Raw genomic sequence first — 112548 nt, 5'->3', positions numbered from 1 at the left:
CACCGGCGCGGCGGTCGGCTACAACCTGGGCGGGGTCCTCGGGGGTGCCCTCACGCCGATCGTGGCGACCGCCCTCGCCGAGCGCTCGGGGCGGGTCCCGTGGGGTGTGGGCGCCTACCTGACGGGGATCGCGCTGCTCAGTCTGGGCTGCTTCGCACTGCTGCCGGAGACCCGGCCGGTGCGGGTGGCCGCCGTGCGGCCGGCTACGGATTGATCGCCAGCTCCAGGTAGGCCGCGAACAGCACGAGGTGGACGCCGCCCTGCAACGGCGTGGCCCGTCCCGGGACGACCGTCAGAGAGCTGACCACGACGGTCAGCGCGAGCAGCACCATATGGGTGGGGCCGAGCCCGAGGACGAGCGGCCCGGAGAGCCAGAGGGAGGCCAGGGCCACCGCCGGGATGGTGAGACCGATGCTGGCCATCGCGGAGCCGAGCGCGAGGTTGAGGCTGGTCTGCACCCGGTCGCTGCGGGCGGAGCGCAGCGCGGCGATCGTCTCGGGGAGCAGTACGAGCAGCGCGATGATCACACCGACCACCGCTTGGGGCAGTCCGGCGGCCTCCACTCCGGACTCGATCGTGGGCGAGACTCCCTTGGCGAGGCCCACCACACCGATCAGGGCCAGACCGAGCAGCCCGAGGCTGATCCGGGCGGTGCGGGCCGTGGGGGCTCCGGCGTGGTCGTCGGCGGTGATCACGTCTCCCTGCCGGGTGACCGGCAGGAAGTAGTCGCGGTGCCGGATGGTCTGTGTCGTCACGAACAGGCCGTACAGGACCAGGGAGGACAGGGCGGCGAAGGTGAGCTGGACGGCGGAGAACTCCGGGCCCGGTTTGCTGGTGGTGAAGGTCGGCAGGACGAGGCTGAGCGTGGCCAGGGTGGCGACGGTCGCGAGCGCCGCTCCGGTGCCCTCCGGGTTGAAGATCGCCGTGCCGTGGCGCAGCGAGGCGACCAGGAGGGAAAGGCCGACGATGCCGTTGCAGGTGATCATCACGGCCGCGAAGACCGTGTCCCGCGCCAGGGTCGAGCTCTTGTCCCCGCCGTCCGCCATCAGGGTGACGATCAGGGCGACCTCGATGATCGTCACGGCGACCGCGAGGACCAGGGATCCGAAGGGTTCGCCGACCCGGTGGGCGACGACCTCCGCGTGGTGCACGGCGGCGAGGACCGATCCGGCGAGGACCAGCGTCACCACGACGACGACCGTGCCCGGCAGGTCGCGTCCCCAGGTCAGGACCAGCAGGACGACCGCCAGCGCCGGCACGAGGGCTGTCCACCGGGTCGTGACCGACCTGAGCCGAGCGATCATGCAGCGATCGTCGCAGAGCCGTAGGGGCTCCGCATTCCGGCCCGTCCCGCCCGGCCTGGCCGTGCCGCCCGGCCTGCCCGTGCGGGCAGGACGGGCGGTTGTGCGGCTGCCGTCACCTGAACTCGGTCGTGTCCTGGACGTCGCAGTCGGTGAAGGACGGGGGCCGGGTGCAGAGGGCGGCCATCCGCTCCGCGAACTTGCCCGTCTCCGGGTCTTCGCTGTTGCGCATGGCCTGCTCGTGGGAGTCGAACTCGACCACCACGAGGTAGCGGTTCGGCTGGTCGCGGTCCTTGAGGACGAGGCGGCGCGTCGGGCCGTCGGCCCGGCCCGCGATGCGCTGCTCCCCCTCCTCGGCCAGCGCCCGCATCTCGTCGATGCGGTCGGTCTCGAACTCGAGGATCTGGACGAACCTCTGCGATGTGCCCACGGTGCCTCCACCCGGAACCGGCGTCCCCGGGTGGAGACGCCCAGCTCCCAACGAAGCACCGGGAGCGGTGCTCGGCAATTCGCCGCGCACCGCTCCCGGGGGTGGTTGTTCCTACGTCCTGCGTGGTCAGGCCTCGATGCTGTCCTTCGGAGCGCCTTCGCTCTCCGTACGCGCCGCCTCGGCCGCCGCCTGCTTCTTCGAAGCCAGCAGACTGGTGATCGTGGTGACGATCAGGACGGAGCAGATGACGCCGAGCGAGACCGGGATGCTGATCTCGGGGACGTGCACCCCGGACTCGTGCAGCGCGTGCAGCACCAGCTTGACGCCGATGAAACCGAGGATGACCGACAGGCCGTAGCTCAGGTGGACCAGCTTCCTCAGCAGGCCGCCGATCAGGAAGTAGAGCTGCCTGAGGCCCATCAGCGCGAACGCGTTGGCGGTGAAGACGATGTAGGGGTCCTGCGTCAGGCCGAAGATCGCGGGGATCGAGTCGAGGGCGAAGAGCACGTCGGTGGTGCCGATCGCGAGCATCACGACCAGCATCGGGGTCATGACCCGCTTGCCGTTCTGCTCGATCCACAGCTTCGTCCCGTGGTAGCGGTCGGCGACGCCGAACCGCTTCTCCGCGGCCTTGAGCAGCTTGTTCTCCTCGAACTCCTCGTCGTCCTCGTCCGCCCGGGCCTCCTGGATGAGCTTCCAGGCGGTCCAGATCAGGAAGGCGCCGAAGAGGTAGAACACCCACGCGAAGCTGGCGAGGATCGCGGCGCCCGCGGCGATGAAGATCGCCCGCAGGACCAGGGCTATGAGGACACCGACGAGCAGGACCCGCTGCTGGTACTGCGACGGGACCGCGAACTTCGCCATGATCAGGACGAAGACGAAGAGGTTGTCGACACTGAGCGACTTCTCGGTGATGAAGCCCGCGAAGAACTCGCCGGCCGGCTCACCGCCGCTGAAGACGAGCAGCCCGACTCCGAAGAGCCCGGCCAGGGCGATCCAGACGACGGTCCAGATCCCCGCTTCCTTGATCGACACGTCGTGCGGCTTGCGGCCGATGAAGAAGTCGACCGCGATGAGGGCGGCGAGGCCCACGATGGTCAGGACCCATAGGGCCAGGGAAACATTCACTGCGCCTCCGACAGTACGTAACGGCAGGTGATCAGCGTCGTCGCGCTGCCGGAGGTCTCTTCCACCCGAGATGGGCCGACGCCCCGGGATCAGGCCTGATCCGTATTGACGGGTACGCCGCAGCAGGGAGTACTCCCCTCCGTGAGGAAAACAGTACCCCAAGCACCAAGAAAAGGTAAAGCGATTGGTAAAAGAAAGGCCAAGTTCCCTGGTCAGAGGACTTTACTAGTACTTGGCGCGAGCTGCCGCGACCTGCGCGAGGACCTGCTGGAGCACCTGGCTACCGGCCGGCACCAGGCTCGGCTCGTACGTCCAGGCGTGCCCCACCCAGGGGTCGGCGAGGTGATCCTCGGCCACCGGCGTCAGCCGCAGCAGCGCACGCCACAGCGGATCCAGCAACGGACCGTAACTGTCGGCGTCCTCCCGGTCGGCCACCATCATCAGGTGGACGCCGACGCCGGGCCCCTCGTCCGCGAGGTAGCGCAGCTGGGTCACGGCACGGTCGTCGAAGCCGTGCGGGAAGTCGTTGACGACCAGGAGCTGCTGGGCCGTGTCGAAGCCGGGCGGCAGCGAGTCGGCCATGCCGCCACGCACCGCCATCTGTACCAGGTCGACCCGCTCGGTGAGCCGGCCCAGGACCGCCGCGACTCCGGCCGCGCCGACCGCGGGCGGGGCCGCGAGCACGCCGCTGTGCACCAGCGGCGCGAGTTCCCGGGCGCCCGAACCGGCCGGATCGACGACGTGCACGGTGAACTCGTCCGCCGGATGCACCGCCAGCAGCCGGGCCGTGTGCGCCACGGCCGACTCCATGGCGAGGCGGCGCAGCTCGTGGGAGTCGGCGAACGACCCGTCGGACAGGCCCGACCGCCCGCTGTCGATCCACAGGCCGCGCTCGAGCGGCAGCCTGACCAGCATCGGGATGCGCAGCGGGTCGCTCTCGGGAAGGTGCAGGTCGCCCAGGCGCACGGCCATGGGCATCTCCATGGGAACGCGGTAGGCGTGCCAGACCGGGTTGTCCCAGCGCGCGTACGCCGCGGGCAGCGCCGGTTCGACCACGTCGGCCTCGGCGCCGAGCTGGACGAGATCCCGGTCCAGTGCCTCCCGGGCCTGGTCGACGAGCTGGATGTGCTTGGCCTGGGCCGCCTCGCGGGCGGCGTCGCCCTGGCCGCCCATCCTGCTGCGCGGGTCGGACAGGACCTGGTCCAGCTCCTTCTCCATCCGCGTATCGGCGAAGTCGACGGCGCTGCGGTACGCGGCCGTGCTGCGGGCCAGGTCCTCGAACATGCCCCAGACCTGGTTGTAGAGCCGCTCCTCCATGGACCAGCCGGTCGCGTCACCCGCGACGGGCCGGGCGGGCTCTCCGGGCCGGGACGGGGGCGCGGTGGGCGGAGGCGGGGGCGGAGCGGCGTTCTGCCGACGCGGATGGCTGTAGTCGATCGGGCCACCGGCGGTGGGTGTCGTCGGCGTCGGCTGGGTGGCGTCGGGATCCGCCGGAGTGGCGCCCGCCGGGTAGCCCGTGGCCGAGGGGCCCTGCGGGTTGGGGGTCGCCCCGTACGGGCCGGCGCCGCCCTGGGTGCCCTGCGTGCCGTACGGCGAGCCGCTCTGGTCCGGGCCGAGGGCGGACGCGGCCGCCTGCCGGGAGCGGTCGCCTTCGGCGGTACGCGGCGGCGCCTGCACCGAGCGGGCCAGGCCCTGGACCACGGCGTCGTTGATGCCGGACGCGAGCCGCTGCGCCTGCGTCAGACCCTGGTCGGTGAGGAGTTCGGCGAGGCCGCCCGCGTAGCCCTGGCCGACGGCACGCACCTTCCAGGCGCCCTGCCGCCGGTACAGCTCCAGCGCGACGACCGCCGACTCCGCGTCCAGCCCGGTGATGGTGTAGGTGGCGACCTCGGCGCCGTCGAGGCCGGTGACCGCGACGAAGGGGGCCGCGACCGAGCCGAAGCTGACCGGCCCGCCGACACCCGTGGGCAGCGCGAGCAGCACGCTGACCCGGTGCACGGCCGCCGACACGGCGTCCAGATCCACCGCGAGACGGTGGTCGGCGGCCGCCTGCCGGGAGACCTCCAGGCCGGGCAGGGTGGGTACGCCGGGGTGGGCCACCCACTCGACGCCGGGGACCTTGCCGCTCTCGTCACCGAGTGTGGCAACCGCCATGACCGGCCTGCCGGCCGAGACCCGGATCTCGAGGCGGACCTGGGAGAGCGGGTGGTTCTGCCCCCGCACCAGCTCGGCCGTCATCGCCTGTCGTCCCCCTGCGTCGCGTGTGATGTTGTCTCGGTGCCGCTCCCCGCCCTACAGCGCGGGCAGGATCGCGGGCATCAGGTCCTGGAAGGTGCGGCCGTTGGCCGGAGCGCCGAGGGCCGTCATGTTCCAGCCCCCGCCCACCCGGTGCACCTTCGCCATGATCTGGGCGGTGTAGGCGCCGCCGCCCGCCAGCGTGTAGCGCGCCAGCTCCTGGCCGTTGGTCTCGTCGACCAGACGGCAGAAGGCGTTCTGCACTTCCTGGAACGTCTGGCCGGTGAAGGAGTTCACCGTGAAGATGATCTGGTCGATGTGGACCGGCACGCGCGCGAGGTCGACGAGGATCGCCTCGTCGTCGCCGCCCTGACCGACACCGCCGACGAGGTTGTCACCGGTGTGACGGACCGAGCCGTCGTCACTCACCAGGTGGCGGAAGAAGACGACGTCGACCGGCTGCTTGTCGGCGAACAGGACGGCGGAGGCGTCGAGGTCGATCTCCCGCGTCCGGGAGCCGAACAGGCCGCGCCGCGGAGCCGCCTGCCAGCCGAGACCCATGCGCACCGCGGTCAGGCTGCCCCCGTCGTGCTTCTGAAGACTGATGGCCTGACCCTTGGTCATGTTGACGGTCACGCGCTGATTCCCCTCTCGAGCTGTCCCCTGTTGCCGCGAGCCCGCGGTTGACGGAAACCCTACGCAAAGGCACTGACAGTGCCGTACCCAGGCCCGCACTTTGTGTCGGTCTTGCAACACAGGGCGTGCGGGGCGGGGGCACAGCAACCGCAAGGGCCCGTCAGGCCAGACCCGCCTCTCTCATCTGGCGCAGTTCCTTCTTCATTTCGGAGACCTCGTCGCGGATCCGGGCGGCGACCTCGAACTGGAGGTCGGCGGCGGCGGCCCGCATGCGCTCCGTCATCTCCTCGATCTGCTCGGCGAGTTGAGCTGCGGGACGGTCCGTCGGCACCGTCTCCTCGGACCTGCCCTTGGCCGACCCGGACTTGGCGCCCTTGGCCGCCTTGCCGCCGAGGGAGGGCACCGGGGCCTTGGTTCCCCGCCCGTCCTTCTTCGCGCGGTAGCCCGAGCCGAGCAGCTGCTCCGTGTCGACCTCCTCGCGGGAGATCTGGGCGACGATGTCGTTGATCTTCTTGCGGAGCGGCTGCGGGTCGATGCCGTTCGCCGTGTTGTAGGCGACCTGCTTCTCCCGGCGGCGGTTGGTCTCCTCGATGGCCCGCTCCATGCCCGGGGTGATCTTGTCGGCGTACATGTGGACCTGACCGGAGACGTTGCGCGCCGCGCGGCCGATGGTCTGGATCAGCGAGGTGCCGGAGCGCAGGAAGCCCTCCTTGTCGGCGTCGAGGATCGCCACCAGGGACACCTCGGGCAGGTCGAGGCCCTCGCGCAGGAGGTTGATGCCGACCAGGACGTCGAACTCGCCGGCGCGCAGCTCGCGCAGCAGCTCGATCCGGCGCAGCGTGTCGACGTCACTGTGCAGGTAGCGCACCTGGATGCCGAGCTCCAGGAAGTAGTCCGTGAGGTCCTCGGCCATCTTCTTGGTGAGCGTGGTGACCAGGACGCGCTCGTCCTTCTCCACGCGCGTGCGGATCTCGTGCACCAGGTCGTCGATCTGGCCCTCGGTCGGCTTGACGACGACCTCCGGGTCGATCAGGCCGGTGGGGCGGATGATCTGCTCGACGGCGCCGTCCCCGCGGGAGAGCTCGTACTTGCCGGGGGTCGCCGACAGGTAGACGGTCTGCCCGATGCGCTCCCGGAACTCCTCCCACTTCAGCGGGCGGTTGTCCAGGGCGGAGGGCAGCCGGAAGCCGTGGTCGACGAGGGTGCGCTTACGGGAGGCGTCCCCCTCGTACATGGCGCCGATCTGCGGGACGGTGACATGCGACTCGTCGATGACGAGGAGGAAGTCGTCCGGGAAGTAGTCGAGCAGGGTGTTCGGCGGGGAGCCCGGCGAGCGGCCGTCGAAGTGCATCGAGTAGTTCTCGACGCCGGAGCAGGAGCCGATCTGCCGGAGCATCTCCAGGTCGTACGTGGTGCGCATGCGCAGCCGCTGGGCCTCCAGGAGCTTGCCCTGCTTCTCCAGGTCGGCCAGGCGCTCGCCCAGCTCCTTCTCGATGTCGTTGGCGGCCCGCTCCAGGCGTTCGGGGCCCGCCACGTAGTGCGTGGCCGGGAAGATGTACAGCTGCTGGTCGTCGCTGATGATCTCGCCGGTGAGCGGGTGCAGTGTGGACAGGGCCTCGATCTCGTCGCCGAACATCTCGATGCGGACGGCGAGCTCCTCGTAGACCGGGAAGATCTCGATGGTGTCGCCGCGCACCCGGAAGGTGCCGCGGCTGAACGCCAGGTCGTTGCGCGTGTACTGGATGTCGACGAAGCGGCGCAGCAGCTGGTCCCGGTCGACCTCGTCGCCGACGCGGAGCGGGACCATGCGGTCCACGTACTCCTGCGGGGTGCCGAGGCCGTAGATGCAGGAGACCGAGGCGACCACGACGACGTCACGGCGGGTGAGCAGCGAGTTGGTCGCGGAGTGGCGCAGGCGCTCGACCTCCTCGTTGATCGAGGAGTCCTTCTCGATGTAGGTGTCCGACTGCGGGACGTACGCCTCGGGCTGGTAGTAGTCGTAGTACGAGACGAAGTACTCGACCGCGTTGTTCGGCAGCAGTTCGCGGAACTCGTTCGCCAGCTGGGCGGCCAGGGTCTTGTTCGGCGCCATCACCAGGGTGGGGCGCTGGAGCTTCTCGATCATCCACGCGGTGGTCGCGGACTTTCCGGTGCCGGTCGCGCCGAGCAGGACGACGTCCTTCTCACCTGCCTGGACACGCTTGGCCAGCTCGGCGATGGCCGCCGGCTGGTCGCCGCTGGGCTGGTAGGGGCTGACGACCTCGAAAGGCGCCACCGTGCGTTCGATGTGGGAAACGGGCCGCATGTCATCCACCGTACGACCCCCCACTGACAACGGGGTTCGATCAGGGGTTTCGCGGGGACCGGCCCCGGGGTCGCGCGGGTTCGGGAGTCAGCGGTTCTGCGGGGTCCGGGACTCGCGGTGCGGCACCTTCCGGCGGCTGCGGAGCTGGGAGCGGCGCGACGGGTGCGGGGCCGGCGGGTGCGCCGGGACGCCGGGTTTGTGCTCGGCGGGGGTCCAGTCGGGCTTGCCCATGACCATCAGCGGGTCGAACATCACGACGACACCCGCGAGGCAGAGGAAGGCGAGGGGGCCGATCAGCATCGGCGCGAGGAGGGCGGCGGGAGAGTCACCCGCGGTCGGGGCACCCGTGTGCAGATGGACGCTCAGGGCGGCCATCCCGGTGTAGTGCATGCCGGTCACGGCCAGCCCCATGACCAGGCTGGCGCCCACGCTCCACAGGAAGCCCCTGACCTGTCCCGCGGCCCACAGGGCGGCGGTGGCGGCCGCCATGGCGATGGCGACGGAGGTGGCGACGGTGAGCGTGTTGTACTCGAAGGTCCCGTTGAAGCGCATTCCGGCCATGCCCAGGTAGTGCATCGACGCGATGCCCAGGCCGGTGATGGTGCCCCCGGTGAACAGCGCCGTTCCGGTCGCGCCCCGGTAGCCGACTATGAAGATCCCCACGCCCACCATGACGATGGCGACGCCCAGGCTCGCGTAGGTCATCGGTTTGTCGTAGTGGATCGGGGCTCCGTCGACCGTGAAGCCGATCATCGCGATGAAGTGCATGGTCCAGATGCCGGAACCGATCGCCGCCGAGCCGAGGGCCAGCCATCCGGGGCGCCAGGACTGGGCGACGAGCAGGGCTCTGGTGGTGCAGCGCAGACCGAGAGCACCGCCGAGGCAGGCCATGAGGTAGGCCACCAGCGGTGTGACGAGTCCGTAGCTGAATCCGTCGACCGTGCCTTGCATGCGCGGTAGCCCTTCGCCCTGTTGCTCGATCTTCTGAAACTCGCCCCTCCCCGGGACCGCTGAGCGCGGTCAAGGCTGAGAGAGAGTATGACCCCCACCGGAATGGTCGAACGATTTTCCGGCAAAGAAACACGCCCTTGTCGCACATGTGCGGCACCAGTGAGCGGCCTCCGGGGCCTCCTTCCCTTCTGTGGTCGTCCTGTACTCCCCCGGCGTCGACCCTCTGCTGTCACTGTTGAGCTGTATGTGATGGCCCGACGCGAGGAGTACGCATGCACGCGCGCGTAGTTGCCGCCACGACCACCGCGGTCCTGGGCACCGTCGCCCTCCTGCTCCCCGTTCACGACGCCCGGGCGGGCAGCGCCTTCCGGCCGTCGGTGATCGCCCACCGGGGAGCCTCCGCCCACGCCCCCGAGAACACCCTGGACGCCGTCGACGAGGCGGCCTCGCTGGGCATCCTGTGGGTGGAGAACGACGTCCAGCGCACCAAGGACGGCGAGCTCGTGGTGATCCACGACGACAGTCTCCGCCGTACGACCGACGCCGAGGAGGTCTTTCCCGGCCGGGCCCCGTGGAGGGTGCGGGACTTCACGGCGGCCGAGATAGCCCTGCTCGACGCGGGAAGCTGGTTCGGCGCCGCGTACACGGGCGCGCGGGTGCCGACGCTGAAGGAGTACGTCGAGCGGGTCGAGCATCACCACCAGAAGCTGCTCCTGGAGGTCAAGAACCCCGAGCTCTATCCGGGGATCGAGCAGCAGACCCTCAAGGTGCTGAGCAACGAGGGCTGGCTGGACCGGCGGCATCTCACGAACCGGCTGATCGTGCAGAGCTTCAGCGCCGAAAGCCTGCGGACCCTCCACGACCTGAAGCCGGGGGTGCGGACCGGTCTGCTCGGGATGCCGGCCGTCTCGGAGCTGCCCCGGTACGCGGGCTTCGCCGACCTGATCAACCCGTCGTACACCGCCCTCTCCCCCGCGTACGTCTCCGCCGTGCACGCGCTCACCGGGCCGCACGGCAAGCCGATGAAGGTCTTCGCCTGGACCGTCGACGACCCCGCGACCGCCGAGGCCGTCGCCGCGTACGACGTCGACGGCGTGATCACCAACAAGCCCGACGTGGTGCGGCGGGCCCTGTACGGGTACTGACGCCGGCCGGCCCCGGTGCGGGAGCGGGCCGTGCCGACGCCCCGGGGCGTTGTCAGTGGCAGGCCGTACGGTGGGCGCATGGACAGCCATGGGCAGGACGAGCAGCGGGTCGTGTGGACCGTCGTCGGTACCGACATCGGTCCGCTGTTGCTGGCCGCGACCGGTGAGGGCCTGCTCAACGTCGTGTTCCACGCCACCGACGCGGTACGCGACCAGGCGCTCGGCCGGCTCGCGGCCCGACTGGGCACGGAGCCCGTCGAGGCGCCCGACTCCCCGCTGCTGGCCGAGGCGATACGCCAGGTGAAGGCCTACTTCGCCGGTGAGCGACGGGCCTTCGAGCTGCCGTTGGACTGGTCGCTGATCTCGGGCTTCAACCGGCAGGTGCTCCGCGAGCTCGAGTCCGGCGTCCCGTACGGGGCGGTCGTCGGCTACGGCGATCTCGCCAGGCGGGTGGGACAGCCGCTGGCGGCGCAGGCGGTGGGAGTGGCGATGGGCGCCAATCCGCTGCCGGTCGTCGTGCCCTGCCACCGGGTGGTGGAGAGCGACGGCGGCATCGGCGGGTTCGGAGGGGGTCTGGAGACCAAGCGGAAGCTGCTCGCGCTGGAAGGGGTACTACCCGAGCCGCTGTTCTGAGGGGACACTGCGCCGGTGACCACATCCCCCGGTCGTCGCCACGGCCGCGCGACGGTCCGGCGCGGGCCGTGACCGCCGTCGAGCGCGCCGCGGCCGCGCCCGTCGACGCCGCTCTCCTGCCCGCGCTGCGGCGCCGCACGACCGGGGTGCTGGTCGCGAGCCAGATCCTCGGCGGGCTCGGCGTCGCCACCGGCATCGCACTGTCCGCCGTACTGGCCCGGCAGGTCAGCGGCAGCGAGGCGCTGTCCGGGCTCGCGCCCACCGCCACCGTCGCCGGTACGGCCGTGCTGTCCATGCCGATGGCCGCGCTGATGACCGCGCGCGGGCGCCGGCCGGGGCTGGTACTGGCCTATCTGGTGGGCGCCCTGGGCGCCTGTGTCGTCGTGGTGGCGGCGCGGGCCGGGAACTATCCGCTGCTGCTGTGCGGCATGGCCGCCTTCGGCGCCGCGTCCTCCGCGAACCTCCAGGCGCGGTTCGCCGCCGCCGACCTGGCCGAGCCACAACGGCGTGCCCGGGCCATCTCGAACGTGGTCTGGGCGACCACCATCGGCGCGGTCCTGGGCCCGAACATCGCCGCGCCCGCCGGCCGCAGCGTCGCCGGACTCGGCATACCCCCGGCGGCGGGCCCCTTCCTGTGGGCCGCCGGGATCTTCGTCATGGCCGCGGTCCTGGTGGCCGTCCTCCTGCGCCCCGACCCGCTGCTGACGGCCCGCGCGCTCGCGCCGCAGGACGAGCGGTCCCCGCAGGCCCGTTCCCTGCGTGCCGGTCTGGCGGCCGTCGCCGCCTCGCCCCGCGCACGGCTCGCCCTCGTGACGGTGGCCGTGTCGCACACGACGATGGTCTCGGTCATGTCGATGACCCCGCTCGACCTCACGCACCACGGCGCGAGCATCGACCTGATCGGGCTGGTCATCAGCGGGCACATCGCGGGCATGTACGCGTTCGCGCCACTGATGGGACGCCTGGCGGACCGGGTGGGGCGGCTCTCCGTGGCGGGACTCGCGGCCGGTCTGCTGGCCGTCGCGATGTTCCTGGCGGGGACGGCGGGCGACAGCCACGGGCAGACCGCCGCCGGGCTCTTCGTGCTCGGGCTGGGCTGGTCGGCCGGGCTCGTGTCGGGTTCCGCGCTGCTGACGGACTCGGTGCCGCAGTCCGCGCGAGCCGCCGCCCAGGGGATCTCCGACCTCACGATGAACACCTCGGCGGGGTTCGGCGGAGCGATCGCCGGGCTGATCGTCGCGCAGGCGAGCTACGCGTGGCTCAACGCCGCCGCGGCGAGTCTGCTCGTCCCGCTGGCCGCCCTGGTGCTGCTCACCCGGACCGGGAGCAGAAAGGCGAAGGGGAAGGGGAACGAAGCCAGGTCCAGGGCGGCGGCGGAGGACAGCCCGCCGGGCGTACGACGGTCGTAGGTACGAGGGTCGGAGCCACGCCGGTCGTAGCCCCATCACGGGTGGGGTGGCCGGGTCAGTGCTGGCCGGGTCAGTGGTAGCCGGGTCAGTCGTAGTGGCGTGCCTCGATGACGTTGCCGTCCGGGTCTCGGAAGTAGAAGCTGCGCGTGGCATCGCCGCGGGCGCCGAAGGAGCCCTGCGAGACGCCCGACACGGGGACGGCGCGCTCCTCCAGGCGGGCCAGCAGCGTGTCGAAGTCGCCCCGCGGCAGGGCGAGGCAGACGTGGTTCACGGGGTGTCCCGCGCTCTCGGCGGATCCGGGGAGCATCTTCATCCTCTCGGCCATCGACAACGGCATGAGGTCCAGGAGTGCCTCCTCGTTGACCCGTACGGAGGGAAACGGTTCCTCTCCGGCGGCGAACTCGGCGAGCCGCACGGGCTCCAGGCCGACGGCCTTCTCGTAGAAGTCGGCGGCGGCGATCGGGTCGCGTACCCACAGGACGACATGGTCGAGACGTGTCGTGTTGTCCGTCATACATCCCAGGCTGGTGTCCTGCTCCACAGGCCGCAAGGGTTTGGCCGGGCGCGCCGCCCGCCAGAGATGAGGGGAGACCGACGGACAGGAGGCGGGCGCGTGGTGCTGGTGGTGTCGGAAGAGGTGCGGGACGCGGTCGACGCGCGTCGACCCGTGGTGGCCCTGGAGTCCACGATCATCTCGCACGGGCTGCCCCGCCCGCGCAACCTCCAGGTGGCGCTGGAGCTGGAGGCGGTCGTACGCGCGGAGGGCGCCGTACCGGCGACGATCGCCGTGCTGGACGGGCGGCCCCATGTGGGCCTGGACAAGGAACAGTTGGATCGGGTCGCCAACGAGGACGGCTTCCGCAAGCTGGGCCATCGCGACCTGCCGCTCGCCGTGGCCTCGGGGGCGAGCGGGGCGACCACCGTCTCGGCCACAGCGCTGCTGGCGGCGCTCGCGGGGGTGCGGGTGTTCGCGACGGGCGGGCTCGGCGGGGTGCACCGGGAGTGGACGGTCACCCAGGACGAGTCGGCCGACCTGGGGCTGCTGGCGAGCACCCGGATCACGGTGGTGTGCGCGGGGGTGAAGTCGATCCTGGACGTGCCGGCGACCCTCCAGCGGCTGGAGACGCTGGGCGTAGCGGTCGCCGGCTACGACACCGAAAGCTTCCCGGGGTTCTACCTCTCCGACTCGGGGCATCCCGTGGACTGGACGGTGCGGACCCCGGGGCAGGTGGCCGACGTGATGCGGGCACAGGACGCGCTCGGCGTCCCGGAGTCCGCGCTGATCGTCGCCAACCCGGTTCCCGAGGAGGAGCAACTCGATCCCGAACTGCACGCGCGTGTGCTCGCCGACGCGCTGCACGCGTGCGAGGAGGCCGGCGTCACCGGTCAGGGCGTCACACCGTTCCTGCTCGACTACCTGGTCCGGCACACCGACGGCGCGTCCTTGAGCGCCAATCTGGCGGCGGTGCGCGGCAACGTGCGGCTGGCGGCACGGATCGCGACGGCGTGGGCCGAGGCATGACCGTCCGACCGGACGGGACGGCCGGCGGTCACGGCGGCCCCGGCGAGCCGATCGGGGATGCGGGATCGGGGGCGAGGCCGGAACCGGGGCCGGAGGCGAGGCCCGATCCGGCATCGGGATCGTGGCCGGGGCCGGCATCACGCTCGGAGCCGGGCGGGAGGGCGCCCGGGGCTCTCACGGTCGGCGGCTCGGGAGGCGGGGCGCTGCTGGTCGTCGGGGACGTCGTGACGGACGTCGTCGCCCGCCATCGGGGCCCGCTCGCCTCCGGTACGGACACGGCCTCCGTGATCCGGACCCTGCCGGGCGGGGCGGGCGCCAACGTGGCGTGCTGGGCGGCGCATTGGGGGTGCGCGGACGTACGGCTCCTCGGCCGGGTGGGCGCGGAGTCGGCGGCCTGGCACGAACGGGAGCTGACCGCCTGCGGAGTGCGGCCGCGGCTCGTCGTCGATCCGCAGGCGGCCACCGGGACGGTGATCTGCCTGGTCGACACCGGTGCCGCGGCCGAGCGCACGTTCCTCACCGACAGCGGCGCGGCCCTGCGGCTCGGCCCTGACGACTGGTCGGACGCTCTCCTGGACGGGGTCGGCCGGCTGCATCTGTCGGGCTACCTGCTGTTCTCGGAGTCCGGGCGCGCGCTGGTGGGCACGGCGTCGGCGGCGGCACGCGCGCGTGGAGTGCCGGTGAGTCTCGATCCGGCGTCGGCGGGCTTCCTGCAGGACCTGGGCGTCGACCGCTTCCCGTCCCTCGTCGAGGGAGTGGACGTGCTGCTGCCGAGCCGTGCCGAGGCCTGTCTGCTGACTGGGCTGCCCGAGGGGGCGGACGCCGCCGCCGCGCTGAGCCGTATGGTCCCGCTGGTGGTGTCCAAGGAGGGGGCCGACGGTGCGCTGGTGGCCCGTGACGGCACGGTGCTCGTCCGCGTCCCCGCCGCTCCGGCGACGCCCCTGGACACCACGGGCGCCGGTGACGCCTTCACCGGAGCCTTCCTCGCCGCGCTGCTCGCGGGCACCGATGCGGGGGCCGCGGCGGCCGAGGGGTGCCGGGCGGGGGCCCGGGCGGTGGAACGGGTGGGCGGCAGACCCCCCGCGCGGGGCTACGGCGCGGCGGCGACGCCATACCGCGCCCACGCCGGCTGAGGGCACCACGCCTGGCGGGCCCCCACGGCCGACGTGCCCCACCCCTCCGACCGCTGCCGCCTCCGACCGCTGCCACCGCCGACGTGCTTCACCCGTCCGGCCGCTGACTCTCCTACCGCTGACCCCTGCCGCTGCCGCTGCCGGCGCCACCTACCCGCTCACGCCACTAATCCCTGCGTCCCCACGCCGAGATCATCGGCGCCGTGGCCAGGTCCATGCTTCCGGAGGCGACGTTCGCCAGGTGCCGGTCGATCTCCTCGTCGGTCGCGAGGCCCGCTCCGACGAGTTCGCCGCGGATCTGACGGACCGTCGCGGACTCCAGGGCCGCGCAGGCGGGTGAGGTGACGGGGAAATAGGCGTCGGCCTCGACCCGACGCAGTCCGGCCTCGCGGAGCAGACGCGGGAGCTTACGACCGTAGGAGAGGTCGGCGCCCCGGCCTGCCAGGAGCTTGCGGAAGCCGTGCCGCAAGCGGTTCGCCAGCTGCTGCTCGGGGCCGTGTTCGTCGGGGCAGAGCAGGGGCTGCAGGGCGGGGTCGGCGTCCTCGATCAGGAGCCGTCCGCCCGGTCGCAGCGCCTTGACCATCGATCGCAACGCCCGCTCCCGGTCCGGCACGTGGACCAGCACGAGCCGGGCGTGCACCAGGTCGAAGCCCTCCATCGGCGGTTCCTCGGTGCCGACGTCGTGGACGCGTACCTCGACCGGTGGGCGGGCGACCGACGTCAGCCGGGAGGTGTCGATGTCGGTCGCGAGGACCTTGCCCGTCGGGCCGACCTTCTTCGCCAGCCAGGACACCACGGAGGTGCCGCCGGCGCCGGCCTCCCAGCAGCGCCAGCCGGGTCCGACCCCGAACGCCTCGAAGTGGCGGAGCGTCGTGGCGTCGAAGAGGGCGGCGAAGGCGTCGAAGCGTTCCCCCGCCTCGGGCTGCCGGTTGTCCAGGAGGTACCCGTCGGATCGCGTCATGCGCCGATCATCCCAGTTGTCCCGCTCGCCGGAGGTCGTCGACGCGGCCGGGACGGGGGACGGGACAGCGCGGCCCGGATGCGGTCGGCGACGCCGGGAACCCTTACCGGGAACGCGCGGGAACCGTACCGGGAACCGGCGGGCACCGGTCGCGCGAGCGGGCCGGGGCATCCGTCGTCCACAGGCGGGAACAAAGCGGAACCGGCCCTGTCCACAGGCTTACCCTCGGCATACGCGGGCCTGGCAGACTGGCGCGCCAGGACGCGGGAACGCGGCCCGCGGAGATACACGCAAGGAGACCCAGATGACCATGGCGGGGAATCTGCGGAAGGTCACCGGCCTCGGAAGGGTCGGCGGCCTGCGCAGGGTGGCTCGGCTGGCCCGGCGACGGCCGCGGGTCGACCTGAGTCACCCCGCGCGGTCCCCGCTGGGTTCCTCGGTGGTGAACTGCGTGACGTACCAGGACGGTGTCCGCGCCCCGCGCGGCGGCGATCTGGTCGAGACGGTGGAACGGGTGCGCAAGCACGGTCACGGCTTCGTGTGGCTCGGCCTGCACGAGCCGACGAACGACGAGTTCGCGGGCATCGCCGAGCTCTTCGACCTGCATCCGCTGGCCGTCGAGGACGCCGTCGAGGCCCATCAGCGGCCGAAGGTCGAGCGGTACGGGGAGACCTTGTTCGCGGTGTTCAAGACGGTCTGCTACGTCGAGCACGAGGAACTCACGGCGACCAGCGAGGTGGTCAACACCGGCGAGATCATGATGTTCGTCGGCCGGGACTTCGTGATCACGGTACGCCACGGCCGGCACGGGTCGCTGGGCCCGCTGCGCGAGGAGCTGGAGTCCGACACGACTCAGCTGGCCAAGGGGCCGTCCGCGGTGCTGCACGCGATCGCTGACCATGTGGTGGACGACTACCTCAATGTCATCGACTCCGTGCAGGAGGACATCGACAAGGTCGAGACGGAGGTCTTCGCGGCGAACGGCGCACGGGCGGATCCGGGTCGCATCTACCAGCTCAAGCGGGAACTCCTCGAGCTGAAGCGGGCGGTGGTGCCGCTCGGCCGTCCGCTCCTGGACCTCGCGGACCGGCCGGTCCGGGTGATCGATCCGGAGATACAGGCCTACTTCCGGGACGTCTCCGACCACCTGCTGCGCGCGACGGAGCAGATCGCCGCCTTCGACGAGCTGCTCAACTCGATCCTTCAGGCGCACCTGGCGCAGGTCACGGTCGCGCAGAACGAGGACATGCGGAAGATCACGGCCTGGGCCGCGGTGATCGCCGTGCCGACGATGGTCTGCGGCGTGTACGGCATGAACTTCGACCACATGCCGGAGCTGCACTGGAGGTTCGGCTACCCCCTGGTCGTCGGCGTGATATCCGTCGCCTGCTGGGTCCTGTACCGCGGCTTCCGGCGCAACGGCTGGCTCTGAACGACCGCTCCGGCCCCGGCAACCACTGCCACCGCAACCGGACCTGTCAGAACCGTCAGCCCTGCCAGAGCCGTCGGAACCGCCAGAGCGTGCAGTGCCGGACGGGTCAGGACCTGGCGTAGACGGTCTCGGCCCAGGTGGCGATCTGCTCCTCGGGCAGGTGCCGGGCGAGGTCGGCCTCACTGATCATGCCCACCAGGCGCTTGTTCTCGATGACGGGCAGCCGGCGGATCCGGTGTTCCTGCATCTCGTGGAGCACCTCGCCGACGTCGGCACCCGCGTCGATCCAGCGCGGTGTGCCCTGGGCCATCTCGCCGGCGGTGACCTTGGCGGGGTCGTGCCCCATGGCCACGCAGCCGACGACGATGTCCCGGTCGGTGAGGATCCCGCAGAGCCGCTCGTTCTCGTCGCTGATGGGCAGCGCGCCGACGTTCAGTTCACGCATCAGTTGGGCGGCGCGGTCGAGGGTCTCGTGGGCGGGGATCCACTGGGCGCCCCGGTGCATGATGTCTCCGGCGGTGGTCATCAGGTACCTCCCGGTGCCGGACGGCCGGCGCGGCGCGGGGAGGGGCACCGCTAGTCCCGGCGCCCTACATTCTTGCCGCGTGACCTGACGCCCGCACCCGGAGCGCGGCACGCCGAGCCCGGCACGCCGAGCGGAGTCCGCCCCACGGCACTGTGCCCCACGACACCTCAGGGGCGTCCGGCTCGGGATCAGCCGCCCCAGGCCGGATGGCGGGGGTCGTCCGCGCGGACGAGCACGTCGGCCGCGGCGGCCGGGTCGGTCTCCTGGACGTATCGCTCGAAGGCGGGCAGCGTCCAGTGGTCGGCTTCGGGGGTGCGCCGGCGCAGGGCCGGCGGGGACAGGAGGATGTGGACGGTCAGGTCGAAGGGGAACCAGTGCCGCAGCAGAAAGGGACCGTGCAGCAGCAGGAAGCCGCCGGGCGGGAGCGGGACGTAGGGGCTGCGCGTGGCGCGGTCGCTGACGGGGTCCCGGAGATCGGGCAGGATCCGTCCGTCGCCGCCGGGTTCGAGGGGATCGAACACCTCGCGCCACAGGGCGCCGGTGTCGAACCAGCCGTCGTAGTAGGCGTCCACGTCGTGATGGCCGTACTCCAGGCGGAGGGAGGCGGGGCGCAGGAAGCCGTGCGTGTCCACGACTCTGGAGGGGCGGCCGCGGGTGCGCAGGGCCTCGGCGACCCGCGCGGCGAGCTCTCCGGGACGGGCCGCCGGTGCGCCGTCGAAGGCGATGCGTGGCCAACGGATGCCGTCGTCGGGCTTCAGGTCGAGCAGCCGCTCGGCGAGGAGGTCGCCGAGCCGTTCCCAGGTGATCGCTTCGAGTCGCACACGGCCCATGATGCGTCAGGCGCCAGTCCGGCCGCCTCGCCCGGTGTGGCCGGAGCCGGTCGGCCCGCGTCCCGCCCGCCCACGGGCCGGCGACCAGGTGCCGACGCGTCCGCCAGAGGGCATGAAGGCCCTATGGCAGTCGCAGCTCCCACCGCTTCCGCGCCCCGCACCGGGTTTCTCGTCGTCCAGCCGGTCCGGCGGAAGCACTGCGCCGGGTGCCGTCGCGGGCCGCTGCCGATGCTGGTCCTGGAGGACGCCGCGCCGCGCTGCCTCGACTGCGCCGATCTCGGACACCTGGTGTTCCTGCCGCGCGGGGACACGGCACTGACCCGCAGGTCGCGGGAGGAGAGCGGGCTGTCGGCGGTGGTGGTCCGTTTCAACCGGCGCAGGGGGCGTTACGAACGCCAGGGCGTTCTGGTCGAGGAGGCGGCGCTCACCCGGGCCGAGGAGCGGTGCCTGGCGGACGCGGAGGCACGGCAGCGGCGCCGGACCCGGGACGCGCGACGCCGGGCGGCACAGGACGAGCGCTTCGCGCAGACGTTCGCGGCGGAGATCCTGCGGCTGCTTCCCGGCTGCCCGGGAGACCGGGCGCGCGGGATCGCCGCGCACGCCTCCCTGCGGGGCAGCGGCCGGGTGGGACGCAGCGCCGCCGGGCGGGCGTTGTCCGAGGGGGCCGTGGTCTCGGCGGTCGTGGCGTCCGTACGGCATCTGGACACGCCGTACGACCGGCTGCTGATGAGCGGCGTGCCCCGGCACGAGGCGCGCCGGCGGATCGCGGCGGATGTGGAGGCCCGGATACGGATGTGGCGGGAGGGAGACGGCGGGACGGACGAGACGGTTCGGTAGCGCGGACGGCAGCCTGGTGGACGTCCACGCATGTCCCCGCGCGTTTCGGCCATGGTCACCGATCATGAACGGGATTTCACTTGAGGTGAGGGACGGACCCGGGCAAGATCTCCGCACTGAGGGTGGGAGTTGACGTTGTCATGATCGATGGACCCTATGAGGTGCTCGCGATGGTGGGCACGGTGACCACGGGGCTGATGGCCGGGGTCTTCTGTGCCTTCTCGGTCCTGGTGATGCGGGGTCTCGCCGCGCTGCCGCCCGCGCAGGGCGTCGCGGCGATGAACGCGATCAACTCCTCGGCGCTGACACCGGCGTTCATGGTTCTGCTCCTCGGTGCGGCGGTGGTGTGCGCGGTGATCGCCGTGGTGACCTTCGTGCTGTGGCCGGACGACGGGACGGTCCACCTGCTGCTGGGCAGCGCGCTGTACCTGTGCGGCGCGTTCGGGGTGACGGCGGCGGCCAACGTGCCGCGCAACGAGGCCCTCGCGAGGCTGGAACCGGGCACGCCGGAGGCCGTCACGTACTGGCCGGTCTACCTGCGTCAGTGGACGCGGTGGAACCACGTGCGCGCGGTCGCGTCCGCGGCCTCGGCGGTCGTGTACGTCCTGGCTCTGGCCTGACCGGACACGGATGTTCGGCGGGGCCCCGGACGCCCCCCGCTGAAAGCGCTGTCCGCCACTCTGCGTGGGTGGCCGACGCGACGTATCGTGGCCGAGAGAGTGCCGCCCGATGACGCTCGGCCTGTCGTACGCGTACGCGAGGAAGACGCCCATGGCCGATCCCAAGGGATTCATGACCACGCCCCGCGAGGACTGGCCCCGGCGGCCGGTCGAGGAGCGGGTGCGGGACTGGGACGAGGTGTACGTCCCCGGAGCGCTGCTGCCCATCGTCAGCAAGCAGGCCGACCGCTGCATGGACTGCGGCGTCCCGTTCTGCCACGAGGCCTGTCCGCTCGGCAACCTGATCCCCGAGTGGAACGACCTGGTGTCCCGGGAGGACTGGCGGGCGGCGAGCGACCGGCTGCACGCGACGAACAACTTCCCCGAGTTCACCGGCCGGTTGTGCCCGGCGCCGTGCGAGGCGGGGTGCGTCCTCGCCATCAACCAGCCGGCCGTCACCATCAAGAACGTCGAGGCCGCCATCGCCGACCGGGCCTGGGCGGACGGTCTCACGCCGCCGCGTCCCCCGGACCGGCTGTCCGGCAAGACGGTCGCGGTGATCGGTTCCGGGCCCACCGGGCTGGCCGCGGCACAGCAGTTGACCCGGGCCGGGCACACGGTCGCCGTCTACGAGAAGGACGACCGGATCGGCGGACTGATGCGGTACGGGATCCCCTCCTTCAAGATGGAGAAGCACCACCTGGAGCGGCGGATCGAGCAGATGCGGGCCGAGGGCACGAAGTTCCGCACCTCGACCACCATCGGCCGGGACGTCATGGCCGCGGATCTGCGGGTCCGCTACGACGCCGTGGTGATCGCCACCGGGGCGACCGACTGGCGTGAACTGCACGTGCCTGGGCGCGAGTTGACCGGCATACAGCAGGCGATGGAGTATCTGCCGCTGGCCAACCGGGTGGGCGAGGGGGACCTGGAGTCGTCCCCGATGTCCGCCGCCGGAAAGCACGTCGTCATCGTCGGCGGCGGCGACACGGGCGCCGACTGTCTGGGCACGGCGGTGCGCGAGGGCGCCGCGTCCGTGACCCAGCTGGACATCTACGCGCAGCCCGGTCCTGAGCGCGACGAGGACACCGACCCCTGGCCGACGTATCCGAAGATCTACCGGCTCTCGGCGGCGCACGAGGAGGCGCGCGATCTGGAGTCCGCGCCGGCGGCGGACGCGGACGCACGCCTGTTCGCGGCGTCCACGCTCCGCTTCACCGGCGACGAAACCGGGCACGTACGGGCCTTGCACCTCGTCGAGGTCGACGCGCGGCGCAGGCCGGTGGAGGGCACCGCTCGGGCACTCCCCGCCGACCTCGTGCTGCTGGCCCTCGGCTTCTCCGGGCCCGACCGGGAGGACGGGCTCGTCGAGCAGCTGGGGCTGACGCTGGAGCCGCGCGGCACGATCGCGCGGGACGGCGACTTCGCGACGAACGTCCCCGGCGTGTTCGCCGCGGGGGACGCGGCGCGCGGGCAGTCGCTGATCGTGTGGGCCATCGCGGAGGGGCGGGCGGTGGCGTCGGCCGTCGACCGCCATCTGACGGGGAGTTCACGGCTGCCGGCGCCGATCGGCCCGTACGACCGCCCGATGAGCAGCTAGCCCGGGAGGTCCGGGACAGGGCACCCGCGTACGTGGCGCCCGGGACGGCACGGGGCCGGATCGTTTCAGCGGCGCCCGGTTCAGCGGCCCTCGTTTCAGCGGTCCCCGTTTCAGCGGCGCTCGTCCGTCCCGGCCACCTTGCCCGTCGCCAGGGCCACCCGGTTCCAGGTGTTGATCGTGCAGATCAGGGCCAGCACCTGGGCCAGCTCCCGCTCGTCGAAGCGGGCGGCGGCCTCGGCGTAGACGTCGTCCGGGACACCGCCGTCGGCCACCAGCGTGACGGCCTCCGTGAGGGCCAGGGCCGCCTGCTCCTTCTCCGTGAAGAAATGGCGGGCCTCGCGCCAGACGGCGACCATGTGCAGCCGCTCCTCGCTCTCACCGGCCTTGCGGGCGTCGCTCGTGTGCATGTGGAGGCAGTAGGCGCAGTGGTTGAGGTGCGAGGCGCGGATCTGGATCAGTTCGACCAGCGCCGGGTCGAGGCCCTCGCGGGCGGCGGCGTCGAAGCCGATGAGGGCGCGGAACGCCTTGCCCGCGGTCTTCCCGAAGTCGAGGCGGGACCGTCCGGCCTCCGCCGCCGCCACCACACCGCTACCCGCGTCGTTCGTCGTCATGCCATGTGTCATGTCCCTCAACCTACGGGCCGGAAAGACCCCCTGTAGGGTGCATTTCCATGGTGGATTCGTGGGTCAATTCCGCGGAGCGGATCGGCGCCGACCTGCATGTGGAGCTGTCCGGGCCGGGCGGTCGGCGAGCCGCCCTGATCCGGGCGCTGCGCGAGGCCGTGCGCGGCGGGCGCCTGCCGCCGGGCACCCGGCTGCCGCCGTACCGTTCGCTCGCCGCCGACCTCGGCGTCGCCCGCAACACGGTGGCCGACGCGTACGCGGAGCTCGTCGCGGAGGGCTGGCTGACCGCCCGGCAGGGATCGGGGACGCGGGTCGCCGACCGGACCGAACCCCTGCGGCCGGCTCGGCGCACGCCCGTCAAGGCACCGCCACGCGCGCGTGGCCCCCGGCACGACCTGCGGCAGGGCACCCCGGACGCGTCGTCGTTCCCGCGCGCGGCCTGGCTGGCCTCCTACCGGCGGGCCCTCCAGCAGGCGCCCAACGAGGTGTTCGGTCCCGGTGACCCGGCCGGCCGCCGGGAGCTGCGGGAGGCACTCACCGAGTACCTGGCACGCGCGCGTGGCGTGCGCACCGAGCCCGAGCGCATCGTGATCTGTTCGGGCTTCGCCCATGCGCTGCGTCTTCTGTTCGGCCCGGGCAGCGGGCTCCCGCGCGGTCCGCTGGCCGTGGAGGCGTACGGCCTGGACTTCCACCGGGGGCTGCTGGCGGCGGCGGGTGTGCGCACGACCGCGCTGGCCCTGGACGCGGACGGTGCGCGCGTGGAGCGGCTGGATCGCGAGCGGGCGGTGCTGCTCACCCCCGCGCACCAGTTCCCGACCGGTGGCCCCCTGCACGCGAGCCGCCGGACGGCCGTGATCGACTGGGCACGCGCGCGTGGCGGGGTCCTGCTCGAGGACGACTACGACGGGGAGTTCCGCTACGACCGCAAGCCCGTCGGCGCCGTTCAGGGGCTCGATCCCGAGCGGGTGATCTACCTCGGCTCGGTCAGCAAGAGTCTGTCGCCCGCGCTGCGGCTGGGCTGGATGGTGCTGCCCGAGCGGTATGTCGACGGCGTCCTCGCGGCCAAGGGTGAGCGGGAGGCCTGGGCGAGCGCCCTGGATCAGCTGAGTCTGGCCGACCTCATCGCGTCCGGGGCGTACGACCGCCACGTACGGCGCATGCGGCAGCGTTACCGCGCTCGCCGGGACCGGCTGGTCGAGGCGCTCTCCGCGCAGGCGCCGCACGTCGAGGTCACCGGGGTCGCGGCCGGTCTGCACGCGGTGCTGCGGCTGCCGCCCGGCACCGAGCGGTCCGCGCTCAAGGCGGCCGCCTGGCAGGGCGTCGCCCTGGACGGCCTGGCCGCCTTCCGGCATCCGGCAACCGACATGGCGCCGCAGGACGGGCTCGTCGTCGGGTACGCGACGCCGCCGGAGCACGCCTACGCGGCGGCCCTGGACGCGCTGTGCCGGATCCTGCCGCCGCCGGACGGGCGGCGCGGCCCCGCCCCCGAATGAGACGCGCCGCGGGACGTCCCACGGACGTCCCGCGGCGCGCATGCCTCCGGATGCGGCGGCCTCAGAGCTTGCGGCCCACCGCCCCGTACCCCGGGATCACGCCGTCGTCCTGTCCCGGCACCGGTTCGCCGAGCTCGGGGTGCCACTCGGGCACCACCGCGACGCCGGGTTCGACCAGGTCGAGTCCGTCGAAGAAGCGGGTGAACTCCTCGCGGGACCGCAGGGCGAGGGTGACGCCCGCCGCCTTCAGTTTCGCCGTGGCCGCCGCCGACTCCTCCGGGGAGAAGTCCGCGGTCGCGTGGGTCATCATCAGGTAGCTGCCGGAGGGCAGTGCGGCGAGCAGCCGGTCCACCAGTTCGTGCGCTCCGTCCTCGTCGGAGACGAAGTGGAGCAGCGCGACCAGTGACAGCGCCACCGGCCGGCCGAGGTCCAGGATCTTCCCGGCCCCCGCGATGATGGCGTCCGGGTCGCGGACGTCCGCCTGGAGGTACTCCGTGACGCCCTCCGACGTGCTGCGCAGCAGGGCGGCCGCGTGGGCCAGGACGATCGGGTCGTTGTCGCAGTAGACCACCCGGGCGTCCGGCGCGATCTGCTGGGCGACCTGGTGCAGGTTGGGCTCGGTCGGGATGCCCGTGCCGACGTCCAGGAACTGCCGTACGCCGTTCGTGGCCAGCCAACGGGTGGAGCGGTGCATGAAGGCCCGGTTGACTCGTGCCATCACCGGCACGCGCGGGTCGAGGGCTAGCATCTGCCGGCCCATCGCCTCGTCGACGGGGTAGTTGTCCTTCCCGCCGAGGTACCAGTCGTACATCCGTGCGGGATGGGGCTTGCTGGTGTCGATCTCGACGGCTCCGGTGGGGTCCTGCCCGGTCATGAGGCACTCCGTAAGCATGTGACGCGGATAGTGTTCAAGTCAGTACCAAATTAAGGAAGTTGAGGCGAAGGCAAGGGGCAGATGGGCGAACACGGGTGGGGGGTGAGCTGAGCAAGAAGCGCCGGACGGGTCCGTTCAGGACAGCAGGAAGTCGGCCTCCCCCGCCTTGGCACCCTCGATGAAGGCCGTCATCTCGTCGGAGGTGTAGATCAGCGCCGGTCCGTCGGGGTCGGTGGACTGCCGGACGGCGATCCGGCCGTCGGCGAGCTTCATCGCTTCCAGGCAGTTGCCTCCGTTGCCGCCGCTCCACGGCTTGTGCCAGCCCTCGCTGCCCAGTTCCCGGGCGGGCATGCCGTTGTAGATCCGCTGAGCGCGGACCCTCGGCCTGGACTGGGTCCTGATGTGATTCATTCACAACTCCTTGCGGAGATCCCGGAGGATCTCCTTCGTGCGATGTGCTGTAGCGGCCTGCGCCGCCATGCGGTCCATGACCTCGAGGTGGGTCGCCACCTCGGTGCGGGCGTCGAGATAGACGGCGCCGGTCAGGTACTCGCTGTAGACCATGTCCGGAAGCTCCGGCATGGCGAATCGGAACAGCACGAAGGGCCCGTACGTGCCCGGATGCGGCCCGTTCTCGAACGGGGCGACCTGCAACGTCACATTGGGCAGCTTCGCGGCCTCGAGCAGGGTGTCGATCTGCGCGCGCATCACCTCCGGGCCGCCGACCGGGCGACGCAGCACCGTCTCGTCCATCACGACCCACAGTCGGGGGGCGTCCTGACGAGTGAGCAGATCCTGGCGTTGCATGCGCAGGTCGACGAGGCGCTCGATGTCCTCCGGGCGGGTCTGGCCGATGGCTCCGGACTTCAGGACACCGCGCGCGTAGTCCTTGGTCTGGAGCAGGCCGGGCACGAAGTGCGGCTCGTACTGGCGGATCAGGGCTGCGGCGCCCTCGAGGCTGACGTGCATGGAGAACCAGCCGGGCAGGACGTCGTGGAACCGCTGCCACCAGCCCGGCTTGTTCGCGTCCTCGGCGAGCTGGACGAAACCCTCGGCCTCCTCATCGGTGACCCCGTAGGCCTTCAGCAGCAGCTGGAGGTACGGGATCTTGAGGCTGACCTCGGCCATCTCCATACGACGGACCGTGGCGGGCGCGACGCGCAGGATGCGGGCTGCTTCCTCGCGCTTGAGCCCGGCGCGTTCCCGCAGGTCCAGCAGGCGCCGACCGAGGACGACCTGTCCGACCGTCGGCGCGGACCGCGGTTCGCTCACGCTCCACCTCCACGAAGAGCCGGCCGGTCACGCGGGGGGCCGCACGAGCCCCGACCCGGCCGGTCACGAAAAGAATCCCGACAGCCTTACGGCGCCGCTCGAAGATCGATTCGAAGGTCTGTACGCATACGTACGGATCTTCACCGATCCCAATTGGCGCCGTTCAACGTGCTGTTGCGAGCAGTGTGCCACGGCCCCCCACCGCGTCACACAGCACTCTGCATTTTTCAGAGTGACACTTGCCAAGTGTTCACGGCGGGGAGATAGTGGCAAGCGTGATTCCGTCCGCGCCCTTAGGAACAGACGCCGCCGCAGGCCGCCCCCAGGGTCTCGGTGCCAGCGCGGGAGCAGGCCCAGACCAGGCCGCTGCCGAGCGCCGGTTCCGATTCGAACTGGCCGCCCATCCGGGTTCCCCCGCCCAGGCCAGACGCCTGACGAGGGCCCGGCTGACGGGCTGGTCGGTGTGCGAGGACACCTGCGACACCGCCGCCCTGGTCATATCCGAGCTGGTCACCAACGCGATCGTGCACACCGCGAGCGACGTCGTCGTCTGCGAGCTGCACGACGGCGACGACCTGGTGCGGATAGCCGTGCGCGACGAGGGCTGTGCGCCGGGTGACCCCCATCCCTCCCCGCAGCGCCCCGAGGAGGAGCACGGGAGGGGACTGCTCCTCGTCGAAGCCCTCTGTCACGCCTGGGGCGCCCAGGAGCACGGGCCCGGCCTGCTGGTCTGGGCCGACCTGACCCGTAAGGCCGACGCTCCCCGCGATCCCGCCGAGCCCTGCAACAGCCTGGACACGGCCGCGCCGCACCACGCCGACCTCGGCGAGCTCCTCGACACCCTGGACGAGTTCCACGACGGTCCCGCGGAGCCGCACACCGGTCCGGCCGTGCCCCGCAACGACCTCGGCTGGGGCTCCCGCCCGAAGCCGGGACCGGCCGACGGTCCGGCCGACGAGGACGAGCAGGCCGAGCAGTGGTACCGCGCCATGGCAGGCCGGGCCGCCCGACGACCCCACCCCGTGCCGCCGGCCGCACCCGCCGTGACCTCCGCCAAGCCCGCGCCTGCACCCGACGGTCCGGGACCCCGCATCGCCCCGCAGCGGCACCGCGCCCCCGGCGGCCACGGCGGATACGAAGCCGGCCGCGACGGACGGCCGGCCGGCCACTCCGCCGGAGCCCTCCCGTTCGAGCACGGCCGCGAGCGGGGAAGGGCATGAGCACGGTCTCCGGTCGGACTCCGCTGCTGACCCTCGACACGCTCGTCCGCCTCAAGCGCGGGCCGGGCGGTGCGCACACCCCCGAGCCGCCGCGCCGGCTGGCCGTGCCCGACGGCATGACGGCCCCGCTGGGCTGCGACGCCATATCCGTCCCCGCCCGCCTCGGCCCGCTGCTCATGCCGCGCCTGCCGCGCGTGGGCTGCGTCTACGCCGACGAGGCGCGCTGGTGGTGGCTGGTGCCCTCCGACTCCGACTACGCCCTGGAGTGGCCCGCCCCCGCGCACTACGCCACGGGCGCCCTCCTGCCGGACTCCCCGCACGTCCCCGGCCTCATCCACATGCCGGACGGCACGCTTCCGTACACCCCGCCGATCCCCCTCTACCTGGCCCTGTGCCGCCTCACGGGCACGACGCCCACCTGGTCACGGGCGATCAGCGCGTAGCCTCGCCGCCCCCGGGCGAGCCGAACCCGGAGCCGTCCCGGCGCACGCCCGCGCGTCCCGGCTCCCCCGCCCCGCGCCCTGCCCTCACCCGTCTCGTCCCGCGATAGTGGCCGTTCGTCGACTATCGCGACCGGGGGAGGCCGACGGTGGGAGAGGCACGAGAGGCGGGCACGGCTCGGAGGGCAGGAAAGGCTCGGGAGGCGGGAAAGGCACGCACACCGCACGGATCCGACGAGCGTGACGTGTCCGGGTCGGAGCGGCTCCTCTTCGGCGGCCCGCTCCGCTACGACATGGGCTGGAACCAGCACCGGGACGCCTTTCTGGAGCTGAACTTCCGCGCCATGGTCACCCGGCTGCCGTCCCTCCTGCGCACCAGTCTCCGGCTGGCCCGGCAGGCCGACCCGAAAGCCGCCCGGATCGTACTGTCCGCCGAGATCGCCCGGGGCGTGGCGCAGGCGATCGGCCTGCTCGCGATGAACGCCGTGCTGGGTCGGCTCATCACCGGCGGCCCGATCGAGGACCGGCTGCGCGGCGCCGCCCCCGCCCTGGCCGCCATGGCCGTCGTCCTCCTGGTCGGGGCGCTGCTGCGGGCCACGTCGACGTACGCCACCGGGCGGCTCGAGCCCAAGGTGGAGCGGGTGGCGACCGAGCTGTATCTGGAGCGGGCGGCCGCCGTCGAACTCGCCGCGATCGAGGACCACGCCTTCCACAAGCTGCTGGACACCGCGCAGTACGGGGCCCGGTCCAGCCGATACATGATCAGCCACGGCACGCGCGTGGTGAACGCGATGATCTCGCTGGCCGCGTCGGCGGGCGTCCTCACCGTGCTGCACCCGCTCCTGCTGCCGCTGCTGGTGACGATGACGCTGCCGAGCGCCTGGAGCGCCCTGACCAACGCCCGGCGCCGCTACGAGTCCTTCCACACCTGGGTGCAGCACGCGCGCGCGGGTCACCTGATCGCCGGTCTCCTCACCGAGCCGGCGGCCGCGCCCGAGATACGCGTCCACGGCGTCGGGCCCTTCCTGCTGCGGCACTTCCGCGCGATGTCGGAGACGGCGGAGGCGGAGCAGGCCCGGCTGGCCCGGCTCGCGGCCCGCACCGGACTGTTCGCGGCGACCTGGACGGGCCTGGCGACGCTGGCGACGTACGCCACGCTGGGCGGGCTGCTGCTCACCGGGACGATGGCGCTGGCGGTGGCGGGCACGGCCGTGATCGCGATCCGCAGCGGCTCCGCGAGCCTGAACACCCTCGTCCTGGAGGTCAACCAGCTGCACGAGGAGGCCCTGTTCGTGGGCGACCTCCAGCGCCTCTACGTGGAGGCGGCCGAACGGGCGATCCCGGTGGGCGGCACGGCCCTGCCGGACGAGCCGCGCGAGATCCGCTTCGAGAACGTCACGTTCGGCTATCCGGGCGAGTCGACCCGTCCGGCCCTCGACGACATCAGCCTCTCGCTCCCCCTCGGCCGGATCATCGCGCTGGTCGGAGAGAACGGCTCCGGCAAGACGACTCTGGTGAAGCTGCTGGCGGGGCTGTACAACCCGGACCGGGGGCGGATCCTGTGGGACGACGTGGACGCGGCGGACGCGGACCGGCACCAGCTGGCCGAGCGCATCGCGATGGTGGCGCAGGATTTCAAGCGGTGGCCGTTCACGGCCCGCGTCAACGTCGCGATCGGCCGTTCCGCCGCCCCGCTCACCGAGGAACGGCTGGCCACGTCGGTCGCGGAGGCGGGCGCCCAGGAGGTGGTCGATGACCTGCCGCGGGGACTGGACACCCTGCTGGCCCGGCACTTCAGCGGCGGTCACGAGCTGTCCGGCGGCCAGTGGCAGCGCCTCGGCATCGCCCGGGCGGCGTACCGGCGCGGGCGCATCCTGATCGTGGACGAGCCGACGGCGGCCCTGGACGCCCGGGCCGAGCTGGAGGTCTTCGAGAAGATCCGCGCGCTGGCCGACAGCGGCCAGACGGTCGTGCTGATCACTCACCGGCTGGCGTCGGTCCGGCACGCGGATCTGGTGCACGTCCTGGACCAGGGCCGGCTGGTGGAGTCCGGGACCCCGGACGAGCTGCTGGCGGGCGGCGGGGTCTACGCCGAGCTGTACACGCTACAGGCCGAGCAGTTCACGGCGCAGCTGCCGGTGCCCGCCCCGTCACAGGCGGGCTGACGGCTCACCGCGCGGTGTCACCGCCCCGGACGACCACCAGGAAGGTGTCGGTGGCGAGGTCCATGACGACCTCGGCGGCCAGTCCCTCCATACGTCGTGCCTGCGCGAACTCCTCCGCCGGCCACGAGCCCCGCGGCCCGCCCGCGGGAAAGCGCTCGAGCACGGTCCGCCCGTTCACCATCTCGCACCTCCGTTCAGCGTCGTACTTGTAGGAGTTAACGCTCTGGGGAGGGCGAAGGCCTCGGCCGGTTGCGGGACTGAGACGTAGTTGACACGCGTTCAACGCCGAGTGTGAGAATCCGGTCACCTTACGAACATCTCGGACACGCTCCGTGTCAGAACTCGTACTCGTCGTGGTAGCGGACCCGCGCACCGCTCGGCGGCCCCAGCGCCGTCAGGTCCAGGAAACTCATCGCCGGACCGAGCCGGTCGAGTTCGCGGTCGAACACCGAGTAGGTGTGGAAGACCCGGTCACCCTCCCGGAGGAAGCAGCTGACCCCGGGCCGCTCGGCGAAGCCGCCGGGCTGTCCCACCGTCGCTTCGAAGTCGCCGTTGAAGTCGTCGTCGTACGAGGAGTACCAGGGCACCGTCCAGCCCATGCGCGCCTTGAACGGGAGGATCCTCGTGAACGGCGCCCTGGACACCGCGGCGAACGAGGTGCCGCAGGCGTTCAGGTGCGCGAGCTGACCGACCTGGTCGAGGAAGGCCGCGCAGCAGCGGCAGCCGGTCTGCCACTCGGGGGCGAACATGAAGTGGTGGACGACGAGTTGCCGACGGCCGTCGAAGAGGTCGAGGAGCGGGGCCTTGCCGTCCCCGCCCTCGAAGACGTACTCCTTGCCGACCTCGACCATGGGCAGCCCGCGCCGCTCGGCGCCCAGCGCGTCCCGCGCGCGCGTCACCGCCTCCTCCTTGGCCAGCAGTTCTTCGCGCGCGGCGCGCCACTCCTCGCGCGAGACGATCTCCGGAAGCTCCGGATGCGCCATGGCTGCCCCTCCTGTGCGACGGTCCGTCGAAAGGGTGACTTCCGGGCGGTACGGAACTCATCGCCGGCACGGAACGTATTTCAGGTGCCGCACTCCTGAACGCGTCTGCCGTGGCTGCGGTCGAGGAGCGCGGGCATCCGCCGCCCCAGTTCCCGCACGACCTCCGGTACGTCGATCGTCAGCAGCTCGCGGTCGCGCATCAGGACACGTCCGTCGACGATCGTGGTGCGCACGTCGCGGGAGCGGGCGCTGTGCACGAGATCGGCGGTACGGGACGGCGGGGCTCTGGGGACTCCGGGGGCCCGGGCTCCGGGGACGGCGGCGGAGAAGGCGTCATCGCGTCAACGTACGACGGGGTCGTCCCCGCGAGTGAGCCGTGGCGCGCATCTTGTCCCGAACCTGTCGCCGGCCCCGGCGGGCGGGCACCCTGGCGCCACGACACTCCCCGGAGGGAGCCCCGCATGCTCCTCGGCACCTGGAACCTGGAGAACCTGTACCGGCCCGGAGGGCCGTCCGGCCCGCAGGACGAGGCCGCCTACGAGGCGAAGCTCGCCGCGCTCGCCGCCGCCGTCACCGCGCTCGACCCGGACGTGCTCGGCGTCCAGGAGGTCGGCGAGCCCGAGGCGCTGGCGGACCTGCTGGAGACGGTGGGCGGCACCTGGCACGCGGCGCTGTCCGCGCACCCCGACGGCCGGGGCATCCGGGTCGGCGTGATCAGCCGTACGCCCCTGGAGGTACTGGCCGACACGCGCGCGTACCCGGCGGGACTGCGACCCGTGCAGGCGGACGACTCGGGGGCCACCTCGGACGGGTCCGGCCGTGGCTTCCTCGCGGTGGAGACCGTCACACCGGCCGGGCCGCTGCGGGTGGCGGTGGCCCATCTGAAGTCGAAGCTGCTGTCGTACCCGGGTGATCGTTTCTTCCCGCGCGACGAGGGCGAACGGGCCCGCTACGGCGCCTACGCCCTCTACCGGCGGGCCGCCGAGGCGACGGCGCTGCGCGCCCTGGCCGACGATCTCCTGGCCGGCGACGGCCGCGAGCGGGACGTGGCGGTGCTGGGAGACCTGAACGACGAGGTCCAGGCGGCGACCACGCAGATCCTGCTCGGCCCGCCCGGCTCGGAGCTCGGCACCCGCGGGTTCGAGACGCCCGACCAGGGCGACGCGGCCCGCCTGTGGGACGTGGCCCCGCTGATCCCCGCCGAGCGCCGCTACTCGCGGATCAACTCCGGTCGCCGCGAGCTGATCGACCACGTACTGACGAGCCACCGCCTGGTCCACCGGCTGACGTCGGCGGGCACGGGCACGGACGCGGGAACGGGGTCGCCGGAGGAACTGCGGCTCCCGTCGGTGGGGCTCGATCCGGCGGCACGCAGGAACGAACCGGGGTCGGACCACGCGCCGGTGTGGGTGCGGATCGGCTGACGGGCGGGGCAGCGCTACCCGGCCACCGGCAGATCCGGCACGGGCGCCCGCAGCCCCACCCGGTCCCGCCCCGCCGCGAGTTCGTCGAGGAGTTCGGCGAGCCGCTCCCGGTGCCGTGCGGTGAGCCGTCCGCTGTCGTCGAGGTGGACGGCGCAGGCGGTGGTCGTGTCGACGAGCCGTTCCAGGACCGCGGCGACCTCGTCCGTGCCCTCCGTGTGCCGGGCGAGGGCGGGCAGTTCGTGGGCGGCGAGGGCGATGGCGGTGCGGGCCTCGGCGAGCGCGCGATAGGCCTCGCGGCGCAGGGCCCACCGGGCGGCGCGGTCGTCGGAACCGTCGAGTACATGGGTGAGATAGGCGTCCGCGGCACGCACGGCGGCGGCGAGCCGGGCGCGCACCTGGCCGCCCCGCCTCCCCGGCATCGGCAGATGTCCGACGATCAGGACGATCCCGCAGGCCAGCAGGGTCTCGACGATCCGGCCGGCGGAGGCCTGGGGCTCTCCGCCGACCATCACCAGCGACAGCACGAGGACGGTGACGACGGCCGTCTGGGCGGCGAAGTGCCGGGTGGACACGGGGATGAGCGCGCCGCACAGGGCGACCAGCGCCACCAGCCCCTCCGGCCGGGGCAGCACGGCGGCGAAACCGGCGAAGAGCAGCGCCCCCAGCACGGTCCCCGCGGCCCGGCACAGCACCCGCGACACCAGGGGCCCGAGGTCGGGCTTGACCAGGAAGACGGCCGTGGCGGGCAGCCAGTACCAGTGGGTGTGCCGGCCGTACCACTGGGACTGGTAGAGGGCCTGCGCGACGGCGGCACTGGCCCCGAAGGAGAGCGCGACCCGCAGCCCGTACTCGCGGCCGCCCGCACCGAACCCGGTGCGCAGCAGGTACCGCACGCCGTGCCTGCGGGCGTGCAGGTCACCGCCGCCGCCCTGGTCGAAGGCGTCGGCGGCGTGCAGCAGGGCGTCGTCGAGGGCGCGCAGCGCGGGGGCGGACCGGGCGGGCGCGGGCAGCGGCCCGGTGTGGGTGTTCTCGCGGACGGCGGCGGCGAGCCGTCGGGGCCCGGCCGAGGCGCGTTCGGACAGCGGCTCCGCGGCCCAGGCGAGGGCGGTCGCGGCCTCGGCGAGGGGCAGGGCGGCGGCGTACTGGGCGTGCAGCCGCCGTTCGGAGGAGGAGCTGGCGTAACGCCGCAGCCGCGGTCCGGCGAGGGCGTCCTGGGCGTGGTCGAGGGCCGCGGTGAGCGCGGCGCGGCGGGCGGTGGCGTGCTCGGTCCCCGTCGCGTCGAGCAGGTCCGCGACGGCGTCGTACACCCGGGCCACCGCGTCCCGCTCGCCGTCGAACCGGAAGTCGCCGGTCATCGCGCCGGGCGTGGGCAGGACGAGCCGCAGCGCGAGCAGCCATCCGGCGCCGGCGAGGAAGGCGAGGGCGCGCGCCCACCCGGGCTCCGCGACCGGCATCCCGGCCCCGATCGCCGAGGCGACGAGCAGCTGTGTGCCGCCGCCGGACGCGACCGGCCCGATGGCGCTCATCCCGCCGGCGAGAAGCCCGAGCCCGGTGAGGACGGCCGTCAGCGCGACGGCGCCGACGTGATCCCCGACGTAGGTCCCGACGAGCAGCCCTCCCGCGCCCACGAGGGCGGGCGCCCCGAGCCGCTTCACGGCGGTCCGCCTGCTGCCGGGCCGGTCGTTGATCCCGGCGAGCATCGCGGCGATGGCGGCGACCACCCCGAGAGAGGTCCGGCCGACGAGGACGGACACGAGCAGCAGCGGCCCGGCGGCCAGCGCCCCGCGCGTGACCGCGCTCCACGGGACGGGTCCGCGCTGGGCGCGCAGGGCATGGGCGAGCCAGGGCGGAAGAGCGGCGAGCGGACGGAATGCGCGAGCGGGAAGGTGCGGGCGCGGGGACACGGAGCTCCTGTCGGGGCGAGGGCGGGGGTGTGCCTTCGGGCGACGGTGGCCGGGGCGGGTCAGCTGTGAGCTGTGGTGTCCACGGTACGGGGCGGTCCTGCGGAGGTGGGGGCGGTTTCGTTTCGGCGAGGTGACGCCTGGCCCGAATCCCGCGTTCTTTATGAACGCAAGGCCGGAAACGGGAGCGGGGCCGGGGGCGTAGCCTGCCCCCGGCCCCTGTGGAGCCACCCATGTCGCACACCGGCGCACTTGAGGACCCAGGTCAGTCGTGATGTCGTCGCGTCCTGCCTTTGGACCACCGCGCATCGAGCTGCGCGGGCCGGACTTGAACCGGCAATTCGACGTCCGGGGGCCTGGGCCCGGTCGCTCCGGCGATCGGCGGCGAATGCTGAGTCTGGAGCAAGAGTCTGAGATTCATCGCGATCCGTCCCTGAATTGCTCGGCGGGTACGGTTCGCTCGTCACGACAAGCTTCAGGTTCAGCTTGCGCTCCTCGCGCACCCCGGTCACGAAGGACCGGGGAGTCTCGAAGGCTACCCGAACAGATAGCCGAACACGGCGTCACCGACCCGCTGGTCGACGACGTCGGAGCCGTTCGCCTCCTCCCGGGCGAACTTCACCGCCTGCTGCACCTTCTCCAGGCGCGCCAGGAGTTCGTTGACCCGGCGGGCGGGCAGGGCTCCCGAGAACTTCACGGTCGTCCAGTAACCGACCGGCACGTCCTCGTAGTACACCTCGACCTGCGCCGGGTGCTTGTCGGTCGCCTCCGCCTTCACATGGTTGCGCGGCACCTTCTTGGTGCGCAGCGTCCGCACCGGCTCGGTCTTCCACGCGTCGGTGGACGGGTCCTGCGCCCAGGACTCGGAGGCGTCGAGCACGGGCAGCCTGCGCACGAAGGCGGTCAGATCGACGAGCTGCTTCTCGAGGAAGAGCAGGTAGGACACCGGTACCTCGGCGACGAGCACCCGGCCGTCGACCTTCACGTCGGCGCGGGCGGTGCAGTTGGCCCAGTCCTTCGTGGCGGTCACGTCGAACAGCCGGGTCAGCGTGGCCGCGGTCTCCCGCAGCACGTCCTCGGCCTTCACCTGCACCCGCGTCGACTCGGGCGGCAACTGCTCGCCCTCCTCGTCCTTGGGCTGGTAGGTCCGCGAGATACCGGCCAGCAGCGCGGGCTTCTGGAGCCCGTGCTGGGCCGTGCTCAGGTCCTGGTGGGCCTTGGACTTGATGCCCTTCTCGACTGCGATGATCTGATTGAGTTTCGCCACGACGAGGACGGTAGCGGCTCCCGCCCCATCACCCCAAAGGGTTATTGACGGAAGGGCATGAGCGGTCCCGATCAGCAGTCCCACACGTTCCGGTGACGGTGGCGGGTCGGCGGGTGATCCAGCTCCTCGGCCACGGAGAGCAGCCCGCCCGCCGGGGCGGCGCGGAGCCGGTTGCGGGCGGTCGAGCGGAACACGGTCAGCGCGGCACGCGCACGGGACTCGTACGGGCCGTCGATCCGCGCGTTCAGGGACCGGGGGAAGGTGGAGGAGCGGAACACGCGCACCAGCGGATCGGGTACCGGTCGACGCCGCTCGCGCCGCGCCCGGGCCGACTCCCTTTCGCTGTACCGCAGTTCACGGAGACGATGGCCGGTGCTCCAGCCCCGGCGCTGCGACGGCCGGTCATCGGGCCGGACTCGGTACCGCGGACGGACGTGATGGACGGTACGGGACATGGCAGACCTCCAGGGGCCCGCCGGAATCTCCGGCGAGGCCGCAAGGAGTCCGCCGCCGTGAATCGGCCCAGGTACTTGCTCCGCATGGGCGCAGCATGGCGAGTACGGCTCGGGGTCGTCCAACGGTTATCCCGCCCGGCTACCCGGCCCCCCACACCCTCCGCTTCGGCACCGGCTTCGCGAGGCTCCCCGCCCGGCTGGTCGTCAGCCCCAGCCCGACCAGCCCTTCGGCCAGCTTCACCGCCGCGCCCACCCCGTCGACGACCGGAAGGCCCAGCTTGTCCCCCACCATCCGCTCCAGTCCCGTCATCCCGGCACACCCCAGGACCAGCACCTCGGCCCCCGCCGCCCGGACCCGCTCGGCGGCCGCCAGAAAGGCCGCCTCGGTGCGGTCGCGGTCGCCCAGATCGAGAACGCCGAGCCCGGTGCCCACGACGGCGGCACAGTTACGGCCCACCCCGGCCAGCTCCAGGCTGTCCTCGATCTGGCCGCAGGACCGCTCCAGCGTGGTCACGACCCCGTACCGGCGCCCCAGCAGACACGCCAGATGCGCCGCGGCCTCGGTGATGTCGACGACGGGCACGTCCACCAGCTCCCGTACGCCCTCCCGCCCGTGCTCACCGAAGCCGGCCATGACGACGGCGTCGTAGGGCGCCCCGTCGTACGTCCGCAGCGCGTCCATGACCGCCGCGGCGGAGAGAAGGCTGTCGAGCCAGCCCTCCGCCGACTCGGGCCCCCAGGCGGGGGTCAGTCCGGTCACGGTGGTGCCCGGGCCTGCCGCGGCCCGGGCACCTCGCACGATCTCCTCGGTCATCTCCCGCGTGGTGTTGCAGTTGGTGACGACGATCCGCACGCTTCTCAGACCTCCACGGGCTTGTCGGGAGCGGCCACGAGGGACCCTGCCGTCCGCTCCCTGCGGCACAGCAGCACATACAGGCCGGCCCCCAGGGCCGTCCCGATGAACCAGGAGTAGGGCGCCACATCGCTGAAGGTCTTCACCAGCGCGAGCACCGCCGCGACCGCCGCCGAGGGAAGGAACGCCCACAGCGCCTTCGGGTTGACGCCCTTGCGGTAGTAGTAGCGGGAGCCGGGAGTGGCGTCGAACAGCTCGTTCACGTCGACGCGACCGCGCTTGACCCAGTAGTAGTCGACCATGATCACGCCGAACAGCGGACCGAGGAAGGCGCCGAGGCCGCCGAGGAAGTAGTTGACGACCGTGGGGTTGGAGAACAGGTTCCACGGGGTGACCACGAGCGCCGCCACCGTGCTGATCATGCCGCCCACCTTGAAGGTGATCTTCTGTGGCCAGACGTTGGCGAGGTCGTACGCCGGCGACACGAAGTTGGCGACGATGTTGACGCCCATGGTGGCGATGGCGAAGGTGAGTGCGCCCAGGACGAGCACCCAGGTGTTGCCGACCTTCGCGACCAGCTCCGCGGGGTCGGTGATGGCCTCGCCGAACACCTCCAGCGAGCCCGCGGTGACGATCACGGAGACGACCACGAAGGCCGTCGAGTTCAGGGGCAGCCCCCAGAAGTTGCCGCGGCGGACCGTCCGGTAGTCGGGCGCGAAGCGGGAGAAGTCACAGAAGTTCAGCATCAGCGTGCCGTACGTGGCGAGGATCAGGCCGATCGCGCCGAACCATTGCCGCCACTGCTCCCCCACGGAAACCGGGTGCGGGGTGGAGGTGAGCGAGATGGTCCAGCCCGCCTTGGACAGCACCCACACCGCCAGCGCGATCATCACCAGCCAGATCGCCGGGCCGCAGAAGTCCTGGAACTTGCGCACGGACTCCATGCCCTGGCTGATGATCATCGCCTGGACCAGCCAGAGGGAGACGAAGGACAGCCAGCCCAGCGCGTCGAGGCCCAGGAAGGAGTGGTGCGTCCAGGACTCCAGGCCCGGCCAGGCCGCCAGCAGCATCACATTGACGGCGACGGAAGCGAGGTAGGTCTGGATGCCGTACCACATGATGGCGATCACGGCCCGGATGAGGGCCGGGATGTTGGCGCCCCAGACGCCGAAGCTGATGCGGCTGACCACCGGGAAGGGCACGCCGTGGCGCTGGCCGATCCGGCCCATCCAGTTCATGCCGACGTAGATGAGCACGAAGCCGACGAGGAGGGACGTGAAGATCTGCCACACGTTCATCCCGAGGACCAGCAGTCCGGCGGCGAAGGTGTAGTTGCCGAGGTTGTGGACGTCCGACATCCACATGGCGAAGAGGTCGAATACCTTCCAGTTCCGCTTCTCGGCGGGTGCGAGGTCTTCGTTGGTGAGCCGGGGGTCGGGGACGAACACTGGTGCGCCGGTGGCTTCGGCGCTGTCGGCGAGGGACACGGGGCCTCCCTGGGCGAGGGGACGGAGGAGGACTACTGGCCGGACCGTTTGGTATACCAAACTGCCGACATGGTCCCGTCGTCAAGCGTTCTGACCGATGTCCGTCCCGTTACGGCTCCGTAAAAGCCCCCTCGCATCGGCGAGGATGGGCCCATGACGAAGATCGAACCCCTGGGAGCGGTGCGCGAGCGCGTCCTGGGGTCCCTGCGGCAGGAGATCATCGCCGGCGGGCTGCGTCCCGGAGACCGGCTCGTCGAGCGCGAGCTGGCCGACCGGTTCGGCGTCTCCAGGGTCCCGGTCCGGGAGGCCATCCGGGCGCTCGTCGCCGAGGGCTTCGTCCTGTTCGAGACCCCGCGCCGGACGGTCGTACGGCCACTGAGCCCCACCGACGTGAAGGAACTCTTCGAGCTGCGCGAGGCGTTGGAGGTGTACGCGGCCGGACTGGCCGCCGCCCGGGCCACCCCGGAGGACCTCGCGGAACTACGCGAACTCCTGACGAACGCGGCGAGCGCCACCGACGCCGGGGACGCCGAGGCGATCACCGACATCAACACCCGCTTCCACGACCGGCTCCTCGCCATGGCCGGCAACACCCTGTTGATCTCGGTCATGGAACCGGTCGCCGGCCGCCTGCAATGGCTCACCCGACGCAACGAGGAATGGCCCCAACTCCTCACCGAACACCAGGACCTGTACGACGCCATCGCATCCGGCGACCCTGCCCGCGCCCGCGCCCACGCCCTGAACCACGTACAGGCCAACTACCGCTCCACGGTCCGGCACCTGTTCGGGGAAACCAACCCTCCCCAGCCACCGCCCTCCCCCGATCATGCTCCGCCTACAATCCCCTGACGCTTCGGACAGCTGCCCGAAGGCGCACACTGCGAACGGGACGGGGAGAACGACCATGGTGAGCAGACGCGGACTGCTGAGCGGAGCCGCACTCGTGGGAGCGGGAGCGGTGACCGGCGTACTCGGAGCCGCAGGAAGCGCGACCGCCGACGCCCCACTGGACACCCCGTTCACACCGGTCGCCGCACCCCATCTCGCCCAGGCCGAACAGATGGTCCAGTACCAGCGCCTCCTGGCGGCCGGCTACCTGCCCACCGGCCTCACCGGACACTGGCCACTGGACGGCTCCGGCGCCGACCGCTCCGGCCACGACCACCCCGTGACCCTCGGCACCGGCGCGAGCTGGACCACCCTGCGGGCCGGCGGCGAACTGACCCTCGACGCGGCCTACGCCGCCACGGGCTCCGCGCTCGACACCACGGCGCCGTTCACCGTCTCCGCCTGGGTACGCCTCGCGGACGACGCCACCCTGACCAGCATGTACACGGCAGTCAGCCAGGACGGCACCGGCTGCAGCCGCTTCCTGCTCCAGTACGACGACACCGCCGGCGCCTGGGCGTTCAAGGTGCGCGCCGAGGACCAGAGCGCCAAGATCTCCGCCCTCGCCACCACCGCCCCCGTGCCGGGCCAGTGGACCCACCTGACCGGAGTATGGGACGGCACCAAGGTCCACCTGTACGTCAACGGCGTACCGGAAGGCACCGCCGACGCCACCCTGTCCTGGGCCGCCACCCAGGGCTTCAACATAGGCCGGGCCCGCTGGAACGGCGCCTACGTGAACCACTTCAAGGGCTCCGTCGACGAGGTGCGCGCCTACGGCCGCGCCTTGAACGCCGACGAGATCTCCCTGATCAGCGGCCGCACGGCCCGCCTCAACAACGTCTACCTGATCGGCTCCCCGTCGACCGTCTCCTGGGGCACGCCCGACGACCTGCCGAGCTGGATCGCCCGCGCCCGCTGCTCGTCCTTCGTCACCTGGGTACTCAAACACACCTACGGATGGGCCACCGACGCCTACTTCACCCAGTACTTCCAGGACCGCATCCCCGAGGCCGCCGACTACCGCCAGGCCTTCGCGAACGGCACCGCGGGCCCCCGCTTCCAGCAGATCCGCAAGGTCGCCGACCTCCGGCCCGGCGATCTGATCGCGGTGGACTACAACGGCCAGGTCGAGGACAACACCGGCCACATCGTCATGGTCCGCGAGATCAAGGGCGTCTTCAGCGGGGTCGCCGACTTCGCCGGCGAGACCCAGTACGCCGTCGAGGTCATCGACTGCACGGCCGAGCCGCACGGCGTGTACGCCCTGACCAACTACCCCGAATACCCCGACACCCGCATGGTCGGCCTCCTCGCGGAGGAGCAGTTCGAGGGCGTCGGCATCGGCCACATGATGTTCTACGCCTCCGGTACCACCGGCGAGTTCTCCCGCTACCGCTGGAGCGTCAACACCGCCAAGGACAAGGCCTACCCGGTCGCGTCACGACCGGTCACCGCGGCACGCGTCGTCTGACCGAAGCTCACGGCAGCCCCGCCGCCCCCGCGGCCGTGCGCAGCACATCGCGCAGCATCCCGGGGGTGAGCCGGCCGGTGAAGGTGTTGCGCTGACTGACGTGGAAGCAGCCGAAGACATCGAGGCCATCGGCGCCGTCCGGGCCGTCGAGCTTCACCCGGGTTCCGTGCCCGAAGGCGGGACGCGGCCGGGGCACCGTCCAGCCCGCCTCGGCGAACGCGGGCAACGCGGCCTGCCAACCGAAGGCGCCGAGCACGACGACCGCGCGCAACGTCGGCCGCAGCAGCCTCAGCTCCTGCACGAGCCAGGGCCGGCAGGTGTCCCGTTCCCCCGGGGTGGGCTTGTTGGCCGGCGGGGCACAGTGCACGGGCGCCGTGATCCGCACGCCGTACAGCTCCAGCCCGTCGTCGACGGACACGGCGGTGGGCTGCGACGCCAGTCCCACGTCGTACAACGCCTGGTACAGCACATCGCCGGAACGGTCCCCGGTGAACATCCGCCCCGTACGGTTCCCCCCGTGCGCGGCCGGGGCCAGCCCGACGATCAGCAGCCGGGCGTCCGACGGGCCGAAGCCGGGTACGGGCCGACCCCAGTACGTCCAGTCCGCGAAGGCCGCCCGCTTGGTACGGGCCACCTCCTCACGCCAGTCCACCAACCGAGGACACGCCCGACAGCCCCCGACCCGCCGGTCGAGCATGACCAGAGCGGAGGCGGAGGCTGCGAAGTCGGGGGCGGACTCGGAGGGGGCCTTGGAGGCGTCCATGTCTCCACGGTAAGACCGCGCGGACGCCTCTCGTCACGCCCCTCGCCGCGCCAACCGCAGCAGCTCCGTGTTCGACTCCCGTCGCTTCCAGGCGATGAGCGCCAGCGGAACGAGCAGGATGAGCGGCGTCGCCGCGTTCTGGCCGTCGAAGACGACGACCTGGACGACGAAGGCGCCCACCATCAGCGCGCCCAGCGCCACCGCCGCCACGGACTGGAGCACCGGAACGAGCAGGGCGACCGCGCCGGCGAGTTCCAGTGCGCCGATGGTGTACATGCCCGCGCTGCCCCAGCCCAGCTGGTCGAAGGCGTCGGCGGCCGACGGGTGCGCGATCAGCTTCGGCAGCGCGCTGGCGATCCCGTAGAAGAGCGCGAGGAGCACCTGCAAGCCTCGCAGGGCGATCCGGGCGCGGCGGCCTCGGGCGATCGCGGAGGCGGACCGGGGAGCGGCTGCGGAGGTGGTGGCGGTGAGGGAAGCCGTGGTCTCGGACATGAGGGTCTCCTGCGGTGAGCGGTCCGTTGTGCTGTCAGGGAGGTAGACCGACCTCTCTGAGCGAACTCATCGCACCCCGCCGGGCATTCTCGAACCACCGCGAACCACCGCCCTGGCCGTCCTTGCCGTCCTTGCCCCCTGGCCGTCCCTGCCGTCCCGCTCGCCCCGCCCCTTTGCGTCTTCTCCGGTCCTACCGCCGTCCCTCCCCTCTCTACTCCGTCACGGGCACCGCCTTCACCCATATCCGGTCCTCCGTCAGATAGCGCTCCACTCTCAGACCCGCCTCGGCCAGGGCCTCCTCGAACTGGTCCTTGGTCAGTGGTCGGGAGCGGAACGTCTGAGTCCACGCGGCGTCCGGGAAGTCGTACTCCGCGCGTACGGAGTGGACGCCGTCCCCGACGGGCTCGGTCGAGACGATCCGGATCGTGAAGCCGCTCGGGTCGACGCGCTCCCGCGGCACGTTGGAGTGGTAGTCCTCGCCTTCCCGTTGGATCAGCAGGCAGCCGCCCTTCGCTATGTGCCGTGCGCAGGCCCGGAGCATCCTTCGCCGTAACTCGACGTCACCGTTGTGCACGAGGAACGACGCGAGCATCACCACGTCGAACGTCTCGCCCAGGGCGAGATCCTCGATGGGGCTGCACAGCGTGCGGGCCCCGCGGACGCGCTCCAGCATCTCGGCGGACTCGTCCACCGCCGTGACCGTGAACCCGCGCTCCAGCAGGGCGTGGGTGACTCGCCCGACCCCGCTGCCCAGCTCCAGGATGTGCGCGCCCGGGGGCACCGCATCGGCGATGACTTCCGGCTCGTTCCCCACCGGCAGGCGGGAGTAGAGCTCGACCGCGCAGCCGTCCGGGGTGATCGCACCGGGACCGGTTCCGTTGTGTCCGTCTCGCATTTCCAGCTTCATGCCCGTTCAACGGCCCGTCCTCGTGGGGCCGTTCCCCATCCTCGTCGGTTCACCCGTTCGAGGGATGCCCCCTGTGTTCGAGGTGCGCCGGGGGCGGAGGGCACCGGCCCCCTGGAGAACATCCGGACCGGGGAGTACGTTGCAAGGAGGAGCGGTGATCGGGATGCGTACGGGCAGTGAGCCGGTGACAGCGCGCAGTGCGCTGCGGATGCGTCTGTGGCTGACCCTGTGGGGCCTGGCCTGGGCGATCTTCGGGACGGCCGCGTTCGCTGTCGTGGGGCGTCCGGGGTGGGCGGCCGCGTGCGGGGTGCTGTGGCTGGTGATCACGGTCGACCTGGCGATGATCCTCAGGCATCGGCGACAGGGTCCCCACTATCAGCCGGGCCGCGACATCCCGCCGTACCGGCCGCCCGAGCACCGCCTCCCTTGAGGCCCGCGGGCCTGGAGATCCGGATGCCGAGGGCCCGGCGGCGGGCCGTTCTCAGCTCTCGAAGCGTGCCGCTTTGAGGTACTGCGGGTTCGGGTCCAGTGCCGCGGCGAGCCGGAAGTGGCGCTTGGCCTGGTCGCTCCGGCCCTGCCGCTCATAGGTGCGGCCGAGCGCGAAGTGCGCGAAGGCGTTGTCCGGCTCGCGCTCCAGGACGATGGTGAACTCCAGCTCGGCAGGCCGCAGTTGGGCGGCGGCGAAGAAGGCACGCGCGCGCAGCAGCCGGGCGGCGGTGTTCTCGGGGTGCGCGGCGATGACTCCGTCGAGCAACTTCACCGCGCCCCGCGGGTCCCGTGCGGCGAGCAGGTGCTCCGCGGCACGGAAGTCGATGACATGTGTCTCCGGAGTACGTCCGGTCGAACCGCTGGTATCGGGCACGGAAAAATCCTTCCCTTGCTCAGTGGGTTCAACGCGCGGAGCGAGGGCCGCTATTCCGGAGCGGTCCCGTGCGGCGCGTGGGCTCTGTGCGTGAGGTCGGCCCATACGTCCTTCACGCGCCGGTGGAGTTCCGCGAGCGGTACGTCGTTGTCGATGACGATGTCGGCGATCTCCCGGCGTTCGTCGCGGGTCGCCTGTGCGGCCATCCGCGCGCGGGCGTCCTTCTGCGTCATGCCGCGGAACCGGACGAGCCGGTCGAGCTGGGTCTCGGGGGGCACGTCGACGACGACCACGACGTCGTACAGGGAGCCGAGGGCGTTCTCGGTGAGGAGGGGGACGTCGTGGACGACGACGGCGTCCTCGGGGGCGGCCGCCTCGAGTTCGCGGGAGCGGGCGCCGACCAGGGGATGCACGATCGAGTTGAGGATCGCCAGTTTCGCGGGGTCGGCGAAGACGACGGAGCCCAGGCGGGGGCGGTCGAGGCTGCCGTCCGGGGCGAGGATGTCCGTGCCGAAGGCGTCCACGACCGCCGCGAGTCCCGGGGTGCCCGGCGCGACGACCTCGCGTGCGATACGGTCCGCGTCGATCAGTACGGCCCCGCACTCGACGAGCAGCCGTGACACCTCGCTCTTGCCGGCGCCGATCCCGCCGGTCAGGCCCACTGTCAGCATGAGCGGAAGCTTAGGGCCTGTCGGTGACGGTGCACCCGACAGGCCCCTGTGTGCTGCTCCTTCGGCCGGCGCAGCCGCACTGCTCAACTGGAACGTTCGGTGGGGAGGGCTCGGCTTGAACGCTCGGCGGGAGCGTTCAGCCTTCGCCCTCGCGCTCGGCGAGGAACCGCTCGAACTCCTGCCCGATCTCGTCCGCCGAAGGGATGTCGACGGGTTCGGCGAGCATGTTGCCGCGGGTCTCGGCGCCGGCGGCGGCGTCGTACTGGTGCTCCAGGCCCTGGACGAGGGAGGTGAGTTCCTCGTCGCCCTCCTGGATCTGCCGGTCGATCTCGGTCTGTGTCCGGTGGGCGTCCGTGCGCAGGGCGTGCGCGATGCTCGGCAGGACCAGGCCGGTGGCCGCCGTGATCGCTTCCAGGACGGTCAGGGCCGCGTCCGGATATGTGGAGCGGGCGATGTAGTGCGGGACGTGTGCGGCGACGCCCAGGATGTCGTGCCCGGCTTCCATGAGGCGGTACTCGACGAGCGCCTCGGCGCTGCCGGGGACCTGCGCCTCGTCGAAGGGGCTGCGGTGGCCCGGCATGAGGTCCGTGCGGTTGCCGTGCGGGGTGAGGCCCACGGGGCGGGTGTGCGGGACGCCCATGGGGATGCCGTGGAAGTTCACCGAGAGGCGGACGCCGAGCCGCTCCACGATCTGCTTGACGGCGACGGCGAAGCGTTCCCATTCCACGTCCGGTTCGGGTCCGGACAGGAGCAGGAAGGGTGCGCCGGTGGTGTCCTGGACCAGCCGGACCTCGATGGTCGGCTCCTCGTACTCGGTCCACCGGTCGCGCTTGAAGGTCAGCAGCGGGCGGCGGGCGCGGTAGTCGACCAGCCGGTCGTGGTCGAAGCGGGCGACGACTTGGTGGGGCAGCGAGTCGAGGAGCCGGTCGACGATCTGGTCACCGGTCTCGCCCGCGTCGATGTATCCGTCGAAGTGGTAGAGCATGACAAGTCCGGCCGACTCCTGGGCCAGCGCCATGTCGACGACTGCCAGGCCCTTCGGCTCCCATGCGTACAAACCCTGCGGATCAAGCACTTGGACCGCTCCCCTCGTGTTCCTCTGGTCCAACGTGCGCCGGACCGTGGGCATTCCCGGTCCACGCGCCTTGATCAAATGACTGCGGCCGGCTCCTCACGGGTGGGCGGGAAGCGGGTGGGGGGGCGAGTGGGGTCGGGCCGTGGCAGGGCGCGCGCGAGGGTGGTCACGGGGTGAACGGCGTCCCGCGTCCGGGCAGCACCGAGGGCCCGCACCTCGAAAGGTGCGGGCCCTCGACACACTGCTAAACCTCAGCGGCTGGGGTCACCCCCGCCGGGGGAGTTCAGCTCTGGCCGCCGGCCAGCTTCTCGCGCAGAGCGGCGAGCGCCTCGTCCGAGGCCAGCGCGCCGGACGTGTCGGCACCCTCGGAGGAGTAGGAGCCACCGCCACTGCCACCGGACGCGGCCGGAGCCGCACCCGCGGCGTCGCCACCCTCGGCAGCGGCCTTCTCGTCCGCCTCGCGGGACTTGATGACCTGAGCCTGGTGCTGCTCGAAGCGCGTCTGCGCCTCGGCGTACTGGTTCTCCCAGACCTCACGCTGCGACTCGAAGCCCTCGAGCCAGTCGTTGGTCTCGGGGTCGAAGCCCTCGGGGTAGATGTAGTTGCCCTGGTCGTCGTACGACGCGGCCATGCCGTACAGGGTCGGGTCGAACTCGACCGAGGCCGGGTCGGCACCGAAGGACTCGTTGGCCTGCTTCAGCGAGAGGCTGATGCGGCGGCGCTCGAGGTCGATGTCGATGACCTTGACGAAGATCTCGTCGTTGACCTGGACGACCTGCTCCGGGATCTCCACGTGGCGCTCGGCCAGCTCGGAGATGTGGACCAGACCCTCGATGCCCTCGTCGACGCGCACGAACGCACCGAACGGAACGAGCTTCGTGACCTTACCGGGAACAACCTGCCCGATCTGGTGCGTGCGGGCGAACTGCTGCCACGGGTCTTCCTGGGTCGCCTTCAGCGACAGGGAGACACGCTCGCGGTCCATGTCGACGTCGAGGACCTCGACGGTGACTTCCTGGCCGACCTCGACAACCTCGGAGGGGTGGTCGATGTGCTTCCAGGAAAGCTCGGAGACGTGGACCAGACCGTCGACGCCACCCAGGTCCACGAACGCACCGAAGTTGACGATCGAGGAGACGACGCCGGAGCGGACCTGACCCTTCTGGAGGGTCGTGAGGAACGTCTGGCGGACCTCGGACTGGGTCTGCTCGAGCCAGGCACGGCGGGACAGGACCACGTTGTTGCGGTTCTTGTCCAGCTCGATGATCTTGGCCTCGAGCTCCTTGCCCACGTACGGCTGGAGGTCGCGGACGCGGCGCATCTCGACGAGGGACGCCGGGAGGAAGCCACGGAGGCCGATGTCGAGGATGAGACCACCCTTGACGACCTCGATGACGGTACCGGTGACGATCCCGTCTTCTTCCTTGATCTTCTCGATGGTGCCCCAGGCACGCTCGTACTGGGCGCGCTTCTTCGAGAGGATCAGGCGGCCTTCCTTGTCCTCCTTCTGGAGAACAAGGGCCTCGATCTCGTCACCGACGGCGACGACCTCGTTGGGGTCGACGTCGTGCTTGATGGAGAGCTCGCGGCTCGGGATAACGCCTTCGGTCTTGTAACCGATGTCGAGCAGGACCTCGTCCCGGTCGACCTTCACGATGACGCCGTCGACGATGTCGCCGTCGTTGAAGTACTTGATCGTCTCGTCGATCGCGGCGAGGAAGGCTTCCTCGTTACCGATGTCGTTGACCGCTACCTGCGGCGTGGTAGAGGTGGTCTCGGTGCTGCTCGTCATGTGGGAAAGGGCTCCGGTACGGACAGTGAGTCGTAGGTACTGCTACGCCGGGAGCCCGTGATCGCTCTGAAGAAGCCGGACAGCTTAGGAAGCACCCCACCGGAAACCCGGTGATGGCACCTCGAGAACCGAGGGGACAACAACAGATGCGAGCGCAGCCTGCTACGTCTGAGGTGCGCAGGCCCGCAGCGCAACTTGTAGCATACGGGGGCAGCCGGGCGGGGTCAATGCGCGAAGGCGCACACCCGGGGCGGATCGCCGCATACCCGGCACACAACCCTTCTCCTGAGGTCACGCAGGCCGCAGGAAGCCTCACCGGTGACACCTCGGGTGACACCGCCGGGCGGGTTGCACGGAAGAGTACGACGAGGGAGCCGATCATCCAAGAGCCTGAATCGTCCGAGCCGGCCTTCGAGCCCGAAGCCACCCGACGTGACGCCGACGTCACCGAGAGCTCCCGGGCCAACCGGGGCTGGTGGGACCGCAACGCGGACGAATACCAGATCGAGCACGGCACCTTCCTCGGCGACGACCGGTTCGTATGGGGTCCCGAGGGTCTGGACGAGGTGGAGGCCGAGCTGCTCGGCCCGCCGGAGGAGCTGAAGGGCAAGTCGGTCCTGGAGATCGGCGCCGGCGCGGCGCAGTGCGCGCGCTGGCTGACCGCGCAGGGCGCGCGTCCGGTCGCCCTGGACCTCTCGCACCGCCAGCTCCAGCACGCGCTGCGCATCGGCGGCTCGTTCCCGCTGGTGTGCGCCGACGCGGGCGCGCTGCCCTTCGCGGACGGCTCCTTCGACCTGGCCTGCTCGGCGTACGGGGCGCTGCCCTTCGTGGCCGACCCGGTGCTGGTCCTGGAGGAGGTGCGGCGGGTGCTGCGGCCCGGGGGCCGTTTCGTGTTCTCGGTGACCCACCCGATCCGCTGGGCGTTCCCGGACGAGCCGGGCCCGGAGGGGCTGACCGTGTCCTCGTCCTATTTCGACCGCACTCCTTATGTCGAGCAGGACGACCAGGGCCGGGCGGTGTACGTGGAGCACCACCGGACGCTGGGCGACCGGGTCCGCGACATCGTGGCGGGCGGTTTCCGGCTGGTGGATCTGGTCGAGCCGGAGTGGCCGGCCTGGAACTCCTCGGAGTGGGGCGGCTGGTCCCCGCTGCGCGGGAACCTGATCCCGGGTACGGCCGTCTTCGTCTGCGAGCGGGACTAGCCGCCTCCCGCTCGCTCCGTCCGTCCTCCTCTCCCACCCCGCACACGCACGCGCGCGTGCGGGGTGGTTTTCGCGGGCGTACGACACTGGGGGCGTGATCCCCCGTTACGACGCCCTGGACGCGCTGCCCGTGCGGGCCGCCCTGCCCGCCCTGAACGACGCCCTGGACGGGCACGGCACGGCCGTCCTCGCCGCGCCACCGGGCACGGGCAAGACGACCCTGGTGCCGCTCGCGCTGGCCGGGCTGCTGGGCGAGGGCCCGGCGCGCCGGGTGCTCGTGGCCGAGCCGCGGCGGATCGCGGCGCGGGCGGCGGCCCGGCGGATGGCTTGGCTGCTGGGTGAGCGGCCCGGGGAGAGCGTGGGTCACACCGTGCGCGGGGAGCGGGTCGTCGGGCGGCACACACGCGTGGAGGTCGTCACGACCGGTGTGCTGCTCCAGCGTCTCCAGCGCGACCAGGAGCTGTCGGGCGTCGATGTGGTGGTGCTGGACGAGTGCCATGAGCGGCATCTCGACGCGGACACCTCGGCCGCCTTCCTGTGGGACGTGCGCGAGACGCTGCGGCCCGAGCTGCGGCTGGTGGCGGCCTCGGCGACGACGGACACGGCGGGCTGGTCGCGGCTGCTGGGCGGGGCACCGGTGGTGGAGGCGCGGGGTTCCGTCTTCGATGTCGAGGTGGTCTGGGCGCCCCCGGCGCGTCCCGTGCGGCCGCCGCACGGGATGCGGGTGGATCCCGCGTTGCCGGCGCACGTGGCGTCGGTGGTGCGGCGGGCGTTGGCCGAGCGGTCGGGGGACGTGTTGTGCTTCCTGCCGGGTGTCGGGGAGATCGCGCGGGTCGCGGGGCTTCTCGGTGCGCCGGCCGGGGTGGATGTGCTCCAGGTGCACGGGCGGGCGCCGGCGGCCGTGCAGGACGCGGTGCTGGCTCCCGGGGAGCGGCGCCGGGTGGTCCTGGCGACCTCCGTGGCGGAGTCCTCGCTGACGGTGCCGGGGGTGCGGGTGGTCGTCGACTCGGGGCTGGCGCGGGAGCCGCGGGTGGACCACGCGCGCGGGCTGAGCGCGCTCGCGACGGTGCGGGCCTCGCAGGCGGCGGGCCGGCAGCGGGCGGGGCGGGCCGGGCGGGAGGCGCCGGGTGCGGTGTACCGGTGCTGGGCGGAGGCGGAGGATGCCCGTCTGCCGTCGTTCCCGGCCCCGGAGATCAAGGTGGCCGACCTGACGGCGTTCGCCCTTCAGGCGGCGTGCTGGGGGGATCCTGACGCTTCCGGGCTGGCGTTGCTCGATCCGCCGCCGGGTGGGGCGATGGCGGCGGCGAGGTCGTTGCTGACGGCGATCGGGGCGGTGGACTCCGCCGGCCGGGCCACCGAGCGGGGGTTGCGGCTGGCCCGGCTGGGGCTGCACCCCCGGTTGGGCCGGGCTCTGCTGGACGGGGCCGCGACGGTGGGGGTGGAGCGGGCCGTCGAGGTGGTCGCGCTGCTCAGTGAGGAGGCACCGCGGGAGTACGGCGACGACCTGGCGGCTGCTCTGCGGTCGGCGCGGCGTGGGGGTGACGCCTACGGCGCGCGGTGGCGGGCGGAGGTGCGCCGGCTGCGGGCCGTCGCCGAGGGCTCGACGCCGGCCGGGCCCGCCGTCGGAGGGAACACCACCGGCGGGAGCACCGCGGGAGGAGGCAGCGGTACGGGAAGCGGCACCCGAGGAGGCGGCAGCACGGGAAACGGCGGCGCAGGAAACGGCGGCGGGGATGCTGCCGGTTCGGACGCGCTCGCCGGGCTCGTCGTCGCCCTCGCCTTCCCGGAGCGGCTCGCCAAGTCGGACGGGGGTTCCTACCTCATGGTCTCCGGCACCCGGGCCGAGGTCCGCGAGGGCACGGATCTGCGGGGGGCTCCCTGGCTCGCCGTCGCCGTCGCCGACCGGCCGGTGGGAAAGGGGCACGCGCGCGTGCAGCTCGCCGCGGTCGTGGACGAGGAGGTCGCCCGGTTCGCGGCCGGCGCGCTGCTCGACGAGCGGGACGAGGTCCACTGGGCCGACGGGGATGTCGTGGCACGGCGGGTGGAGCGGCTGGGGGCCGTGGAGCTGGCGGTGCGTCCGCTGCGGAACGCCGACGCCGGGCTCGTACGCGGTGCGCTGGTCGAGGGGCTGGCGAAGGACGGGCTGCGGCTGCTGCGGTGGTCGCCCGAGGCGGAGGTCCTGCGGCAGCGGCTGGCGTTCCTGCGATGGCATCGGGGAGAGCCGTGGCCCGACGTCTGCGACGCGTCGCTGCACGCGCGGCTGGACGAGTGGCTGGAGCCCGAGCTGAGCCGGGCCCGGCGGCGGAGCGATCTCGGGCGGATCGGTGCCGGGGAGGCGCTCGGACGGTTGCTGCCCTGGGCCTCCGGCGAGGCGACTCGGCTGGAGGAGCTGGCGCCGGAGCGGATCACCGTGCCGAGCGGGTCCAGGATCCGGATCGACTATGCCGATCCGGAGCGGCCGGTCCTCGCGGTGAAGTTGCAGGAGATGTTCGGGCTCCAGGAGTCGCCGCGGGTCGCCGGGGTGCCGTTGCTGGTGCATCTGCTGTCGCCCGCGGGGCGGCCCGCTGCCGTCACCGCCGACCTCGCCTCCTTCTGGAAGGACGGCTACAAGGGGGTGCGGGCGGAGTTGCGCGGCCGGTATCCGAAGCATCCCTGGCCCGAGGATCCGGCCGGCGCCGAGCCGACCCGGTTCACCAACGCGCGGCTCAGGCGGTGACGGGCTGCGGTGCGGCGGCTTCGGCGGCGGCGGGTCCGTCCGGGCGGCGTGAGCGGGCCTCCAGGTAGAGGGAGAGGCACATCAGGAGGACGCCGAGCAGGAGGAAGCCCCAGGGCAGGTAGGCGGTCAGCAGCAGGACCAGCGTGCGGTTGGCCTTGATCACGGACACGGTGTGCTCGATGTAGTCCTCGCGCATCTTCACGTGCCCGGCGAAGGCGGTGACCTTCGCGCGGCCGCCGAGCAGGGTGCCGCCGCGGAGTTCCTCCTGGTGGATCTCCTCGCCGTAGACGGGCGCGCCGGTGACCGGTTCGACCCAGAACTTGCGGACCGTGGTGTACCAGCGGGTGGTGCCGGTCTTGGCGACGGTCTCGGGGGTGATGCCCGCGACCGGCATCGTCCTGGGCATGGCGACCTTGGTCCAGGGGACGGTCTGCTCGAAGTAGTAGACCTCCAGGCCGCGGAAGGTCCGGGTGCCCTGGTAGTGGATGGGGGCCGTGGTGCGGGTCTGCGCGTCGAAGTACTCGTAGTCCCGTTTCTCCGTCAGGAACGGCCACTTGAACTCGATGCCCTCCCGGCGTACGGGGTCGCCGTCGACCATTTCGCCGGTGGCGTGCACGGGCTCCTGGGTGTGGGCGTCGAAGATGTACCGCTCGGGGACCTTGGAGACCATCTTGCCGTCGGGTCCCTGGACGTAGGACAGGCCGTCCCAGACGACGACGTCCCGGCCGGCCGTCTTCTCGATCTTCTCGGAGGCCTCCACGTCGCCCTTGAGGGTCTGCACGATGGTGACCTTGGGGACGGTGCGGGCGGTCATGCTGCCGTAGTCGAGGAGGGTGGCGTTCTTGGCCTCCAGGACCATGGTCTGGTATTCGTTCGCCGGGATCTTGGCCAGGCGCGGGTAGGCGTACCAGCGCAGCAGGGGGGACAGCGCCGCGAAGAACACGGCGAGGGCGAGCAGGATCAGGCCTGCCTTGCGGCGCATCTCGGCCTCCTTCGCGGGCGGAACCGGCGGGCGGGGCGGCTAGGGGTGTGCGGGGACCGTCGTCAGCAGTGGCTTCGGGGAGGTCCGGCCGGCCGGTGTGCCCAGTGCGGCGATGGTGAGGACGAGGGCGAGCGCGACGGCGAGACCGGTCGCGGCGGCGATCAGGGCACGCATACGGTCCTCCCGGAGCTGACGTGACGTCAGGTCGGGCACCGTAGCAACGGGCGGCCGAGATGAGAACACGTAGCGCACGACGGCGGCGCCCCCGTGGAGACAGGGGCGCCGCCGTCTTCGTTCGGAGCGGGGCCCGCGGCGGAGTCCGCCGCACGGTCCGCGGGAGGGTTACGAGCCGGTGGTCGTCGACTCCGACTCGCTGGGCGTCGGGGTGGGCGTCGAGGTCTCGGCCGCCGTGACGGTGAGTTCGACCGTCAGGGTCGCTCCGCCCGTGGTGGTGATGCGCAGCAGATAGGTGCCGGCGGTGTCGTCCGCGTACAGCTCGGGCAGCGTCAGCAGGCCGTTCCCGTCCGTCTGGAGGTCCAGGGCGCGGACGGGGTTGCCGGCGGCGTCCTTGAAGTAGGGGCCCTTGTCGTTCGTGGTCGTGTCGTCGGCCGACTTGATCAGGGTGGCGGTGGCGGCGACCTTGTCCGCGACGGCGCCCTTGTAGGTGGCCTTCACCTCGACCCGGTCGGCGAACTTGCCGCCTGCGGTGCAGGTCAGCGCGGTGTTGCTGGTGCGGGCGAGGGTGTCGGCGGCTCGGGCGGTGACGGTGGCCTTGTAGTCGAGGGCGGAGAGCGTACGGCCGAGGACCGTGGCCCGGACGGTGAAGCCGCCGGTCTTCTCGCCCGCCTGGAGGGCGGGCGCGAGGGCGACGCCCTTGGCGTCGGTGACGATCGTGGCGACGCTCTCGCCGCCCGTGAAGGTGGCGTCGGTGTCGCCGACGACCGTGAAGCGGATCCGGACCTTGGCGACGGCCTTGCCGGCCGCCGTCTCCGCGCGGGTGCTGATGCGTTCGGTGAACGCGTCGCCCGCCGTGGCGGTGAGGCTCGCCGTACCCGCGTCCTCGAGGTGACCGACCGTCTCGGTCGGCGTCGGGGTCGGGGTCGGGGTGGGCGTCGGGGTGCTGGGCGTCGTCGGGGTGTTGGGCGTACCGGGCGTCGACGGCTTGTTCGGCGTGTTGGGCGTACCGGGGGTGCTGGGCGTCGACGGGGTGGTCGGCGAGGTGGGCGTGTAACCGGTGGCGTCGTCGCTGCGGTTGTCCGGCACGGTACCGGTGCCGTTGGGGATCTCGTGCGTGCCCTTGCGGTAGTACTCCAGCCACGACAGGACGGTGTTCAGGTAGTCCGTCGAGTTGTTGTAGCTGAGGATCGCGCTGCGCATCCCGGACGTGGCCGACATGTCCCAGTCGTAACGGCACAGGTAGTGGCCGGCGGCGAGCGCGGCGTCGTAGATGTTGTTGGGGTCCTTCTTGCCGTCGGCGTTGCCGTCGCGGCCCGCCCACGCCCAGGTGGACGGGATGAACTGCATGGGGCCCACGGCACGGTCGTAGGTGCTGTCGCCGTCGTACGCGCCGTTGTCGGTGTCGCTGATGTTCGCGAAGCCGACGCCGTTGAGGACCGGGCCGAGGATCGGCGAGACGGTGGTGCCGTCGGCGGTCACGTTGCCGCCGCGGGCCTGGCCGGACTCGACCTTGCCGATGGCGGCGAGGAGTTGCCAGGGCAGGTTGCAGCCGGGCTTGGACCGCGCCAGCTCCGCCTCGGCCTTCTTGTAGGCGTCCAGGACGGTCGCCGGGATGCCCGCCTCCGTGGTGCCGGTGGCGGCCGGGGTGGTGGAGGAGCTCTCGCTCGGCGCGGGGTTCGGACTCTTCAGCGGCGGCAGGTCCGTGTAGTACGGCGAGTTGCCGGTGGCGCTGTCGGCGATACCACTGCCGTTGTCCGCGGACGACGGGGTGTCGGCGGCGGTCTGTCTGCCCTGGCCGTCGGCCGTGACGTCCGGTGCCTGGGACGCGGCCAGAGCCGCTACCGCCAGTGCGGCCACGGTCGTGTTGACCGCTCCCTTGCGCAGCCTCGTGCCGAAATGCGCCGACATGAAGTGAAACCCTCCCGTGGACGCGGTACGCCCGTCTCTTCGCCTGCACCCTGCCGTTACGGCTGTTGCCACGGTTGTGGCCGTTGCCGTTGCCGCCGCCGTCACCGGTGTGACGATCAACCCGCTCCGACGGTTGCACTCATGGGCGGTTTGCCCTGCTCTGCTCTTCTGTTCGACGCACCCGAGGGCACACCGACCCAGGCGACCCTACGACAACTTCTTTTGCACCGGCACCCGTTCGGGTGCCGTTTTCACCAGCCGGTCACGCGCCGTTGGCCGGGAACCGCGCCCCGCATACTGGACGTCGTAGATCACCGGGCCGGCCGGCCCGTCAACGTCCGCCCCCGGGAGCCCCGTTGCCGTTCACGCTGAGTCACGCGGCGGCCGTGCTGCCCGCCTTGCGCGCCGACGGCACCGGCCGCGGGCGACTCGTCCCGGGTGCCCTGGTCGCGGGCTCCTTCGCTCCCGACATGACCTACTACGCGGCGAGTGTCCTGTCCGGGGCCATGGAGTTCGGCGACGTCACGCACTCCCTCCCCGGCGTGTTCACGGTGGACGTGCTCGTCGCCTGGGTGCTGGTGGGGCTCTGGCTGCTGGTGCGCGAGCCGCTGGTGGGGCTGCTGCCGCGGTCACGGCAGGGCCGGACGGCCACGCTGACCCGCTGCGGTGCGCCACGCGCGCGCGTACGGCCGTCCACCGTCTGGTGGTGGTACGTCTCCGCGGCGCTCGGCGCGCTGACCCATGTGGTGTGGGACGCGTTCACGCACCTCGACCGCTGGGGCATGCGGCTGTTCCCCGTCCTCGGCGAGGACATCGCAGGCTCGCCTCTGTACTGGTACCTCCAGTACGGCGGTTCGGCCGTGGCCGCGGTCGTGCTCGCCGCGTTCGTGACGTACGCGCTGCGCCGGGCGCCGGCCGGCGAGCCGGTGGGGGTCGCGGTGCTGTCGGCGCGGGACCGGTGGTGGGCGGGTGCCGTGATCGGCGGGTGCGCACTGGTCGCGGCGGTGCGGCGGGCGACACGGTGGTGGGAGTACTGGGGCGCGCGCGAGGCGAAGCCGTGGGAGCTCATCCCGACGCTGTGCTTCGGGGCGGGCGCGGGGCTGGTGCTGGGGGTGCTGCTGTACGCGGTCGGCGTGCGGCTGTGGCGCCCGGCTCGTCCGGCCCGCCCGGCCCTTCCGGAAGCGGACGTGGACGCAGGCGCAGGCGCAGGTGGGGTCAGTGTGCGGCGGAGTCGCCCGGGCGTTCGGTGACAGGGGGCGCCGTCGCGACGAAGAGGGGGATGCGACGGACCGTACGGCGGCCACGGAGGCGGCCGAGGACACCGAGGGCCGTCGCCGGGTGACCGCGTACCGCCTCGGCCCACAGGCGCCACCGGCTGTCGTTCCGGGAGACGAATCCGTCGAGGAACCGGGTCAGGACCCGGGGCGGGAACCGAAGCGGGAACCGGGTGATAGCCGGACCGCGGAGCCGTGCGGCGGCCTCGCGCAGAGCCGCGCCGGGGCTCCACGGGATGCGGGGGCCGGCGGCGCCCGGCGCGAGGGCGGGACGCGGCCGTGTCCGGGGAGCCGCGCCGGGCCCGGACCGCGTGTCCGCGGCCGCCGTGTGAACGCGTGCGGGGGACTTCCGGCGGTGGAGCATGCGTATACCCATGGCGGCATCCTGGTGGCCCGGACCCGGCAGGGACCTGTTCTCGGGGGCCACGCGGGTGAGGGCCCTTCGGGGAACGTACCGACGGTGACCGGACCTCTCGCGACGGCACCGCCTCGTACTGCACCGCCTCGTACGCCACCGGCTCCCACGAGGCATGCGAAGGGGCCCTGCCGGTGTCGGCAGAGCCCCTTCCAGCTGTTCCGGCTGTTCCGGGGAGAGCGGCGGGCCGCCCCCAACGGAGCTAGTGCGCCGCCGACTCCCAGTCCGCACCCGCGCCGACCGACACGTCCAACGGGGCCCTGAGCCGGACGGCGCCGGCCATCTCCCGGCGGACCAGCTCCTCGACCGCCGCACGCTCACCGGGGGCGATCTCCAGAACGATTTCGTCGTGGACCTGGAGCAGCATGCGGGACCTGAGGTCCGCCGCGCACAGGGCCGCGTCCACCTTGAGCATGGCGATCTTGACGATGTCCGCCGCCGTGCCCTGGATCGGCGCGTTGAGGGCCATGCGCTCGGCCGCCTCGCGGCGCTGACGGTTGTCGCTGTTGAGGTCGGGCAGATAACGGCGGCGGCCGAAGAGCGTCGCCGTGTAGCCGGTCGCCCGTGCCTCGTCGACCGCGCGGCGCAGGTAGTCCCGGACGCCGCCGAAGCGCTCGAAGTAGGCGTCCATCAGGCCCCGGGCCTCACCCGCGTCGATGTTCAGCTGCTGGGACAGGCCGAACGCCGACAGGCCGTACGCCAGGCCGTAGGACATCGCCTTGATCTTGCGCCGCATCTCCGCGTCCACCGCGCCGGGCTCGACGCCGAACACCTGGGAGGCGGCCGTGGTGTGCAGGTCCTCGCCGGAGGTGAACGCCTCGATGAGGCCCGCGTCCTCCGACAGGTGGGCCATCACGCGCAGCTCGATCTGGCTGTAGTCGGCCGTCATCAGGGACTCGAAGCCCTCGCCGACGACGAAGCCGCGGCGGATCGCCCGGCCCTCGTCGGTGCGCACGGGGATGTTCTGCAGGTTCGGGTCGGTGGAGGACAGCCGGCCGGTCGCGGCGACGGTCTGGTTGAACGTGGTGTGGATGCGGCCGTCCGCGGCGATCGTCTTGATCAGGCCCTCGACGGTGACCCGCAGCTTCGCCTGTTCGCGGTGGCGGAGCATGATGACCGGCAGCTCGTTGTCCGTCTGGCCCGCGAGCCAGGCCAGGGCGTCGGCGTCGGTGGTGTAGCCGGTCTTGGTCTTCTTCGTCTTCGGCAGGCCCAGTTCGCCGAAGAGAACCTCCTGGAGCTGCTTGGGCGAGCCCAGGTTGAACTCGTGCCCGGCCGCCGCGTGCGCCTCCTTCACGGCCTGCTGGACGGCGCCCGCGAACATCTGCTCCATGGCCTCCAGGTGGGCGCGGTCGGCGGCGATGCCGTGCCGCTCCAGGCGGGCCAGGAGGGCGGAGGTCGGCAGCTCCATGTCGCGCAGCAGGTTGGCCGCGCCGACCTCCTCCAGCCGGCCGCGGAACGCCTCGCCGAGGTCGACGATCGTGCGGGCCTGCACCATGAGGGCCTCGGCCTCGGCGCCGTCGTCCGCGCCGAAGGCGAGCTGGCCGTCGGCCGCGGCGGCCGGGGCCAGCTCACGGCCCAGGTACTCCAGGGACAGCGCGTCCAGGTCGAAGGAGCGGCGGCCCGGCTTGACCAGGTAGGCGGCGAGCGCCGTGTCCATGCCGACGCCGGCGACGGACCAGCCGTGCTCGGCGAAGACCCGCATGGCGCCCTTGGCGTTGTGCAGGACCTTGGGGCGGTCCTCGGCGGCGATCCAGGTCGCCCACGCGTTCTCGTCGGCCTCGTCGAGCTCCGCCGGGTCGAACCAGGCGGCCGCTCCCCCGGCGGCGGCGAGCGCGATCTCGGCGACCGAGCCGGCCCCCAGCGCCCAGGCGCCCACGGTGGCGACACCGAGGGTGTCGGTGCCGTGCTCCGCGAGCCAGCCGGCCAGCTCGCCGGTGCCCAGCACCGTGCCGTCCAGCTCCACCCCGCCGGTGATCACCGGCGTGGCCTCGGCCTCCTCGCCGCCGGGGTCGACGGCGAACAGCCGCTCGCGCAGGGAGGGGTTCCTGATCTCCAGGGTGTCCAGGATCATCGCGACGGCCGTGCGGTCGTACTGGGCGCGCTCCAGCTCGACGACCGTCTTCGGCAGCTCGACGGTGCGGACCATCTCGGTGAGGCGGCGGTTGAGCTTGACGGCCTCCAGGTGGTCGCGCAGGTTCTGCCCGGCCTTGCCCTTGACCTCCTCGACGCGCTCGACGAGGTCCGCGAACGAACCGAACTGATTGATCCACTTCGCGGCCGTCTTCTCACCGACGCCGGGGATGCCCGGCAGGTTGTCGGACGGGTCGCCGCGCAGCGCCGCGAAGTCGGGGTACTGGGCGGGCGTCAACCCGTACTTCTCGACGACCTTCTCCGGCGTGAACCGGGTCAGCTCCGAGACGCCCTTCGTCGGATACAGGACCGTGGTGTGCTCGGAGACCAGCTGGAAGGAGTCACGGTCGCCGGTGACGATCAGCACCTCGAAGCCCTCGGCCTCGGCCTGGGTGGCGAGGGTGGCGATGACGTCGTCCGCCTCGAAGCCGTCCACCGCGAACCGGGACACGTGCATCGCGTCGAGCAGCTCGCCGATCAGCTCGACCTGGCCCTTGAACTCGTCCGGTGTCTTGGAGCGGTTCGCCTTGTACTCGGTGAACTCCTCGGAGCGCCAGGTCTTGCGGGACACGTCGAACGCGACCGCGAAGTGCGTGGGCGCCTCGTCACGCAGGGTGTTGGCGAGCATCGACGCGAAGCCGTAGATCGCGTTCGTCGGCTGGCCCGTCGCGGTGGTGAAATTCTCCGCGGGCAGCGCGAAGAACGCGCGGTAGGCCAGCGAGTGCCCGTCCATGAGCATCAGGCGGGGCCGGCTGCCGGCGGGGGTGTCGGTCTTCTTCGCTGCTGTCTCTGCCACGCCCCCGATCCTGCCACGCCCCACTGACACTCGGTCCCGGCCGCCACGGCTCACGGGGTTCCGCGGGCCGCCCGCCGGCCGCCGCAAGCTTTGCTGCCGCCCGCCGACCGGTCCGCGCGTCCCCATTGCGGGCGCCTCGTGCGAGGATCCATGGGGTGTGTGGCGCAGGCGAGCGAAGGAGAGCGCGCGATGGCAACGAAGCCGCCCAAGGCTGATCCGGTCCAGGACGCTCCGCAGGTCGCCGAGCCGAAGCACGTGGCGGCGGGTCTGCCGGCCGTCGGGCATTCCCTGCGGATCGCCCAGCAGCAGATGGGTGTGAAGCGCAGCGCTCTGACCCTGCTGCGCGTCAACCAGAAGGACGGCTTCGACTGCCCCGGCTGTGCCTGGCCGGAGCCCGAGCACCGGCACACCGCGGAGTTCTGTGAGAACGGCGCGAAGGCGGTCGCCGAGGAGGCCACCCTGCGCCGGGTCACCCCCGAGTTCTTCGCCGCGCACCCGGTCGCCGACCTCGCCGGGCGCAGCGGCTACTGGCTCGGCCAGCAGGGCCGCCTCACGCACCCCATGTACCTCCCCGAAGGCGCGGAGCGCTACGAACCGGTGACCTGGGAGCGCGCCTTCGACATCATCGCCGAGGAGACCGCCGCCCTCGCCTCACCCGACGAGGCCGTCTTCTACACCTCGGGCCGCACCAGCAACGAGGCCGCGTTCCTCTACCAGCTCTTCGCCCGCGAGCTCGGCACGAACAACCTCCCGGACTGCTCCAACATGTGCCACGAGTCGTCCGGCTCGGCCCTGTCGGAGACCATCGGCATCGGCAAGGGCAGTGTCCTGCTGGAGGACCTCTACCAGGCCGACCTGATCATCGTCGCCGGGCAGAACCCGGGCACCAACCACCCGCGCATGCTGTCCGCCCTGGAGAAGGCCAAGGCGGGCGGCGCGAAGATCATCAGCGTCAACCCGCTGCCCGAGGCGGGGCTGGAGCGCTTCAAGAACCCGCAGACCCCCAAGGGCCTCACCGCGGGCGCCTCGCTCACCGACCTCTTCCTCCAGATCCGTATCGGCGGCGACCAGGCCCTCTTCCGCCTCCTCAACAAGCTCGTCCTCGACACCGACGGCGCGCTCGACGAGGCGTTCATCGCCGAACACACCCACGGCTTCGAGGAGTTCGCCGACACGGCCCGCACCGCCGACTGGGACGAGACGCTCACCGCGACCGGCCTCACGCGCGCGGAGATCGAGGAGACCCTGCGCATGGTGCTCGCCTCCGAGCGCACCATCGTCTGCTGGGCCATGGGCCTCACCCAGCACAAGCACTCGGTGCCGACGATCCGCGAGGTCGTCAACTTCCTTCTGCTGCGCGGCAACATCGGCCGTCCGGGCGCGGGCGTCTGCCCGGTGCGCGGCCACTCGAACGTGCAGGGCGACCGCACCATGGGCATCTTCGAACGGCCCGCGCCCGCCTTCCTGGACGCCCTGGAGAAGGAGTTCGGCTTCGCGCCCCCGCGCGAGCACGGCTTCGACGTCGTCCGCGCGATCCGCGCACTGCGCGACGGCGAGGCGAAGCTGTTCTTCGCGATGGGCGGCAACTTCGTCTCCGCCTCCCCGGACACCGAGGTCACCGAGGCGGCCATGCGGCGCGCCCGGCTGACGGTGCACGTGTCGACGAAGCTCAACCGCTCGCACGTGGTGACGGGCGCGCGGGCGCTGATCCTGCCGACGCTCGGCCGCACCGAGCGCGACCTCCAGGGCGGCGGCGAGCAGTTCGTGACCGTCGAGGACTCCATGGGCATGGTGCACGCCTCGCGCGGCCGCCTCGCGCCCGCGAGCGCGCACCTGCTGTCCGAGCCCGCCATCGTCTGCCGCCTCGCGCGCCGCGTGCTCGGCGAGGACAGCAAGGTGCCGTGGGAGGAGTTCGAGAAGGACTACGCGACGATCCGTGACCGCATCGCGCGCGTGATCCCCGGCTTCGAGGACTTCAACGCGCGCGTGGCCCGCCCCGAGGGCTTCACCCTCCCGCACGCCCCGCGCGACGAGCGCCGCTTCCCCACCACGACCGGCAAGGCCAACTTCACCGCGGCCCCCGTCGAGTACCCCCGGCTGCCCGAGGGCCGGCTGCTCCTGCAGACGCTGCGCTCGCACGACCAGTACAACACCACGATCTACGGCCTCGACGACCGCTACCGGGGCATCAGGAACGGCCGCCGGGTGGTCCTGGTCAACGCCGAGGACGCGCGCGCTCTCGGGCTCGCCGAGGGCTCCTACGTGGACCTGGTGAGCGAATGGCGGGACGGGGTGGAGCGGCGGGCGCCCGGTTTCCGGGTCGTGCTGTACCCGACCAGCCGGGGCTGCGCCGCCGCGTACTACCCGGAGACCAACGTCCTGGTCCCGCTGGACGCCACCGCCGACACGAGCAACACCCCGGCCAGCAAGTCCGTCATCGTCCGTCTGGAACAATCGGCTACCGACTGAGCGTTTGCTTAAGTCACGCTGGACTGTGATCGACGAACGGAGCCGGGCCCCATGGGCGAGCAGCAGCACGTGAAGTTCCCGCAAGAGGTCATCGACGAGTACGCGGCCCTCGGCATCGACATCCTGGCCCTGTTCTCCGCAGGACACCTGGGCACCCGCATGGGCGTGGAGATCGTCGAGGCCTCCGCGGACCGGGTCGTCGGCACCATGCCGGTCGAGGGCAACACCCAGCCCTACGGCCTGCTGCACGGCGGCGCCTCCGCGGTCCTCGCCGAGACCCTCGGCTCGGTCGGCTCCATGCTGCACGGCGGCAGCACCAAGATCGCGGTCGGTGTCGACCTGAACTGCACCCACCACCGCGGCGTCCGCTCCGGCCTGGTCACCGGCGTGGCCACGCCCGTGCACCAGGGGCGCTCCACGGCGACGTACGAGATCGTGATCAGCGACCAGGAGGGCCGGCGCGTGTGCACCGCGCGGCTCACCTGTCTGCTGCGGGACGTCCGGGCCGGCGACGGTGCGCAGGTGCGCGCCGCTCACTGACGGCACCGGCACTGCGGAGGGTCACCCGCGCGCGGCCGTTGCCCACCGCCACCGCGGCGGCCTAGCGTCGGGGCATGACCACGGGAGGAGCCCCACGGGCGGGGGTGGCGGGGCGGCTGCGCGGACCGGCGTTGTCGGCGGCCTTGCTGGCGGGGCTGCTGGCCGGGCTGCCGACGACCGGCTGCGGAGCCTCGGCGAACGCCGGCGCGAGCGCCACCCCGTCGCCGCCACCGGCGTCCACCACCTCGCCCGAGGAACTGTGCACCCGCATCGTCGCCCACTGGTCGCGCGAGGTCCTGGACAGCACCGCCTACGGGGACTACCAGTCGATGGGCCTGTCGAACGGGCAGTACGAGATCCTGCGGACCGTCGTGGACGCCGCGCGGGCCGTGAAGCAGCGTCAAGGGCCGGACGCGGCAGACGAGTTGATCGGCCGCGAGGCGGCCGAGGGCTGCGCGCGGCGGTACCGCTCCGGCGGCCCGACCGAGGGTCCCTGGCAGTGAGCGGCGTTGGCCCCGTGGAGCCCGGCGAGGGCACACACGCGTGGGAGACCCCCGAGGCCGCCCACGCACCCGCCCACGCGTCCGGCCGCGCCGACACCTCCGAAGCCCTCGGCGCGGACGCCTCAACTGCCGCCGCCCGCCTGCTCCGTGGGCTCGTCCGCCGCCATGCCGCGCACCGCCGGGCCACGTCGGCCGTCCTCGCCACGGCGGTCCTCCTCGCGGGCGGCGGCTACCTGTACGCGACGCGGCCGCACGACGCCGAACAGGCGGCCCCCGCACCGCCGTTCCCGTCCCAGGTGGTGGACGTCAGCTACCTCGGCGAGGTCGCCCTACCGCCCGGCGCCCGCCCGCGCAGCTTCGCCTTCGACATCGTGTTCGGCGTGGAGTCCGGCCCGCCGGTCACCGTGACCCGACTCGCCCAGCCGTACCCCGGGCTTTCCCTGACCTCGACCCCCCGGGCCCCCTTCAGGACAAAAGCGGGTTCCGCCCGCAAGGTCGTGATCACCATGCGGGTAACGGAATGCGGAAAAGTGCCGAAGAACGTCGGACTCCCTTTCGTGGACGTAACTCTACGTAATGCGCGCGCAATACAAGTCCACAGTTTCATCCTCGGCACGCGCTATGCGCACGACCTCTCCGCGGCCCTACAAGTCGCCTGTAGCAACGAATCAAGTAATCACCAAAACGCCTGAGACACCTGAACGCACCCGGGTTCGTCCTGCACGTTCTCACCATGCGGACAGGGCGAATCGGCCTGAATTCAGCTGTTCCACCCACCAAGTACCGCTCTGCATTACCTCGTGTCATAACAAGAGCGTCACAGCATCGGCCAGACCCTCCTCCACGTCAGCTTCACCCGCTTAGAGTCACGCCCAGTCACCGCGCGGCTGGAATACCCCTTCGGCCCAGCGCTCGACTCGGCCTCTTCCAGGGGGGAGAGCCGCCCAGGGAAAGGACTGGAACGTGCGTCAACGTTCGCTCATCGCCATTACCGCCGCGCTGTCCGCAGGAGCACTCACCCTCACCGCTTGCGGTTCGCGAGACAGCGACGACAAGGGCTCCGACAGCGGTGGCACCACCGTCACCATCGGTGTCGACGCCCCGCTGACCGGCGACCTCTCCGCGCTGGGCCTCGGCATCAAGAACTCCGTCGACCTCGCCGCCAAGACGGCCAACAAGCAGAAGTACGTCGACGGCGTCACCTTCAAGATCGAGGCGCTCGACGACCAGGCCCAGCCGTCCTCGGGCCAGCAGAACGCCACCAAGCTCGTCGCCGACAAGTCCGTCCTCGGCGTCGTCGGCCCGCTGAACTCCTCCGTCGCCGAGTCGATGCAGAAGGTCTTCGACGACGCCAAGCTCGTCGAGGTCTCCCCGGCCAACACCAACCCGGCGCTCACCCAGGGCACCGACTGGGCGACCTCCAAGAAGCGCGTCTACAAGTCGTACTTCCGCACCGCGACCACGGACGCCATCCAGGGCCCGTTCGCCGCGCAGTACCTGATCAACGACGCCAAGAAGAAGAAGGTCTTCGTCATCGACGACAAGAAGACCTACGGCGCCGGCCTCGCCGGAACCTTCACCGAGGAGTTCAAGAAGCTCGGCGGCACGGTGGCCGGCACCGAGCACATCAACCCGGACAGCAAGGACTTCTCGGCCATCGCCACCAAGGTCAAGACCTCCGGCGCCGACGTCGTCTACTACGGCGGCGAGTACCCGCAGGCCGGCCCCCTGAGCAAGCAGATCAAGGCCGCCGGCGCCAAGATCCCCGTGGTCGGCGGTGACGGCATCTACAGCGCCGACTTCATCAAGCTGGCCGGCGCCACCGCCGCAGGCGACCTCGCCACCTCCGTCGGCGCACCGGTCGAGCAGCTCCCCTCCGCCAAGGAGTTCGTCGCCAACTACAAGACCGAGGGCTACAAGGAGGCCTACGAGGCCTACGGCGGCTACTCCTACGACTCGGCCTGGGCGATCATCGAGGCCGTGAAGAAGGTCGTCGACGACAACGACGGCAAGCTTCCCGACGACGCCCGCGCCAAGGTCACCGCCGCCATGCAGAACGTCTCCTTCGACGGTGTGACCGGCAAGGTCTCCTTCGACGAGTTCGGTGACGCCACCAACAAGCAGCTCACCGTCTACGCCGTCGAGAACGGCGCCTGGAAGCCGGTCAAGTCCGGCACCTACTCCGGCTGACCCACCCCGCATCACACGAGCCGCGCGGGGCGCTGTTCCACTGGCGCCCCGCGCGAACTCACATCCGGACACACACGTCGAAATTATCCGAACGTCTCGGAGGACATGCGGTGAACGAACTGCCGCAGCAGCTGGTCAACGGCCTGCTACTGGGATCCATGTACGGGCTGGTCGCCATTGGCTACACAATGGTCTACGGCATCGTCCAGCTCATCAACTTCGCCCACGGCGAGATCTTCATGACGGGCGCCTTCGGGGCTCTCTCCGTCTACCTCTGGGTACTGCCGAACGGCACGACCATGTGGATAGCCCTGCCGCTCATGCTCATCGGCGCCATCCTGGTCGCCGTCCTCGTCGCCATCGGAGCGGAACGGTTCGCCTACCGCCCCCTGCGCGGCGCACCCCGCCTCGCCCCCCTCATCACCGCCATCGGCCTCTCCCTGGCCCTCCAGCAGGCGGTCTGGGCCTGGTACCCCGAGGCCACCTCGGCCCGCACCTTCCCCCAGATCGAGGGCGGCCCCTTCCACATCGGCGACGTCACCATCCAGACCGGTGACATCTTCCTCCTCGCCGCCGCCCCCATCAGCATGGCCGTCCTCGCCTACTTCGTCATGAAGACCCGCACCGGACGCGGCATGCAGGCCACCGCGCAGGACCCGGACACCGCCAAGCTCATGGGCGTCAACACCGACCGCATCATCGTGATCGCCTTCGCCCTCGGCGCCGTCTTCGCCGCCATCGGCGGTGTCGCCTACGGCCTCAAGTACGGCCAGATCGACTACCGCATGGGCTTCATCCTCGGTCTCAAGGCCTTCACCGCAGCCGTCCTCGGCGGCATCGGCAACATCTACGGCGCCATGATCGGCGGCGTGGTCCTCGGCATCGCCGAAACCCTGGCCACCGCCTACATCGCCGACATCCCCGGCATGGACAAGTTCGGCAGCCAGTCCTGGGCCGACGTCTGGGCCTTCGTACTTCTCATCCTCGTACTGCTGTTCAGGCCACAAGGCCTGCTCGGCGAGCGCGTCGCGGACAGGGCGTGACACCGATGACCACACAGACCACCGCACCCGAGACCCCGAGCACCCCCGCCTCCGGGCCGGCCACCGGCCTCATCGGCATCCCGCCGCACCTCGGCCGCGCCCTCGCCACCGGCGGCGGCGCCCTCACCGTCGTCTCCACCTTCCTCGCCTGGACCTGGACCTCCGCCTTCCCCGGCGACCTCACCGTCTACGGCTACCCCGGCGGCCTCCAGGTCCTCGCCCTCATCGGCGGCGCCCTCACCACACTCTTCGGCCTGTCCTCCTACGGCGTGAAGGGCCTGCGCTGGCTCACCCCGGCCGGCGCCGACGGCGCGATCAAATTCGCCGCCCTCGCCGCCTTCGCCACCGTCTGGTACACGGTCATCGCCATCACCGTCGACCTCGGCGGCGTCGTCAACCTCGAGCCCGGCGGCTACATCGCCGCCCTCGCCACCCTCGCCGCCTTCCTCGGCGCCCTCGCCCTCCCCTTCGAGCGCCCCGAACCCGAACCCCACGACCCGGACGACACCGGCTGGGACCTCGTCCGCCACCGCCTCCGCGCCGGCCGGGACACCACCAAGGCAGCCTTCGCCGGCGGCACCGCCCGCACCCTCGGCACCCTGCCTTCCTACGCCGAGATCCTGATCATCGTCGCCGTCCTCGGCCTCGGCCTCACCGTCTTCACCTACGGCATCGGCACCGAGTACGACGAACTCTTCATCGGCTTCCTGATCACCGCCGCCTTCGGCTTCGCCGCACTCAACAAGTCCGGCCTCGTCGCCCAGGCCAGCCAGATCACCGCCCGCCACCAGAACATCACCATCTGCGGCGCCTTCGTCGCCGCCGCGATGTTCCCCTTCACCCAGACCGACGACCAGTACGCCACCGTCGGCGTCTACATCCTCATCTTCGGCACCGTCGCCCTCGGCCTCAACATCGTCGTCGGCCTCGCCGGCCTCCTCGACCTCGGCTACGTCGCCTTCCTCGGCGTCGGCGCCTACGCCGCCGCCATGGTCTCCGGCTCCCCCAGCTCCCCCTTCGACGTGCACTTCCCGTTCTGGGCCGCCGTCCTCGTCGGAGCCGCCGCATCCCTCGTCTTCGGCGTCCTCATCGGCGCCCCGACCCTGCGACTGCGCGGCGACTACCTCGCCATCGTCACCCTCGGCTTCGGCGAGATCTTCCGCATCACCGCCAACAACCTCGACGGCACCTCCGGCCCCGACATCACCAACGGCTCCAACGGCATCTCCTCCATCCCGAACCTCAACATCCTCGGGTTCGACTTCGGAGCCGAACACGCCATCGCCGGATTCACCATCGGCCGCTTCGCCAACTACTTCTTCCTGATGCTCGTCATCACCGCCATCGTCGTCCTCGTCTTCCGACGCAGCGGCGACTCCCGCATCGGCCGCGCCTGGGTCGCCATCCGCGAAGACGAGACCGCCGCCCTCGCCATGGGCATCAACGGCTTCCGCGTCAAGCTCATCGCCTTCGCCGTCGGCGCCTCCCTCGCCGGACTCGCCGGCACCGTCCAGGCCCACGTCACCTACACCGTGACCCCCGAGCAGTACCTCTTCGCCGGCCCCATCCCGCCCAACTCCGCCTTCCTCCTCGCCGCAGTCGTCCTCGGCGGCATGGGCACCATCAGCGGCCCCCTCATCGGCGCGGCACTGCTCTTCCTCATCCCCAACAAGCTCCAGTTCCTCGGCGACTACCAGCTCTTCGCCTTCGGCCTCGCCCTCATCCTGCTGATGCGCTTCCGCCCCGAGGGACTCATCCCCAACCGGCGCCGCCAGCTCGAATTCCACGAGGACGCGGAAGCTCCCACCGTCCTGACCAAGGCAGGGGCCTGACCACCATGACCACCGACACCACCACCAAGGACGCCCCTGTCGCCCCTGTCGGCGAGACGGTGCTCGACGCCCGCGGCGTCACGATGCGCTTCGGCGGCCTCACCGCCGTCCGCGACGTCAACCTCCACGTCAACGCCGGAGAAATCGTCGGCCTCATCGGCCCCAACGGAGCCGGCAAGACCACCTTCTTCAACTGCCTCACCGGCCTCTACATCCCCACCGAGGGCGAAGTCCGCTACAAGGGCACCGTCCTGCCGCCCAAATCCTTCAAGGTCACGGCAGCAGGCATCGCCCGCACCTTCCAGAACATCCGTCTGTTCTCCAACATGACCGTCCTGGAAAACGTCCTCGTCGGCCGCCACACCCGCACCAAGGAAGGCTTCTGGTCGGCCGTCCTGCGCCTCCCCTCCTTCCACCGCGCCGAAGCAGCCAGCCGCGAACGCGCCATGGAACTCCTGGAGTTCATCGGCCTCGAGAAGAAGGCCGACCACCTCGCACGCAACCTGCCCTACGGCGAACAGCGCAAGCTCGAAATCGCCCGCGCACTCGCCAGCGAACCCGGCCTCCTCCTCCTCGACGAGCCCACCGCCGGCATGAACCCCCAGGAAACCCGCGCCACCGAAGAACTCGTCTTCGCCATCCGCGACAAGGGCATCGCCGTCCTCGTCATCGAGCACGACATGCGCTTCATCTTCAACCTCTGCGACCGCGTCGCCGTACTCGTCCAGGGCGAGAAGCTCGTCGAAGGCGACAGCGCCACCGTCCAGGGCGACGAACGAGTGGTCGCCGCCTACCTCGGCGAACCCTTCGAAAACGCCCCCGGCGACGAAGAAATAGCCGAAGTCGAGGCAGCCGAAGCGAAAGCCGAGAGCGCCGCCACCCCGACGGACGCCGCGCCCGGCAAGGAGAACGACCGATGACCGCACTGCTCGAAGTCGAGGACCTCCGGGTCGCCTACGGCAAGATCGAGGCCGTCAAAGGCATCTCGTTCAAGGTCGAGGCCGGCGAGGTCGTCACCCTGATCGGCACCAACGGCGCCGGCAAGACCACCACCCTGCGCACCCTGTCCGGACTCCTCAAGCCCGTCGGCGGCCAGATCAAATTCAACGGCAAATCGCTGAAGAAGATCCCCGCCCACGACATCGTCTCGCTCGGACTCGCCCACTCCCCCGAGGGGCGGCACATCTTCCCGCGCATGACGATCGAGGACAACCTCCGCCTCGGCGCCTTCCTCCGCAGCGACAAACCCGGCATCGAAAAGGACATCCAGCGCGCCTACGACCTCTTCCCCATCCTGGGAGAGCGCCGCAAGCAGGCCGCCGGCACCCTGTCCGGCGGCGAACAGCAGATGCTCGCCATGGGCCGCGCCCTCATGTCCCAGCCCAAACTGCTCATGCTGGACGAGCCCTCCATGGGCCTCTCCCCCATCATGATGCAGAAGATCATGTCCACCATCGTCGAGCTCAAGGCCCAGGGCATGACCATCCTGCTCATCGAGCAGAACGCCCAGGCCGCCCTGTCGCTCGCCGACCACGGCCACGTCATGGAGATCGGCAAGATCGTCCTCTCCGGCAGCGGCCAGGACCTCCTCCACGACGAGTCCGTCCGCAAGGCGTACCTCGGCGAGGACTGAGCACCCCCTCGCACACGACGAGGCCCGCGCCCCTTCTCCGGGCGCGGGCCTCGTCTATTGCTCCACCGTGCTTGCTCAGCCCTTGGACGACTTCTTCTCGTCCGCGTCCTGAATGACCGCCTCGGCGACCTGCTGCATCGACATCCGACGGTCCATCGACGTCTTCTGGATCCACCGGAACGCCGCCGGCTCCGTCAGCCCGTACTCCGTCTGCAGAATCGACTTCGCCCGGTCCACCAGCTTGCGCGTCTCCAGCCGCAGCGTCAGATCCGCGACCTCGTTCTCCAGCTCCCGCAGCTCCGTGAACCGCGAGACGGCCATCTCGATCGCCGGCACGACATCACTCTTGCTGAACGGCTTCACCAGGTACGCCATCGCACCGGCGTCCCGCGCCCGCTCGACGAGATCGCGCTGCGAGAACGCGGTCAGCATCAGCACCGGCGCGATGCGCTCCTCGGCGATCTTCTCGGCGGCGGAGATGCCGTCCATCTTGGGCATCTTCACATCGAGGATGACCAGGTCCGGCTTGTGCTCGCGCGCGAGCTCGATCGCCTGCTCACCGTCACCGGCCTCGCCTACGACGCTGTAGCCCTCCTCCTCCAGCATCTCTTTGAGGTCGAGGCGGATCAGGGCCTCGTCCTCGGCGATGACGACACGGGTCGTCAGCGGAGGCACGTGCGACTTGTCGTCGTCGGGCGCGTCTACGGGCTGGGGCGACTCGGGGGCGGTCACGGGGGCTCCTCGTTCAGGGCACAGGGGTACTGCTGACAAGAGCCTACCTAGCTGCGGTAAAGTAGGTGCGCGAGGGGGTGCACTTTACCTTCCTTTCCAAGGCCCCAGTACTCCAATCGGTTAGAGAGGCCGCTCTCAAACAGCGGACAGTGTGGGTTCGAATCCCACCTGGGGCACTTTTCCTTCGAATCCAAGGTTTCCACCAGGAAGCGGATGTCCACGTTCTCGTGAACATCCGCTTTTTGCTGCGTGTCGTCGCAAGTACTCACACAGAGTCAATCGCATGTACGACGTCAGCACACGCAAGCGAGCAATCGCGCTGGTTGAACAGGGCCGCAGTCTGAACTCCGTCAGCCGAGAAACAGGCATCTCGCGCGCAGCAATTCGCTCCTGGCAGACCCGACTTGAACCGCTGCCCCGAATGGCCGCCCCGTTTCCCGACCCACCGAGCGACCGAGCGGCGTACTCCTACCTGCTCGGCCTCTACCTGGGTGACGGGTGCATCAGCCACCACCCGCGCGGCCCCGGCCACTACCTCCGCATTGCGTGTGCAGATGCCTGGCCGGGCCTCATCGACGCCTGCGAAGCCGCCATCCGCGCAATCAGCCCCGCACACACCGCGCACCGCGTCCAGGCAGTGGGCTACGTATCAGTGGTCGGCTACTACCCACATTGGCCCCACCTGTTCCCGCAGCACGGCCCTGGCAAGAAGCACGAACGGCGGATCGCCCTGGAACCCTGGCAGCAGGCCATCGTCCACGAGCATCCCTGGGAGTTCATCCGCGGTCTCATCCACTCCGACGGATGCCGCATCACCAACTGGACCGAGAAGACCATCGACGGTGTACGCAAGCGCTACGAATACCCGCGCTACTTCTTCAGCAACCTGTCGGGCGACATCGTCCGCCTCTTCACCGACACACTGGACCACGTGGGCGTCGAATGGAAAATGGCGAACCCCAGGAACGTCTCCATCGCCAGGAGAGCAGCCGTAGCCCTCATGGACACCCACGTAGGCCCCAAGTACTGACCCGATCCCCCTACTTCGGGCTGTCGTCCTCTCCGACGTGGTGGACGCGGACCAGGTTGGTCGAGCCCGAGACCCCGGTGAGCGAACCCGCCGTGATGACCACCACGTCGCCCTTCTGGCAGCGCCCGTACCTCAGCAGCAGCTCGTCCACCTGGTCGACCATCGCGTCCGTCGAGTCCGCGTGCGGGCCGAGGAACGTCTCGACGCCCCAGGTCAGGTTGAGCTGGGAGCGGGTCGCCGGTTCCGGGGTGAAGGCGAGGAGGGGGATCGGGGAGCGGTAGCGGGAGAGGCGGCGGACGGTGTCGCCGCTCTGGGTGAAGGCGACGAGGAACTTGGCGTCGAGGAAGTCGCCGATCTCGGCGGCGGCGCGGGCGACGGCGCCGCCCTGGGTGCGGGGTTTGTTGCTCGCGGTGAGGTCGGGCAGGCCCTTGGCGAGGATGTCCTCTTCGGCCGCTTCGACGATCTTCGCCATGGTGCGGACGGTCTGGATGGCGTGGTTGCCGACGCTGGTCTCGCCGGAGAGCATGACCGCGTCGGTGCCGTCGATGACGGCGTTGGCGACGTCGGAGGCTTCGGCGCGGGTGGGGCGGGAGTTCTCGATCATGGAGTCGAGCATCTGGGTGGCGACGATGACGGGCTTGGCGTTGCGTTTCGCCAGCTTGATCGCGCGCTTTTGGACGATGGGGACCTGTTCGAGGGGCATTTCGACGCCGAGGTCGCCGCGGGCGACCATGATTCCGTCGAAGGCGGCGACGATGTCGTCGATGTTCTCGACGGCCTGGGGTTTTTCGATCTTGGCGATGACGGGGAGGCGGCGGCCTTCGTCGTCCATGATCCGGTGGACGTCCACGATGTCGCGGCCGGTGCGGACGAAGGAGAGGGCGATGACGTCGAAGCCGGTGCGGAGCGCCCAGCGGAGGTCTTCTTCGTCTTTTTTGGAGAGGGCGGGGACGGAGAGGGCGACGCCGGGGAGGTTGAGGCCTTTGTGGTCGGAGATGACGCCGCCTTCGATCACGCGGGTGTGGACGCGTGGTCCGTCGACGTCGGTGACTTCGAGGCAGACTTTGCCGTCGTCGACGAGGATGCGTTCGCCGGTGGTGACGTCGGCTGCGAGGCCGGCGTAGGTGGTGCCGCATCTGTGGCGGTCGCCTTCTACGCCTTCTTCGACGGTGATGGTGAAGGTGTCGCCGCGTTCAAGGAGTACGGGGCCTTCCGCGAAGTTGCCGAGGCGGATCTTCGGGCCCTGAAGGTCGGCGAGGAGGCCGACGCTGCGGCCGGTTTCGTCGGAGGCCTTGCGGACGCGCTGGTAGCGCTCCTCGTGCTCGGCGTGGCCGCCGTGGCTGAGGTTGAGGCGGGCTACGTCCATTCCGGCGTCGACCAGGTCTTTGATCTGGTCGTATGTGTCGGTGGCGGGGCCCAGGGTGCAGACGATTTTTGCTCGGCGCATGTTTCGAGCTTATGTCTTACCGGTGGGTAGGGAATTCGGAGGGCATGGCCGTCCAACAACCTTTGAGTGAAGGGTTGTTGTCGACTGCCGTCAATTTATAAAATTGTGCGGGCGGCCGCTCTGATGAGCACTTTTCGGTTTTGTTCCGGCTCTTGCCGCGGCTTCCTCGAACGGGTGAATTCACAGGGTCGGTGGATTCATCGTGAACTGGGCGCTGATCTCGGCCCGGACGTGGATGCGCTGGGGTTCGAGGTCGAGGGGTTCGGGTGTGGTGGTGTCCGCGTCGGCGGCGGCCATGGAGAAGCGGACGGCGCGGCGGTCGAAGGCGGAGCGGGGGCGTCCGCCGGCTGTGCCGGTGTCGGCGAGTTCGAGGAGGGCGGCGACGGTGGTGCCGAGTGCCTCGGCGTATTCGTCGGCTCGTTGTACGGCTTCGCGTACGGCTTGTTGGCGGGCTTGGCGGTGGACGGGTGAGGTGGGGCGGAGTTCCCAGGTGGGGCCGTCGATCCTGGTGAGGTCGAGGTCGGCGAGGCGGGTGGTGAGTTCGCCGAGGGTGGTGAAGTCGGTGAGTTCGGCGGTGAGGTGGATGGTGCCGTGGTAGGTGCGGACGCGTTCGCCTCGGCCTCGGGGGGCGAGTTCGGGGGTGAGGGAGACGGCGCCGGTGGAGAGGTTCTCGACCGTGTCGCCGTAGGACTTGAGGAGGTCGAGGGCGGTGGTGTTGCGGCGGGTGAGGTCGTCGAGGGTGGTGCGGCGGTCGCGGCCGCGGGCGGTGAGGGTGATGCCGATGCGGGCGATCTCGGGGTCGACTTCGAGTTCGGCCTCGCCGCGGACGGTGAGGAGGGGGGCGTCGGGTGTGCCGTACGGGGGATTCTGCGGGGAGGTCATACGTCCTACCTTGTCATGGCTTTCCCCGGCCTCTGGAGGGAGTTGACCGTGCCGGTCATCAGATCGCAACCTCCTGGACCTGTTGCCGTCGGTCGTGTCCGGGTCAGAATCTACGCGCGTCGTTGACCTTTCCCCGAGGAGCATGAGACATGCCGTTGAATCGCCGGAAGTTCCTGAAGAAGTCCGCTGTGACCGGGGCGGGGGTGGCGATCGCGGGTGCTGCGGCGGCTCCGGCGCGGGCCGCCGAGGCGAAGAGGCCGGGGAAGCCGGTCAAGCAGCCGAAGCGGTATGCGCTGACGGTGCTGGGGACGACGGACCTGCATGGTCACGTGTTCAACTGGGACTACTTCAAGGACGCGGAGTACAAGGACGCGGCCGGTAACGCGCAGGGACTGGCGCGTATCTCGACGCTGGTGAACCAGATCCGTAAGGAGAAGGGGCGCGAGAACACGCTGCTGCTGGACGCGGGTGACACGATCCAGGGCACTCCGCTGACGTACTACTACGCGAAGGTGGACCCGATCACCGCCAAGGGTGGTCCGGTGCATCCGATGGCGCAGGCGATGAACGCGATCGGGTATGACGCGGCGGCGCTGGGCAATCACGAGTTCAATTACGGCATCGAGACGCTGCGGAAGTTCGAGTCGCAGTTGCGGTTCCCGTTGCTGGGTGCGAACGCGGTGGATGCGAAGACGCTGAAGCCGGCGTTCGCGCCCTACGTGATCAAGACGTTCTGTGTGAAGGGTGCGCCGCCGGTGAAGGTGGCGGTGTTGGGGCTGACGAACCCGGGTATCGCGATCTGGGACAAGGCGTATGTGCAGGGCAAGCTGGCGTTCCCGGGGCTGGAGGAGCAGGCGGCGAAGTGGGTGCCGAAGCTGAAGTCGCTGGGTGCGGATGTGGTGATCGTTTCGGCGCACTCGGGTTCGTCGGGTACGTCGTCGTACGGTGATCAGCTGCCGTATGTGGAGAATTCGGCGGCGTTGGTGGCGCAGCAGGTGCCGGACATCGATGCGGTGCTGGTGGGTCATGCGCATGTGGAGATTCCGGAGCTGAAGGTCGTCAACGCGAAGACCGGGAAGACGGTCGTGTTGTCGGAGCCGTTGGCGTATGCGGAGCGGCTGTCGGTGTTCGATGTGGAGTTGGTGTTCGAGAAGGGGCGGTGGGCGGTCGAGTCCGTTTCCTCGAAGGTGCTGAACTCCAACACGGTCGCGGACGACCCGAAGATCACGAAGTTGCTGGGTGACGAGCACGCGAAGGTCGTGGCGTACGTCAACCAGGTGGTGGGTTCGGCGACGGAGACGTTGACGACGGTGGAGGCGCGGTACAAGGACGCTCCGATCATCGACCTGATCACGAAGGTGCAGGAGGACGTCGTCAAGGCGGCCCTGGCGGGTACGTCGTACGCCTCGCTGCCGGTGATCGCGCAGGCGTCGCCGTTCTCGCGGACGTCGGAGATCCCGGCCGGCGAGGTGACGATCCGGGATCTGTCGAGCCTGTACGTGTACGACAACACGCTGGTGGCGAAGTTGATGACGGGTGCGCAGGTGCGGGCGTACCTGGAGTACTCGGCGCAGTACTTCGTGCAGACGGCCGCGGGTGCGGTGGTCGACACGGAGAAGCTGACGAACGCGGCGGGTCGTCCGGACTACAACTACGACTATGTGTCGGGTCTGGTGTACGAGATCGACATCGCGCAGGCGGCGGGTTCGCGGATCAGGAACCTGACGTACAACGGGGCGGCGTTGGACGACGCGCAGCAGTTCGTGCTGGCGGTGAACAACTACCGGGCCAATGGTGGTGGCGCGTTCCCGCATGTGGCGTCGGCGCAGGAGCTGTGGTCGGAGTCGACGGAGATCCGTACGCGGATTTCGGAGTGGGTGACGGCGAAGGGTGTGCTGGACCCGAAGGATTTCGCGTCGGTGGACTGGAAGCTGACGCGTGACGGTACGCCGGTCTTCTAGGGATTCCGCGGTCGGGTAGTCCTGCGGGGCGGTGGGCGGTGTTTCGTGCGGTGGCCGGGTCGGTCACCGCGGGTGCACCGCCTTTCGCGTGCGTGGGCTGGGGGATGTGGGCCGCCGGGTGTCGGCCGTGGCTTCAGCGCCGGTCGACGAGGGGGGTGAGGGTGGGTGCCTGGCGGGCGGCGGGGACTCGGGGTTGTGGTTGTTCGAGTCCGAAGGTGGTGAAGGCGGTGCGGGTGGGGAGGGGGTAGGTCTCTTTGCCGGTGAGGGTGTTGAGGATGGTGGCGGCGCGCCAGGCGGCGAGGCCGAGGTCGGGGGCGCCTACGCCGTGAGTGTGGCGTTCGGCGTTCTGGAGGTAGATGTTGCATCCGGTGGCGGTGACGGAGGGGTCGAGGACGAGGCGGAAGTGTTCGTCGACGCGGGGGCGTTCGCTGTTGTCGCGGCGGATGTAGGGGTCGAGGCCGGCGAGGATGCGGTCGAGGGGGCGTTCGCGGTGGCCGGTGGCGAGGACGACGGCGTCGGTGGTGAGGCGGGTGCGGGTGTTCTGCTGGAGGTGTTCGAGGTGGAGTTCGATCTTGGTGGTGGCGATGCGTCCTGCGGTGCGGACGCGGACGCCGGGGGTGAGGACGGTGTCGGGCCAGGCGCCGCCGAGGGTGCGTTGGTAGAGCTCGTCGTGGATGGCGGCGAGGGTGGTGGCGTCGATGCCTTTGTGGAGTTGCCATTGGGCGGCGGTGAGGCGGTCGCGGGTGCTTTCGGGGAGGGCGTGGAAGTAGCGGGTGTAGTCGGGGGTGAAGTGTTCGAGGCCGAGTTTGGAGTACTCCATGGGGGCGAAGGCGTCGGTGCGGCCGATCCAGTGGAGTTGTTCGTGGCCGGTGGGGCGGTGGCGGAGGAGGTCGAGGAAGACTTCGGCGCCGGACTGTCCTGATCCGACGACGGTGATGTGGCCGGCGGCGAGGAGGGTGTCGCGGTGGGTGAGGTAGTCGGTGGCGTGGACGACGGGGACGCCGGGGGCGTCGACGAGGGGGCGCAGGGCGTCGGGGACGTAGGGCTCGGTGCCGATGCCGAGGACGACGTTGCGGGTGTGGGTGCGGCCGAGGGCTTGGGCTTCGCCGTCGGTGTCGAGTTGGGTGTGGTCGACTTCGAAGACGTCGCGTTCGGGGTTCCAGCGGACGGCGTCGACCTGGTGGCGGAAGTGGAGTCCGGGGAGTTGGTCGGCGACCCAGCGGCAGTAGGTGTCGTATTCGGCGCGTTGTGTGTGGAAGCGCTCGGCGAAGTAGAAGGGGTAGAGGCGTTGGTGGGTTTTGAGGTAGTTGAGGAAGGTCCAGGGGCTGGTGGGGTCGGCGAGGGTGACGAGGTCGGCGAGGAAGGGGACTTGGATGCGGGCGCCGTCGATGAGGAGGCCGGGGTGCCAGTCGAAGCGGGGGCGTTGTTCGTAGAAGACGGCGTCGAGTTCGGCGAGGGGGTGGGCGAGGGCGGCCAGGGAGAGGTTGCAGGGGCCGATGCCGATGCCGACGAGGTCGCGGGGGGTGTCGGCGGTGAAGTGTGGGGGTGTGTTCATCGGGGGGTGTTTCCTTCCACCAGGTCGAGGAGGGCGGCCAGGTCGTGGGGGCGGGTGTGGGGGTTGAGGAGGGTGGCCTTGAGCCAGAGCCGGCCGTCGAGGCGGGCGCGGCCGAGGACGGCGTGGCCGTGGGTGAGGAGGCGGCGGCGTATCTCGGCCACGGTGTCGTCGGTGGCGCCGGTGGGGCGGAAGAGGACGGTGCTGATGGTGGGTGGGGCGTGGAGTTCGAGGCCGGGGTGTGCGGTGACGAGGTCGGCGAACTCGTGGGCGTGGGCGCAGACGTGGTCGACGAGGGCGCCGAGGCCGGTGCGGCCGAGGGTTTTGAGGGTGACGGCGATCTTGAGGGCGTCGGGGCGTCGGGTGGTGCGCAGGGAGCGGCCGAGGAGGTCGGGGAGGCCGGCTTCGGTGTCGTCGTCGGCGTTGAGGTAGTCGGCGTGGTGGTGGAGTGCGGTGAGGTCCGTGGCGTCGCGGGCGGCGAGGAGTCCGGCGGCGACCGGCTGCCAGCCGAGTTTGTGCAGGTCGAGGGTGACGGTGTGGGCGGTGTCGAGGCCGGTGAGCAGGTGGCGGTGGTGGTCGCTGAAGAGGAGGCCGCCTCCGTAGGCGGCGTCGATGTGGAGGCGGGCGCCGTGGGTGGTGGTGAGGGCGGCGATGGCGGGGAGGGGGTCGATGAGTCCGGCGTCGGTGGTTCCTGCGGTGGCGGCGACGAGGACGGGGCCGGGCAGGGTGGTGAGGGTGTGGGTGAGGGCGGTGGGGTCGAGGGTGCCGGTGGGGGTGGGGATGATCACGGGTTCGGGGAGGCCGAGGAGCCAGGCGGCGCGGGGCAGGGAGTGGTGGGCGTTGGCGCCGCAGACGAGCCGGAGGGTGGGGCCGTGGGTTTCGCGGGCGAGGAGGAGGGCGAGCTGGTTGGCTTCGGTGCCGCCGGTGGTGACGAGGGCGTCGGCCATGCCGGCCTGTGCGGCGAGTGTCCGTGTCACGAGGGCCTCCAGTTCGGAGGCGGCCGGTGCCTGGTCCCAGGAGTCGAGGGAGGGGTTGAGGGCGCAGACGGCGAGGTCGGCGGCGGTGGCGACGGCGAGGGGTGGGCAGTGCAGGTGGGCGGCGCAGAGGGGGTCGGCTGGGTCGGCGGCGCCTTCGGCGAGGGCGTGGACGAGGGTGGCGAGGGCGGTGGGGTCGCCGTGTTCGGGGAGTATGTCGCCCACGGCGTGCCGTACCCGGGTGGCGACTGCTGGGGGGCCGCCTGCGGGCAGTGGTCCGCCGCGGGCCCGGGTGCCGGTGGCGAGGGCGTCGAGGACGGTGGCGAGCAACGGCTTCAGGGCGTCGGGGCCTTCGGGTCCTGAGGCGAGGGGCGGCATGCTCACGGGGGCTCCTCCGGGGCGCGGGGGCGGGTGGCCGCAGCGGGGAGTGCAAGCTTGTCGGGGATTGCGGGGGCACGTCCGGAAGATCCGGTGAGGGAACCCTAACGGGGGACGCGGCGCTCGCGCCTCGGCGTGGGAGGTGGGGTCGGCCCCGGCCTGGGGGTGGTGCCGGGACTCGGGGGTGTGGGCGCCACGGCCGACGTGGGCGCCACGGCCGACGTGGGCGCCACGGCCGACGTGGGCGCCACGGCCGACGTGGGCGCCACGGCCGACGTGGGCGCCACGGCCGACGTGGGCGCCACGGCCGACGTGGGCGCCACGGCCGACGTGGGCGCCACGGCCGACGTGGGCGCCACGGCCGACGTGGGCGCCACTGGGGGCTGCCGCCCCCGGGCCCCCGCTTCGGCCTCTGGCGGGGCCTCGTCCTCAATCGCCGGACGGGCTGGAATTGCGGACCGGCGCTGAAGGCGCGGCGGCCGGGGCTCGGACGGGCTGGATTTGCCGACCGGTGCCGAAAGTGCGGCCCCTGGGGCTTCCGGGGGCCGCGGTTGGCCTACGCCTGCCGTACCCGCAACGCGCGTGCCAGGTCGTCGAGTTGGTCGACGAGTTTGCGGCGCAGGGCGGGGATGGGGTCGGCGTCGGTGAGGCAGGCTTCGCCCAGGTGGAGGGTCTCGGGGGTGACGGCGTGGGTGGGGAAGGCCCAGCGGCCGGCGGCTTCGGCGATGGCGGGTCCGCGGCGGGCGGCGAGGGTGACGGCGTCCTGGTAGTAGCGGGGGACGTAGTCGGCGACGAGGTCGCTCTGTTCGGGCTGCCAGAAGCCTTGGGCGGTGGCGGTGAAGAGGTAGTTGGAGAGGGTGTCGTCGTCGAACATGGCGGCCCAGGCGGTGCGTTTGGCGTCCGCGTCGGGGAGGGCGGCGCGGCAGCGGGCGGCGCCTTCCTGGCCGGTGGCGGAGGGGTCGCGGTCGAGTTCGGTGGCGATGGCGCGCTCGTCGGTGGCGCCGAGGACGGCGAGCCGGGCGAGGACGCGCCAGCGCAGGTCGGGGTCGAGTTCGGGGCCGCCGGGGACGGTGCCGTCGGCGAGCCAGGCGGCGATGGTGTCGGGGTGGGCGGCGACGTCGATGAAGTGGCGTACGGCGATGAGGCGCAGGCCGGGGTGGTCGCCGTCCTCGGTGCGGCGGATGAGGTCGCGGCAGAGGGCGGAGAGGGTGGCGACGGCGGCGGGGCGCTGCTCGGGGGTGACGTAGCGGTCGGCGACCTGTGCGGAGGCGTAGGCGAGGACGCCCTGGACGAGGGCGAGGTCGGTTTCCTTGGGGAGGTGGGCGCGGGCGGCGTCGAGGTAGGCGGTGGGGGCGAGGTCGCCGTCGCGGACGGCGTCGCGCAGGGCGTTCCAGACGACGGCGCGGGTGAGCGGGTCGGGCAGGCCGGACAGGCTGGTGCGGACGGTTTCGGAGGAGGCGGGGTCGAAGCGGACCTTGGTGTAGGTGAGGTCGCCGTCGTTGAGGAGCACCAGGGCGGGGCGCTTGCCGATGGGCTGGGGTGCGTTCTGCGGGATGTCGATCTCGAGGCGTTCGCGCAGGGTGAGGCTGCCCGCGTCGGTGAGGTCGAGGTCGTAGAGGCCGGCGGCGACGCGGTGCGGGCGGCTGCCGTGGTGGGTGATGGTGAGGGTGTGGTCGCCGTTGCTGCCGCCCAGGGTGGGGGTGAGGGTGTCGACGCCGGTGGTGCGCAGCCAGGCGTCGGCCCAGGCGTGGACGTCGCGGTCGGTGTGGGCGGCGAGGGAGTCGATGAAGTCGGCGAGGGTGGCGTTGGCGAAGCGGTGGCGTGCGAAGTGGGTGTTGATGCCGGCGAGGAAGTCCTTCTCGCCGAGCCAGGTGACGAGTTGGCGTAGTGCGGAGGCGCCCTTGGCGTAGGAGATGCCGTCGAAGTTGAGGAGGGCGGAGGCGGTGTCGTCGACGTTCTCGGGGGCGACGGGGTGGGTGGAGGGGCGCTGGTCGGCTTCGTAGCCCCAGGGCTTGCGGGCGACGCCGAAGTCGGTCCAGGTGTCGGTGAAGCGGGTGGCTTCGGTGAGGGTCTGGTAGCCCATGTACTCGGCGAAGGACTCGTTGAGCCAGATGTCGTCCCACCACTGGAGGGTGACGAGGTCGCCGAACCACATGTGGGCCATCTCGTGGGCGATGACCATGGCGCGGGTCTGGCGTTCGGTGTCGGTGACGGCGGAGCGGTAGACGAACTCGTCGCGGAAGGTGACGAGGCCGGGGTTCTCCATGGCGCCGGCGTTGAACTCGGGGACGAACGCCTGGTCGTAGGAGTCGAAGGGGTAGGGCTCCTCGAACTTCTCGTGGTAGCGGTCGTAGCACTGCCGGGTGATCTCGAGGAGTTCGTCGGCGTCGGCGTCGAGGTGGGGGGCGAGGGAGCGGCGGCAGTGGAGGCCGAAGGGGAGTCCGTGGTGTTCGGTGGTGACGGAGTGCCAGGGGCCGGCGGCTACGGCGACGAGGTAGGTGGAGATGAGGGGGGTGGGGGCGGCCTGCCAGCGGCCTTCGCCGAGGTGTTCGGTGATGCTGTTGGCGAGGACGGTCCAGGTTTCGGGGGCCTTGACGGTCAGCTCGAAGACGGACTTGAGGTCGGGCTGGTCGAAGGCGGCGAAGACGCGCTGGACGTCTTCCATGAAGAGCTGGGTGTAGAGGTAGGTCTCGCCGTCGGTGGGGTCGGTGAAGCGGTGCATGCCTTCGCCGGTGCGGGAGTAGCGCATGCTCGCCCGGACGCGCAGTTCGTGGTCGCCGGTGGTGAGGTTCTTGAGGGGGAGCCGGTTTCCGTCCAGGGTGTCCGGGTCGAGGGGCTCGCCGTCGAGGGTGACGGAGTGCAGTGTTGCGGGCCTGACCTCGACGAAGGTGTCCCCGTTGGCGCGCGCGGCGAACCGGATGACGGTGCTGGACTCGAAGGTCTCGTCGCCGGTCGTCAGGTCGAGCTCGATGGTGTAGCGGTGGACGTCGAGGAGCTGGGCACGGCTCTGCGCTTCGTCGCGCGTCAGTACGGACATGAACGACATGCTGCCTGATACCGCTGGCCGGGCACAGGGGCGGATCGGTACGTGCCCTATGTCCCTTCTCGCGCCGGAGCGCCGTGCCGGTCGTGGGGTGGTGTGGGCGCGGCGGGCGGCGCCGACGCTTCGTGCCCGGCCGGTTACCTTCGGTGGCGCCCGCCGCGGGTCAGTTCGGTGCGGGTGCGGGGCCGTTGACGGCGTCCTCGGCGATGCGCTCGTGGTGGCGGATCACCTCGGCGATGATGAAGTTGAGGAATTTCTCGGCGAACGCGGGGTCGAGTTTGGCGTTTTCGGCGAGGGTGCGCAGCCGGGCGATCTGGCGGGCTTCGCGGGCCTGGTCGGCGGGCGGCAGCTGGTGGCGGGCCTTGAGGTGGCCGACCTGCTGGGTGGCCTTGAAGCGCTCGGCGAGCATGTGGACGACGGCGGCGTCGATGTTGTCGATGCTGTCGCGCAGCCGGGCGAGTTCCTCGCGGACGGCGGGGTCGACGTCTCCGGGGCCGGGGGTGTTGCTGGTGGTCATGGGCGTTCACCCTAGTGCGTCCGCCGGGCCCGCTCCGGGGGTGGCCTGCCCTTACAGTGGAGTGGGGTTCTCGGCGTCTTGGGGGTGCGGGCGTGGCGAACGGCGGGCCGGTCGAGCACGGGTACCCGCACCTGGAGACGGTGCGGGCGGCTGTCACGGCGTTGTACAGGCGGTTGTCGTACGACACCATCCACCAGTTCACGTCGAGTGTGGTGTCGGCGGACGTGGCGTTCTGTGACACCGACGATCTGCATCTGGGGGTGCAGCGGGTGGCGCGTGAGCTGGTGCGGCACTTCCGGTTGCCTCAGGCCCGGATGATCGTCGCGTTCCGTGCGATGGAGCATGCGGCGAACGTCGAACTCACGGCGGGTCCGGAGTACTTCGTCGAGCTGAACGACCGGTTCCGTACGCATCGGCGGGACATCGGCGCGGCTTTGGCGCACGAGATCATGCATGTCTATCTGCATCGGGTGGGGCTGGCGTTCCCGGGGACGCGGGACAACGAGATCCTGACGGACACGGCGACGACGTATCTGGGGGCGGGCTGGCTGTTGCTCGACGCGTACCGGGAGGACGCGGCGTCCTCGCAGAAGCTGGGGTATCTGACTCCGGAGGAGTTCGGGTACGTGCTGGCGAAGCGGTCGCTGGTCTTCGGTGAGGATCCGTCGGTGTGGTTCACGAGTGCGCAGGCGTACACGGCGTACGGGCGGGGTTTCGAGCGGGCCCGGCATGACGAGCGGCAGCCTCCGCTGACGGCGGCGGGCTGGGTGGGGCGGCGGCGTTACGCGCGCGATCGCCGGCATGCCCAGGACCATCCGTCGGTGGCGGCCCCGGACGGCCCGTACAGCTTCGCTCCGGACTCGCCGGGGGCGTTGCGGGTGACGTTCGCCTGTCCTACCTGTCACCAGCGGATCAGGGTGCCGGTACGGGGCCGGGTCAGGGCGCGGTGCGCGTTGTGCCGGACGGTGCTGGAGTGCGACACGTAGGTGGGCCGTGGTCAGGCTCGCGTCCCGGGTGCGTGGGTTTCAGGGGGCCTGGGTCCCGTACACCGGGCCCGGTGGTGTCGTGTGCGTCAGTAGTTGCCGTACGGCCTCGCCCGCTTCGGCGGCGGTCCACCGGGCTCCTTTGTCGGTGGTGGGTCCCGGCTGCCAGCCCTCCATGACGGTGATCCGTCCGCCGTCCGCTTCGAAGACGCGTCCGGTGACGCCCTGGCTCGCGGCGGAGCCGAGCCAGACGACGAGCGGGGAGACGTTCTCGGGGGCCATCGTGTCGAAGCCGTTGTCGGGGGCGGCCATGGTCGCGGCGAAGACGGCCTCGGTCATGCGGGTGCGGGCGGCGGGGGCGATCGCGTTGGCCTGGACGCCGTAGCGGGCGAGTTCGGCGGCGGCGACGAGGGTCAGGGCGACGATCCCGGCTTTCGCGGCGCTGTAGTTGCCCTGTCCGACCGAGCCGAGCAGTCCCGCGCCGCTGCTGGTGTTGATGATGCGGGCGGTGGGTGGGCGGCCCGCCTTGGTCTCGGCGCGCCAGTGTGCGGCGGCGTGTTTCAGGGTGAGGAAGTGTCCTTTGAGGTGGACGCGCAGGACGGCGTCCCAGTCGTCGTCGGCCAGGTTGACGAGCATGCGGTCGCGCAGGAAGCCGGCGTTGTTGACGAGGGTGTCGAGGCGGCCGTAGGTGTCCAGGGCGGCGTCGACGAGGCCGGCGGCGCCCTCGGGGGTGGCGATGTCCCCGTCGTGTGCGACGGCTTCGCCGCCGGTCGCGCGGATCTCGTCCACGACCCGCCCGGCGGGGCTGTGGGCGCCGGGTGTGCCGTCGAGGCCGACGCCGAGGTCGTTGACGACGACCCGGGCGCCCTCGGCGGCGAACGCGAGCGCGTGGGCGCGTCCGAGGCCGCGTCCGGCGCCGGTGACGACGACGACGCGCCGGTGGCAGATTCCGCTCATCTCACGTCTCCTTGTTGGCGGTTGCGGCGTCGAGGAAGGCGGGCCGTTCGCCGCCTCCGTGCAGGAGCAGGCTCGCCCCGCTGATGTAGCGGGCGGCGTCGGAGGCGAGGAAGACGGCTGCGGCGCCCACGTCGGCGGGGAGGGCGAGCCGGCCGAGCGGGACGGTGCGGGCGACGGCTTCGACGCCGTCCTCGCCTCCGTAGTGGAGGTGGGTCAGTTCGGTGCGGACCATGCCGACGACGAGGGTGTTCACGCGTACCCGGGGCGCCCATTCGACGGCCATGGAGCGGGCGAGGTTCTCCAGGCCGGCCTTGGCCGCGCCGTAGGCGGCCGAGCCGGGCGAGGGGCGGCTGCCGCTGACGCTGCCGATCATCACGATCGAGCCGTTCGCGTGCTCGAGGTGGTCGTACGCGGCGAGGGAGACGGTCAGTGGTGCGAGGAGGTTGAGTTCGATCACGCGCGCGTGCCGTGCGGCGTCGGTGTGCGCGAGGGGGCGGTAGGGGGCGCCGCCGGCGTTGTTGACGAGGATGTCGAGCCGGGGCAGGTCGGTGAAGAAGCGCTGTACGGCGTCGGTGTCCCGTACGTCGAGCGGTATGAACTCGGCTGTTTCGAGGGGGTGTTCCGGTGGCCGGCGGGCGCAGACCACGACGTGGGCGCCCGCGCGGGCGAGGGAGCGTGCGATGCCGGCGCCCACTCCGCGCGTGCCGCCGGTGACGACGGCGACCTTCCCGTCCAGCTCCATTCGCTGCTACCTTCCACCTAACAAACGTTTGGTGGAAAGGTAGCTGATGCTTCCATGGGTGTCTCCACCTCGTCCCCGGAAAAGGGGCCGGACCAGGGAATCGCGCTCGTCACGGTCGACTTCCCGCCGGTGAACGCGCTGCCGGTGAGCGGCTGGTTCGCCCTGGCCGACGCCCTGCGCGCGGCCGGCCGTGATCCCGGCACCCGGTGTGTGGTGCTGGCCGCCGAGGGGCGCGGGTTCAACGCGGGCGTGGACATCAAGGAGATCCAGGCGCAGGGGCCGAGCGCGCTCGTCGGCGCCAACCGCGGCTGCTTCGAGGCGTTCGCCGCGGTGTACGAGTGCGAGGTGCCGGTGGTGGCGGCGGTGCAGGGCTTCTGTCTGGGCGGCGGCGTCGGCCTGGTGGGGAACGCGGACGTGATCGTGGCGAGCGAGGACGCCGTGTTCGGGCTGCCGGAGCTGGACCGGGGCGCCCTGGGCGCGGCCACGCATCTGTCCCGGCTGGTCCCCCAGCACCTGCTGCGCGCCCTGTACTACACCTCGCGCACGGTCACGGCGGCCGAACTGCACGGGCACGGCTCGGTGTGGCGGGTGGTGCCGCCGGGCGGGCTCCGCGCGGCGGCCCTGGAGCTGGCCGGCGAGATCGCCGCGAAGGACGGTGAGCTGCTGCGTCTGGCCAAGGCGGCCATCAACGGCATCGACCCGGTCGACGTGCGCCGCAGTTACCGCTTCGAGCAGGGCTTCACCTACGAGGCGAGCGTCGGCGGGGTGGCCGACCGGGTCCGTGACACCTTCGGAAGGGACGGTGACTGAGTGAGCGCCGACGCCGACAAGCCCACCGGCACGAGCGGAACCGACAGGGACGACACGACCGACAGGGCAGGCAGAAACGACAAGTTGCTGTCCGCGGACGAGGCGGTGTCCCGGCTGCGCAGCGGGATGACCCTCGGCATCGGCGGCTGGGGCTCCCGCCGCAAGCCGATGGCGCTGATCAGGGCGCTGCTCCGGTCGGAGGTCACCGATCTCACCGTCGTGTCGTACGGCGGCCCGGACGTCGGGATGCTCGCCGCGGCCGGCCGGATCCGGAAGCTGGTCACCGCCTTCGTCACCCTCGACTCGATCCCCCTGGAGCCGCACTACCGCGCGGCCCGCGAGCGCGGGGCCTTCGAACTGACGGAGGTCGACGAGGCGATGTTCATGTGGGGTCTGCACGCGGCCGCGAACCGGCTGCCCTTCCTGCCCGTACGGGCGGGCCTCGGTTCGGACGTGATGCGGGTCAACCCCGGCCTGCGGACGGTGACTTCGCCGTACGAGGACCAGGAGACGTTCGTGGCCATGCCGGCCCTGCGGCTGGACGCGGCCCTGGTGCACGTCAACCGGGCCGACCGGCTGGGCAACGGACAGTACCTGGGCCCGGATCCGTACTTCGACGACCTGTTCTGCGAGGCGGCGGACGCGGCGTACGTCAGCTGCGAACAGGTCGTCGACACCGCCGAGCTGACGAAGGCGGCGGCGCCGCAGACGCTGCTGCTCAAGCGGCACACGGTGACCGGGGTGATCGAGGCCCCGAACGGGGCGCACTTCACGTCCTGCGCCCCCGACTACGGCCGGGACGAGGCGTTCCAGAAGCGGTACGCGACGACGCCGTGGCCCGAGTTCGCGGCGCGGTTCCTCGCCGGGGACGAGCAGGCGTACCGGTCGGCCGTCGGGGAGGAGTCATGAGCGAGGGCGTGAGCGAAGGCGTGAGCGGGGGCGTGAGCGAGGTGACGCGTGCCGAGTACTGCGTGATCGCCTGCGCGGAGGCGTGGCGCGGCGCGGGCGAGATCCTGGCCGGCCCCATGGGCCTGATCCCCTCGGTCGGTGCCCGTCTCGCCCGGCACACCTTCGCGCCGGACCTGCTGCTGACCGACGGGGAGGCACTGCTCGTCGGTCTCGACGGCACCGTCGAGGGCTGGCTGCCGTACCGGCAGCATCTGGCGCTGGTCACCGGGGGGCGGCGGCACGTGATGATGGGCGCGAGCCAGATCGACCGGTACGGCAACCAGAACATCTCGTGCATCGGCGACTGGGCGAAGCCCACGCGGCAGTTGCTCGGGGTGCGCGGCGCGCCGGTCAACACGCTGAACAACCCGACGAGTTACTGGGTACCGAGGCACTCCCGGCGGGTGTTCGTGGAGCGGGTCGACATGGTGTGCGGGGTCGGGTACGACCGTGCCGCCGGCGCGCGCCACCACCGCATCCCGCGGGTCGTCTCCGACCTCGGGGTGTTCGACTTCGCCACCCCCGACCGGTCGATGCGGCTGGCCTCGCTGCATCCCGGGGTGAGTGTCGAGCAGGTCCGGGAGGCGACGGGGTTCGACCTCGTGGTCCCGGACGAGGTGTCGCGCACCCGTGAACCGACGGCGGGCGAACTGCGTCTGATCCGCGAGGTGATCGATCCGGGGAACACCCGGGCCCGGGAGGTCGCCGGCTGATGGAGACGGCGCTCACCCGGCTGGTCGGGGTCCGTCACCCGATCGTGCAGACCGGGATGGGATGGGTGGCGGGCCCGCGCCTGGTGTCGGCGGCTGCGGAGGCGGGGGCGCTGGGCATCCTGGCCTCCGCGACCATGACGGTCGACGGGTTGCGGGCGGCGGTGCGCGAGGTGCGGGCGCGTACGGCGGCGCCGTTCGGGGTCAATCTGCGGGCCGACGCGGCGGACGCCGGCGACCGGGTGCGGATCATCCTCGACGAGGGCGTGCGGGTCGCGTCCTTCGCGCTCGCGCCCTCCCCGGAGCTGATCGCGGAGCTCAAGGAGGGCGGGGTGGTGGTCATCCCGTCCATCGGAGCCCGCCGGCATGCCGAGAAGGTCGCCGCGTGGGGTGCGGACGCGGTGATCGTGCAGGGCGGGGAGGGCGGCGGACACACCGGGGACGTGGCGACGACGGTACTGCTGCCGCAGGTGGTGGACGCCGTGGACATCCCGGTCGTGGCGGCGGGCGGCTTCTTCGACGGGCGGGGGCTGGTGGCGGCGCTGGCGTACGGGGCGGCCGGGGTCGCGATGGGCACCCGGTTCCTGCTCACCTCGGACTCGCCGGTCCCGGACGCGGTGAAGGCCCGCTACCTGGCGGCGACGGTCCGGGACGTCACCGTCACCCGGGCGGTGGACGGCCTCCCGCACCGCATGCTGCGCACCGCTCTGGTCGACGCCCTGGAGGACGCCGGCCGGGCCACGGCCCTGGTGCGGGCGGTGCGGCACGCGGCCGGCTTCCGCAGGTTGTCCGGCCTCAGCTGGCGGGAGATGGTCCGCGACGGCCTGGCCCTGCGCCACGGCAAGGACCTCGCCTGGAGTCAGGTACTGCTGGCCGCGAACACCCCGATGATGCTCAGGTCCGCGATGGTGGAGGGGCGTACGGACGCCGGGGTGATGGCCGCCGGGCAGGTCGCCGGGGTGATCGACGACCTGCCGTCGTGCGCGGAGCTGGTGGCCCGGATCATGCGGGAGGCGGCGGAGACGCTCGCCTCCCTGGACCGGCTGGAAGCCGCTCGTTGACCGTCACCGGTGTGGTCGCCACAACCGCTCGTTGACCGTCGCCTTCGTGGCGGTCACAGCGGCCCGACGACCGTCACCTTCGTGGCCGCTCACAACCGCTCGATGATCGTCACGTTGGCCTGCCCGCCGCCCTCGCACATGGTCTGCAGGCCGAACCGGCCGCCGGTGCGCTCCAGTTCGTGCAGCAGGGTGGTCATCAGCTTGGCGCCGCTCGCGCCGAGCGGGTGGCCCAGGGCGATCGCGCCGCCGTTGACGTTGACCTTCTCCGGGTCCGCGCCGGTCTCCTTCAGCCAGGCCAGGACGACGGGCGCGAACGCCTCGTTGATCTCGACGAGATCGATGTCGTGGACCGAGAGCCCGGTCTTCTTCAGGGCGTGCGCGGTGGCCGGGATGGGAGCCGTCAGCATGCGGATCGGGTCCTCGCCGCGGACGGAGAGATGGTGCACGCGCGCGCGTGGCGTCAGGCCGTGCTCGCGCACCGCCCGCTGCGAGGCCAGCAGCAGGGCCGCCGCGCCGTCGGAGACCTGCGAGGAACAGGCGGCGGTGACGGTCCCGCCGTCGATGACGGGCTTCAGCGCGGCCATCTTCTCCAGGGAGGTGTCCCGGCGCGGCCCCTCGTCGGCGGTGACCTGCCCGAGGGCGACGGTCTCGCGGGCGAAGCGGCCCTCGTCGATCGCCCGCACCGCGCGCCGGTGCGAGCGCAGGGCGAACTCCTCCTGGTCCTGACGGCTGATGCCCCACTTCGCGGCGATCATCTCGGCGCCGGCGAACTGGTTCACGGGCCGGTCCCCGTACCGCGCGCGCCATCCCTCGCTGCCCGCGAAAGGGCCCTGGGTGAAGCCGAGGGGCTCGGCTGCCTGCCGGGTGGCGTAGGCGATCGGGATCTGCGACATGTTCTGCACCCCGCCCGCGACCACCAGGTCCTGGGTCCCGGACAGCACGCCCTGCGCGGCGAAGTGCACGGCCTGCTGCGAGGAGCCGCACTGCCGGTCCACGGTCACGCCCGGCACCTCCTCGGGGAGCCCGGCGGCCAGCCAGCAGGTCCGTGCGATGTCCCCGGCCTGCGGCCCGACGGTGTCCAGGCAGCCGAAGACGACGTCCTCGACGGCGGCCGGGTCGACCCCGGCCCGCGCGACGAGCTCCTTCAGCACATGCGCGCCCAGGTCGGCCGGATGGACCGTGCTCAGTCCTCCTCCGCGCCGCCCGACGGGCGTACGGACCGCTTCGACGATGTAGGCCTCGGCCATGTCAACTCCCTCACAGGAAAGGGCTATTCACGTACGGCGATCCCGTCCAGCACCATCGACAGGTACTGCCGGGCGATCTCCTCCGGACTGTGCTGTCCGCCGGGCCGGTACCAGGACGCGGCGACCCACACGGTGTCGCGGACGAACCGGTAGGCGAGGCGGATGTCGAGGTCGGTGCGGAAGACCCGGTCCGTGACGCCGCGCTCCAGCGTGGACAGCCACGCCTTCTCGAACCGGAGCTGTGACTCGGCGAGGAACGCGAACCGTTCCTGCACCACGAGCTGCTTGCTCTCCTTCTGGTAGATCGCGACGGCGGCGCGGTGCCGGTCGATCTCCCGGAAGGACTCGGTGACCAGGGCCGCGAGCGTCTCCCGGGGTCCGAGCTCGGCGCCCAGGACGGTGTCGTAGCCGTCCCAGAGCTCGTCGAGGAAGGTCCGCAGGATCTCCTCCAGCATCGATTCCTTGGAGTCGAAGTGGTAGTAGAGGCTGCCCGCGAGCATGCCCGCGTGGTCGGCGATCTTCCGGACGGTGGTGGCGTTGTAGCCCTGTTCGGCGAAGACCTCGGCGGCGGTGTCGAGGAGTTCACGGCGACGCGCGGGCGCCGCGGTCACCTGGGGCTTCTTCTTGGTCGGCACGAGCACATTGTCGTCTGCTCCGGCCGTCAGGCGTGCTGGCCGCTGACGGAGACGACCTCGCCCGTCATGTACGAGGAGTAGTCCGACGCCAGAAAGACGATCACGTTGGCCACCTCCCAGGGTTCGGCGTACCGCCCGAAGGCCTCACGGGCGGTGAGCTCCTCCAGCAGTTCGGCCGAGGTCACCTTCACCAGGTGCGGGTGCATGGCGAGGCTCGGCGAGACGGCGTTGACCCGTACGCCGTACCCGGCCGCCTCGATCGCCGCGCAGCGGGTCAGTGCCATCACGCCCGCCTTCGCGGCGGCGTAGTGCGCCTGTCCGGCCTGGGCGCGCCAGCCGACGACGGAGGCGTTGTTGACGACGACTCCCCCGCCGGTCTCCCGCATCAGCCGCAGGGCGGCCCGGGTGCACCGGAAGGTTCCGTTGAGCGTGACGTCCAGGACGCGTGACCACTGCTCGTCCGTCATGTCGACGAGTTCGCAGGTCCCGCCGAGGCCCGCGTTGTTGACGACGACGTCCAGCCGCCCGTGTTCGCGCACGGCGGTGTCGAACAGGGCCCGTACCTGGCTGTCGTCGGTGACGTCGCACGGCAGGGCGGCCACCGACGCCTCGCCGAACTCGGCGGCCAGTTCGGCCTGGTACGCCTTGAGCCGCCGTGCGTGGGCGTCGCTGATCAGCACGCGCGCGCCCTCCTCCAGGAAGCGGCGCGCGGTCGCTCCGCCGATGCCCGCGCCGGCCGCCGCGGTGATCACGGCGCTGCGGCCGTCGAGCAGCGCGTGCCCGGGAACGTACGGCGGACCCTCGACGTTCTTCATGACGGCACGCTAACCTACCAAACACTTGTTAGGGAAGAACGCGCGCACGAGGAGGACGCCCGTGGACCTCGCACACTCCCCCGCCGACGAGGCGTTCCGCGCCGAGGCCCGGGCCTGGTTGCGCGCGCGGGTGCCGTCCGGGCCGTTGCCCTCCCTGGAGACCGCCGAGGGCTTCGCGGCGCACCGCGCGTGGGAGGCCGAACTGGCCGCGGCCGGCTGGTCGGTGGTCAACTGGCCGACGCGCTACGGCGGGCGGGACTGCGGGCTGATGCGCTGGCTGGTCTTCGAGGAGGAGTACTACGCGGCGGGCGCCCCGGGCCGCGTCAACCAGAACGGCGTGAGCCTGCTCGCCCCCACCCTGCTCGACCACGGCACCGAGGAACAGCGGGCCCGGGTCCTGCCCCCGATGGCCACCGGCGAGGTCGTCTGGGCGCAGGCCTGGTCGGAGCCCGAGGCCGGCTCGGACCTGGCCGCGCTGCGCGCCCGGGCGGTCCGTGTGGCCGGCGGCTGGCGGTTGAGCGGCCAGAAGACCTGGTCCTCGCGCGCGGCCTTCGCCGACCGCGCCTTCGGCCTGTTCCGCACCGACCCCAACGCCCCGAAACCCCATCTGGGCCTCACCTACGTCATGTTCGGCCTGCGGGCCCCCGGAGTCACCGTCCGCCCCATCGGCCGCCTGGACGGGAAGCCTGCGTTCGCCGAACTGTTCCTGGACGAGGTGTTCGTGCCGGACGAGGACGTGATCGGGGAGCCGGGCCAGGGCTGGCGGATCGCGATGTCGACGGCGGCCAACGAACGCGGGCTCACCCTGCGCTCCCCCGGGCGCTTCCTCGCCGCGGCCGACCGCCTGCACGCCCTCTGGGTGGCCAGGGGCAGTCCGGAGGCCACCGCGGCCCGCGTCGCCGACGCGCTGATCGGCGCCCGCGCCTACCAGTTGTTCACCTACGCCGCCGCCTCCCGCTTCCTCGCCGGGGAGCGGCTCGGCCCGGAGTCGAGCCTGAACAAGGTGTTCTGGTCGGAGTACGACATCGCGCTGCACGAGACGGCGCTGGATCTGCTCGGCGCGCAGGACGCGGAAGGGGAGGCGGCCGACACCGAATGGTCCGAGGGGTACGTCTTCTCTCTGGCCGGCCCGATCTACGCGGGCACGAACGAGATCCAGCGCGACATCGTCGCCGAGCGGCTGCTCGGCCTGCCGAGGGGACGCCTTCGATGACTTCGCCCAGGCCGGCTCCGCCGGCGATGCGGTTCCTGCTGGACACCGAACAGCGGGCGTTCGCCGCTTCGCTGGACGCGATGCTGAGCGCGGCCGACACCCCGGCCGTGATCCGCGACTGGAGCCGGGGCGAGCGGGCGAGCGGCCTCGCCCTGTGGTCGCGGATCGCCGAGGCGGGTGTGTTCGCCCTGGCCGTCCCGGAAGCGTACGAGGGGCTGGGGCCCCGGCCGGTGGAGCTGGCCGTCGCCTTCGTCGAGCTGGGACGGCACGCGGTGCCGGGCCCCCTGGTGGAGACGGTCGCCGCGGCGGCCCTGTTGCTCGATCCGGGCCCCGCCGAGCGGTTCCTGCCCGCTCTGGCCGCGGGCAAGTCGGTGGCCACGCTGGCGCCCGAGGGCTCGTACGCCCTGGACGGTGAGGCGGCGGCCTTACGGCTGGCATTGGCCGCCGACGGCCTCCGGCTGGCCCCCGGGCACGGTCCGGTACGCACCTCCCTCGACCCCGCCCGCCGCCTCACCCGCCTGCTGCCGGGCGGCGAACTCCTCACCCGGGACCCGCCCGTGCACCATGCCCTGTGCTGGGCCCGTCTCGCCACCGCCGCGCAGGCTCTCGGGGTGGGTCTGGCGCTGCTGGAGCGGACCGTGGCGTATGTCGGGCAGCGCGTGCAGTTCGGCGTCCTCGTCGGCTCGTTCCAGGCGGTCAAGCACCGGCTGGCGGACGCGAAGATCGCGTTGGAGTTCGCCCGCCCCCTGGTCCTGGGCGCCGCCGTGACGATGAGCCCGGCGGATGTCGCCGCCGCGAAGGTGAGCGCCTGCGAGGCGGCGTACGCGACCGCGCGCACCGCACTCCAACTGCACGGCGCGATCGGCTACACGGCGGAGTACGACCTCTCGCTCTGGCTCACCAGGGCCCGCGCCCTGCGCACGGCCTGGGGCACCCCGGACGACTGCCGGGCGGAGGTCCTGCGCGGCCGCGGCCGGACCCCGCGTCTGCGGCGTGATCCAGACGACAGGACCTAGCCTCAGCCGGTCACCTTGGCGACGAACGCGGCGAGGTTCGCCACGGTCCGCCCGATCTTCTCCTCCAGCGTGATCGTCTCGGGCAGGCGGGCCCCGACGCCCGCGTCCCGCTTGCCCCGCACATACAGCGAGCAGGCGAGGTCGCTGCAGATGTATGCCCCCACCGAGTTGCCCTGCTGGCCGGCCTTGCCCGCCTTCGGCGCGACCATCAGCGAGACGCCGCCGGAGTGGGTGGTCAGGCACATCGTGCACATGCTGCGCCGCGCCTGCCACGAGCCCGAGGTGGCGGAGCGCAGCGCGAGGGCCTTCGGCCGGCCGTCCAGCTCCACGGCGAGGTAGGCCCGGTCGGGGGCCTGGGGGTCCCGCCAGCCGAGGTAGTCGAGGTCCTCCCAGGGCCGGTCGGCCAGGTCGCGGGGGACGGCCAGGCGCTTGGCCTCGCCCTTGGTGCAGTTGACGAACGCGGCACGGATCTCTTGCTCGGTGAGCGGCTTCATATAACGCAGGCTAATTTGCCTAAAGCTTTTAGGCAAACGCATAATGGCTATCGGTGGAGAAGTGCGGGGCGAGACGCAGGAGGACGGGTATGGGGCGTGTGGGGCTGAGCACGGATCGTCTGGTCCGGGCGGGCGCGGAGCTGGCCGACGAGGTCGGCTTCGACCAGGTGACCGTCTCGGCGCTCGCCCGGCGCTTCGACGTCAAGGTCGCGAGCCTGTACTCGCACGTGAAGAACTCCGACGACCTCAGCACCCGGATCGCCCTGCTGGCCCTGGAGGAGCTCGCCGACCGGGGCGACCTCGCGCTCGCCGGGCGGGCCGGCAAGGACGCCCTCACCGCCCTGGCCGACGTCTACCGCGACTACGCCCGCGAACACCCCGGCCGCTACGCCGCCGCCCAGCTGCGACTCGACCCCGAGACGGCGGCCGCGAGCGCCGGACCCCGGCACGCGCGCATGACCCGGGCGATCCTGCGCGGCTACGACCTCACCGAGCCGGACCAGACCCATGCCGTCCGGCTCCTGGGCAGCGTCTTCCACGGCTACGTCAGCCTGGAGCTCGGCGGCGGCTTCAGCCACAGCGCCCCCGACACCCAGGAGACCTGGACCCGGATCCTGGACGCCCTGGACGCCCTGCTGCGCAACTGGCCACCCAAGAACTGACCGGAGCGGCAGGCGCGCACGCGGACCGGCATGGTGCCGGCGGGGCCACGGGCGCCGCCGTCACGGGGTGAGGCCGACCACCGCCGTCGGGCCGTGCGCGTGCAGAGTCGCGTCCTCCCCGGTCAGCAGGAGGGCGTCGTGGCGGGCGAGCCGCACCCCGTCGACGTCGACCGACCCGCTTTCGCCGAGGGCGACGATCAGGGCGTGCGCCGCCCGCAGACCGAGCCGGCCGCGTACGACCGCGACGGTCGGGGCCGGGGCACCCCTGCGCCACATCACGTTGAGGTTGACGACGGGCCCGTCCAGCAGCCGGCAGTCGGTGGGCTCGTCGCCGGGGAGGTCCTGGGGCACACAGGCCGCGTCGACGAGCCGTCGCCGTCCGCCCACCGTCAGGTCCATGCCCGCGCCCTCGACCAGCGTCAACGTCCGCTCCACCTCGGGGAACACGGAGAACGGGCCGTCCGCGGCGACCTCGGCGAGGCTGACCCGCCAGGTGAAGTCGGCCATGCCCGCGCCCGCCGGGAAACAGGCGAGCTCACGGGTGACCCCGCCGCCGTTCTTCCAGGCCGTGGCCGCCCGCCCGGCGGCGGGCAGCAGGACGGTCACGAGATGATCCCCTGCGCCCGGGCCGCCCTCAGCCACGTCGGGAACTCCCCGACCAGCCGGTCGTACAGCTCCGCGTCCGACACCTTGCGCGGATCCGAACCGGCATGGAAGAAACCGGCGTTGTCGACCGCCCGCTTCGCCGGTACGGGCAGTTCGTCGAGCTTGCGCAGGAAGTCGAACTGCTTGCTGCTCCGGTCGCCGAAGCCGATGAACTGCCAGAACAGGGGCAGCTTCGAGGCCTTGCACAGATAGCGTTCGGCGGCGAGCTTGTTGATCGGTCCGCCGTCGGTCTGGAAGACGACGAGCGCGGGGTCCTTCGAGCCGCTGTCGAGGTAGTGGTCGATGACGGCGTCCATGGCGAGGTGGTAACTGGTCTTGCCCATGTGCCCGAGCCCGGCCACGATCCGGTCCACCCGACCCAGATGGTCGGCGAGGGCGATGTCGGTGACGGCGTCGACGTCGGTGGAGAAGAAGACGGCCGGCACCCGGCCGTCGTCGTCGAGATGCGCGGACAGGCCCAACACCCGGTCGGCGAGCGCCTGCACACTGCCGTCCTGGTAGTACGGCTTCATCGACCCCGAGTAGTCGACGACGAGATAGACGGCGGCCCGCTGGCCGTCGAGACCGTGCTTGGTGAGGGAGACCCCGGCGCTCTTGTAGAGGTTGACCAGCGCGGGTGCCGTCTCCTGGACCTTGGTGAGACTGATCGCGACCATGGCGCACAGCCTCCCACACCCACCGGCCTTCGCCCTTTTGTTCGTTCGTCGACTAATTAGGATGGAATGACAAGGAACACGACATTCCCGCTCTAGGGTGTCCGGCATGAAACGTGCCGCCGCCCTGGTCTGCGCCGCCGTAGCGTCGACGGTGTATCTGTTCACTCCCGCCCAGCCGACGGCCGTTGTCCAGGCGACCCGGCCGGGCCTCACCGCCCCGACCCAGAAGGAACTGGCCCAGAAGATCGTGGCCAGCGCCGAGAACGGGACGCTGAACTGGCGCAGCGCGTACGGCTATGTCGAGGACATCGGTGACGGACAGGGCTACACGGCGGGACTGATCGGCTTCTGCACCGGCACCCACGATCTACTCACCCTCGTCGAGGGTTACACGCGCGACCACCCGGGCAACGCCCTCGCCCGTTATCTCCCCGCCCTGCGCCGGGTCGACGGCTCCGCCTCGCACGCCGGTCTGGACCCCGGCTTCCCGGCCGCCTGGCGGGCGGAGTCGAGGGTGGCCGCCTTCCGGGCCGCCCAGGACGTCGAGCGCGACCGTGTCTACTTCGGCCCGGCGGTCCACCGGGGCCGGGTCGACGGCCTGGGCGCGCTGGGCCAGTTCATCTACTACGACGCCCTGGTCTTCCACGGCCCCGGCGCGGGCCCGACCAGCTTCGACGGCATCCGGGCGCGCGCCATGCGAGAAGCCCGCACCCCTGCGCGGGGCGGCAAGGAGACCGACTACCTCGACGCCTTCCTGGACGCCCGCCGCCGGGCCATGCTCACCCGGCACCCCGGCATCGACACCTCGCGCGTCGACACCACCCAGCGCCGCTTCCTGAACGAGGGCAACCTCGGCCTGCGCCCCCCGCTGCGGTGGCAGGTGTACGGGGAGACGTACCAAGTGCCGTAGAGCGACCCGTACGCAGACCGGCAGACCGCAGCCGGGCGACAGGCAGACCGGCAGCCGGAGATGAAGGCGGACATGCGGCGGCGCCTGCCCGGTCGTCCGGTCGGGGACTGTGGGGCAGGCGCCGTCTGTGTTCCGTACGCCTTTGTACGGGACGTTCTTGAGGGGCTCTCCGGAGCCGTCAGACCAGCAGCGAGCGGTCCGTCGGGCGGATCGGGGCCGGCAGCTCGCTCGCGCCGGTCAGGAACCGGTCGACGCCGCGGGCGGCCGAGCGGCCCTCCGCGATCGCCCACACGATGAGCGACTGGCCGCGGCCGGCGTCACCGGCGACGTACACGCCCGGGACGTTGGTCCGGAAGTCGGCGTCGCGGGCGATGTTGCCGCGCTCGTCGAGCTCCAGACCGAACTGCTCCACCACGCCGTTCTCACGGTCGGTGCCGGTGAAGCCCATGGCGAGGGTGACCAGCTGGGCGGGGATCTTGCGCTCCGTGCCCGGCTTCGGGGTCAGCCTGCCGTCGATGAACTCGACCTCGCTGAGGTGCAGCCACTGGACGTTGCCGTCCTCGTCGCCCTCGAAGTGGGTGGTGGAGACGGAGTAGACCCGCTCGCCGCCCTCCTCGTGCGCGCTCGTGACCTTGTAGAGCATCGGGAAGGTCGGCCACGGCTGGGAGACCGCGTCCCGCTCCTCGCCCGGGCGGGGCATGATCTCCAGCTGGGTGACCGAGGCCGCGCCCTGGCGGTGAGCGGTGCCCACGCAGTCGGCGCCGGTGTCGCCACCGCCGATGACCACGACGTGCTTGCCCTCGGCCGAGATCGGGGGCGCCACGAAGTCGCCCTCCTGGACCTTGTTGGCCAGCGGCAGGTACTCCATCGCCTGGTAGACGCCCTTGAGCTCACGGCCGGGGACCGGAAGGTCACGGGCGGTCGTGGCGCCGGCGGCGATGACGATGGCGTCGTAACGCTTCTTCAGGTCGGTCGCCTTGAGGTCGCGGCCGATCTCGATCCCGGTACGGAAGCGGGTGCCCTCCGCGCGCATCTGCTCGATACGGCGGTTGATGTGCCGCTTCTCCATCTTGAACTCGGGGATGCCGTACCGGAGGAGACCTCCGATGCGGTCCGCGCGCTCGTAGACGGCGACGGTGTGGCCGGCCCGGGTGAGCTGCTGGGCGGCGGCCAGGCCCGCCGGGCCCGAGCCGATGACCGCGACGGTCTTGCCGGACAGGCGCTCGGGCGCCTGCGGGGCGACGTCACCGGTCTCCCACGCCTTGTCGATGATCGAGACCTCGACGTTCTTGATGGTGACGGCCGGCTGGTTGATGCCCAGCACACACGCCGACTCGCACGGAGCGGGGCACAGACGGCCCGTGAACTCCGGGAAGTTGTTCGTGGCGTGCAGCCGCTCGGAGGCCGCCGTCCAGTCCTCGCGGTAGGCGAAGTCGTTCCACTCGGGGATCAGGTTCCCCAGCGGACAGCCGTTGTGACAGAACGGGATGCCGCAGTCCATGCACCGGCCGGCCTGCTTGCCGATGATCGGCAGCAGCGAACCGGGGACGTAGACCTCGTTCCAGTCCTTCAGACGCACGTCGACGGGACGGGACTTGGCGACCTCACGGCCGTGGTTCAAAAAGCCCTTCGGGTCAGCCATTGGTCGCCGCCTCCATCATCTTCTCGGTGATCTCGGACTCGGAGAGTCCCGCCTGCTCGGCGGCGTCCTTGGCGGCGAGCACTGCCTTGTACGTGCTGGGGATGATCTTGCTGAAGCGTTCCGCGGCGGTGTCCCAGTCGACGAGCAGCTTCGCCGCGACCGTCGAACCGGTCTCCTCGGCGTGACGGCGCACGACGTCGTGCAGCCACTGCTTGTCGGTCTCGTCCGGCGTCTCGACGGCGCCGAGGTTGCCGGCGTTGACGTTGTCGCGGTTCAGGTCGATCACGTAGGCGATGCCGCCCGACATACCGGCCGCGAAGTTGCGGCCCGTCTCGCCGAGGACCACCGCGTGACCGCCGGTCATGTACTCGCAGCCGTGGTCGCCCACGCCCTCGGAGACGACCGTCGCGCCGGAGTTGCGGACGCAGAACCGCTCACCGGTCCGACCGCGCAGGAACAGCTCGCCGCCGGTCGCGCCGTAGGCGATGGTGTTGCCCGCGATCGTCGAGTACTCGGCGAGGTGGTCGGCGCCCCGGTCCGGGCGGACGACGACACGGCCGCCCGAAAGGCCCTTGCCGACGTAGTCGTTGGCGTCGCCCTCCAGACGCAGCGTGACACCGCGCGGGAGGAAGGCGCCGAAGGACTGGCCGGCGGAACCGGTGAAGGTGATGTCGATGGTGTCCTCGGGCAGGCCCGCGCCACCGAACTTCTTCGTCACCTCGTGGCCGAGCATGGTGCCGACCGTGCGGTTGATGTTGCGGATGGAGACCTGGGCGCGCACCGGCTGGGCGTCGGTCGCGGAGTCCGCGGCCAGGGCGTCGGCGGCGAGCTTGATCAGCTCGTTGTCGAGCGCCTTCTCCAGGCCGTGGTCCTGCGTGATGACCTGGTGCAGCGCCGCGCCCTCGGGCAGGGCGGGCACGTGGAACAGCGGGGCCAGGTTCAGGCCCTGTGCCTTCCAGTGGTCGACGGCGCGCTCGACGTCGAGGACCTCGGCGTGGCCGACGGCCTCCTCGATGGTGCGGAAGCCCAGCTCGGCGAGGATCTCGCGGACCTCCTCGGCGATGAACTTGAAGAAGTTCACCACGTACTCCGCCTTGCCGGCGAAGCGGTCGCGGAGCACCGGGTTCTGGGTGGCGATGCCGACCGGGCAGGTGTCCAGGTGGCAGACGCGCATCATGACGCAGCCGGAGACGACGAGCGGCGCGGTCGCGAAACCGAACTCCTCGGCGCCGAGCAGCGCGGCGATGATCACGTCGCGGCCGGTCTTCAGCTGGCCGTCGGTCTGCACGACGATCCGGTCACGCAGGCCGTTGAGCAGCAGCGTCTGCTGGGTCTCGGCGAGGCCGAGCTCCCAGGGGCCGCCCGCGTGCTTGAGCGAGGTGAGCGGGGAGGCGCCGGTGCCGCCGTCGTGGCCGGAGATGAGCACGACGTCCGCGTGTGCCTTGGACACACCGGCCGCGACCGTGCCGACGCCGACCTCGGAGACCAGCTTCACGTGAATCCGCGCCTGCGGGTTCGCGTTCTTCAGGTCGTGGATCAGCTGGGCCAGGTCCTCGATCGAGTAGATGTCGTGGTGCGGCGGCGGGGAGATCAGACCGACACCGGGGGTGCTGTGCCGGGTCTTGGCGACCCACGGGTAGACCTTGTGGCCGGGCAGCTGGCCGCCCTCGCCGGGCTTGGCGCCCTGGGCCATCTTGATCTGGATGTCGTCGGCGTTGACCAGGTACTCGGAGGTGACGCCGAAGCGGCCGGAGGCGACCTGCTTGATCGCCGAGCGGCGCGCCGGGTCGTACAGCCGGTCCGCGTCCTCGCCGCCCTCACCGGTGTTGGACTTGCCGCCCAACTGGTTCATGGCGATGGCGAGGGTCTCGTGCGCCTCCTTGGAGATGGAGCCGTACGACATGGCGCCGGTGGAGAAGCGCTTGACGATCTCGTCGACCGACTCGACCTCGTCGATGGAGATCGGCTGCCTGTCCGACTTGAAGCCGAAGAGGCCGCGCAGCGTCATGAGGCGCTCGGACTGCTCGTTCACGCGGTCCGTGTACTTCTTGAAGATGTCGTAGCGGGCCGTGCGCGTCGAGTGCTGGAGGCGGAAGACCGTCTCCGGGTCGAACAGGTGCGGCTCGCCCTCGCGGCGCCACTGGTACTCGCCGCCTATCTCCAGGGCGCGGTGGGCCGGCGCGATGCCGCTGGCCGGGTACGCCTTGGCGTGGCGGGCGGCGACCTCCTTGGCGATGACGTCGATGCCGACGCCGCCGATCTTGGTGGCGGTGCCGCTGAAGTACTTGGTGACGAACGCGTCGTCGAGACCGACGGCCTCGAAGACCTGCGCGCCGCGGTAGGAGGCGACGGTCGAGATGCCCATCTTGGACATGACCTTCAGGACGCCCTTGCCCAGCGCGTAGATCAGGTTGCGGATCGCCTGCTCGGGCTCCATGCCGCCCAGGAAGGTACCCGCGCGCAGCAGGTCCTCGACGGACTCCATCGCCAGGTACGGGTTGACGGCGGCGGCGCCGAAGCCGATCAGCAGTGCGACGTGGTGGACCTCGCGGACGTCACCGGCCTCGACCAGCAGGCCCACCTCGGTGCGCTGCTTGGTGCGGATGAGGTGGTGGTGGACGGCAGCGGTGAGCAGCAGCGACGGGATCGGGGCGTGCTCGGCGTCCGAGTGGCGGTCCGACAGGACGATGAGACGGGCGCCGTTGTCGATGGCGGCGTCGGCCTCGGCGCAGATCTCCTCGATGCGCGCGGCCAGCGCGTCACCGCCGCCGTGCACCCGGTACAGACCGGAGAGCGTCGCGGCCTTGAAGCCGGGCATGTCGCCGTCGGCGTTGATGTGGATGAGCTTGGCCAGCTCGTCGTTGTCGATGACCGGGAACGGCAGGGTGACCGTCCGGCACGACGCGGCGCTCGGCTCGAGCAGGTTGCCCTGCGGGCCGAGGGAGGAGCGCAGCGAGGTCACGAGCTCTTCGCGGATCGCGTCCAGCGGCGGGTTGGTGACCTGCGCGAACAGCTGGGTGAAGTAGTCGAAGAGCAGCCGCGGGCGCGCGGAGAGCGCGGCGATCGGCGAGTCCGTGCCCATGGAGCCGAGCGGTTCGCCGGCGGTCTTGGCCATCGGCGCGAGGATGACACGCAGCTCTTCCTCGGTGTAGCCGAAGGTCTGCTGGCGGCGGGTGACCGAGGCGTGGGTGTGCACGATGTGCTCGCGCTCGGGCAGGTCGACCAGCTCGATCTCGCCGGCTTCCAGCCACTCGGCGTAGGGCTTCTCGGCGGCGAGCTGGGCCTTGATCTCGTCGTCTTCGATGATGCGGTGCTCGGCGGTGTCGACGAGGAACATCCGGCCGGGCTGGAGGCGGCCCTTGCGGACGACCTTGGCCGGGTCGATGTCGAGGACGCCGACCTCGGAGCCGAGGACGACGAGGCCGTCGTCGGTGACCCAGTAGCGGCCGGGACGCAGACCGTTGCGGTCGAGCACGGCGCCGACCTGGGTGCCGTCCGTGAAGGTGACACAGGCCGGGCCGTCCCAGGGCTCCATCATCGTGGAGTGGAACTCGTAGAAGGCGCGCCGGGCCGGGTCCATGGAGTCGTGGTTCTCCCACGCCTCCGGGATCATCATCAGCACGGAGTGCGGCAGCGAGCGGCCACCGAGGTGGAGCAGCTCGAGCACCTCGTCGAAGGACGCCGAGTCGGAGGCGTCCGGCGTACACACGGGGAAGATCCGCTCGATGGACTTCCCGTCGGAGCCGAACAGGTCCGAGACCAGCTGCGACTCGCGGGCGGTCATCCAGTTGCGGTTGCCCTTGACGGTGTTGATCTCACCGTTGTGCGCGACGAAGCGGTACGGGTGCGCGAGCGGCCACGAGGGGAAGGTGTTCGTGGAGAAGCGCGAGTGGACGAGCGACACGGCCGAGGCGAAGCGGCGGTCGGACAGGTCCGGGAAGAAGGGCTCGAGCTGGCCGGTGGTCAGCATGCCCTTGTAGACGATGGTCCGGGCGGACAGCGAGGGGAAGTAGACGCCGGCCTCGCGTTCGGCGCGCTTGCGCAGCACGAACGCCTTGCGGTCGAGGTCGATGCCCGTGCTCGCGTGGTCCGTGACGAAGATCTGGCGGAAGGCCGGCATCGTCGAGCGGGCGGTGGCGCCGAGCAGCCCGGGGGCGACCGGGACCTCGCGCCAGCCGAGGACGGTGAGGCCCTCGTCGGTGGCGATCGTCTCGATCTGTGAGACGACCTCGTGGATGCCGTCCTCGGGGAGGAAGGCGATACCGACGGCGTAGCCGCCGGCCTCGGGGAGCTCAAGTCCGGCCACCTCGCGGAAGAAGGCGTCCGGGACCTGGGTCAGGATGCCCGCGCCGTCGCCGGAGTCCGGCTCGGAGCCGGTGGCGCCGCGGTGTTCGAGGTTGCGCAGAACGGTGAGCGCCTGCTCGACCAGCGTGTGGCTCGCCTCGCCGGTGAGGTTGGCCACGAAGCCGACGCCACAGGCGTCGTGCTCGTTGCGGGGGTCGTACATACCCTGCGCAGCAGGGCGAGCATCCATGAAGGACCAGTTCTGGCCATTCGCGGAATGCTGGGACGGCTGGCGCGGCGTACGCATCGGCTCTCCCGTCGTCGTCTCAAGTGGCATATCTGCTGGCGAAGGGACGACGTTGGCCCTCTGCGTAACGCAAAATTTCGTGCAGGTTACATGATGGAGCGGTTCTCGGGAACCGGATACTCCGTTCCAGCATGCGGACGCCGCGGTGTCACGACGGGGGTATCGCGCACGTGGCTGAAAGTATGTGGGGACCGAACGGGACGAGATCGATCAGATCGGTGTCCGCCGGTCCGGCAGGCGAGGAGAGCGGCGTCGTTCACCTCGCGAGTACGCCGAAGGCGTCATTGCCCACAGCGCTTACGGCTCATGCCCGCTGGTTAAGCACTCGAAACCAGTCAGTAACGGCTACTTATGCGGCCCAACGCATAAGTAGCATCCGCACTATCCTACGGCCGTTCCGAACCAGCTGCCCAGGGCGTACGTCACACCGGCCGCCGCGCCACCGAGGGCGAGCTGCCGCAGTCCGCTGTACCACCAGGTGCGCGCGGTCACCCGGGCCACCACGGCCCCGCAGCCGAACAGCCCGAACAGTGCCAGCAGCACGGCCGGCCAGAGCGAGGCGGCACCCAGGAGATAAGGGAGTACGGGCAGCAGCGCGCCCAGCGCGAACGCGCCGAAGCTCGACACGGCGGCGATCAGCGGCGAGGGCAGATCGGAGGGATCGATGCCCAGCTCCTCACGGGCGTGGATCTCCAGGGCCTGCTCGGGATCGCGCGACAGCTGCTGGGCGACCCGCCGGGCCAGCTCGGGCTCGACACCCCGGGTCTCGTACAGCGCGGCGAGCTCGGCCTCCTCGTCCTTGGGGTGCTTTCTCAGCTCCCGGCGCTCGACCTCGAGTTCGGCCTCGACGAGCTCGCGCTGCGAGGCGACGGAGGTGTACTCGCCGGCGGCCATGGAGAAGGCGCCCGCGGCGAGACCGGCGAGTCCGGTGATGACGACGGTCTGATGACCCACCGAACCGCCGACGACACCGGTCATCAGGGCGAGGTTGGAGACCAGGCCGTCCATCGCACCGAAGACGGCGGGCCGCAACCAGCCCCCGTTGACGTCCCGGTGGGTGTGGTTGTCACGGTGCGCCTCGTGCAGCGCGGCTTCGGTTTCGATGATGGCCATGAGGTCCCCCAGGGTGTTCCACAGCGCCCCAGCAAGCTGAGGCAAAGCTAAGTCTGGACTGATTCCACTTTTCGACAACCCAAAAGATACGCCGGGAGATTCCCACCCGCCAGGAAGGAGAGGCTGGGCTAACCTGCGGCTTTACCCTCGAATGCTCATACGATCGACTTCCCGCACAGATGTCGACCGGGTGACATGAGGGCCTCCGAGGCTGAGGTCAACCGCCGACGGTGGGACACATCCGCAAAAGGGCTCCGCGCCCCGTGCGGAGCCCCTGAGGAGAGGTCGCGTATGGCATCGACCGCCCGCATCCCCTCGGTCCCGGCGCCGGGGGACGCCGCCGACTTGCGCGAACGGGCCCGCGGCGCCCTGCTCGGCCTGGCCGTGGGAGACGCCCTGGGAGCCCCCGCGGAGAACATGAAGCCCTCCGAGATCCGCGCCCGCTGGGGTCGTATCACGGGCTACGTCACCGACCGGCCGGCCGGCACCGACGACACCGAGTACGCGATCTTCTCGGGCCTGCTGCTGGCCCGCCACGGCTCCGCGCTCACCCCCGCCCACGTCGAGGCGGCCTGGCACCAGTGGATCGCCGATCTCGACGAGGGCCCCTTCCGCGGCGCCGGCTTCAGCGAACGCGGCACCCTGGAGAACCTCCGCCGAGGCCTGGCGGCGCCGATCTCGGCGCAGCACCGGCACGCCTGGAGCGACGGCCTGGCGATGCGCGCGGCCCCCTTCGGCGTCTTCGCCGCGGGCCGCCCGGCCGAAGCGGCCCGTCTGGTCGCGATCGACGGCGCGGTGAGCCACGACGGCGAGGGCATCTACGGCGGCCAGGCGGTCGCGGCGGGAGTGGCGGCGGCGATGGCGGGAGCGCCGGCGATCTCGGTGGTCGCCTCCGCCCTCGCCGTGGTCCCCGAGGACTCCTGGACGGCGCGTTCGCTGCGCCGGGCGGTGGCGGTGGCCCACCGGGGCGAACGGGCGGTCCGCTCCGCCGTCGTCATCGGCGGCTACCCCTGGACCGACCTCGCCCCCGAGGCCGTCGCCCTCGCCTTCGGCGCCTACGCGGCCGCCGACGGTGACTTCCGCGAAGCCGTCCTGACGGCGGTGAACATGGGCCGCGACGCGGACACGACGGCAGCGGTGGCGGGCGCCCTGGCCGGTGCGACGCAGGGCGTGTCGGCGATCCCGGCGGAGTGGGCGGCGGCGATCGGCCCGGCACGGGGCAGCTGCCTGCCGTCCATGGCGGGCCACCACGTGCTGGACGTGGCCGAGTTGCTGGTGCCGGGCGAGGGCGGAAAGTGGGGCGAGGGAATGGTCATGGACGACCTCGTGCCCAACCTGATGGGCCTCGCCCGGTTCCCCCTGCCGGACCCGACCGCCCTCACCCTGACGACGAACGACACCGCGGAGGTACGGCTGTGAGGCCACCGGGCCCCTGGCAGGAGGACACGTCCACGGGAACCCCACCCCCGGACCCCACCGAATCCACCGAGCCGGTGCCGACGACGGTGTCGACAGCGACGGCCGCACCGGCTACCGCGACACCAACCCGGACACCGACGGTGACGGGGACGGCAGCGGCGGCGGCCTTGGCAGCGGCAGTCGCAGGGACGGTGGCTGCGACCGGACCCGCGGTCGCCGACGGCGGGAACGTCCCACAGGGGCCACCCGCACCCGACGACGAAGGCCGCACGGGTGGTGCGGACGGGAACAACCGGGCCGAAGGCGCAGCCGAGGCGTCCCGCAACGCCGAGCCCCCGCGGGGAACCCGCATCGAAGGGCTCCTTCTCGGCCTCGCCGCGGGCGACGCCGCCGGCTGGCCCGCCGCCCGCCACCGGGCCGCCCGGATGCCGGAGTGGACCCGGCGCCTCACCCGCGAACTCGACACCTTCGCCGAACACAACGCGACGACGACCCTCCCCGTCCCCATCGCCCTCAACCAACCCCCCGAACCCCTCCGCCTCGGCCCCTCCGACGACGCCGAGTGGGCGGCCTTCGCGGCCGAGGCGGTCCTGCGGGCCGGCGACGACGCCGCCCTCGGCGACCTCAGCCGGGAACGCCGGATGCGCGCCGCCATCGACCTCACCTGGAACGCCATCGCCTGCGAGGTCGCGGCCGCCGCCGACCGCGCGCCCGAGATCGAGTCCGCCGTCCTCCCCCTGCGCGCCCGGATCTCCGTCCGCGCCGGTCTCGGCAACCTCGCCGCGGGACTGCGACCGCCCGCCACCGGCCACGACAACCCCCACTACTTCGACGACGCGGCCTGCGTGCGCGCCTGCGTGCTGGCCGTGGCCCACCCCGGCGACCCCCGACTCGCCGCCGAACTCGCCGAGTTCGACGCCCGCTACACGCAGGACGGCGACGGCGTGCACGGTGCGCGCGCGATGGCGGCGGCCCTCGCGCTGGCCCTCGTCGGCGCGGACCCCGACGCCTGCGTGGCGGCGGCACTCACCGAACTCCCCGAGCACACCGAGATCGGCCGCAACGCCCGTCACGCCCTCGAACTGGCCCGCGGTGCCGACAGCGCCTTCGCGCTCATCCCCCTCCTGGAGCACCAGATCGTCGACCACGTCTACAGCTACGGCATCGCGGCGGCGGAGACGGTCCCGGTGGCCCTGGCCCTGGTGACGGCGTCCGGCGGCCGTATCGGCGAAGCCGTACCGGCGGCGGCCTGTCTGTCCCGGGTCGCGGACTCGGCCCCGGCCCTGGCGGGCGCGCTGACCGGCGCGTTGAGCGGCGGCGCCGCGATCCCCGCCTCCTGGCGGGACAGCTGCCGCGTCCTCTCCGGCTGTGTTCTCCCCCGGCTCACCGGCACCGACCTGGTGGAACTCGCCGAACTCCTGGAAGCCACGCAACCGCCCCCTCCAGGAGGATGATTCGGGGCATGACGCCCAAAGCACAAGAAAGCAACGGCGGAACCCTGGAAGACCGCATCACCGGAGCCCTCGTCGGCGCGGCCGTCGGCGACGCGCTCGGCGGCCCCGTCGAGGGCTACTCCCCCGAGCAGATCCTCCAGCGCCACGGCAGCCGGGTCCACGGCGTCGTCGGTCCCTGGAACGGCGACGACTGGCGCACCGCCCGCCCCATCGCCCCGTACCACAAGGGCGACGGCCACGTCACCGACGACACCTTGATGACGCACGCGCTGATCAGGGTCTACGCCACGGTCCGCGATCACCTGGACGCCTACGCGATCGCCGACCACCTGGTCCCGGACCTGCTGACGACACCCCGCTGGATCCCGGAGCTGGAGGCGGAGGCGCTCCCCCTCCAGCGGATCTTCCTGGCGGAGAAATGGCTGGTGGCACGGCTGCACTACGGCCATGTGGACCCCCGTGAGGCAGGCGTCGGCAACATCGTCAACTGTGGTGCGGCGATGTACATGGCGCCGGTGGGCCTGGTCAACGCGGCCAACCCGGCGGGTGCGTACGCCGAGGCGCTGGACATCGCCGGCGCCCACCAGTCCTCGTACGGCCGCGAGGCGGCGGGAGTCTTCGCGGCGGCGGTGGCGGCCGCGTGCACGCCGGGCGCGACGGCGGACTCCGTCGTCACGGCCTGTCTGGCCCTGGCCCAGGACGGGACCCGCACGGCGATCGAGAAGGTCTGCGAAGCGGCGGCCCGGCACACCGACTTCGAATCGGCGCTGGTGCCGCTCCGGGAGGCGGTGGCGCCGTACGACACCGTCGGCCCCGACTACCGCCGGCCCTCCCTGGCCGCCCGCCGCCCGTCCCGCCTCCACGCGATCGAGGAACTCCCCGTCGCCCTGGGCATGTTGCTGGTGGCCGACGGCGACTACCGGCAGGCGGTCCTGGGTGCGGTCAACTACGGCCGCGACTGCGACTCGATCGCGACGATGGCGGGAGCGGTCGCCGGCGCCCTCGGCTCGCCGGTCCCCGAAGACTGGTCGAAGCAGGTCGGCGAGGCCAGCCGCCTCGACCTCTGGCAGCCCGCGGCGACGCTCACCGAGGTCACCCGGGAGATCTTCGACCGCGACGTCCACCACCGCCGCACCCACGAGCGGGCGTTCTCCGCGATCGGAGGTCCGCGATGCTCCGACTGACCTGGGTCCAGCCCGAGGACCTCCTCGGCCACGAACTGCGCCAGGCGGCCGAGGACGGCCGGGAACCGTGGGCGATCGCCGCACGCTGGAAAGCGGCCGGCGGCTGCGAGGCCCCCGCCCGGGCCGGGGCGTCCCCGCAGCGGGCCTCGCGCTATCTGCGCCTTCTCGCGGACGACCTGCTGGACGAACTGGCCGACCTGCCCAGCAGGTCGGCGGAACACGAGCCGACCGGACTGGAGAAGATCAGGGCCCTGTGCCCGCAGTGGCCGAGCCGTCCGGCCGACGCGCCCGCGCAGACCCCCGCCCCCGCCGCACTGGAAGCGGCCTGGCTGGGCCGGGCCGTCGGCTGCCTGCTGGGCAAACCGGTGGAGAAACTCCCCCTGGACGCCGTCCGCCGACTCGCCCGGTCCACCGGCAACTGGCCCCTCGCCGGCTACTTCACCGCCCGGGGAATCCCCGAGCCCCTCCTCGAGGCGCACCCCTGGAACCGCCGCTCGGCGACCACCTCCCTCGCCGAGAACATCGACGGCATGCCCGAGGACGACGACCTCAACTACCCGCTTCTCAACCTCCTCCTGCTCCAACGCCACGGCAGGGACTTCACCACCACGGACGTGGCCCGGCTCTGGCTGGACGAACTCCCCGCGGGCCGCACCTTCACCGCCGAGCGCCTCGCCCTGCGCAACCTCCTCTGCGGCATCGAGCCCCCGCTCACCGCCCGCCACCGCAACCCCTTCCGCGAGTGGATCGGCGCCCTCATCCGCGCCGACGTCCACGGCTGGACCAACCCCGGGGACCCGGCCGCGGCGGCCGAGCAGGCCCACCGCGACGCCACCCTCACGCACACCGCCAACGGCGTCTACGCGGCGATGTTCACGGCGGCCACCATCGCCACCGCCGCGACCGGCGTCCATGACGTCCATGCCTGTCTGCGCACCGGCCTGACCGTCGTCCCGCCCCGCTCCCGTCTCGCGCAGGCGGTCACCCACGCCGTCCGGCTCGCCGGGGAACACCGCGACTTCGACACCGTGGTGGACGAACTCCACGCCGCCCACCAGGGGCACCACTGGGTCCACGCCATCCCCAACACCGCCCTGATCGCCGCCGCCCTCACCCACGCGGACGGCGACTTCACCGGCTCCATCGGCCGTGCCGTGTCCGGCGCCCTGGACACCGACTCGGTCGGCGCGACGGCCGGCGGGATCGCCGCCCTGCTCACCGGCGACCCGGCCGCCCTGCCCGACCACTGGACGGCCCCCCTCAAGAACCGCCTGGCCACCTCCGTCGCCGGCCTCGACGGCGTCGGCTTCGACACCCTGGCCCACCTCACCTGGTCCCTCATCCCCCGGGAGGCTTCCCAGCCATGACCGACATCGTCGTGCTCGGCAGCACGAACATGGACCTCGTCGCCTACGTCGAGAAGCCCCCGCAGCGCGGGGAGACCGTCACGGGACGGGAGTTCCGTACGATCCCCGGCGGCAAGGGCGCCAACCAGGCGGTCGCCGCCGCCCACGCGGGCGGCACCGTCTCGATGATCGGCGCCGTCGGCAACGACGCCTTCGGCACCCGGCTGCGTTCCACCCTGGAGCACTCCGGCGTGAACACCGACCACCTGCGCACCGTCGAGAGCCCCTCCGGCACCGCGCACATCGTCGTGGACGACGAGGGCGGCAACGCGATCGTGGTCGTCCCCGGCGCGAACGGCACCGTCGACCACCTCGTCCCCGGCGACGAGGTCCTCATCTCCTCCGCCGACGCGCTCCTGCTCCAGCTCGAGGTCCCCCTCGCCGCGGTCGTCGCGAGCGCCCGGGCGGCCCGCGCCCACGGCGTCCGGACGATCCTCACCCCGGCCCCCGCCCAGCCGCTCCCGCCCGAACTCCTCGCGGCCATCGACCTGTTGGTCCCCAACGAGCACGAGGCGGCCACGCTCACCGGCCGCACCGACCCGCGCGAGGCGGCCACCGCCCTGCTGGACAGCGTGCCGGAGGTGGTCATCACGCTCGGCGCGTCCGGCAGCCTGTACGCCAGCCGGGGAACACAGCCGCTGACCGTGCCCGCCCCGCGCGTCACCGCCGTCGACTCGACCGGCGCGGGCGACACCTTCGTCGGCGCCCTCGCGGTCGCGCTCGGCGAGGGGCGGCCCGTACGGGAGGCGCTGGCCTGGGCATCCGCGGCGGCGGCCCTGTCGGTCCAACGACCGGGCGCCTCCGCCTCGATGCCCTACCGCTCCGAGATCGAGACGCAGTACGCGTCATGACCGAGAAGACCACCGAAGAGGCCACCGCGAAGACTCCCGAGAAGACCGCTCCCCTGCAAGGTGTCCGGGTCCTGGACCTGGCCACCCTCTTCGCCGGCCCCCTCGCCGCCACCATGCTCGGCGACTTCGGCGCGGAGGTCGTCAAGGTCGAGCACCCCACCCAGCCGGACCCCTCCCGAGGCCACGGCCCGTCCAAGGACGGCGTGGGCCTCTGGTGGAAGCTCCTCGGCCGCAACAAGCGCACCATCACCCTCAACCTCTCCAGGCCCGGCGGCCGCGCCACGCTGCTGCGCCTCGCCGCCACCGCCGACGTGATCATCGAGAACTTCCGGCCCGGCACCCTGGAGAAGTGGGACCTCGGCTGGGACGCTCTGTCGGCGGCCAATCCCCGCCTGGTCCTCACCCGGGTCACCGCCTTCGGCCAGTTCGGCCCCTACGCCCATCGCCCCGGCTTCGGCACCCTCGCCGAGGCGATGAGCGGATTCGCGGCGATCACCGGCGAGCCGGACGCCTCCCCGACCCTCCCGCCCTTCGGCCTGGCCGACTCGATCGCCGGTCTGGCCACCGCCTACGCCGTCATGACGGCCCTCTCCGCCCGCGACCGCACCGGCGAGGGGCAGGTCGTCGACATGGCGATCATCGAGCCCATCCTCACCGTCCTCGGCCCCCAGCCGCTCTGGTACGACCAGCTGGGATACGTCCAGGCCCGCACCGGCAACCGGTCCGCCAACAACGCCCCGCGCAACACCTACCGCACGGCCGACGGGAACTGGGTCGCCGTCTCCACATCGGCCCAGTCGATCGCGGAGCGCGTGATGCGCCTGGTCGGCCGCCCCGACCTGATCGACGAGCCCTGGTTCGCGACCGGCGCCGACCGGGCCGCCCACGCAGACCTGCTCGACGAGGCGGTCGGCAGCTGGATCGCCGCCCGCAGCCGCACCGACGTCCTCGCCGCCTTCGAGAAGGCGGAGGCCGCGATCGCCCCGATCCAGGACGTACGCGACGTGATGGCGGACCCCCAGTACCAGGCCCTCGACACGATCACCGCGGTCGAGGACCCGGAGCTGGGCCGGATCCGCATGCAGAACGTCCTCTTCCGGCTCTCCTCCACCCCCGGCGCGATCCGCTGGACCGGCCGCCCGCACGGCGCCGACACCGAGGAGGTCCTGACCGAACTGGGCCTGACCGAAGCCGAGCTGACGTCCCTCCGCGAGGCGGGCGCCGTATGACGAAGACCCCTCTGACCTGGCTCTATGTCCCCGGCGACCGCCCGCAGACCGTCACCAAGGCGCTCGCCTGCGGCGCCGACGTCGTCATCGTCGACCTGGAGGACGCGGTCGCCCCGGACCGCAAGGAGTACGCCCGCACGGCCACCGCCGAACGCCTCCGCGAGCCCCAGCCGGTCCCGGTCCACGTCCGGGTGAACGCCCTGGACAGCCCCTTCGCCGCGGCGGACCTCCGCACGATGGCCACCCTCCCCGGGGTCTCCGCCCTGCGCCTGCCGAAAGTGACGTCCCCGCACCAGATCACCCGCGTCGCCGCGGCCATGCCGCCCGCGGACCGTGGAACCACCCCCCTCCACGCCCTCCTGGAAACGGCCCTCGGCATCGAACACGCCTTCGCCATCGCCTGCGCCCACCCCTCGCTGCGCGGCATCGCCCTCGGCGAGGCGGACCTACGAGCCGACCTGGGCGTCCGCGACGACGCCGGCCTCGACTGGTCCCGCGCCCGGGTCGTGGTCGCCGCCCGGGCCGCGGGTCTGACGCCCCCTCCCCAGTCGGTGCACCCCGACATCCGTGACCTGGAGGGCCTGGCCACCAGCTGCGCCCACGGTCGCACCCTGGGTTTCCTGGGCCGCGCCGCCATCCACCCCCGCCAGCTCCCGATCATCGAACGGGCCTACCTGCCCACCCAGCACGAGCTGGAGGAAGCCGAGACGATCGTGAAAGCGGCGGCCACCGAGCAGGGCGCCCAAGCCCTCCCGGACGGCCGGTTCGTCGACGCGGCCGTGGTGGCGATGGCACAGCGCACTCTGTCCCTCGCGGCCCGCGGGGACTGAACCTCCCCCGTCGCACACGGACGACGAGGGCGCCCGGCAGACCCCGGGCGCCCTCGTCGTCGTACGAACAACCAGCCGTCAGCTCTTCTTGCCGGCCGACTCGGCTCCGTCCTTGACCTCGTCCTTCACCTCAGCCGGGTCCTCGGCCTTCACCGCGGCGGCCTTCCCGACCTCACCCTTCGCGCCGGCGTCCGCCTTCGCACCGGCGTCGGCCTTGACGTCGGCAGATGCCTCGGCATCGCTGGAGGCCTTGGCGCCGGCAGCGGCCTTGGCGTCCGTCTCGCCCTGGGCGTCGGCGTCGGTCTCGGCCTTCGCTTCGCCGTCCCTCTTCGCGTCGGTCTTCGCGCCGGTCTTCGCCTCGGCGCCGGACTCAGCCTTGTCCTTGCCCTCAGCCTTGTCCTTGGCCGCGGCCTTGTCCTTGGCCGCGTCCTCCGACTCCGACGTGCCCTCGCCGTCGGCTTCCGTCGCACCGCCGGAGGCAACCGCAGCCGGCTCGACCACCGGTTCGCGTCCCGGCCGCTTCTTCGCCGAGATCACGATGTAGATCACCGCGAGCACGAACACGACGATCGCGGTCCAGTCGTTCAGCCGCAGGCCCAGGATGTGGTGGGCGTCGTCGACCCGCATGTACTCGATCCACGCGCGGCCCACGCAGTACGCGGCGACGTACAGCGCGAAGGCCCGCCCGTGTCCGAGCTTGAAGCGGCGGTCGGCCCAGATGACGAGGAGCGCGACGCCGATGCACCACAGCGACTCGTACAGGAACGTCGGGTGGTAGTAGCCGGGTACCCGGCCGTCCGCCGAGGACGTGATGTGCAGCGCCCAGGGAAGGTCGGTCTGCTTGCCGTACAGCTCCTGGTTGAACCAGTTGCCCCAGCGGCCGATCGCCTGGGCGAGGGCGATGCCGGGCGCGATGGCGTC

Annotated in this window: 101 protein-coding genes, 1 tRNA gene and 2 pseudogenes (2 of these 104 cut by a window edge); 50 read left to right on the top strand and 54 right to left on the bottom strand. The window is 71.5% G+C overall.

Annotated elements, in window-relative coordinates:
* Positions 1-214, top strand: the 3' portion of a protein-coding gene (locus OHU34_RS31820) for an MFS transporter (RefSeq protein WP_230196242.1). 1091 nt of this gene lie to the left of the window's left edge; the window shows 214 of its 1305 coding nt (coding positions 1092-1305); its start codon lies beyond the left edge, outside the window; it ends in the stop codon at positions 212-214.
* Here the strand turns inward: OHU34_RS31820 and OHU34_RS31815 are convergent.
* The 7 genes from OHU34_RS31815 to OHU34_RS31785 form a co-directional block, all read right to left on the bottom strand.
* On the bottom strand, positions 204-1304 hold the full coding sequence (locus OHU34_RS31815; protein ID WP_405769552.1) for a calcium:proton antiporter: 1101 nt from the start codon (positions 1302-1304) through the stop codon (positions 204-206). The genes OHU34_RS31820 and OHU34_RS31815 overlap by 11 nt on opposite strands.
* A 112-nt stretch (positions 1305-1416) precedes the next feature.
* On the bottom strand, positions 1417-1731 hold the full coding sequence (locus OHU34_RS31810; RefSeq protein ID WP_142269775.1) for a hypothetical protein: 315 nt from the start codon (positions 1729-1731) through the stop codon (positions 1417-1419).
* A gap of 126 nt (positions 1732-1857) precedes the next feature.
* Positions 1858-2859 carry a TerC family protein gene (locus OHU34_RS31805; RefSeq protein ID WP_142269776.1) on the bottom strand — a complete coding sequence of 334 codons (1002 nt, stop codon included), beginning with the start codon at positions 2857-2859 and terminating at the stop codon, positions 1858-1860.
* Positions 2860-3084: 225 nt separating this feature from the next.
* Entirely contained in the window at positions 3085-5097 is a 2013-nt protein-coding gene (locus tag OHU34_RS31800; protein WP_142269777.1) for a TerD family protein, read from the bottom strand.
* A gap of 54 nt (positions 5098-5151) precedes the next feature.
* Complete coding sequence (locus OHU34_RS31795; RefSeq protein WP_020131883.1) at positions 5152-5730, bottom strand: TerD family protein; 579 nt, start codon at positions 5728-5730, stop codon at positions 5152-5154.
* A gap of 160 nt (positions 5731-5890) precedes the next feature.
* On the bottom strand, positions 5891-8035 hold the full coding sequence (uvrB, locus tag OHU34_RS31790) for an excinuclease ABC subunit UvrB (RefSeq protein ID WP_405769547.1): 2145 nt from the start codon (positions 8033-8035) through the stop codon (positions 5891-5893).
* 87 nt (positions 8036-8122) lie between these two features.
* The gene (locus OHU34_RS31785) at positions 8123-8986 is read right to left on the bottom strand and encodes an MHYT domain-containing protein (protein WP_020131881.1); all 864 of its coding nucleotides are present in this window, start codon (positions 8984-8986) and stop codon (positions 8123-8125) included.
* A 272-nt stretch (positions 8987-9258) separates the two neighbouring features.
* On the opposite strand from OHU34_RS31785, the gene OHU34_RS31780 reads away from it, so the two are divergent.
* The 3 genes from OHU34_RS31780 (at position 9259) to OHU34_RS31770 (ending at position 12173) form a co-directional block, all read left to right on the top strand.
* Entirely contained in the window at positions 9259-10131 is an 873-nt protein-coding gene (locus tag OHU34_RS31780; RefSeq protein ID WP_405769544.1) for a glycerophosphodiester phosphodiesterase, read from the top strand.
* A gap of 78 nt (positions 10132-10209) precedes the next feature.
* Positions 10210-10764 (top strand): methylated-DNA--[protein]-cysteine S-methyltransferase, encoded by a 555-nt coding sequence (locus OHU34_RS31775; protein WP_142269780.1) that lies wholly within the window; start codon positions 10210-10212, stop codon positions 10762-10764.
* 68 nt (positions 10765-10832) lie between these two features.
* Complete coding sequence (locus OHU34_RS31770) at positions 10833-12173, top strand: MFS transporter (RefSeq protein WP_142269781.1); 1341 nt, start codon at positions 10833-10835, stop codon at positions 12171-12173.
* A gap of 85 nt (positions 12174-12258) precedes the next feature.
* Here the strand turns inward: OHU34_RS31770 and OHU34_RS31765 are convergent, their stop codons facing one another.
* Positions 12259-12687, bottom strand: coding sequence for a VOC family protein (locus OHU34_RS31765; protein WP_200840065.1), 429 nt, complete (start codon positions 12685-12687; stop codon positions 12259-12261).
* A gap of 99 nt (positions 12688-12786) precedes the next feature.
* Here OHU34_RS31765 and OHU34_RS31760 point away from each other — a divergent pair, with 99 nt between their 5' ends.
* A complete protein-coding gene (locus tag OHU34_RS31760) occupies positions 12787-13695 on the top strand; it encodes a pseudouridine-5'-phosphate glycosidase (RefSeq protein ID WP_142269783.1) in 909 nt (302 codons plus the stop codon).
* Positions 13692-14828, top strand: a complete 1137-nt coding sequence (locus OHU34_RS31755; RefSeq protein ID WP_405769539.1) for a carbohydrate kinase family protein — start codon at positions 13692-13694, stop codon at positions 14826-14828. Before OHU34_RS31760 ends, OHU34_RS31755 begins: the two co-directional genes overlap by 4 nt.
* A 166-nt stretch (positions 14829-14994) precedes the next feature.
* Here OHU34_RS31755 and OHU34_RS31750 read toward each other — a convergent pair whose 3' ends face one another.
* Entirely contained in the window at positions 14995-15789 is a 795-nt protein-coding gene (locus tag OHU34_RS31750) for a methyltransferase (protein WP_230196238.1), read from the bottom strand.
* Positions 15790-16093: 304 nt separating this feature from the next.
* Here OHU34_RS31750 and OHU34_RS31745 point away from each other — a divergent pair, with 304 nt between their 5' ends.
* Complete coding sequence (locus OHU34_RS31745) at positions 16094-17221, top strand: magnesium and cobalt transport protein CorA (protein ID WP_405769536.1); 1128 nt, start codon at positions 16094-16096, stop codon at positions 17219-17221.
* Positions 17222-17327: 106 nt separating this feature from the next.
* Here OHU34_RS31745 and OHU34_RS31740 read toward each other — a convergent pair whose 3' ends face one another.
* Together OHU34_RS31740 and OHU34_RS31735 are read right to left on the bottom strand one after the other, a co-directional pair.
* Complete coding sequence (locus OHU34_RS31740) at positions 17328-17747, bottom strand: CBS domain-containing protein (protein WP_020131872.1); 420 nt, start codon at positions 17745-17747, stop codon at positions 17328-17330.
* 188 nt (positions 17748-17935) lie between these two features.
* Positions 17936-18577: a uridine kinase gene (locus tag OHU34_RS31735; protein WP_230196237.1), complete on the bottom strand. Its 642-nt coding sequence runs from the start codon at positions 18575-18577 to the stop codon at positions 17936-17938.
* A 123-nt stretch (positions 18578-18700) separates the two neighbouring features.
* Here OHU34_RS31735 and OHU34_RS31730 point away from each other — a divergent pair, with 123 nt between their 5' ends.
* The 3 genes from OHU34_RS31730 to OHU34_RS31720 all read left to right on the top strand — a co-directional run bounded on the left by OHU34_RS31730 (position 18701) and on the right by OHU34_RS31720 (position 21673).
* The gene (locus OHU34_RS31730; RefSeq protein ID WP_142269788.1) at positions 18701-19414 is read left to right on the top strand and encodes a DUF2293 domain-containing protein; all 714 of its coding nucleotides are present in this window, start codon (positions 18701-18703) and stop codon (positions 19412-19414) included.
* 140 nt (positions 19415-19554) lie between these two features.
* On the top strand, positions 19555-20034 hold the full coding sequence (locus OHU34_RS31725; protein WP_405769533.1) for a DUF1772 domain-containing protein: 480 nt from the start codon (positions 19555-19557) through the stop codon (positions 20032-20034).
* A 151-nt stretch (positions 20035-20185) separates the two neighbouring features.
* Positions 20186-21673 carry a glutamate synthase subunit beta gene (locus OHU34_RS31720; RefSeq protein WP_142269991.1) on the top strand — a complete coding sequence of 496 codons (1488 nt, stop codon included), beginning with the start codon at positions 20186-20188 and terminating at the stop codon, positions 21671-21673.
* A gap of 110 nt (positions 21674-21783) precedes the next feature.
* Here the strand turns inward: OHU34_RS31720 and OHU34_RS31715 are convergent, their stop codons facing one another.
* Positions 21784-22284 carry a carboxymuconolactone decarboxylase family protein gene (locus OHU34_RS31715; RefSeq protein ID WP_142269790.1) on the bottom strand — a complete coding sequence of 167 codons (501 nt, stop codon included), beginning with the start codon at positions 22282-22284 and terminating at the stop codon, positions 21784-21786.
* A gap of 59 nt (positions 22285-22343) precedes the next feature.
* Between OHU34_RS31715 and OHU34_RS31710 the strand changes: the two genes are divergently transcribed.
* The gene (locus OHU34_RS31710; RefSeq protein ID WP_142269791.1) at positions 22344-23789 is read left to right on the top strand and encodes a PLP-dependent aminotransferase family protein; all 1446 of its coding nucleotides are present in this window, start codon (positions 22344-22346) and stop codon (positions 23787-23789) included.
* 61 nt (positions 23790-23850) lie between these two features.
* On the opposite strand, the gene OHU34_RS31705 is transcribed toward OHU34_RS31710, so the two are convergent.
* The 3 genes from OHU34_RS31705 to OHU34_RS31695 all read right to left on the bottom strand — a co-directional run bounded on the left by OHU34_RS31705 (position 23851) and on the right by OHU34_RS31695 (position 25935).
* On the bottom strand, positions 23851-24663 hold the full coding sequence (locus OHU34_RS31705) for an SAM-dependent methyltransferase (protein WP_142269792.1): 813 nt from the start codon (positions 24661-24663) through the stop codon (positions 23851-23853).
* Between the two features lie 135 nt (positions 24664-24798).
* Entirely contained in the window at positions 24799-25074 is a 276-nt protein-coding gene (locus OHU34_RS31700) for a DUF397 domain-containing protein (RefSeq protein ID WP_020131864.1), read from the bottom strand.
* Positions 25075-25935: a helix-turn-helix transcriptional regulator gene (locus OHU34_RS31695; RefSeq protein WP_142269793.1), complete on the bottom strand. Its 861-nt coding sequence runs from the start codon at positions 25933-25935 to the stop codon at positions 25075-25077.
* 266 nt (positions 25936-26201) lie between these two features.
* Between OHU34_RS31695 and OHU34_RS31690 the strand changes: the two are divergent.
* The 3 genes and pseudogenes from OHU34_RS31690 to OHU34_RS31680 all read left to right on the top strand — a co-directional run.
* Positions 26202-26897, top strand: a pseudogene (locus OHU34_RS31690) (ATP-binding protein); the annotation flags it as partial.
* Between the two features lie 254 nt (positions 26898-27151).
* Entirely contained in the window at positions 27152-27598 is a 447-nt protein-coding gene (locus OHU34_RS31685; RefSeq protein WP_142269794.1) for a hypothetical protein, read from the top strand.
* Positions 27599-27888: 290 nt separating this feature from the next.
* A complete protein-coding gene (locus OHU34_RS31680) occupies positions 27889-29760 on the top strand; it encodes an ABC transporter ATP-binding protein (protein WP_230196269.1) in 1872 nt (623 codons plus the stop codon).
* 4 nt (positions 29761-29764) lie between these two features.
* Here OHU34_RS31680 and OHU34_RS31675 read toward each other — a convergent pair whose 3' ends face one another.
* From OHU34_RS31675 to OHU34_RS31665, 3 genes and pseudogenes are all read right to left on the bottom strand, one after another.
* On the bottom strand, positions 29765-29941 hold the full coding sequence (locus OHU34_RS31675; protein ID WP_199875608.1) for a hypothetical protein: 177 nt from the start codon (positions 29939-29941) through the stop codon (positions 29765-29767).
* A gap of 154 nt (positions 29942-30095) precedes the next feature.
* Positions 30096-30743 (bottom strand): DUF899 domain-containing protein, encoded by a 648-nt coding sequence (locus OHU34_RS31670; protein WP_142269796.1) that lies wholly within the window; start codon positions 30741-30743, stop codon positions 30096-30098.
* An 80-nt stretch (positions 30744-30823) separates the two neighbouring features.
* A pseudogene (locus tag OHU34_RS31665) lies at positions 30824-31009 on the bottom strand (amidohydrolase); the annotation flags it as partial.
* 195 nt (positions 31010-31204) lie between these two features.
* Between OHU34_RS31665 and OHU34_RS31660 the strand changes: the two are divergent.
* The gene (locus OHU34_RS31660; RefSeq protein ID WP_405769526.1) at positions 31205-32167 is read left to right on the top strand and encodes an endonuclease/exonuclease/phosphatase family protein; all 963 of its coding nucleotides are present in this window, start codon (positions 31205-31207) and stop codon (positions 32165-32167) included.
* A 14-nt stretch (positions 32168-32181) separates the two neighbouring features.
* Here OHU34_RS31660 and OHU34_RS31655 read toward each other — a convergent pair whose 3' ends face one another.
* The 5 genes from OHU34_RS31655 to OHU34_RS31635 all read right to left on the bottom strand — a co-directional run bounded on the left by OHU34_RS31655 (position 32182) and on the right by OHU34_RS31635 (position 38130).
* Positions 32182-34071: an FUSC family protein gene (locus tag OHU34_RS31655; protein WP_142269798.1), complete on the bottom strand. Its 1890-nt coding sequence runs from the start codon at positions 34069-34071 to the stop codon at positions 32182-32184.
* A gap of 532 nt (positions 34072-34603) precedes the next feature.
* Positions 34604-35335 carry a hypothetical protein gene (locus OHU34_RS31650; protein WP_054242961.1) on the bottom strand — a complete coding sequence of 244 codons (732 nt, stop codon included), beginning with the start codon at positions 35333-35335 and terminating at the stop codon, positions 34604-34606.
* Positions 35336-35406: 71 nt separating this feature from the next.
* Positions 35407-35613 carry a hypothetical protein gene (locus tag OHU34_RS31645; protein WP_235034727.1) on the bottom strand — a complete coding sequence of 69 codons (207 nt, stop codon included), beginning with the start codon at positions 35611-35613 and terminating at the stop codon, positions 35407-35409.
* A gap of 316 nt (positions 35614-35929) precedes the next feature.
* Entirely contained in the window at positions 35930-36643 is a 714-nt protein-coding gene (locus OHU34_RS31640; RefSeq protein ID WP_405769522.1) for an aspartate/glutamate racemase family protein, read from the bottom strand.
* A gap of 5 nt (positions 36644-36648) precedes the next feature.
* Positions 36649-38130 (bottom strand): NCS1 family nucleobase:cation symporter-1, encoded by a 1482-nt coding sequence (locus tag OHU34_RS31635; RefSeq protein WP_405769519.1) that lies wholly within the window; start codon positions 38128-38130, stop codon positions 36649-36651.
* Positions 38131-38283: 153 nt separating this feature from the next.
* On the opposite strand from OHU34_RS31635, the gene OHU34_RS31630 reads away from it, so the two are divergent.
* Both OHU34_RS31630 and OHU34_RS31625 read left to right on the top strand, forming a co-directional pair.
* Complete coding sequence (locus tag OHU34_RS31630; RefSeq protein WP_142269801.1) at positions 38284-38982, top strand: GntR family transcriptional regulator; 699 nt, start codon at positions 38284-38286, stop codon at positions 38980-38982.
* Positions 38983-39037: 55 nt separating this feature from the next.
* Entirely contained in the window at positions 39038-40495 is a 1458-nt protein-coding gene (locus OHU34_RS31625) for a LamG-like jellyroll fold domain-containing protein (RefSeq protein ID WP_405769516.1), read from the top strand.
* Positions 40496-40502: 7 nt separating this feature from the next.
* On the opposite strand, the gene OHU34_RS31620 is transcribed toward OHU34_RS31625, so the two are convergent.
* From OHU34_RS31620 to OHU34_RS31610, 3 genes are all read right to left on the bottom strand, one after another.
* Positions 40503-41258 carry a uracil-DNA glycosylase gene (locus OHU34_RS31620; protein ID WP_405769513.1) on the bottom strand — a complete coding sequence of 252 codons (756 nt, stop codon included), beginning with the start codon at positions 41256-41258 and terminating at the stop codon, positions 40503-40505.
* Positions 41259-41291: 33 nt separating this feature from the next.
* A complete protein-coding gene (locus OHU34_RS31615; RefSeq protein ID WP_142269803.1) occupies positions 41292-41750 on the bottom strand; it encodes a DoxX family protein in 459 nt (152 codons plus the stop codon).
* 211 nt (positions 41751-41961) lie between these two features.
* Positions 41962-42645 (bottom strand): bifunctional 2-polyprenyl-6-hydroxyphenol methylase/3-demethylubiquinol 3-O-methyltransferase UbiG, encoded by a 684-nt coding sequence (locus tag OHU34_RS31610; RefSeq protein ID WP_142269804.1) that lies wholly within the window; start codon positions 42643-42645, stop codon positions 41962-41964.
* Between the two features lie 175 nt (positions 42646-42820).
* On the opposite strand from OHU34_RS31610, the gene OHU34_RS31605 reads away from it, so the two are divergent.
* Positions 42821-43087, top strand: a complete 267-nt coding sequence (locus tag OHU34_RS31605) for a DUF6343 family protein (protein WP_142269805.1) — start codon at positions 42821-42823, stop codon at positions 43085-43087.
* A 51-nt stretch (positions 43088-43138) separates the two neighbouring features.
* On the opposite strand, the gene OHU34_RS31600 is transcribed toward OHU34_RS31605, so the two are convergent.
* The 4 genes from OHU34_RS31600 to rpsA form a co-directional block, all read right to left on the bottom strand.
* Entirely contained in the window at positions 43139-43519 is a 381-nt protein-coding gene (locus OHU34_RS31600) for a M48 family metallopeptidase (protein ID WP_020131845.1), read from the bottom strand.
* Positions 43520-43569: 50 nt separating this feature from the next.
* Positions 43570-44190, bottom strand: coding sequence for a dephospho-CoA kinase (coaE, locus tag OHU34_RS31595; RefSeq protein ID WP_230196225.1), 621 nt, complete (start codon positions 44188-44190; stop codon positions 43570-43572).
* 136 nt (positions 44191-44326) lie between these two features.
* A complete protein-coding gene (locus OHU34_RS31590; protein ID WP_142269807.1) occupies positions 44327-45265 on the bottom strand; it encodes a PAC2 family protein in 939 nt (312 codons plus the stop codon).
* Between the two features lie 283 nt (positions 45266-45548).
* Positions 45549-47057, bottom strand: a complete 1509-nt coding sequence (gene rpsA / locus OHU34_RS31585) for a 30S ribosomal protein S1 (protein ID WP_020131842.1) — start codon at positions 47055-47057, stop codon at positions 45549-45551.
* Between the two features lie 227 nt (positions 47058-47284).
* Here rpsA and OHU34_RS31580 point away from each other — a divergent pair, with 227 nt between their 5' ends.
* Entirely contained in the window at positions 47285-48259 is a 975-nt protein-coding gene (locus OHU34_RS31580; protein ID WP_230196224.1) for a class I SAM-dependent methyltransferase, read from the top strand.
* Between the two features lie 97 nt (positions 48260-48356).
* A complete protein-coding gene (locus OHU34_RS31575) occupies positions 48357-50975 on the top strand; it encodes an ATP-dependent RNA helicase (protein ID WP_405772439.1) in 2619 nt (872 codons plus the stop codon).
* On the opposite strand, the gene OHU34_RS31570 is transcribed toward OHU34_RS31575, so the two are convergent.
* The 3 genes from OHU34_RS31570 to OHU34_RS31560 all read right to left on the bottom strand — a co-directional run bounded on the left by OHU34_RS31570 (position 50965) and on the right by OHU34_RS31560 (position 54042).
* Positions 50965-51957 (bottom strand): DUF3068 domain-containing protein, encoded by a 993-nt coding sequence (locus tag OHU34_RS31570; protein ID WP_405769506.1) that lies wholly within the window; start codon positions 51955-51957, stop codon positions 50965-50967. The genes OHU34_RS31575 and OHU34_RS31570 overlap by 11 nt on opposite strands.
* Before the next feature lie 39 nt (positions 51958-51996).
* Positions 51997-52131, bottom strand: a complete 135-nt coding sequence (locus OHU34_RS31565; protein ID WP_142269809.1) for an SPW_0924 family protein — start codon at positions 52129-52131, stop codon at positions 51997-51999.
* Between the two features lie 168 nt (positions 52132-52299).
* Entirely contained in the window at positions 52300-54042 is a 1743-nt protein-coding gene (locus OHU34_RS31560; protein ID WP_142269810.1) for a lytic transglycosylase domain-containing protein, read from the bottom strand.
* A gap of 356 nt (positions 54043-54398) precedes the next feature.
* Between OHU34_RS31560 and OHU34_RS31555 the strand changes: the two genes are divergently transcribed.
* Complete coding sequence (locus OHU34_RS31555) at positions 54399-55292, top strand: DUF4184 family protein (RefSeq protein ID WP_142269811.1); 894 nt, start codon at positions 54399-54401, stop codon at positions 55290-55292.
* Here the strand turns inward: OHU34_RS31555 and OHU34_RS31550 are convergent.
* A complete protein-coding gene (locus OHU34_RS31550; RefSeq protein WP_142269812.1) occupies positions 55258-55692 on the bottom strand; it encodes a hypothetical protein in 435 nt (144 codons plus the stop codon). The genes OHU34_RS31555 and OHU34_RS31550 overlap by 35 nt on opposite strands.
* A gap of 241 nt (positions 55693-55933) precedes the next feature.
* Complete coding sequence (gene polA / locus OHU34_RS31545) at positions 55934-58657, bottom strand: DNA polymerase I (protein ID WP_405769502.1); 2724 nt, start codon at positions 58655-58657, stop codon at positions 55934-55936.
* Positions 58658-58846: 189 nt separating this feature from the next.
* Between polA and OHU34_RS31540 the strand changes: the two genes are divergently transcribed.
* The 9 genes from OHU34_RS31540 (at position 58847) to OHU34_RS31500 (ending at position 68867) form a co-directional block, all read left to right on the top strand.
* On the top strand, positions 58847-61126 hold the full coding sequence (locus OHU34_RS31540) for an FdhF/YdeP family oxidoreductase (RefSeq protein ID WP_142269814.1): 2280 nt from the start codon (positions 58847-58849) through the stop codon (positions 61124-61126).
* A 51-nt stretch (positions 61127-61177) separates the two neighbouring features.
* Positions 61178-61666, top strand: a complete 489-nt coding sequence (locus OHU34_RS31535; protein ID WP_142269815.1) for a hotdog fold thioesterase — start codon at positions 61178-61180, stop codon at positions 61664-61666.
* 74 nt (positions 61667-61740) lie between these two features.
* Positions 61741-62169 carry a hypothetical protein gene (locus OHU34_RS31530; protein ID WP_230196220.1) on the top strand — a complete coding sequence of 143 codons (429 nt, stop codon included), beginning with the start codon at positions 61741-61743 and terminating at the stop codon, positions 62167-62169.
* Entirely contained in the window at positions 62166-62861 is a 696-nt protein-coding gene (locus OHU34_RS31525) for a Tat pathway signal sequence domain protein (RefSeq protein ID WP_142269816.1), read from the top strand. Before OHU34_RS31530 ends, OHU34_RS31525 begins: the two co-directional genes overlap by 4 nt.
* Positions 62862-63132: 271 nt before the next feature.
* Positions 63133-64359: a branched-chain amino acid ABC transporter substrate-binding protein gene (locus OHU34_RS31520; RefSeq protein WP_142269817.1), complete on the top strand. Its 1227-nt coding sequence runs from the start codon at positions 63133-63135 to the stop codon at positions 64357-64359.
* A gap of 110 nt (positions 64360-64469) precedes the next feature.
* A complete protein-coding gene (locus OHU34_RS31515) occupies positions 64470-65402 on the top strand; it encodes a branched-chain amino acid ABC transporter permease (RefSeq protein ID WP_020131828.1) in 933 nt (310 codons plus the stop codon).
* Positions 65403-65407: 5 nt separating this feature from the next.
* Complete coding sequence (locus OHU34_RS31510) at positions 65408-67234, top strand: branched-chain amino acid ABC transporter permease (RefSeq protein ID WP_142269818.1); 1827 nt, start codon at positions 65408-65410, stop codon at positions 67232-67234.
* 5 nt (positions 67235-67239) lie between these two features.
* Positions 67240-68154 (top strand): ABC transporter ATP-binding protein, encoded by a 915-nt coding sequence (locus OHU34_RS31505; RefSeq protein WP_020131826.1) that lies wholly within the window; start codon positions 67240-67242, stop codon positions 68152-68154.
* The gene (locus OHU34_RS31500; RefSeq protein ID WP_057599473.1) at positions 68151-68867 is read left to right on the top strand and encodes an ABC transporter ATP-binding protein; all 717 of its coding nucleotides are present in this window, start codon (positions 68151-68153) and stop codon (positions 68865-68867) included. The genes OHU34_RS31505 and OHU34_RS31500 overlap by 4 nt, the downstream gene beginning before the upstream one ends.
* Before the next feature lie 75 nt (positions 68868-68942).
* Here OHU34_RS31500 and OHU34_RS31495 read toward each other — a convergent pair whose 3' ends face one another.
* Positions 68943-69599: an ANTAR domain-containing response regulator gene (locus OHU34_RS31495; RefSeq protein ID WP_020131824.1), complete on the bottom strand. Its 657-nt coding sequence runs from the start codon at positions 69597-69599 to the stop codon at positions 68943-68945.
* Between the two features lie 101 nt (positions 69600-69700).
* Here OHU34_RS31495 and OHU34_RS31490 point away from each other — a divergent pair.
* Together OHU34_RS31490 and OHU34_RS31485 are read left to right on the top strand one after the other, a co-directional pair.
* Positions 69701-69775 (top strand) — tRNA-Leu (locus OHU34_RS31490).
* A 107-nt stretch (positions 69776-69882) separates the two neighbouring features.
* A complete protein-coding gene (locus OHU34_RS31485; protein WP_142269819.1) occupies positions 69883-70629 on the top strand; it encodes a helix-turn-helix domain-containing protein in 747 nt (248 codons plus the stop codon).
* A 10-nt stretch (positions 70630-70639) separates the two neighbouring features.
* Here the strand turns inward: OHU34_RS31485 and pyk are convergent, their stop codons facing one another.
* Complete coding sequence (gene pyk / locus OHU34_RS31480) at positions 70640-72076, bottom strand: pyruvate kinase (protein ID WP_142269820.1); 1437 nt, start codon at positions 72074-72076, stop codon at positions 70640-70642.
* A gap of 180 nt (positions 72077-72256) precedes the next feature.
* Positions 72257-72958: an SIMPL domain-containing protein gene (locus OHU34_RS31475; protein ID WP_142269821.1), complete on the bottom strand. Its 702-nt coding sequence runs from the start codon at positions 72956-72958 to the stop codon at positions 72257-72259.
* 149 nt (positions 72959-73107) lie between these two features.
* On the opposite strand from OHU34_RS31475, the gene OHU34_RS31470 reads away from it, so the two are divergent.
* On the top strand, positions 73108-74919 hold the full coding sequence (locus tag OHU34_RS31470) for a bifunctional metallophosphatase/5'-nucleotidase (protein WP_405769494.1): 1812 nt from the start codon (positions 73108-73110) through the stop codon (positions 74917-74919).
* A gap of 133 nt (positions 74920-75052) precedes the next feature.
* Here the strand turns inward: OHU34_RS31470 and OHU34_RS31465 are convergent, their stop codons facing one another.
* Complete coding sequence (locus tag OHU34_RS31465; protein ID WP_230196217.1) at positions 75053-76474, bottom strand: lysine N(6)-hydroxylase/L-ornithine N(5)-oxygenase family protein; 1422 nt, start codon at positions 76472-76474, stop codon at positions 75053-75055.
* Positions 76471-77829 carry an aspartate aminotransferase family protein gene (locus tag OHU34_RS31460; RefSeq protein ID WP_372481774.1) on the bottom strand — a complete coding sequence of 453 codons (1359 nt, stop codon included), beginning with the start codon at positions 77827-77829 and terminating at the stop codon, positions 76471-76473. The genes OHU34_RS31465 and OHU34_RS31460 overlap by 4 nt, the downstream gene beginning before the upstream one ends.
* Before the next feature lie 180 nt (positions 77830-78009).
* Between OHU34_RS31460 and OHU34_RS31455 the strand changes: the two genes are divergently transcribed.
* Complete coding sequence (locus OHU34_RS31455) at positions 78010-78291, top strand: hypothetical protein (protein WP_405769490.1); 282 nt, start codon at positions 78010-78012, stop codon at positions 78289-78291.
* Between the two features lie 88 nt (positions 78292-78379).
* Here the strand turns inward: OHU34_RS31455 and pepN are convergent, their stop codons facing one another.
* Entirely contained in the window at positions 78380-80860 is a 2481-nt protein-coding gene (gene pepN / locus OHU34_RS31450) for an aminopeptidase N (protein ID WP_230196216.1), read from the bottom strand.
* 169 nt (positions 80861-81029) lie between these two features.
* Positions 81030-81383, bottom strand: coding sequence for a chorismate mutase (locus OHU34_RS31445; protein WP_142263721.1), 354 nt, complete (start codon positions 81381-81383; stop codon positions 81030-81032).
* A gap of 92 nt (positions 81384-81475) precedes the next feature.
* Between OHU34_RS31445 and OHU34_RS31440 the strand changes: the two genes are divergently transcribed.
* Positions 81476-82369, top strand: coding sequence for a hypothetical protein (locus tag OHU34_RS31440; RefSeq protein ID WP_230196215.1), 894 nt, complete (start codon positions 81476-81478; stop codon positions 82367-82369).
* Positions 82370-82408: 39 nt separating this feature from the next.
* On the opposite strand, the gene OHU34_RS31435 is transcribed toward OHU34_RS31440, so the two are convergent.
* Positions 82409-83323 (bottom strand): SDR family oxidoreductase, encoded by a 915-nt coding sequence (locus tag OHU34_RS31435; RefSeq protein ID WP_142263723.1) that lies wholly within the window; start codon positions 83321-83323, stop codon positions 82409-82411.
* A 1-nt stretch (position 83324) separates the two neighbouring features.
* Positions 83325-84065, bottom strand: a complete 741-nt coding sequence (locus OHU34_RS31430; RefSeq protein WP_142263725.1) for an SDR family oxidoreductase — start codon at positions 84063-84065, stop codon at positions 83325-83327.
* 54 nt (positions 84066-84119) lie between these two features.
* Here OHU34_RS31430 and OHU34_RS31425 point away from each other — a divergent pair, with 54 nt between their 5' ends.
* The 4 genes from OHU34_RS31425 to OHU34_RS31410 all read left to right on the top strand — a co-directional run bounded on the left by OHU34_RS31425 (position 84120) and on the right by OHU34_RS31410 (position 87594).
* Positions 84120-84875, top strand: a complete 756-nt coding sequence (locus tag OHU34_RS31425) for an enoyl-CoA hydratase family protein (RefSeq protein ID WP_142263726.1) — start codon at positions 84120-84122, stop codon at positions 84873-84875.
* An 84-nt stretch (positions 84876-84959) separates the two neighbouring features.
* Entirely contained in the window at positions 84960-85784 is an 825-nt protein-coding gene (locus OHU34_RS31420) for a CoA transferase subunit A (protein WP_268267509.1), read from the top strand.
* Positions 85781-86536: a CoA-transferase subunit beta gene (locus OHU34_RS31415; protein ID WP_405769484.1), complete on the top strand. Its 756-nt coding sequence runs from the start codon at positions 85781-85783 to the stop codon at positions 86534-86536. The genes OHU34_RS31420 and OHU34_RS31415 overlap by 4 nt, the downstream gene beginning before the upstream one ends.
* On the top strand, positions 86536-87594 hold the full coding sequence (locus OHU34_RS31410; RefSeq protein ID WP_405769481.1) for an NAD(P)H-dependent flavin oxidoreductase: 1059 nt from the start codon (positions 86536-86538) through the stop codon (positions 87592-87594). The genes OHU34_RS31415 and OHU34_RS31410 overlap by 1 nt, the downstream gene beginning before the upstream one ends.
* Positions 87595-87683: 89 nt before the next feature.
* On the opposite strand, the gene OHU34_RS31405 is transcribed toward OHU34_RS31410, so the two are convergent.
* From OHU34_RS31405 to OHU34_RS31395, 3 genes are read right to left on the bottom strand one after another with little or no spacing between them, the layout of a single operon-like run.
* On the bottom strand, positions 87684-88841 hold the full coding sequence (locus OHU34_RS31405) for an acetyl-CoA C-acetyltransferase (RefSeq protein WP_142263731.1): 1158 nt from the start codon (positions 88839-88841) through the stop codon (positions 87684-87686).
* 23 nt (positions 88842-88864) lie between these two features.
* Positions 88865-89476, bottom strand: a complete 612-nt coding sequence (locus tag OHU34_RS31400) for a TetR/AcrR family transcriptional regulator (RefSeq protein WP_142263733.1) — start codon at positions 89474-89476, stop codon at positions 88865-88867.
* A 26-nt stretch (positions 89477-89502) separates the two neighbouring features.
* A complete protein-coding gene (locus OHU34_RS31395) occupies positions 89503-90291 on the bottom strand; it encodes an SDR family oxidoreductase (protein WP_020129861.1) in 789 nt (262 codons plus the stop codon).
* Positions 90292-90352: 61 nt separating this feature from the next.
* Between OHU34_RS31395 and OHU34_RS31390 the strand changes: the two genes are divergently transcribed.
* Both OHU34_RS31390 and OHU34_RS31385 read left to right on the top strand, forming a co-directional pair.
* Positions 90353-91504, top strand: a complete 1152-nt coding sequence (locus OHU34_RS31390) for an acyl-CoA dehydrogenase family protein (RefSeq protein WP_405769476.1) — start codon at positions 90353-90355, stop codon at positions 91502-91504.
* Positions 91505-91530: 26 nt separating this feature from the next.
* Entirely contained in the window at positions 91531-92520 is a 990-nt protein-coding gene (locus OHU34_RS31385) for an acyl-CoA dehydrogenase family protein (RefSeq protein WP_405772436.1), read from the top strand.
* 2 nt (positions 92521-92522) lie between these two features.
* Here OHU34_RS31385 and OHU34_RS31380 read toward each other — a convergent pair whose 3' ends face one another.
* Complete coding sequence (locus tag OHU34_RS31380) at positions 92523-93014, bottom strand: FBP domain-containing protein (RefSeq protein WP_142263735.1); 492 nt, start codon at positions 93012-93014, stop codon at positions 92523-92525.
* 89 nt (positions 93015-93103) lie between these two features.
* Here OHU34_RS31380 and OHU34_RS31375 point away from each other — a divergent pair, with 89 nt between their 5' ends.
* A complete protein-coding gene (locus OHU34_RS31375; RefSeq protein ID WP_142263736.1) occupies positions 93104-93676 on the top strand; it encodes a TetR/AcrR family transcriptional regulator in 573 nt (190 codons plus the stop codon).
* A gap of 60 nt (positions 93677-93736) precedes the next feature.
* Here the strand turns inward: OHU34_RS31375 and OHU34_RS31370 are convergent, their stop codons facing one another.
* Complete coding sequence (locus OHU34_RS31370; RefSeq protein WP_142263737.1) at positions 93737-94282, bottom strand: HutD family protein; 546 nt, start codon at positions 94280-94282, stop codon at positions 93737-93739.
* Positions 94279-94998 carry a VWA domain-containing protein gene (locus OHU34_RS31365; RefSeq protein ID WP_142263738.1) on the bottom strand — a complete coding sequence of 240 codons (720 nt, stop codon included), beginning with the start codon at positions 94996-94998 and terminating at the stop codon, positions 94279-94281. Before OHU34_RS31365 ends, OHU34_RS31370 begins: the two co-directional genes overlap by 4 nt.
* A 106-nt stretch (positions 94999-95104) precedes the next feature.
* On the opposite strand from OHU34_RS31365, the gene OHU34_RS31360 reads away from it, so the two are divergent.
* A complete protein-coding gene (locus tag OHU34_RS31360) occupies positions 95105-95908 on the top strand; it encodes a chitosanase (protein WP_142263739.1) in 804 nt (267 codons plus the stop codon).
* Positions 95909-96086: 178 nt separating this feature from the next.
* Here the strand turns inward: OHU34_RS31360 and OHU34_RS31355 are convergent, their stop codons facing one another.
* From OHU34_RS31355 to OHU34_RS31345, 3 genes are all read right to left on the bottom strand, one after another.
* Positions 96087-97550: a glutamate synthase subunit beta gene (locus OHU34_RS31355; RefSeq protein WP_028806850.1), complete on the bottom strand. Its 1464-nt coding sequence runs from the start codon at positions 97548-97550 to the stop codon at positions 96087-96089.
* Positions 97543-102141: a glutamate synthase large subunit gene (gene gltB / locus OHU34_RS31350; RefSeq protein ID WP_230196211.1), complete on the bottom strand. Its 4599-nt coding sequence runs from the start codon at positions 102139-102141 to the stop codon at positions 97543-97545. Before gltB ends, OHU34_RS31355 begins: the two co-directional genes overlap by 8 nt.
* A gap of 381 nt (positions 102142-102522) precedes the next feature.
* Positions 102523-103254 (bottom strand): VIT1/CCC1 transporter family protein, encoded by a 732-nt coding sequence (locus tag OHU34_RS31345; RefSeq protein ID WP_142263741.1) that lies wholly within the window; start codon positions 103252-103254, stop codon positions 102523-102525.
* Positions 103255-103545: 291 nt separating this feature from the next.
* On the opposite strand from OHU34_RS31345, the gene OHU34_RS31340 reads away from it, so the two are divergent.
* From OHU34_RS31340 to OHU34_RS31310, 7 genes are all read left to right on the top strand, one after another.
* Positions 103546-104673, top strand: a complete 1128-nt coding sequence (locus OHU34_RS31340; protein ID WP_230196210.1) for an ADP-ribosylglycohydrolase family protein — start codon at positions 103546-103548, stop codon at positions 104671-104673.
* A gap of 191 nt (positions 104674-104864) precedes the next feature.
* On the top strand, positions 104865-106127 hold the full coding sequence (locus tag OHU34_RS31335; RefSeq protein WP_235034471.1) for an ADP-ribosylglycohydrolase family protein: 1263 nt from the start codon (positions 104865-104867) through the stop codon (positions 106125-106127).
* Positions 106128-106135: 8 nt separating this feature from the next.
* Complete coding sequence (locus OHU34_RS31330; RefSeq protein ID WP_230196208.1) at positions 106136-107311, top strand: ADP-ribosylglycohydrolase family protein; 1176 nt, start codon at positions 106136-106138, stop codon at positions 107309-107311.
* On the top strand, positions 107299-108678 hold the full coding sequence (locus OHU34_RS31325; RefSeq protein WP_142263745.1) for an ADP-ribosylglycohydrolase family protein: 1380 nt from the start codon (positions 107299-107301) through the stop codon (positions 108676-108678). Before OHU34_RS31330 ends, OHU34_RS31325 begins: the two co-directional genes overlap by 13 nt.
* Positions 108675-109568: a ribokinase gene (gene rbsK, locus OHU34_RS31320; RefSeq protein WP_142263746.1), complete on the top strand. Its 894-nt coding sequence runs from the start codon at positions 108675-108677 to the stop codon at positions 109566-109568. Before OHU34_RS31325 ends, rbsK begins: the two co-directional genes overlap by 4 nt.
* Entirely contained in the window at positions 109565-110797 is a 1233-nt protein-coding gene (locus tag OHU34_RS31315) for a CaiB/BaiF CoA-transferase family protein (protein ID WP_142263747.1), read from the top strand. The genes rbsK and OHU34_RS31315 overlap by 4 nt, the downstream gene beginning before the upstream one ends.
* Positions 110794-111627 carry a CoA ester lyase gene (locus tag OHU34_RS31310; protein WP_142263748.1) on the top strand — a complete coding sequence of 278 codons (834 nt, stop codon included), beginning with the start codon at positions 110794-110796 and terminating at the stop codon, positions 111625-111627. Before OHU34_RS31315 ends, OHU34_RS31310 begins: the two co-directional genes overlap by 4 nt.
* 78 nt (positions 111628-111705) lie before the next feature.
* On the opposite strand, the gene lgt is transcribed toward OHU34_RS31310, so the two are convergent.
* Positions 111706-112548, bottom strand: the 3' portion of a protein-coding gene (gene lgt, locus OHU34_RS31305; protein ID WP_405769466.1) for a prolipoprotein diacylglyceryl transferase. 378 nt of this gene lie beyond the right edge of the window; the window shows 843 of its 1221 coding nt (coding positions 379-1221); its start codon lies off the right edge, out of view — the gene reads right to left on this strand; the stop codon is at positions 111706-111708.

The organism is Streptomyces sp. NBC_00080 (assembly GCF_045041255.1).
In the GTDB taxonomy this organism is placed as follows: domain Bacteria; phylum Actinomycetota; class Actinomycetes; order Streptomycetales; family Streptomycetaceae; genus Streptomyces; species Streptomyces coriariae.
The sequence above is the reverse complement of the archived record's forward strand: the minus strand, read 5'-3'. Positions and strand labels throughout refer to the sequence as shown.

Excerpts from the sequence above, each read along its gene's own strand:
- OHU34_RS31580 (WP_230196224.1), top strand. The coding sequence starts at position 47,285 with ATGCGCGAAGGCGCACACCCGGGGCGGATCGCCGCATACCCGGCACAC.
- OHU34_RS31685 (WP_142269794.1), top strand. The coding sequence starts at position 27,152 with ATGAGCACGGTCTCCGGTCGGACTCCGCTGCTGACCCTCGACACGCTC.
- OHU34_RS31380 (WP_142263735.1), bottom strand. The coding sequence starts at position 93,014 with ATGAAGCCGCTCACCGAGCAAGAGATCCGTGCCGCGTTCGTCAACTGC.
- pepN (WP_230196216.1), bottom strand. The coding sequence starts at position 80,860 with ATGTCCGTACTGACGCGCGACGAAGCGCAGAGCCGTGCCCAGCTCCTC.
- OHU34_RS31325 (WP_142263745.1), top strand. The coding sequence starts at position 107,299 with ATGCTCCGACTGACCTGGGTCCAGCCCGAGGACCTCCTCGGCCACGAA.
- OHU34_RS31755 (WP_405769539.1), top strand. The coding sequence starts at position 13,692 with ATGACCGTCCGACCGGACGGGACGGCCGGCGGTCACGGCGGCCCCGGC.
- OHU34_RS31485 (WP_142269819.1), top strand. The coding sequence starts at position 69,883 with ATGTACGACGTCAGCACACGCAAGCGAGCAATCGCGCTGGTTGAACAG.
- OHU34_RS31430 (WP_142263725.1), bottom strand. The coding sequence starts at position 84,065 with ATGGAGCTGGACGGGAAGGTCGCCGTCGTCACCGGCGGCACGCGCGGA.
- OHU34_RS31550 (WP_142269812.1), bottom strand. The coding sequence starts at position 55,692 with ATGGGTATACGCATGCTCCACCGCCGGAAGTCCCCCGCACGCGTTCAC.
- OHU34_RS31620 (WP_405769513.1), bottom strand. The coding sequence starts at position 41,258 with ATGGACGCCTCCAAGGCCCCCTCCGAGTCCGCCCCCGACTTCGCAGCC.
- OHU34_RS31395 (WP_020129861.1), bottom strand. The coding sequence starts at position 90,291 with ATGAAGAACGTCGAGGGTCCGCCGTACGTTCCCGGGCACGCGCTGCTC.
- OHU34_RS31710 (WP_142269791.1), top strand. The coding sequence starts at position 22,344 with ATGGTGGATTCGTGGGTCAATTCCGCGGAGCGGATCGGCGCCGACCTG.
- OHU34_RS31345 (WP_142263741.1), bottom strand. The coding sequence starts at position 103,254 with ATGGCCATCATCGAAACCGAAGCCGCGCTGCACGAGGCGCACCGTGAC.
- OHU34_RS31730 (WP_142269788.1), top strand. The coding sequence starts at position 18,701 with ATGGCAGTCGCAGCTCCCACCGCTTCCGCGCCCCGCACCGGGTTTCTC.
- rbsK (WP_142263746.1), top strand. The coding sequence starts at position 108,675 with ATGACCGACATCGTCGTGCTCGGCAGCACGAACATGGACCTCGTCGCC.
- rpsA (WP_020131842.1), bottom strand. The coding sequence starts at position 47,057 with ATGACGAGCAGCACCGAGACCACCTCTACCACGCCGCAGGTAGCGGTC.
- OHU34_RS31610 (WP_142269804.1), bottom strand. The coding sequence starts at position 42,645 with ATGCGAGACGGACACAACGGAACCGGTCCCGGTGCGATCACCCCGGAC.
- coaE (WP_230196225.1), bottom strand. The coding sequence starts at position 44,190 with ATGCTGACAGTGGGCCTGACCGGCGGGATCGGCGCCGGCAAGAGCGAG.
- OHU34_RS31565 (WP_142269809.1), bottom strand. The coding sequence starts at position 52,131 with ATGCGTGCCCTGATCGCCGCCGCGACCGGTCTCGCCGTCGCGCTCGCC.
- OHU34_RS31510 (WP_142269818.1), top strand. The coding sequence starts at position 65,408 with ATGACCACACAGACCACCGCACCCGAGACCCCGAGCACCCCCGCCTCC.
- OHU34_RS31540 (WP_142269814.1), top strand. The coding sequence starts at position 58,847 with ATGGCAACGAAGCCGCCCAAGGCTGATCCGGTCCAGGACGCTCCGCAG.
- OHU34_RS31625 (WP_405769516.1), top strand. The coding sequence starts at position 39,038 with ATGGTGAGCAGACGCGGACTGCTGAGCGGAGCCGCACTCGTGGGAGCG.
- OHU34_RS31605 (WP_142269805.1), top strand. The coding sequence starts at position 42,821 with ATGCGTACGGGCAGTGAGCCGGTGACAGCGCGCAGTGCGCTGCGGATG.
- OHU34_RS31315 (WP_142263747.1), top strand. The coding sequence starts at position 109,565 with ATGACCGAGAAGACCACCGAAGAGGCCACCGCGAAGACTCCCGAGAAG.
- OHU34_RS31375 (WP_142263736.1), top strand. The coding sequence starts at position 93,104 with ATGGGGCGTGTGGGGCTGAGCACGGATCGTCTGGTCCGGGCGGGCGCG.
- OHU34_RS31720 (WP_142269991.1), top strand. The coding sequence starts at position 20,186 with ATGGCCGATCCCAAGGGATTCATGACCACGCCCCGCGAGGACTGGCCC.
- OHU34_RS31715 (WP_142269790.1), bottom strand. The coding sequence starts at position 22,284 with ATGACGACGAACGACGCGGGTAGCGGTGTGGTGGCGGCGGCGGAGGCC.
- pyk (WP_142269820.1), bottom strand. The coding sequence starts at position 72,076 with ATGCGCCGAGCAAAAATCGTCTGCACCCTGGGCCCCGCCACCGACACA.
- OHU34_RS31310 (WP_142263748.1), top strand. The coding sequence starts at position 110,794 with ATGACGAAGACCCCTCTGACCTGGCTCTATGTCCCCGGCGACCGCCCG.
- OHU34_RS31340 (WP_230196210.1), top strand. The coding sequence starts at position 103,546 with ATGGCATCGACCGCCCGCATCCCCTCGGTCCCGGCGCCGGGGGACGCC.
- OHU34_RS31505 (WP_020131826.1), top strand. The coding sequence starts at position 67,240 with ATGACCACCGACACCACCACCAAGGACGCCCCTGTCGCCCCTGTCGGC.
- OHU34_RS31470 (WP_405769494.1), top strand. The coding sequence starts at position 73,108 with ATGCCGTTGAATCGCCGGAAGTTCCTGAAGAAGTCCGCTGTGACCGGG.
- OHU34_RS31705 (WP_142269792.1), bottom strand. The coding sequence starts at position 24,663 with ATGACCGGGCAGGACCCCACCGGAGCCGTCGAGATCGACACCAGCAAG.
- OHU34_RS31735 (WP_230196237.1), bottom strand. The coding sequence starts at position 18,577 with ATGGGCCGTGTGCGACTCGAAGCGATCACCTGGGAACGGCTCGGCGAC.
- OHU34_RS31410 (WP_405769481.1), top strand. The coding sequence starts at position 86,536 with ATGGAGACGGCGCTCACCCGGCTGGTCGGGGTCCGTCACCCGATCGTG.
- OHU34_RS31785 (WP_020131881.1), bottom strand. The coding sequence starts at position 8,986 with ATGCAAGGCACGGTCGACGGATTCAGCTACGGACTCGTCACACCGCTG.
- OHU34_RS31660 (WP_405769526.1), top strand. The coding sequence starts at position 31,205 with ATGCTCCTCGGCACCTGGAACCTGGAGAACCTGTACCGGCCCGGAGGG.
- OHU34_RS31425 (WP_142263726.1), top strand. The coding sequence starts at position 84,120 with ATGGGTGTCTCCACCTCGTCCCCGGAAAAGGGGCCGGACCAGGGAATC.
- OHU34_RS31615 (WP_142269803.1), bottom strand. The coding sequence starts at position 41,750 with ATGTCCGAGACCACGGCTTCCCTCACCGCCACCACCTCCGCAGCCGCT.
- OHU34_RS31725 (WP_405769533.1), top strand. The coding sequence starts at position 19,555 with ATGATCGATGGACCCTATGAGGTGCTCGCGATGGTGGGCACGGTGACC.
- uvrB (WP_405769547.1), bottom strand. The coding sequence starts at position 8,035 with ATGCGGCCCGTTTCCCACATCGAACGCACGGTGGCGCCTTTCGAGGTC.
- OHU34_RS31570 (WP_405769506.1), bottom strand. The coding sequence starts at position 51,957 with ATGCGCCGCAAGGCAGGCCTGATCCTGCTCGCCCTCGCCGTGTTCTTC.
- OHU34_RS31750 (WP_230196238.1), bottom strand. The coding sequence starts at position 15,789 with ATGACGCGATCCGACGGGTACCTCCTGGACAACCGGCAGCCCGAGGCG.
- gltB (WP_230196211.1), bottom strand. The coding sequence starts at position 102,141 with ATGCGTACGCCGCGCCAGCCGTCCCAGCATTCCGCGAATGGCCAGAAC.
- OHU34_RS31780 (WP_405769544.1), top strand. The coding sequence starts at position 9,259 with ATGCACGCGCGCGTAGTTGCCGCCACGACCACCGCGGTCCTGGGCACC.
- OHU34_RS31360 (WP_142263739.1), top strand. The coding sequence starts at position 95,105 with ATGAAACGTGCCGCCGCCCTGGTCTGCGCCGCCGTAGCGTCGACGGTG.
- OHU34_RS31405 (WP_142263731.1), bottom strand. The coding sequence starts at position 88,841 with ATGGCCGAGGCCTACATCGTCGAAGCGGTCCGTACGCCCGTCGGGCGG.
- OHU34_RS31385 (WP_405772436.1), top strand. The coding sequence starts at position 91,531 with ATGCGGTTCCTGCTGGACACCGAACAGCGGGCGTTCGCCGCTTCGCTG.
- OHU34_RS31355 (WP_028806850.1), bottom strand. The coding sequence starts at position 97,550 with ATGGCTGACCCGAAGGGCTTTTTGAACCACGGCCGTGAGGTCGCCAAG.
- OHU34_RS31435 (WP_142263723.1), bottom strand. The coding sequence starts at position 83,323 with ATGAGCGGAATCTGCCACCGGCGCGTCGTCGTCGTCACCGGCGCCGGA.
- OHU34_RS31745 (WP_405769536.1), top strand. The coding sequence starts at position 16,094 with ATGACCATGGCGGGGAATCTGCGGAAGGTCACCGGCCTCGGAAGGGTC.
- OHU34_RS31415 (WP_405769484.1), top strand. The coding sequence starts at position 85,781 with ATGAGCGAGGGCGTGAGCGAAGGCGTGAGCGGGGGCGTGAGCGAGGTG.
- OHU34_RS31330 (WP_230196208.1), top strand. The coding sequence starts at position 106,136 with ATGACGCCCAAAGCACAAGAAAGCAACGGCGGAACCCTGGAAGACCGC.
- OHU34_RS31630 (WP_142269801.1), top strand. The coding sequence starts at position 38,284 with ATGACGAAGATCGAACCCCTGGGAGCGGTGCGCGAGCGCGTCCTGGGG.
- OHU34_RS31530 (WP_230196220.1), top strand. The coding sequence starts at position 61,741 with ATGACCACGGGAGGAGCCCCACGGGCGGGGGTGGCGGGGCGGCTGCGC.
- OHU34_RS31775 (WP_142269780.1), top strand. The coding sequence starts at position 10,210 with ATGGACAGCCATGGGCAGGACGAGCAGCGGGTCGTGTGGACCGTCGTC.
- OHU34_RS31475 (WP_142269821.1), bottom strand. The coding sequence starts at position 72,958 with ATGACCTCCCCGCAGAATCCCCCGTACGGCACACCCGACGCCCCCCTC.
- OHU34_RS31535 (WP_142269815.1), top strand. The coding sequence starts at position 61,178 with ATGGGCGAGCAGCAGCACGTGAAGTTCCCGCAAGAGGTCATCGACGAG.
- OHU34_RS31365 (WP_142263738.1), bottom strand. The coding sequence starts at position 94,998 with ATGGTCGCGATCAGTCTCACCAAGGTCCAGGAGACGGCACCCGCGCTG.
- OHU34_RS31740 (WP_020131872.1), bottom strand. The coding sequence starts at position 17,747 with ATGACCACCGCCGGAGACATCATGCACCGGGGCGCCCAGTGGATCCCC.
- OHU34_RS31445 (WP_142263721.1), bottom strand. The coding sequence starts at position 81,383 with ATGACCACCAGCAACACCCCCGGCCCCGGAGACGTCGACCCCGCCGTC.
- OHU34_RS31800 (WP_142269777.1), bottom strand. The coding sequence starts at position 5,097 with ATGACGGCCGAGCTGGTGCGGGGGCAGAACCACCCGCTCTCCCAGGTC.
- OHU34_RS31560 (WP_142269810.1), bottom strand. The coding sequence starts at position 54,042 with ATGTCGGCGCATTTCGGCACGAGGCTGCGCAAGGGAGCGGTCAACACG.
- OHU34_RS31765 (WP_200840065.1), bottom strand. The coding sequence starts at position 12,687 with ATGACGGACAACACGACACGTCTCGACCATGTCGTCCTGTGGGTACGC.
- OHU34_RS31670 (WP_142269796.1), bottom strand. The coding sequence starts at position 30,743 with ATGGCGCATCCGGAGCTTCCGGAGATCGTCTCGCGCGAGGAGTGGCGC.
- OHU34_RS31700 (WP_020131864.1), bottom strand. The coding sequence starts at position 25,074 with ATGAATCACATCAGGACCCAGTCCAGGCCGAGGGTCCGCGCTCAGCGG.
- OHU34_RS31680 (WP_230196269.1), top strand. The coding sequence starts at position 27,889 with ATGGGCTGGAACCAGCACCGGGACGCCTTTCTGGAGCTGAACTTCCGC.
- OHU34_RS31465 (WP_230196217.1), bottom strand. The coding sequence starts at position 76,474 with ATGAACACACCCCCACACTTCACCGCCGACACCCCCCGCGACCTCGTC.
- OHU34_RS31500 (WP_057599473.1), top strand. The coding sequence starts at position 68,151 with ATGACCGCACTGCTCGAAGTCGAGGACCTCCGGGTCGCCTACGGCAAG.
- OHU34_RS31675 (WP_199875608.1), bottom strand. The coding sequence starts at position 29,941 with ATGGTGAACGGGCGGACCGTGCTCGAGCGCTTTCCCGCGGGCGGGCCG.
- OHU34_RS31815 (WP_405769552.1), bottom strand. The coding sequence starts at position 1,304 with ATGATCGCTCGGCTCAGGTCGGTCACGACCCGGTGGACAGCCCTCGTG.